This is a genomic window from Streptomyces sp. NPDC006643, assembly GCF_042870175.1.
Taxonomy (GTDB): Bacteria; Actinomycetota; Actinomycetes; order Streptomycetales; family Streptomycetaceae; genus Streptomyces.
On sequence record NZ_JBIAHA010000009.1, the window covers coordinates 1 to 111870 of the forward strand.

A 111870-nucleotide genomic window follows, 5' to 3' on the forward strand; every position below is an offset into this window, starting at 1 on the left:
CGTGATCCCACCCGGCGACATCGACGAACTGCACCGCGCGGGCGCCGCCGCCGTCTTCCCGCCCGGCACGGTCATCCCCGACGCCGCGAGCGACCTCCTCACCACACTGGCCGCCGCACTCGGCCACGAGCGGTGAGCCGGTGGCCCCTCGGAACACCCCCGACATCGACGCGTATGCCAAAGGCGTGCTCGACGGCTCCCGTTCGGCCGTCGCGCGCGCCATCACCCTCGTGGAGTCCACCCGCGCCGACCACCGGGAGCTTGCCCAGCGGCTGCTGACACAGCTGCTGCCGTACTCCGGCGCGGCGCGCAGGATCGGCATCAGCGGTGTGCCCGGCGTCGGCAAGTCGACCTTCATCGACGCACTCGGCACGATGCTCACCGGCCTCGGTCACCGGGTCGCCGTCCTCGCCGTCGACCCCTCCTCCAGCAGGACGGGCGGCTCCATCCTCGGCGACAAGACCCGTATGGAGCGCCTGTCGGTGGACCCGGCCGCGTTCGTGCGGCCGTCACCCACGGCGGGCACGCTGGGCGGTGTCGCCAAGGCGACCCGCGAGACGATCATCGTGATGGAGGCGGCGGGGTACGACGTGGTGCTCGTCGAGACCGTCGGCGTCGGCCAGTCGGAGACGGCCGTCGCCAACATGGTCGACTCCTTCCTGCTGTTGAGCCTCGCCCGCACCGGCGACCAGCTCCAGGGCATCAAGAAGGGCGTGCTGGAGCTGGCCGACCTCATCGCCGTCAACAAGGCCGACGGGCCGCACGAGCGGGACGCGAAGTCCGCCGCGCGTGAACTCGCGGGCGCGCTGCGGCTGATGCACCCCGCCGACGCCGCGTGGACACCGCCGGTGCTCAGTTGCAGCGCCCGTGAGGGGACCGGGCTCGACACGGTCTGGGAGCGGCTGGAACAGCACCGGAAGGTTCTCGACACCAGCGGGCGCCTCCGGCGCAAACGGAGCGACCAGCAGGTCGACTGGACCTGGTCGATGGTCCGTGACCATCTGCTCGACCGGCTGCGGAGCCACCCGGGCGTACGCCGTCTCGCTCCCGCGCTCGAACGGGAGGTACGGGAGGGCTCGTTGACGGCGACCCTGGCGGCCGAGCGGATCGTCGAGGCGCTGGACCTGCCGGCCGAAGAGACCGAGGACGGGGCACGATGACGCGGGACGAGACCGTACTCGTACGGCGCGAGGGACGGGACGGCCGCGTCGGACGGCTCACGCTCAACCGGCCACGCGCCCTCAACGCCCTCACCCACCCCATGGTGTCGCGCGTCGACGCCGCCCTCACCGACTGGGGGAGCGACCCCTCCGTAAGGACGGTGGTCATCGACGGCGCCGGGGAGCGCGGGCTGTGCGCGGGCGGCGACATCCGGGCCATCTACGAGGACGCGCGTACGGGCGGCGCCGCGTCACCCGCGTTCTGGCGCGACGAGTACCGGCTCAACGCCCGCGTCGCGCGGTACCCGAAGCCGTATGTCGCCCTCATGGACGGCATCGTGATGGGCGGCGGCGTGGGGATCTCGGCGCACGGCGACGTCCGGATCGTCACCGAACGCTCCCGGGTCGCCATGCCGGAGACCGGCATCGGCCTCGTACCGGACGTGGGCGGCACGTATCTGCTCGCCCGCTCGCCCGGCGAACTCGGCACACATCTCGCCCTCACCGGCGCGGCGGTGGGCGCGGCCGACGCGCTGCTCTGCGGCCTCGCCGACCACTTCGTCCCGTCCGGAGACCTGCCCGCCCTGGTGGCCGAACTCGCCTCCACGGACGCCCCGGTGGCCGTACGGCACCACGCGACGGCGCCGCCCGGGGGCGAACTCGCCGCCGACCGCGAGTGGATCGACGCGTGCTACACGGCGGACTCCGTGGAGGAGATCGTGGACCGCCTCTTCGCGAGCGGCCACCAGAAGGCGAAGCAGACGGCGGAGACGATCCTCACGAAGTCCCCCACGGCCCTGAAGGCGACGCTGGCCGCCGTACGGCTGGCGCGGCGCCCGGGGACGCTGGAGGAGGTGCTGACGGCGGAGTACCGCGCGTCCTGCGCGGCGCTGCGGACGCCGGACCTGGTGGAGGGCATCAGGGCCCAGGTGATCGACAAGGACCGCACGCCGCGATGGTCCCCGGCGGAACTGTCCGCGGTCACGGCGGCGGACGTGGCCCGCTTCTCGGCGGTGCCGGCGGGCGGGGACCTGGGGCTGGGTGCGCCGCGCAGGCCCTGAACGGTGTCCTCGCTCCCGGTCCCGGCCTACACGGCCTGAGCAGTGGTTACCTAACCCACCGGCTCCGGTATCCGGTCCTCCGCAGGACTCTCCTGCCGGGCCGGGCCCGGACGCAGCCGGTGGCGTTTGCGCCACGCCACGATCGCCGCCGCCATTCCCGTCAGCACGATGAATCCCATCGCGACCAGGAACGCCGGTGACGTCGGCGACCCCGCCTCGCTGCCCGCCACCACATACGCCGCCGTGTTGGGGATCGTGCCGAGCCCCGTCGCCAGCAGGAACGGGCCCCAGCCCATGCGCGACACCGCCGAGACATAGTTGGCCGCCTGGAACGGCACCCCGGGGAAGAGCCGGATCGCCATCATCGAGCGGAAGCCGTGGGTGCTCAACTGGTGGTCGGCCATGGTCAGCCAGCGGCCCCGCAGCAGCGGGCGCAGCGCGTCCTGGCCGAGGAAACGGCCCAGACCGAAGGCGATGCCCCCGCCCAGCACCGTGCCGGCGACCGCCGCCGGGAGGCCGAGTTGCGAGCCGAACAGCGCGCCCGCCGCGAGATTCAGCAGTGGGCGCGGCACAAAGGCCGCCGTACAGACGCCGTACGCCGCCGCGAACAGCACCAGGGCGCCGCCGCCGCTCAGTTGGGGCCAGCCCGCCGCGATGATTCTCTGCGGCTCGTAGACCAGCACCGCGGCCCCGGCGGACGCCAGGAGGACCACGAGGAGGGAGAGTCTGGACCAGGGTGAGAGCAGCACCCTCGTACAGCGGACCGTGAGGCCGGGGGACGACCTGTCGACAGGGTCGAGCATGCGGGGAGACTAACCGACGAACAGATGTGATTGTCGTCAAGAACCGGGAGACAACTGCCACTCGGCCTCCTCCCGTTCCGTCCACAGGCCGCCCCGCGTTGTCAGTGGCTGCCCCTAACCTGCACGTCATGACCCTCGCACCGCCGCCCAGCGATCTCGCCGACACCGTCCTGGCCCGGCTCACGGCCGGTTACGTCACAGCCGCCGATCCGGCACGGGCCGAGCGGTCCGCCGCGTACTTGAAGGGCGTCGCGCCCTTCCTCGGTATCCCCACCCCCGAACGCCGCGCGCTGTCACGGCGGGTGCTCGACTCCCTGCCGTGTCCCGACGAGAAGGACTGCGCGGCCATCGCGCTGCGCTGCTGGGAGCTGCCCGAGCGGGAGTACCGGTACTTCGCGATCGACTACCTCCGGCGCCATGTCGCGCGCCTGTCCTCCGGCTTCCTCCCCGTCGTACGGCAACTCGTCTCCACGGACCCCTGGTGGGACACCGTCGACCTCCTCGCCGCCCATCTCGCGGGCGGACTGGTCGCCGCCGACCGCCCACTGGCGAAGGAGATGGACGCCTGGATCGAGGACGAGAACCTCTGGATCGCCCGCACCGCGCTGCTGCACCAGCTCACCTACAAGCAGTCGACCGACACGGAACGGCTGTTCGGCTACTGCCTGAAACAGTCGGGTCACCGCGACTTCTTCATCCGCAAGGCGATCGGCTGGTGCCTGCGCGAGTACGCGAAGACGGACCCGGCGGCCGTCCAGGACTTCGTGGCGAGCGCCCGGGACCGGCTCTCCCCGCTCTCCGTGCGCGAGGCACTGAAGCACTTCTGAGCCCCGGCACCACCAGGCGGAAAACCGGTCGACGTCCCGGCGCCCGTCGGACATCATCAACGGCATGTTCCGGTACGCCTTCCACACAGCGCCGTCCGCAGTCGCGGACGCGCCGAAGGCTGCCGCATTCCTCGCAGCGCACGCCGAAGCAGCAGCGGCAGCAGCCGCGGCGGCGCCCCTCGACGGCGCCCGAAGCTGACCCTTCCCGGATCGTCCGGCGGACCCCACAGGGGGAGGGTCGGCAAGGCCCCGGGGTCCCCCTCACGCTTCGAGTTCCTGGAAGGAACACGTCAGCCATGCCCAAGACGGCATACGTGCGCACCAAGCCGCACCTCAACATCGGCACCATGGGCCATGTCGACCACGGCAAGACCACTCTGACCGCGGCCATCACCAAGGTCCTCAGCGAGCGCGGGACCGGCACGTTCGTGCCGTTCGACCGGATCGACCGGGCCCCGGAGGAGGCGGCGCGCGGCATCACCATCAACATCGCGCACGTCGAGTACGAGACGGACACCCGCCACTACGCCCACGTCGACATGCCCGGACACGCCGACTACATCAAGAACATGGTCACCGGAGCCGCCCAGCTCGACGGGGCGATCCTCGTCGTCTCCGCGCTCGACGGGATCATGCCGCAGACCGCCGAGCACGTACTGCTCGCCCGCCAGGTCGGCGTCGACCACATCGTCGTCGCCCTCAACAAGGCCGACGCGGGCGACGACGAGCTGACCGACCTGGTCGAGCTGGAGGTGCGCGAACTGCTCAGCGCGAACGGGTACGGCGGGGAGAGCGTTCCCGTCGTCCGGGTCTCCGGGCTCCGGGCGCTGGAGGGCGACCCGCGCTGGACCGAGGCCGTGGTGGCGCTGCTCGACGCGGTCGACACCTATGTGCCGATCCCCGTCAGATACACCGACGCGCCGTTTCTGCTCCCGGTGGAGAACGTGCTGACCATCACCGGGCGCGGCACGGTCGTCACCGGCGCCGTCGAGCGCGGCACGGTCCGGGTGGGCGACCGGATCGAGGTGCTCGGCGCCGACTCCGGGCCGCAGCCCAGCACGGTCACCTCGCTGGAGACCTTTGGCAAGCCGATGGAGTCCGCCGAGGCCGGTGACAACGTCGCGCTGCTGCTGCGCGGCATGCCACGCGACGCGATCCGCCGGGGCCATGTGGTGGCCGCGCCGGACAGCGTCGTACCGAGCAGGCGGTTCACCGCCCAGGTGTACGTCCTGTCGGCGAAGGAGGGCGGCCGTACGACGCCGATCACGACCGGCTACCGGCCGCAGTTCTACATCCGCACGGCGGACGTGGTCGGTGACATCGACCTCGGCGAGGCGGCCGTCGCGCGGCCCGGTGACACGGTCGGCCTGACCGTGGAGCTGGGCAGGGACGTACCGCTGGAGTCCGGGCTCGGCTTCGCGATCCGCGAGGGCGGACGCACGGTCGGCGCGGGCACGGTGACCGAGCTGATCTGACCGCCCCCGGGCGCCGCGCCCGTCTCCTCCACCCCGGAGGAGACGGGCGCGGTCGGCTCCGTACGGCGCGGCGCGCACAATGGGACGGTGAGTGAAGCCATCCCCGTCATCCGGACCGTCGACCACGGCACCGCGCGGCTGCTGCCCGACGTGGACCGCGAGCGGGCGTGGCTGCTGACCGTCGACGGCGCGCCCCAGTCGTACGTCGACCTGGACGAACCGACCCATCTCGAATTCGAGTACACCCGGCGCCTCGGGCATGTCGTCGACCGCGCCGCCGACGAGGGCGACCCGCTCACCGTGCTCCACCTCGGCGGCGGGGCCCTGACCCTGCCCCGCTATGTGAGCGCCACCCGGCCGGGCTCGGCGCAGGACGTGGTCGACGCCGACGGTGCGCTGCTCGCGCTGGTCGCCGAGGAACTGCCGCTGCCGGCCGGCACCGGGATCACCGTGCACGACGCGGACGCCCGCGCCTGGCTCGCCGCGGCGCCGGCCCGCTCGGTGGATCTGCTGATCGCCGATGTCTTCGGCGGCTCACGGGTGCCCGCCCATCTGACGTCCGTCGAGTACGCGCGCCTCGCCGAGCGGGTGCTACGGCCAGACGGCCTGTACGCGGCCAACCTCGCCGACGGCGCGCCTTTCGCCTTTCTCAAATCCCAACTGGCCACCTTCGCCTCGGTGTTCGAGGAGCTGGCGCTGATCGCCGAGCCGTCGGTGCTGCGCGGACGACGGTTCGGCAACGCCGTACTCCTCGCGTCGCACGCCCCGATCGACACGGCGGCCCTGGCGCGTCGCACCGCGTCCGACGCCTTTCCGGCGCGCGTCGAACACGGCGCGCCGCTGCGGCGGTTCACCGGCGCCGCGCCGGTCGTGCGCGACGCCGGCGCGGTGGCGTCGCCCGCGCCGCCCGAGGGGGCGTTCAGCATCGGCTGAGCCCCCCCGGTGCGTGGGACTACTCGCCGACCAGCCGGACGGTGCTCATGATCTTCATCAGCGTGGCGTCCGGGATCTCGTCGTCCACGCCCCTGGCGCCGTACACGACCCATGTCGTGAAGTCGCCCTTGGCGTTGGTGAAGGTGAACGCGATCGACTTGCCGTCGGTGTCGCACTTCTCCTTCTTCGGCAGACCCGTGCTCGCGGCCGTCGAATAGTGCCCCTTGAGCCCGGCCTTGGTCGTGTAGGGCTTGGACTTCTCCACCTTGATCGCCGCTTGTTGCTGCGCCTCGGTGGCTTCCTGCGCGTACGCGGCCCAGACCCAGCTGCCGGACTCGTTGCTGGCGGCGGTCGCCGTGTCCTTGGCTCCCTTGCCGCCCTTGGTGCCCGTGCCGCCGAGGCTGACGTCCTCCATCGTGCCGTCCTTGTCGGTGTCCTGCTCGCACCAGTTGGACTTCAGGAAGGCCGGCGCGGAGAAGGTGATGGCGGGCGAGCCGTCACCCTTCTCGGCGTCCTCGAAGCCCGAGAACGTGTCGGGCTTCTCGACCACCCAGTCGGCCGGGACGTCGAACTGCGTCCCGTGATTGGGGTTGGTCACGACCTTCCAGCCCGCGATGGTCGGCTTGGCGACGGCGGAACCGTCGCGCGGGTTGACCGACGGCGAAGGCGACTGCGTCGTCTTCGGTTTGCTCGACTCCGACGCCTTGGAGTCGTCGGCGACGCTCTCGCTCCCGCCGTCGTCCTGCATCACGAAGAAGCCCGTGGCGGCGGCTGCCACCACGACCGCCGACGCGGCGATGATCGCGACCGTCTTCGTACGCTTCTTGTCCTGCGAGGGATCGGGGCCGCCCGGCCCGCCCACGTGCCCCGGAACCGCGTACTGCGGCCTGGTCGGCTGCTGGTACGGGTTGGGCTGCTGCTGTCCCGGCTGCTGTCCCTGCTGCGGGTAGCCGGGCTGCTGCGGATAACCCGGCTGCTGCTGAGGCTGCTGCGGGTAGCCCGGCTGTTGCTGGTATCCCGGCTGTTGATAGGGATTCGGCTGCTGGTACCCCGGCTGCTGGTACGGGTTGGTATTCGGATCCTGCGGGTTCTGCTCGCCCCCGGGCGGCTGCTGTCCTGGCCACATGGCGAGTAACGATAGAGGGGTCGTCGTCGCACTGCTACGGCCGCCCTGTCGCAGGATGGCAACTGAGGCTACTCGTGGGTAATGTCGGGGCGTATGAGCTCTGATCAGATGACCGTCGGCGAGATGCTCGCCGCCACCGTTCCCATGGCCAGGACGCTCCGGATGGAGTTCCTCGAAACCACCGCCGAGCGTGCGGTCGTACGGCTCCCGGACCGGGCCGACTTCCACAACCACGTCGGGGGTCCGCACGCCGGCGCGATGTTCACCCTCGGCGACACCGTCAGCGGCGCCCTCGTGCTCGCGGCCTTCGGCGACCAGCTCACCCGCGCCGTACCGCTCGTTGTCAAGGCGGAAATCGGCTACAAGAAGCTCGCCATGGGCGTCATCACGGCGACGGCCACCCTCGGCCGCCCGGCGGCCGAGGTCGTCGCCGAATTCGACGGGGGCGGTCGCCCCGAATTCCCCGTCGCCGTCACCTTCCACCGCGAGGACGGCGCCGTCACCGGCGAGATGACCATCGTCTGGACACTGCGCCGCAACGCCTGAGGCGACCGCTGACGCGACCGGCTGCGACGGCCGGGCCCCGGTCATCGGCGGTCGTCCCGCCCAGGTAGGCTGCCCGGCGAGCGCCTGGAAGGCGCTCGCCGGGCAGCGGCACGCGACGGCACATTCCGACACAGGAGGAACGGTCTTGCACGTCCAGGAATGGCTGGAGACCGTACCGCCGATCGCCATCTATCTGCTGGTCGCCGGGGTGATCGGGCTCGAAAGCCTCGGTATCCCGCTGCCGGGCGAGATCGTTCTCGTCAGCTCGGCGCTGCTGGCCTCGCAGCACGGCGACATCAACCCGTACATCCTCGGCGCGTGCGCCACCGCCGGCGCGATCATCGGCGACTCGATCGGCTACGCCATCGGCCGCAAGGGCGGCAGACCGCTGCTCGCGTGGCTCGCGGGCAGATTCCCGAAGCACTTCGGCGAGCCGCAGATCGCCATGGCCGAGCGGTCGTTCCAGAAGTGGGGCATGTGGGCGGTCTTCTTCGGCCGTTTCGTCGCACTGCTGCGGATCTTCGCCGGGCCGCTCGCGGGTGTGCTGCGGATGCCGTACTGGAAGTTCCTCATCGCCAACGTCCTGGGCGGAATCGTCTGGGCCGGGGGCACGACCGCCGTCGTCTACTCGGTGGGTGTCGTCGCCGAGGCGTGGCTGAAGCGCTTCTCCTGGCTGGGCCTCGTCCTTGCCGTACTCATCGGAATCACCTCGATGCTCGTCATCAAGAGCCGGGCGAAGAAGGCTTCGGAGCAGGCGCGGGAGCAGGCGCACGCGGGACTGAAGGCCGCCGAGCCCGCGCCCGCCACCGACTGACCGCCCGACGGGCGCCCGGCCCGGCGGCCCGCGTCAGTCCTCGGACACGGCCCCGTGGCGCTTGGCCAGCTCCAGATAGAGCGCCGCGTTGAGCGTGATGCCCGCACGCTCCTCCTCGGTCAGCTCCCGCTTCACCTTGGCGGGCACGCCGGCCACCAGCGAACCGGGCGGTACGCGCATGCCCGCCGGTACCAGCGACTGGGCCGCGACGAGTGAACCGGTCCCGATGTGCCCCCCGTTGAGGACGGTCGCGCCCATACCGACCAGCACGTCGTCCTCGACGGTGCAGCCGTGCAGCACCGCGTTGTGACCCACCGAGACACGCTCGCCGATCGTGACGGGGGAGCCCAGGTCGACATGCACGGTGCAGTTGTCCTGGATGTTGGAGTCGGCCCCGACGACGATCGGGCCGCCGTCGGCCCGCAGCACCGTGTGGTACCAGACGCTCGCACCGGCGGCCATCGTGACCTCGCCCACCACCACGGCCGTCAGCGCCACGAACGCCGTCGGATCGATCACGGGCTCCTTGCCACCCACACCCGCGATCAGTGCCCGCTGTGTCATGCCGTTCTCCTCCGGTGCCGCCCAGTCCGCCCAGTCCGCCTCGTACCGCCCGCGCCCTCCCACGGCTCGTACCGGAACCGTAGGCGACGTGTCCGCGCGCTCCGGCAGCAGGTCGGCCAGGACGCGCCTGTCTGAACTGACGGGCAATCAATAGCCTTGTCGAAGTCGAATGTTGCCGTCGCTTCGACCGAGGGAGCACCATGGCCACCGCACAGCAGGTTCCCGACATCCTGTCGCCCGAGTTCGCGGAGAATCCGTATCCCGCCTACCGTCTGATGCGTGAGAGCGCGCCGCTCATCTGGCACGAGGCCACCAAGAGCTACATCATCTCGCGCTACGACGACGTGGAACGGGCCTTCAAGGACAGGGCGTCGGCGTTCACCACCGAGAACTACCACTGGCAGATCGAGCCCGTGCACGGGAAGACGATCCTCCAACTCAGCGGCCGTGAGCACGCCGTACGCCGTGCGCTCGTCGCCCCCGCCTTCCGGGGCAGCGACCTGGAGGAGAAGTTCCTGCCGGTCATCGAGAGCAACGCCCGACGGCTCATCGACGCCTTCCGGCTCACCGGAAGCGTCGACCTGGTGGACGCCTTCGCCACCCGCTTCCCGGTCGACGTCATCGCCGACATGCTGGGGCTCGACCAGGCCGACCACGCCCGCTTCCACGGCTGGTACACCGCCGTCATCGCCTTCCTCGGCAATCTGTCCGGCGACGCCGAGGTGACCGCCGCGGGTGAACGGACGCGGATCGAGTTCGCCGAGTACATGATCCCGATCATCCGGGCCCGCCGTGACAACCTGGGCGACGATCTGCTCTCGACGCTCTGCGCCGCCGAGGTCGACGGGGTGCGGATGAGCGACGAGGACATCAAGGCGTTCTGCAGCCTGCTGCTCGCGGCGGGCGGCGAGACCACCGACAAGGCCATCGCTTCGATCTTCGCCAATCTCCTGACGCACCCGGACCAGCTCGCCGCCGTGCGCGCGGACCGGAGCCTGATCGACCGGGCGTTCGCCGAGACCCTGCGGTTCACCCCGCCGGTGCACATGATCATGCGGCAGACCGCCGAGGAGGTCACGCTCAGCGGCGGCACCATACCCGCCGGCGCCACCGTCACCTGCCTCATAGGCGCCGCCAACCGGGACGGTGACCGCTTCGCCGACCCGGACACCTTCAACATCTTCCGGGACGACCTGACCACGACCACCGCGTTCTCCGCCGCCGCCGACCATCTGGCGTTCGCGCTCGGTCGGCACTTCTGCGTGGGCGCGCTGCTGGCCAAGGCCGAGGTACGGACCGGGGTGGGCCAACTCCTGGACGCCATGCCCGATCTGCGACTTGCGGACGGCTTCGACCCGGTCGAGCACGGGGTGTTCACGCGCGGACCACGGTCGCTGCCGGTGACCTTCACACCCGTCGCGAGCTGACAGCGGGCCGACAGGCGCGGGTCCCGATCGCCGTACGGGGTCAGGAGAGCCCGTACGGCGATCGAGGACGTCCGTCAGAGGCTCACCGCACCACCGGGGTGAACTCCACCGGCAGCGCGGTGAGCCCCCGCATCCAGATCGACGGCCGCCACGTCAACTCGCCCGGCTCCACGGCCAGTACGACATCCGGCAGCCGCTCCAGCAGCGTCTCGACCGCCGTACGGGCGACGACGTCGGCCAGTAGCGGGGCCGGATAGGGACAGCGGTGCTCGCCGTTGCTGAAGGACAGATGCGCCGAGTTCTCCGCGCCGATATGGCCCTCGGGCCAGATCTGCGGATCGGTGTTGGCCGCGGCGAGCCCCAGCACCAGACAGTCGCCCGCCCTGATGTGCCGCCCGCCCAGCTGGGTGTCACGCACCGCCCACCGGCCGATGAAATTCTGCGTCGGAGTGTCCAGCCACAGCACCTCGTTGAGGGCCTGCCCGACACTCAGCCGCCCGCCGGACACATTGAGCGCGAACCGGTCGTCGGTCAGCAGCAGCCGCAGTGTGTTGCAGATCCAGTTGGCCGTCGGCTGCTGCGCCGCCGCGATGACGGAGATCAGGTCCTGCACGATCTCCTCGTCCGCCAGACCCGCCGGATGACCGATCATCCGCGAGGTGACGTCCGAGCCTGGCCGGGCCCGCTTGTCCTTGACCAGCTGCTGGATACGCTCCTGCACCCGGAGGTACGCCGACACCGGATCGTCGCCCTCGCCCGCGTCCAGCGACACCCGCAGATCGCCCACGAGTTCCTCGGTGTCCGCGCCACCGGCCGGCATGCCGCACATCTGGACGGCGGCCCGCATCGGCAGGGCGTGGGCGTACGCGGCCATCAGCTCCGCGTGCCCCGCGCCCGCGAACGCGTCGATCAGCTGCTCGGCGATCTGCCGGCAGTCATGGGCCAGTTCGAACTGGTCGACCGCCTCCAGCGCCTGGGTGATCACTCCGGCCCGCCGCTGATGCTCGGCGCCCTCGGTGAACAGTACGGACGGCTGGTAGCCGACGTACGGCAGCAGCGGCCAGTCGGTGGGGATCGCCGCCCACTGGTTCCAGCGGCGCGAGTCCCTGGCGAACAGCTCGTCGTGGCTGGTGACATAGCCGACCTCGGAGTAGCCGAGGACCAGCCACGCGGGGATACCGCCGTCCAGCAGGACGGGGGCGACGGGGCCGTGCTCGCGGCGCAGGCTGCGGTAGAGCTGCGACGGCGTCTGCTGGAACTGGAGTCCGCTCAGCGGCACCGAGTCGGGATGCGCGGCCGGGCAGCCGGTCGGCGGCTGCGCCTCGGGGAGCGCGCCCGGCGGGTCGAGGGTGTGGCGGCGGTCGCCGGGGGCTTCGGGGTAGCGGGCGTGCGGATCGTTCATGGCGTCAACTCCCGTGCCATCGCCAGTTCGTACAGGTGGTCCACGAGGGCGATCAGGACGTTCTTGCCCGACGAACGGACCCGCGCGTCGCAGTTGATCAGCGGGACGTGCTCGGGCAGCGAGAGCGCCTGCCGGATCTCGTCGAGCGAGAACGCGGAGATGTCGTCGTCGAACCGGTTCACCGCGACCACGAACGGCGTGTTGTGATGTTCCAGCCGGTCGATGGCGTACCAGGACTCGCTCATCCGCCGGGTGTCGACCAGGACGACGGCCCCCAGCGTGCCGGAGAAGAGGCGGTCCCACAGGAACCAGAACCGCTCCTGGCCCGGCGCGCCGAACAGATAGAGCACCACCCGCTCGGTGAGGCTGATCCGGCCGAAGTCGAAGGCGACCGTCGTCGTGGTCTTCGTCGACAGCCCGGCGGTCTCGTCGACCCCGACACCGGCCTGCGTCATCACTTCCTCGGTGTTGAGCGGACGGATCTCGCTCACCGACCGGACCAGGGTCGTCTTGCCGACCCCGAAGCCGCCCACGATCACGATCTTCAGTCCGGTCTCGGCGGCGTCGGTCAGCGGGGTGCGGGCGGGCGGCCCGGCGGCCGGGGGCCGCTCAGAGGTTGCGGAGTCCATGGAGCACCTCCTTCAAGAGGGCCGAGTCGGGCAGGGCGGACACGGACCGCGCCGTGCGCGGATGGCGGGCGGTGATCCGGCCCGTCGCCTGGAGATCGCCGAGCAGGATCCGTACGACGGTCACGGGCAGTCCCAGCTCCGCCGAGATCTCCACGACCGCCGTCGGGTGGCGGCACAGTTCGAGGATCGCGTGGTGGTCCGACGGCATCCCCTGGGTCGGCGCGCACTCGCTGACGATCAGGGTGACCAGGTCGAACGTGTCGTGGTCGGCCCGGCTGCGGCCACCGGTGACCGTGTACAACCGGTCGGGGCGACCGGTGTCGACGGGGCGGCGGGTCATGACGGGGCGGCTTCGGGGGACACCGGGATCCGGGGCTCGGCGCGCAGATGCTCGCCGATCTGGTCGACCAGCTCGGTCATCTGGTGGCCCACGACACCCGGGTCGGCGCCGTCCTGGGCCACCACCGCGAGATGGGCGCCGTCACCGGCCTCCACGATGAAGAGCAGGCCGCCGTGGAACTCCGTCATGGAGTGGCGTACACCGCCCGTGCCGTTGCCGAACTCGACGGAGGCGCCCTGCGCGAGCGCCTGGATGCCCGAACAGATCGCCGCCAGCTGGTCGGCCTGGTCGAGCGTCAGATGCCGGCTCCAGCAGAGCTTGAGTCCGTCGCGGGAGAGCACCAGGGCGTGCCGGGTGCCGGGGGTGCGCTCCAGCAGACTCTCCAGGAGCCAGGTCAGGCTGTTGTCAGTCGTGGGCATGGGGTGCATGGGTTCGCGTGGGCGGGATCAGCCGGGGGAAGCCGGTCACCGGCCCGTGCCTCCAATCTCACGTGGTGCTGTTCGCGACGTCGCTGTGCTTCCGGACCGTGCGTTCGGACGGTGCGTTCGGACTGTGTGCCTCGGGGCTGTGTTTCCGCTGCCGTACGGGCAACGAGAGGCGTGTCAGGAGGTGTCGCCGGACTCCGGCCCGTCCTTCTCGGGGGCGCCGTCCACCGGAAGCCGGGCGCGGTGGAAGGCCCCGAACTGGGTTCCGGCGTCGCGTCCGGGCGGTACGGCCCGGGGCGCGCCGCCGCCGCGCGTACGGTCCTGCTCGCCCGTACCGTCGGCGGGTGGCCTGTCGCGGTCCGCCGCCGCCATGGTGCGTCCCGGCGGCCGTACGGGCAGCCCGCCCGGCGTGGCGACCCGGGGGCCGTCGGCGGGCGCGGCGGGGGGCGGCACCGGGACCAACGGCGTGGTGCGGGGCGGCGGTTCGGTGACCGTGACGGCCGGTACGGGCGCGGCGTGCCGCCCGGACAGCTGGGGAGCCTCCGTACGCCGCTGGGCGAGGAGCTGCGGCGGGAAGAGGACGACGACACCGGTGCCGCCGCGTGAGGAGGGACGGAAGTTGACGCTCAGGTGGTACTTCTCCGCGAGCCGGCCGACGACGGCCAGTCCGAGTCGGGTGCCCTGGAGCATGGCGAGGTCGTTGGCGCGCCCCGACACCGACTCCTCGGCCCGCCGCATGGCCGCGTCGGCCATCTTGAGGCCGCTGTCCTCGATGGTCACCACGATGCCGGCGGAGCGTTCCTCGACGTAGACGTGCACCTCGTCGATCGGCGGGCTGAAGTTGGCCGCGTTGTCCATGAGTTCGGCCAGCAGGTGCATCACGCCCTCGGCGGCGAAGCCGGCGACGGACGCGGTGCTCGAACAGTGCAGCCGTACGCGCTGATAGGCCGCGATCCGGCCGACGGCGCCGCGCAGGACGCTCTCCATGGGGATCGGTTTGTTCCAGGCACGGCTCGCCCGGCCACCCATCAGCAGCGCCAGCCGGTCGGTCATCAGCCCGAGTTGGGAGGTGTTGTGGTCGAGCTTCAGAAGATCGCCGAACACCTCCTCGCCGTGACGTTCCTGCATCTCGCGGAGATCGGCGAGCATGCTCACGGCCTTGGCCTGCACCCGGCTCAGGGCCTTGGCGCTGGCCGCCTGAGCGGCCGAGCCGCGCCGCTCGCTGACGGCGAAGTCCCGGACGACCGCCTCCGTCAGGACCCGTAGCCGGGGGTCGGACGGACGCTTCAGATCGGCCAGCACGGTGTCGGCGCCCCGGCCCTCGCGGAGCCCACCGAGCGCGGTGGGCAGCGTCACCGTCGACAGGAGGTCCAGATCGTCGGCGATCCGGCGGAGCCTGGTCACCGCCGTCTCGTGGTCGGCGACCGCGGCGGCGGCGCGGCGCTCACCGAGGGCCACCTCCTCGGCGAACGTCCGCAGGACGCGCTGGAGCCGGGGGTCCGACGGCGGGGGAGTGGCGGCCAGCGTCTCCTCGGCGCTCGCGCCGTCGCGCAGCCGTTTGACCACGGTGGGCAGCGTGACATTCACCAGATGGGCCGACTCCGCGCCGCTCCTGGCCAGTTGGGCGTGGAGCGACTGGATCTCGCCGCCGGCCGTCACCGAGCCGCGACGGTGCCGCCGCAGCAGCAGTCCGGCGCCGACGACGACGCAGACGAGGACCGCCCAGGCGACGGCGAGCGACGCCACCAGCCAGCCGCGCGCGGCTGCGGGGGCGGTGACGACCGTGGCGCCGGCCGCCGCTCCCGTCACGAGAAGCAGGGCGGGCGGCCCGGTGAGTGACAGGGGGCGCGTTTTGAGTACGCGGTGGGGGCTCGGTGCGACAGGCACGGACATTCCGCGGTCCCTCGGTAGTCGAGTGCGTTCGAGTGCGGGGGGAGACAGACCAGTTGAAAGGCACCGGTCACCGACGGGGGCGGTGATTCTCCGGGCCGTGTGTGGCGCTCACGCTACGCACGCGGTGCGGTTCGGCAGGGACGCCGCGTGCCAGTGCCCACCAATGAGGGAGTCGGCCGCGAACTCGCCCACGCACGGGCGGTGGCCGTGGTAGGGGAGTGTCGGTGGAGGCGGCTGATGGTGGTTCCCGTCGGTGCGTGGCGCTGTGGGGTGAACGTCACAGCACGGGTCGCCGGCCCGCCCCTGCCCCGCCGATACCGTGGGCGGGTGCCGAAGAGCAGAGACACGTTCCCCGCGCTTGCCGCCTGGCGCCGCCTTGTCACGCGTGCCGTCCACGGCGGCCGGCGGTGGGTCCAGGAGGCGGGCGCGGTCAGCGCCGAGCGCCCGGGGAGGCTGCGGTTCGGCCGGATCGGCACCGGGACCCGGCTCGCGTTCCCGCAGGGCACCGTCTTCGGCGAGCAGTGGATCGAGCTGGGCGAGCACTGCGTCATCGGCGAACACGTCACGCTGACCGCCGGGATGATGCCCGGCCTCGACCTGGGCCCGGAGCCCATCCTGCGACTCGGCGACGGAGTGGTCCTCGGCCGGGGCAGCCATGTCATCGCCGACACGGCGGTGACCATCGGCTCGAACACCTACTGCGGGCCGTACGTCTACATCACGTCGACCAACCACAGTTACGACGATCCCAAGGTCCCCGTCGGCAAGCAGTGGCCCCGCACCGACCCGGTCACGGTGGGGCCGGGCTGCTGGCTGGGCACCGGCGCGGTGATCCTTCCCGGCGCCCGGCTGGGGCGCAACGTGGTGGTCGCGGCGGGAGCCGTCGTACGCGGTGAGGTGCCCGACCACGCGGTGGTGGCGGGGGCGCCCGCGCGGGTCGTACGGAGCTGGGATCCGGAGCGGGGCTGGCAGCCGCCGTTGCGAACGCCCGCGCCCGTACCGATCCCGGAGGGCGTCACCCCCGAGCAGCTGCTGGCGCTCGCCGAACTGGATCCGGACCGCTCGTGACCGCGCAATCGGTTGTAGCCGGGCCGAGCCGTGCCGAGCCGGGGCCGGTCAGCCGGCGGCCAGCAGGACCGTGCCGATCAACGCGAGACCGGCGCCCGCCGCCTGGACGGCGCGCAGCCTCTCCTTCAGGAGGCCACGCGCGGCCAGCGCCGTGACCACCGGATACAGCGAGGCCAGGACGGCGGCGACCGTGACGGGGCCGTTCTGCGCGGCGATCGAGTACGTCCCGTTGGCGGCCACGTCCGCGAGACCGACGAACGCCAGCGCCGGGAGGGCGGCCCGGATCACCGGGAGCCCGCCCTCCTCGGGCAGCGCGGGCGCGCCGCGCCTCACCGACACGTACAGCGCGGCCCCGCCGACACCGACGTTGGTCACGCGCTGTACGAAGAGTGCGAGGAACAGGCCGGTGAGGGAGGTCGACGCCTCGGAGATCAGAGCCATGACCGCGCCGAAGCCGAACGCGGCCACCAGCGTCAGCGTGATCGCCCGGCGGCGGACGGGCGCTCCCCGCAGCTCGGGCCCGCCCGCCAGCACGATGCCCGCGACGGCCACGGCGATCCCGGCGACCTGGAGGAGTCCGGGCCGCTCACCGATGACGAGCCCCACGCCCACCGGTACGACCACACCGATCGAGCCGAGCGGCGACACGACGCCCATCGGACCGAGCGCGAGTGCCTTGTAGAAGGCGAGCATGGCGACGGGGCCGACGACTCCGGCGGCGACCGCGTACCAGAGCAGCGGCCCGGCCTCACTCCAGGCACCGGTCGCGACGACGATCGCGCCGAGGACCACGACGGCGACCGACTGCGAGACCACGACGACGGTCAGGGCGGGGATACGGCGGGTGAGCACGCCACCGCCGAAGTCGGCCAGACCCCAGAGCAGGCAGGTGGCCAGCGCGAACAGTGCGGTCATGACGCGAACCTCGCCAGTACAGTGTGGTGGACGGTTGGTACACCACACCGTAGTACAGCCTATTGAACTATGTCATTGAACATATTGGACGGTTGGACGGAACGGAATGGACGGAATGTGTCGGACCTCGATCAGCTGACCCAGTCGCTCGCCCGCAATCTCAAACGGTGGCGCGGTGAGAGAGCCTTCACTCTCGACACCCTGGCGGCCCGGTCGGGGGTGAGCCGGGGCATGATCATCCAGATCGAACAGGCCCGCACCAACCCCAGCGTGGGCACCACGGTGAAGCTCGCCGACGCGCTCGGCATCAGCATCACCACGCTGCTCGACTACGAGCAGGGTCCTCAGGTCAGGGTCGTCCCCGCCGATCAGGCCGTACGCATGTGGTCCACCGAAGCCGGCAGCAACACCGTCCTGCTGGTCGGGACCGAGGCCCGCGGACCGCTCGAACTCTGGTCCTGGCGGCTGATGCCGGGCGAGCACAGCGAATCGGACGCGCACCCGGAAGGCACGACGGAACTGCTGCACGTCACCACGGGCGAACTCACCCTCCTCGTCGACGGCGCGGCTCATCCGGTGGCCGAGGGCTCGTCGGCGGTCTTCGAGGCGAACGTGCCGCACGGCTACCGCAACGACGGTGAGGTGCCCGTCGAGATGACGATGGCGGTCTCCATCCCGCCCGCGCGCTGAGCACGGGCCGCCTGTTAGCTTGACGCGCATGCGCGCCCCCATCGGAGACTTCGACAACGCCCTGCCCGCCGCCGACTGCCTCGACCAGCTCACGGCCCCGGTCGCCGCCGCCGTACGGTCCTGGCAGGGCGAGGTGCCCGCCGACCAGTTGCTCTACGTGGACACCGACCCGGAGATCGCGGACACCGCGGCGTTCGCACAGCACCACGGCGCCGATCTGCTCGACCACTCGGCCAACTGCGTCGTGGTGGCGGGCAAGCGCGGCGGCGAGTCCACACTCGCGGCCTGCCTCGTCCTGTCCCGGACCCGCGTCGACGTCAACGGAGTCGTACGCAAGCAACTGGGCGCCCGCAAGGCGTCGTTCGCCCCGATGGACACCGCGACCGGCGAGACGGCCATGGAGTACGGCGGCATCACCCCGATCGGCCTGCCCGCCGACTGGCCCCTGCTCGTGGACGCGGCCGTGGTGGACACGGAGTGGGTCCTGCTCGGCAGCGGACGCCGCAGGGGCAAACTGATCTTGCCCGGCAAGACGCTCGCGGCCCTGCCGGGCGCCGTGGTCATCGACGGCCTTGGCGTGACCGCGGCCTGACGGTCGATCCGGGCATCGGCCGCCCGTCTTGTCCAGCGCTCCCGCGGGCGGTCGTCCCGCATGATCTTGCCGATGGGTGCGGCTGCGGCCATGGGCGCAGAGCGATATCGGATCGCGTGACGTGGTCGCGGGCTGACAAGGTGCCGTCATGGATCATGCGGAGGTTCTGCTCATCGGAGGGCGTGCCGGTGTCGGCAAGACGACCGTGGCCTGGGAGGTTTCGGCACGGCTGCGAGCCGTGGCGGTTTCTCACGCCGTCATCGACGGGGACTTCATGGGGCACGTGCATCCGGCCCCGGACGGGGATCCGCATCGCTCGCAGATCACCGAGAGCAATCTGACCGCTGTGTGGGGGAACTTCGCCCGGCGAGGTTACCGGCGCCTGATCTATACGAGCCCCCTGAGTGTGCTGCCCGGGACGACGGGCATGTTCGAGCGTGCCATGGGGGCAGACGTGCGGATCGTACGGGTTCTGCTCACCGCGTCCGACACCACAACCGGCCGGCGGTTGGCCGGCCGGGAGCTCGGCTCGGAACTCGACCGGGAACTGAAGGCGAGCGCCCGAAAGGCGCGGCTCCTGGACGAGGGGGTAGTTGCTGACACCGTGCGGGTGGTGACGGACGGGCGGCCCGTCATGGACATCGCCCATGACGTGGTCGCCGCTACCGGCTGGGGCGGTGCCTGCTCCGGACCGTAGGTGGTGGATGCGCGGTCGATTCCGGACGTCCGGTTCTCGGGTCAGGGCAGCAGGGGGATCTCGATCGCCGGGCAGCGGTCCATCACCATGTCCAGGCCCGCCGCGCGGGTGCGGGTGTAGGCCGCGGGGTCGATCACGCCGAGTTGGAACCAGACCGCCTTCGCGCCGATCGTCGTCGCCTCGTCCGCCACCTGGCCCGCCAGGGCGCTGTTCACGAACACGTCCACCACGTCGACCGGGAACGGGATCTCGGAGAGCGACGCGTAGCCCTTCTCGCCGTGGACCGTTTCCGCCTTCGGGTGGACCGGGATCACGCGCTTGCCGAAGCGCTGGAGCACCGCCGCCACCCCGTACGCCGCCCGTGACGTGTTGGCGGACAGGCCCACGACCGCCCAGGTGTCGCCCGTCGAGGTCAGGATCCTGCGGATCGTCTCGTCGTCCGCGTACGTCTCTTCTCCATACATGCTCGGACAACGGACGGTGCGGGCCGGCAATTCCCGAGGGGTCGGCATACCGGTCGGTACCCGCAGAGCCTAGGGTGGCGCGATGCATGAGCAGTACCGCACCGTCGCCCGCCGGGGCGTCCACGAGACCGAAGTCAACCGGTCGCGCTTCATCTGCGCGCTCGCGCCCGCCGCCACCGAGCAGGAGGCGCAGGACTTCGTCGCCGGGGTACGCCGCGAACACCCCACCGCCACCCACAACTGCTTCGCCTACGTGATCGGCGCCGACGCCTCCGTACAGAAGGCGAGCGACGACGGGGAGCCGGGTGGTACGGCGGGTGCGCCCATGTTGCAGATGCTGGTGCGCAGGGACGTGCGGTACGTCGTCGCCGTCGTCACGCGCTACTACGGAGGCGTCAAGCTCGGCGCCGGAGGCCTGATCCGCGCCTACGGAGGCGCCGTCGGCGAAGCCCTCGACGCGCTCGGCACCGTCACCCGGCAGCGCTACCGGCTCGCCACGATCATCGTCGACCACCACCGGGCCGGAAAGCTGGAGAACGAACTCCGGGCCACCGGCCGCGCCGTACGCGACGTGCGGTACGCGGAGATAGTGACCATCGGGATCGGACTGCCGGACTCCGACGTCGACGCCTTTCGCGCCTGGCTCGCCGACTCCACGGCCGGAACCGCCGTACTGGCACTGGGCGGTGAGGCGTACGGCGACCTGTGATGTCGGAAGCCACCCGTGATGTCCGACCCCACCGTTACCCTCAAGGATCATGAGATTCCTGCATACGTCGGACTGGCACCTGGGACGGTCGTTCCACCGGGTGAGCCTTCTCGACGCACAGGCGGCCTTTCTCGACCATCTCGTGGCGACCGCGCTGACCCACGAGGTGGACGCCGTTCTCGTGGCCGGTGACGTGTACGACCGGGCGGTGCCCCCGCTCGCCGCCGTCGAGCTGTTCGACCGCGCGCTGCACCGGCTCGCCGAGGCGCGCGTGCCGACCGTGATGATCTCCGGGAACCATGACTCGGCCCGCCGCCTCGGCGTCGGCGCCGGTCTCATCGACCACGCGGGCATCCATCTGCGTACCGACCCCGCCCGCTGCGCCACGCCCGTCGTGCTCACCGACGCCCACGGCGATGTCGCGTTCTACGGACTGCCGTATCTTGAACCGGCCCTGGTACGCGACGAGTTCAAAGCCGCCAAGGCCGGCCACGAGGCGGTGCTCGCCGCCGCGCTCGACCGCGTACGGGCCGACCTCGCGCGGCGCCCCGACGGCACCCGCTCCGTCGTCCTCGCGCACGCCTTCGTGGCAGGCGGCGCCGCCAGCGACAGCGAGCGCGACATCACCGTCGGCGGCGTCTCCGCCGTGCCCACCGGCACGTTCGACGGCGTCGACTATGTGGCCCTCGGCCATCTGCACGGCTCGCAGGCCCTCACCGAGCGCGTCCGCTACTCCGGTTCGCCCCTCGCGTACTCTTTCTCCGAGAGCGACCACCGCAAGACGATGTGGCTGGTGGACCTCGGCCCCGGCGGTGAGATCGACGCGACACGGATCGACTGCCCGGTGCCCCGCCCACTGGCGCGCGTCCGCGGCGCCCTCGCGGACCTCCTCGACGACCCGGCGCTCACCCGCCACGAACAGGCCTGGATCGAGGCGACACTCACCGACCCCGTACGCCCCGCCGACCCCATGGCACGCCTCGCCGAACGCTTCCCGCACACCCTCAGCCTCGTCTTCGACCCCGACCGGGGCGACGAGGACGTCGTCGCGTCCTACGCGCAGCGCCTCCAAGGCCGCAGCGACCAGGAGATCGCCGAGGACTTCGTGGCGCACGTGCGCGGCGGCGCCGGGCCCGACGACCGCGAACGGACCGTGCTGCGCGGCGCGTTCGACCATGTCCGGGTCGACACTGCCGTACGCGAGGTGACCGGATGAGACTCCACCGGCTGACCGTCACCGCCTTCGGCCCCTTCGCCGACACCCAGGAGGTCGACTTCGACGCCCTGAGCGCCGCCGGGATCTTCCTGCTGCACGGTGCCACCGGCGCCGGGAAGACCTCCGTGCTCGACGCCGTCTGCTACGCGCTGTACGACGCCGTGCCGGGTGCCCGCCAGCTCAAGGGCGGCGCGGGCAAGGACGCCTCCCTGCGCAGCGACCACGCCCAGGCCGGCACCCACACCGAAGTCCTGCTCGAACTGACCGTCGCGGGGCGGCGGTTGGAGATCACCCGCCGCCCCGCGCAGAATCGCCCCAAGAAGCGCGGCACCGGCGTCACCACGGAGAAGGCGCAGAGCCGGCTGCGGGAGTACGACCCCGAGAGCGCCGACTGGCGCGCGCTGAGCCGGTCCCATCAGGAGATCGGCGAGGAGGTCGGCCAGCTGCTCGGTATGAGCCGCGAGCAGTTCTGCCAGGTCGTCCTGCTGCCGCAGGGCGACTTCGCGCGCTTCCTGCGCGCCGACGCGGAGGCGCGCGGCAAGCTCCTCGGCCGGCTCTTCGACACCCGCCGGTTCGCCGCCGTCGAGGACCGCCTCGCCGAGCTGCGCCGCGCCGCCGAACAGCAGGTGCGGGCCGGGGACGAGCGGCTGCTCGGCGTCGCGCAGCGCCTCGCCCAGGCGGCGGGCGCGGGCCTCGAACAGCCGCTGCCCGCACGGCAGCCCGGCGATCCCGGCCTCGCCCCCGCTGTCCTGGAATGGGCGGCCGTCGCCCGGTCCACGGCGCGCGAACACCGGGACATCGCCGAGTCCGCCCTCGCGGGCGCCGAGAGCGGACAGGCCGCGGCGCGCCGACTGCTCGACGACGAGCGTGAACTGGCCAGGCTCCAGGAGAGATTCGCCGAAGGGCGGCGACGGGCCGAGGCGCTCGAAGACCGCCGCCCTCAGTACGAGGCGGCGCGGGCCACGCTTGAGCGCGCCCGCAAGGCCGACCGGGTCGCCCCCGCGCTTGCCCTGCGTGAGGACGCCGAGCGCGCCCATCGCACAGCCGCCGCCGACCGCGACCGGGCACGCGCCCGGCTCCCCGCCGAACTCACCGACAGCGGCGCCGACCATCTCTCCGCGCTGGAACGGAAGATGATCGAGGAGCTGGGCCGGGTCGACGCCGCCCGGGGCGCCGAGCGTCGCAGCGCGGAGATCAGCTGTGAACGGGCCGAGCTGGACCGCCAGGCGCGCGCCGACGAAGAGCTGCTCGCGGACGCCACCGGCTGGCTCGCCGGCTGGGACACCACCCGCCGACAGCACCAGGAACGCATCGAGACGGCACAGGAGGCGGCGACCCGCGCCGAACAACTCGCGGGACAGCTCGAACCGGCACGCGGCCGGCTCGACGCCGCCCGCAGGCGCGACACGCTCCACGCGCGGGCCGCCGAGTCGCAGCGCCTGTTGAACAGCGCCCGCGAGCACGCCAACGACACCAAGGAGACCTGGCTCGACCTGCGCGAGCGACGGCTGCGCGGTATCGCCGCCGAACTGGCCGCCAGGCTCGTGACGGGGGAACCGTGCGCGGTGTGCGGCTCCGCCGACCACCCCGCGCCCGCGCGCGCCGCGGCCGGCCAGGTCGACCAGGCCTCGGAGGACGCCGCGCTCGCCGCGTCCAGGACAGCCGAGGCGGCCGTGACGCGGGCCGAACGCGACCACGCCTCGGTCCGCGAGGAGTACGCGGCGGCGCGGTCGGCGGCCGGCGGTTCGACCGTCGCCGAACTGGTCACGCTCACCGAGCGCCTGGGGCGTGAACACACGGAGGCACACCGCCTCGCCGCCGGTACGCACGCGGCCCGCGAGGCGCTGGCCCGCGCCGAACGGGAGCACGAGGACCGGCTCACCGCGCGGCGCTCCGCCGAGAACCGCGTCGCGGCCCGTACCTCCCGGCGCGAAGCGCTCGACCACGAACTCAGCGGCCTCGAAGCCGAATTGGTCCGTGCCCGCGGCGACGCCGACAGTGTCGCCGCGCACGCCGAGCTGCTCGCCAACAGGGCACGGCTGCTCGCCGAAGCGGCCGACACCGTACGGGACTTCGACGCCACGGCCCTGCGGCTCAAGGAGAGCGACGACCGACTCGCGGACGCCGCGTTCCGGGCCGGGTTCGACACCCCGCGCGCGGCGGCGTCCGCGCTGCTGTCCGGCGCGGAGCAGCGCGACCTGACCCACCGGATGGACGCCTGGCAGGCCGAGGCGGCCACCGTCGCCGACCGGCTCGCCGAGTCCGACGCGCGCGACGCCGCCGAACGCCCGCCCGCCCGGCTCGACACGGCGCTGACGTCCTACGAGACGGCCGAGTCGGCCCTGCGCGCCGCGTCCGCCGCGCTCGCTGGCGCCCGGGAGCGCGGGTCGGAGCTGGCCAGACTCTCCCGGCGGGCCGAGGAGGAGGTCCGGGGCCTCGGCCCCCTCCGTACGGAGTACGAGCGGGTGGCCCGCCTCGCCGGGCTGACCGCCGGCACGTCCAACGACAACGACCGCAAGATGCGCCTTGAGTCGTACGTCCTGGCCGCCCGGCTCGAACAGGTCGCGGCGGCGGCCACCGCGCGGCTGCTGCGCATGTCCTCGGGCCGCTACACCCTCGTCCACTCCGACGCCCGCAGCGGCGGCGGGAAGCGGTCCGGACTCGGGCTGCACGTGATCGACTCCTGGACGGGCAGCGCGCGCGACACGGCGACGCTCTCCGGAGGCGAGACGTTCTTCGTCTCCCTCGCCCTGGCGCTCGGTCTCGCCGACGTCGTCACCGACGAGGCGGGCGGGGCGCGGCTGGACACCCTCTTCATCGACGAGGGCTTCGGCAGCCTGGACGACCAGACGCTGGACGAGGTCCTGGACGTGCTGGACTCGCTGCGCGAACGTGACCGCAGCGTCGGCATAGTGAGCCATGTCGCCGACCTCCGCCGTCGGATCCCGACGCAGCTGGAGGTGATGAAGTCCCGGCGGGGCTCCACGGTCAGCCTCCGTACGGGGGGTGGCGAAGACGGGTGAGCCGGCCGGGTCGGCCGTGCCGTACCCGTACCCGTACCCGTACAGCTGGCCGTGGCTGTGCCGTACCGACGCGCGCGAGAATCCGTGTGACAAGGGCCGAGCGGCCGACCATCATGGCTGCCCATGCCTCAACTGCCCCAGCCCAGCCCCGAGTCCCTCCGCCGTGAGTACATGCCCCTGCGGGGCCGCACCGCGCTCGTCACGGGTGCCAGTCGGCGCTCGGGCATCGGATACGCGGTCGCCCGGCGGCTCGCCGCGTACGGTGCCAGCGTCTATCTCCACCACCATGTGCCGCACGACCGGGCCCAGCCCTGGGGAGCCGACCCCGACGGCCCCGAAGGCGTCGCCGCCGGGGTGCGTGAAGCCCTCGGCTATCCGGGCGCCACGGTGCACCACGGGCCCGGCGACCTGTCCGACCCCGAGACTCCCGCCAAGGTCTTCCGGGCGGCCCGCGAAGCACTCGGCGGCGTGGTCGACATCCTGGTGGCCAATCACGCCCGCAGCGGCGGGGACGGCACTCTCTGGGACATCGACGCGGACATGCTCGACGCGCACTGGGCGACCGACACACGCTCCGTGATCCAGCTGATCCAGGAGTACGCCAAGGCGCGCGTCGCCCATCCCGTCCGTATCCGGCACGGCAGCCGCATCGTGATGCTGACCTCCGGCCAGAACCTCCGGGGCGGCATGCCCGAGGAGATCGCGTACAGCCTCGCCAAGGGCGCGCTCGCCTCGGCGACCCATACCCTGGCCGCCTCGCTCGGCCATGCCGGGATCACGGTCAACACCGTCAACCCCGGCCCGGTGGACACGGATTACCTCACCGGTGAGGCGTACGACAACATCGCCGGGATGTTCCCGGCCGGCCGGTGGGGCATGCCGGACGACCCGGCGCGGCTGATCGCCTGGCTCGCCACCGACGAGGCCGCGTGGATCACCGGCCAGGTCATCAACTCGGAGGGCGGCTTCCTGCTGAGCGGCGAGAACTTCACCCCGGTACCGGGCGGCCCCTGGCCCCGCGAACGCCCGGCGGACCTGCCACGACCACTCCCGACAGAACCGGACCGAGAACCGGACCGAGCATCGGAGCGAGAGCCGGGCAGAGGTCCGGAGCGGGAGTCGGACAAGCCCTAGGGCCTATCCGGAAAGTCCCGTCTGGCCCGCGACGCCCGGCACGGCACGGCACCGCACCGCACCGCACCAACAAGACATCAGCCGTGCCCCGCCCGGCGGGCGTGAGCGAGCGCGGCGAACAGTTCCGTCGCGTCCGCCCCGCTCGGCAGGCCGCTCACCTGGCCGTCACCGACCTCCACCACCCGCCACACCCCGTCGTCCCGCAGCGCCATGTCCGTGGTGACGAAGCGGCAGCCCAGCGCGCGCACCGCCGCCCGCACGGCGGCGAGTTCCGGCACCGGTGTCTTCCCAGGGGTGTCCGGGTGGGCCGTCACCAGTAGCGGTTCGCCGTCCAGCCACCACACCCGTGCCTCGCCGCCCGGCACGAAGTTCTCGTACGTACGCAGCACCACGCCGCCCGTCAGAGACTCCTCCTGCAACGCGAAGAGGCGCTCCACGGTGGCGGCGAGCGCCGCGTGGTCCGTCAGCTCCGGTACATGGCACGCCTCGTGCCACTCGTGCTTGCGTGACTTGACGTAGTCCTTCACCACCGCCGGGCCGTCGCCCAGCGGCGCGGCGAGCCCGGCCAGTTCGGCGGCCGACGGCGGCTCGCCCGGTGCGCGGGCGCACCAGACGCTCCTGGGGGTGAGGTGGGCGAACGTCTCGTACCAGCCGGGCAGTTCATGGGCCCGCCGGTACGAGGCGGCGTCCGTGAGCAAGGCGCAGCCGCGCTCGCGCAGGCCGCGCTCCAGCGCCGCGTACCGCTCGGCGGGGATCATCCAGCCCCGGTACCAGTACGCCCCCGAGTCCCGCCCGACCCGGGCAACGGCAGCGGCCGTGTCCCCGGCGAGCAGCGTGTCGTGGTCCAGCAGCGCGGTCCGCGCGCCCTCGGACCGGACGAGGGCGGCCTCCGCGGTGAACTCCGGGTCGGTCCTGGTGGCCCGCAGCGGATCGCCGCAGTGGAGAAAGCCCGCGTTCGTCTCACCCATCGCTGCCCCCGTCGTCCCCGTCGTCCCCGTCGTCCCCGTCGTGCTCGTAGTCCCCGTCGTGCTCGTCGTTCTCGTTCTGCGAAGTCCGGGCGCCCGGCGCGTCGTGCCGCCGGGCGCCCCGGGCCTCAGAGCTTGGACAGCTCGTCCACCAGAACGTCCAGCCCCAGCGAGCCCTGCGACAGCGCGGCCATGTGCCACGCCTTCGCGTCGAACGCGTCGCCGTGCCGCTCACGCGCGTTGGCACGGCCCTGGAGCCACGCACGCTCACCCAGCTTGTAGCCGATCGCCTGGCCCGGCATCGACAGATAGCGGGTCAGCTCGCTCTCCACGAAGTCGGCCGGCCTGCCGCTGTGCTTCCCGAAGAACTCCTCCGCCAGCTCCGGCGTCCAGCGCTCGCCGGGGTGGAACGACGAGTCCGCGGGGATCTCCAGCTCCAGATGCATACCGATGTCCACGATGACCCGGCACGCCCGCATCATCTGCGCGTCCAGATAGCCGAGCCGGCGCTCCGCGTCCGGCAGGAAGCCCAGCTCGTCCATCAGCCGCTCCGCGTACAGCGCCCAGCCCTCGGCGTTCGCGCTGACACCGCCCACGGACGCCTGGTAGCGGGAGAGCTGGTCGGCGACATGCGTCCACTGCGCGATCTGGAGGTGATGACCGGGGACGCCCTCGTGGTACCAGGTCGACACCAGGTCGTACACCGGGAACCGGGTCTCGCCCATCGTCGGCAGCCAGGTGGTGCCGGGCCGGGAGAAGTCCTCGGAGGGGCCGTTGTAGTAGGGCGCCGCCGCGCCGCCGGGCGGGGCGATGCGGGACTCCACCTTCCGTACCCGTTCGGCGAGTTCGAAGTGTGTGCCGTCCAGCGCGTCGATGGCCTCGTCCATCAGGGCCTGGAGCCACTTGCGTACCTCCTCCACCCCCTCGATGTGCTCGCCGTGCTTGTCGAGGTGCGCCAGCGCCTCCCAGGGCGTCGCGCCGGGCAGGATCTTCGCCGCCTCGGTGGTCATCTCGGCGTGCAGCCGGTGGTACTCGGACCAGCCGTACGCGTACGCCTCGTCGAGATCGAGGTCCGCGCCGTTGAAGTAGCGCGACCAGCGGGTGTACCGCTCGCGGCCCACGGTGTCGGGCGCGTCCGCCACGGCCGGCGCGTACACGTCGCGCATCCAGTCGCGCAGCTCGGCGACGGCGCCGGTGGCGGCACCGGCCGCCGCGGCCAGCTCCGTACGGAGGGCGTCCGGCCCGGCCGCCGCGAACTCGTCGAACCAGCCGTGCCCGTCGCCCGCCCACTCGGTGAGCTGACCGATGAACGTCGCGGTCGGCCGGGGCCCGGCCGGCAGCCGCCGCTCCAGGCCGAGGGCCAGCGACTCCCGGTACCCGGCCAGCGCGGCCGGCACGGCGCGCAGGCGCTGGGCCACAGCCGCCCAGTCCTCCTCCGTCCCGGTCGGCGTCACGGCGAAGATGTCGCGGACGTGGTGGGCGGGGGAGTGGATGTTGCTGACGGCGCGCAGATGCTCGTCGGCGTCGTGGACGGCGAGTTCGGCGGTCAGCCGCTCGTGGAGCAGCCTGGCGCAGCGCCGCTCCTGATCGGTGTCGGCCCCCGGCAGCTTTGTCGCGATGTCGAGCTTGGCGAGGGTCTCGCGGGCGAGGTCGGCGAGTGCCTTCGCTCCGGCCGGTGAGTAGTCGGGAAGGCGGCCGGAGCTGGCCGCGACGCCGAGGAACGTTCCGGTGATCGGATTGAGTTCGATGAGTGCGTCGACATAGGCGTCGGCGACCTGGCGGGGCAGCGCGCTGCTGGAAGTGTCTGGCATGGCGACATCCTCTCCGAGTGAGGACCGCGCGTCACCCCGCCTCAGGACCGCGTTGTCGGCGAATTGGCTGATGAAGGCGGCATGAGCGGGCCGCAGTCCCACTGCTGGAACACCAACCGCGTTTCCACCCGGGCCACTTCGGGCCGGGAGGTGAACTCGTCCACGACGAGTCGTTGCAGGTCCGCCGTGTCCGCCACGGCCACATGGACCAGATAGTCGTCGGGTCCGGTCAGATGGAACAGGGCGCGGGACTCGGGCAGGCCCCGGATCCGCTCCACGAACGGCTTGATCAGCTCGCGTCGGTGCGGCCGGACCTGCACGGAGAGCAACGCCTGGAGCCCGCGGCCGAGTTTGGCCGGATCGAGGCGGAGCTGCTGTCCTAGAATTACCCCGGATCGCCGCAGTCGGGACACTCGGTCCAGACAGGTCGACGCGGCCACCCCGACCTCGGCGGCGATGTCCCGGTAGGTGGTCCGTGCGTCGTTCTGAAGCAGGCGCAGTATGTGCAGATCAATCGGGTCAAGTACGACCGACTCACTCATCCGCCGAACGTAGCACGGAGTATTCCCCGTGCTTCCCGGTGGATGTTCAGAGTGCGTGCATGAACCCCATGGATGCCGACGGCATGACCGCCCCCGTGACCCTGTCCGCGCCCTTCCCCCGGGCGCTCGCGACCGAGGCCGTGCACGCGGGCCGGGACGACCTGGCGCGGCTCGGCGTGCACGCGGCGCCGATCGACCTGTCGACGACCTACCCCTCGTACGACACCCGTGAGGAGGCCGCGCGGATCGACGAGTTCGCCGCGACCGGCGCACGGCCCGAGGGGCCGCCCGTCTACGCGCGCCTCGACAATCCCACGACGGCCCGGTTCGAGACGGCGCTGGCGCGGCTGGAGGGCACCGAGAGCGCGGTGGCCTTCGCCAGCGGCATGGCGGCGCTGACGGCCGTCCTGCTCGTACGGTCGGGGCTGGGGCTGCGCCATGTCGTCGCCGTACGTCCTCTGTACGGATGCAGCGACCACCTCCTGACCGCGGGGCTCCTCGGTACGGAGGTCACCTGGACCGATCCGGCGGGCATCGCCGACGCGATCCGCCCCGACACCGGTCTGGTACTGGTCGAGACCCCCGCGAACCCGACCCTCGCGGAGGTCGACATCGCCGCCGTCGCCCACGCCTGCGGCTCGATACCCCTGCTGGTCGACAACACGTTCGCCACGCCCGTCCTGCAACGTCCCGTCGAGCACGGCGCGCGGCTCGTGCTGCACAGCGCGACGAAGTACCTCGGCGGCCACGGCGATGTCCTCGGCGGTGTGGTGGCGTGCGACGAGGAGTTCGCGCGGGGGCTGCGCCAGGTGCGGTTCGCGACCGGCGGAGTGCTGCACCCGATGGCGGGCTATCTGCTGCTGCGCGGTCTGTCCACACTGCCCGTACGGGTACGGGCGGCCTCCGCCACCGCCGCCGACCTGGCCCGCAGACTGGCCGCCGATCCGCGTATCGCCCGGGTGCACTACCCCGCCATCGGCGGGGCGATGGTCTCCTTCGAGGTGTACGGCGACCCGCACGAGGTGATCGCCGGGGTCCGGCTGATCACCCCGGCCGTGAGCCTCGGCAGTGTCGACTCGCTCATCCAGCACCCGGCCTCCATCAGCCACCGCATCGTGCCCGAGGGAGACCGGCGCTCGGCCGGGGTGAGCGACCGGCTGCTGCGGATGTCGGTCGGTCTGGAGGATGTCGAGGACCTGTGGCGGGATCTGACGGAGGCGCTCAGCGCCCGGCCTGGTCGCGCAGCGCACTCTCCTGAGCCTGGTACGGAGTCTCGTGCGCGGTCCCGTACGGCGTCGGCCGCTCGTTCTGCCGCTCCTTCTGCCGTTCGTTCTGCCGTTCGTCCGTCGCCTTCAGCCGGGCGGTGACGACCAGCGTGCCACCCTCTATCTGGTAGTCGAGCGGCAGACCGAGTCCGCGCATCGCGGCGACCATGCCGGTGTTGGACGCCTGCGTGACGGCGTACACACTCGCGGAACCGGCCTCGACGGCGAGTGCGACGAGCCGGCCGAGCAGCTCGGTGCCGATCCCGCGCCGCTGCCAGGCGTCCTCGACGATCAGCGCGACCTCGGTCTCGTCGCCGTCCCACAGAAGATGGCCGAGCGCGACGAGCCGCCCCGACGCCGTCTGGACCTTGAGCGTCCGTCCGTGGCGCGGGCTCAGCAGATGGTCTAGATAGCGGTCGGCGTCACCGACGGGGCCGTGGTAGCGCAGGCCGAGGGTGCGCTCCGAGCAGCGCTCGTGCATCTCCGACGCCGCGTCGACGTCGCTCTGGTCGGCGCGCCGCACGGTGATCTTGCCCTCGGGCAGCGTCAGGACGTCCCGGCTGCGCGGGACGCGCGGGCCGAGGCGCGCGTCGAGTTCGACCAGGGCGCGGGCCCTGGCGAACTCGGTGGGTGTGAACGGCAGGTAGTGGCGCTCGACGCTGATCACACCGCCGTTCGGGTCGCGCATACGCATCGTGGTGCCCTCCAGAATGCCCTCGACGGGGGCGGTCTCGCCGGTCGGGCCGCCGGTGGGGGAGACGGCGGGCAGTGAGTGGATCGTGCAGCGGCCGAGCAACTGGCGCAGCGCGAGGGGAAGTTCGGCGGCGTCCAGGGCGGTACGGGTGGCGAGCCCCAGGATCCGGGTCGGCGCGTCCACGAGGTCGTGGGTGTCGGCGCGCTCGATCCAGATGTCGCTGCCGCCCGCCAGGGAGATCTCGCGGCTGAGCTGTCGCGCGGCCAGCGAGACGGGCGCGCGCAGCAGGAACTCGTCGACGGTGCCGGTGGCCAGCGGGTGGGTCTGGAGGGTGAGGATGTCCACCTCGCGGCGGGCGAGGACCGTGCACAGCGCGGCCAGTGAGCCCGGGGCGTCGCGCACGGTGGCGCGCATCCGCCACAGGGCGGTGGCGCTGTCGCCGTCGAGGCCCCCGGCCGCGCCTGACGGCGTGTCCGCCGCCGTGCCGGTCGCCGGGGCCGTCGCCAGGTCCGCCGCCGTACCCGCCGGTGACGCCTGGGCCGGTGGCGCGTGGCCGTGGTGACCGTGGCGGCGTGACCACCAGAGGTGGAAGCCGGCCGTGACGATCAGGGCGACCGCGGACGTGACGAGCAGGAACGGTCCGTCGGGGCCGTGCGCGACCGTGTTCGCGACGGCGTCGGCGACCGCGACCGCGGTGAACAGGGCGGCCAGTTCGACGAGATCCCGGCGCCAGTGGTGGGGGCGGCGGGCACTCTTCGCAGAAGTCACATCGGTCATGACCTCACTGTGACTCAGCGGTGTTGCGCGGTAACGAACGTACTGTGACTGATGGGTAAAAGATGCTTCTGTTCGCCTATCAACTACTTTTGGTTGATTTATGGCATGAGTTGCCCACGCGGCCGGGCGAGAGTCGCACAGTGAGACTACCCGCCCGGCCGCCGAACCCGTACGGCCCCGCTACTGTCCGACCTTCCCCGGCTTCAGCACCTTGCTGAACAGCACCTTGTTCCCCTGGGCCCGCAGCCGGACCGTCAGTTCGCCGCTCTCGCCGTCGATGTCGACCTCGCCGAAGTACTGCGACGACTCCATCGGCGAGACATTCGCCCGGTCCGGCGCCTGCACGAAGACGCGGTTCGGCCCGAAGGTCGAGTCCAGCGCGTTCGCCTGGAAACCGCCCGCCGCCAGCGGACCCGACACGAACTCCCAGAACGGGGCGAAGTCCTTGAACGCCGCCCGCTCCGGCTCGTAGTGCTGCGCCGACGTGTAGTGCACGTCCGCCGTCAGCCACACCGTGCCGGTGATCCGGCGGTGCTTGATGTACCGCAGCAGGTCGGCGATCTGGAGTTCGCGGCCCAGCGGCGCGCCCGGGTCGCCCTGCGCGACGGCCTCGATGTTCGCCGTGCCGTCCGGTACGACCAGACCGATCGGCATGTCGGCCGCGATCACCTTCCACACCGCGCGCGAGCGTGACAACTCCCGCTTGAGCCAGTCGAGTTGTTCGGCGCCGAGGATGCCCGTCGTGTCGTCGGGCTGCCGGCCGGGGGAGTTGGCGTTCCGGAACGAGCGCATGTCCAGCACGAACACGTCGAGCAGCGGCCCGTACCGCACCACCCGGTGCACCCGCCGGTCCTCGCCGCGCGCCCGGAGCGTCTGCACCGGGAAGTACTCGCCGAACGCCTGGATCGAGCGCGCCGCCAGCACGTCGACGTTCTTCTCCTGATAGCGGACGTCGTCCAGGATCTGCCCCGGGTACCAGTTGTTGCGCACCTCGTGGTCGTCCCACTGCACGATCGTCGGGACCTGCGCGTTGAACCGGCGGACGTTGTGGTCCAGCAGGTTGTAACGGAACTGCCCCCGGTACTCGTTCAGCGTCTCCGCGACCTTCGCCTTCTCCTCCGTGACGATGTTGCGCCAGATCCGCCCGTCCGGCAGCGTCACCGACGGCTCCAGCGGCCCGTCCGCGTACACGGTGTCGCCGCTGCACAGGAAGAAGTCCGGGTCGAGCCGGCGCATGTCGTCGTACGCGCGGTAGCCGCCGATGTCCGGGTTGATGCCCCAGCCCTGGCCCGCGATGTCGCCCGACCACAGGAATCGCACGTCCTGCCGGCGCCGGTCCGGGGCCGTACGGAACGAGCCGTACACCGGCTCGCTCGTACGCCGGGGGTCGTCCGGGTCCGCCAGCGTCACCCGGTAGTGGACCTGCTCACCGGCGGGCAGCCCGCGCAGCGGCGTCGTCCCCGTGAAGTCGGAGCCGGGGCCCAGCAGCGGGCCGTGCCAGGTACGCGTACGGCGGAAGGAACTGGTCGCCGAGGTCTCCACCGTCATCCGCGCGGGCCGGTCGGAGCGGATCCACACCAGACCCGACGACGAGGTGACATCGCCCGTCTGGACACCCCAGTCGGCGCCCGGCCGGCCGGAGAGCGCCAGGGCGGGCGCGGCGCCCGCGACCGTCCCGGCGACGGCGGCGCTCACGGGCAGGGCCAGCGCGGCGGAGGCGGCGACGGAGCCGCGCAGTACGGTGCGGCGGTCCGTGGTGTTGGCGGGTTTCCCGGGGCTGTTCGTCATCGATGTGCCTCCTGCGGCGAGATCGGTGTGCCTGGTGTGCCGTGCCATACGTAGCGCCCGGCAGCGGCCGGGACACGAACCCCGGGTGAACAACCCGCCCGCCACCAGGCCCGATCAGTCCCGGTGAGTCCCGATCAGCCCCGCCCGACCGCCTCGGCCAACAGCCGCACCCCGCGCGTGATGTCGGACGGCGACTGGTGCGCGTACCCCATCACCAGCCGGACCCGGCCGTCGTCCGGCCGCGCCGTGCCGTGGTACGCAAGCGCCCGCAGCGCCACCCCGGCCGCCGCCGCCCGATCGAGGAACCGGGCCTCGGGACCGTAACGCGCCGGCAGCACCGCGATGATGTGCAGACCCGCCGCGATCCCGCTGACCTCGGTCCCGGGGAAGTGCTCGTCCAGCGCCCCGATCAGCGTGTCCCTGCGCCGCCGGTACGCCAGCCGGCAGCGGCGCAGATGGCGGTCGTAGCCGCCCTGTCCGACGAAGTCCGCGAGCAGCGCCTGTTCCAGTACGGGATTGCCGAGGTCCATGGTGCGTTTGCGCTCGACCAGTTCCTCGGTCAGCCCCGCGGGCGCCAGCAGCCAGCCGATCCGCAGACCGGGCGCCATCGACTTGCTGACCGAGCCCATGTACGCGACGCGCTCCGGGTCCAGCCCCTGCAACGCGCCCACCGGAGCCCTGTCGTAGCGGAAGTCCCCGTCGTAGTCGTCCTCCAGGACGTAGCCGTCCACCGACCGCGCCCAGTCGAGGAGTTCGGTCCGGCGCCGCGCCGAGTACGCGATACCGGACGGGAACTGATGGGCCGGGGTCGTCACCACGGCGCCCACGCCCGCCCGCGCCGCCGCGCCCGGCACCAGACCCTCGGAGTCCAGCGGCAGCGGCACCGCGCGCAGCCCGGCCGCGCCCAGCACCGCCACATTCTCCGGACTGCCGGGATCCTCCAGACCCACGGTCCGCACCCCGCGCCCGTGCAGCGCGAAACCGAGCAGCGTCATCGCCTGCGCCACCCCGGAACAGACCAGCAGCCGCTCCGGATCGGCCGCCACCCCGCGCCGCCGGGTGAGCAGCGCCGCCAGCGCCGTACGCAGCTCCGGCAGGCCGCGCGGATCGGGATAGCCGAGCGCCCGGTGCGGCAGCCGCGCCAGTACGGCCCGGTGCGTGGCACCCCACGCGGCGCGCGGGAAGAGCGAGAGGTCCGGCGTCCCGGGGACGAAGTCGGCCCGCGCGCCCGGCGGATGGGGCGCCCGGTCACGCGTCCCCCGGGCCGCCGCCCGTACCGCGTCACCCACCCATGTCCCGGAACCCTGCCCACTGCGCAGATAGCCCTCGGCCGTGAGCTGTTCGTACGCGTCCGTCACCAGACCCCGTGAGACCCCGAGATCCGCCGCGAGTTCACGGCTCGACGGCAGCCGGGTGCCCGCCGCCAGCCGCCCCGACCGCACCGACTCACGCAGGGCCGACTGGAGTTCACGCCCGCGCCGGCGGGCGGGCGCGGAGGCCAGCGTGACCTTCCACGCGTCGGTCCACGCCGTCCCCGACCCGTCGTCGGCGTCCCGGCCGGCGTCCCCGGCCGCACTCAAAGTGGTCCTCGATACCGTCATGGGAGTGGACCTTAATCCGGACCACCTCGATCCGTAGCGTCGCCGCCATGAAAGCCACTTCCCCCGCCTCGCAGCCGGCCGGGATGCTCCTCGCCGCCTTCGCCTGCACCCTCGTCGGCGCCTCCTTCACCGCCAACAGCGTCCTCGGCGACTACCCGTACGCCGGCGGCCAGGCCATCCGCTACGCCATCGCCTGTCTGCTCCTCCTCCCGCTCGTCCGGCGCGGCGCCGCCGCGCCGCTGCGCGCCCTCACCCGCCGGCAGTGGGGCAGGCTCGCCGCCGTCGCCGGCGTCGGCATGGTCGGCTTCAACCTCGCCGTCATCGCCGCCGAACGCACCGCCGAGCCCGCTGTCCCCGGTGTCTTCGTCGGCTGCGCGCCGGTCGTCGTCGCCGTCCTCTTCCCCCTGCTGAGCCGGCGCCGGCCCGCGCGCCCCGTCGTGTACGGCGCGCTGCTGGTCGCCGTCGGCGCGTTCACGGTCCAGGGCTGGGGGCGTACGGACGCCGCCGGCCTGGCCTGGTCCGTCGCCGCGCTCGTCGGCGAGGTCGGCTTCGCCGTACTGGCCGTCCCCGTGCTGCGTCCGCTCGGACCCCGGCTGCTCTCCGCGACGGTGGCCGGCGTCGCCGCGATCGAGTCCACCGTCGCCGGACTCCTCCTGGACGGGTCCCGGTTCGTTCGCGTACCCACCGGTGCGGAGGCGTTGGCGCTCGGCTGGCAGGCGGCCGTCGTGACCGTGATCGGCTTCATCTGCTGGTACATGGCCATGCAGCGGATCGGCGCCGAGCGGGCCACGCTGTTTTCCGGCCTCATCCCGGTGGCCGCGGCGCTCACCGCGCCCCTCGTCGGCACGGGGGCGTACGGCCCCGCCCAGGCCGCCGGGAGCCTGCTGGTGGGCGTCGGTGTGGCACTGGGCTCGGGGGCGTTCCGGGCGCGGGCGGCGGCCCGCCGGACGGCGGAGAGCGAGCCGGTCGGCGCCCCCTGACACCCCGGTCCGACATGCCGTTATGTGTCCGTCCCGACACGTCAGGTCCCCGCCCCCGGCGCTCCCACCTGCTGGTGCCGTCGTTTCACGCCAAACCTGCGAACTCTGCGTGAACGATCTGTGGCAGAGTGCGATTCCGTCGCTCGCTGCCCGCAGGATTGGTCTTGACCAACGCGATCGGCCGTCCTACTCTCGGAGAGTTAGTGCAGGAACCTTTAATAAACAAGTGCATGGAAAAGCCGCCGGGGACACGGCGATTGCGGAGGATCACGGTGGGGACCACGCAGCTCGAAACGGTGCCGGAGCCGAAGTACTGGCACCTCAAGACCGTGCTGGGCGAAGCACTCGACACCGATTTCGCCGTCGGGGAGGTCCTGCCCAACGAACGTGACCTCGCCGCCCGCTTCGGAGTCGCGCGCGCCACGCTCCGCCAGGCACTCGAACAGCTCGAACTCGAAGGCCGGTTGCAGCGCCGCCGCGGCGTCGGCACCACCGTCGCGCCCCCGCGGGTGGGTGTCGACGTGTCGACCACCCAGCAGGAGTGGCCGGGCGCCGACCCGGACGCGTGGCAGCCCGTCGACGCGGTGTCGGCCGTCGCGCCCGCCGCCGTCGCCAGGATGCTCGGCACGGACGCGGCCGACGAGGTCCACACGGTCCGCAGGACCCGCGTGACCCACGGTCAGACCGTTGCGGCCGAGCTGCTGTACGTGCCCTCGGCGTCCGTCCCCGAGCTGCCCGCCATAGACATCCCCTCGGGCCCCGCCCGCGCGCGCAGCGTGCTGCGTGAGCTTCAGCGGCTCGGCATGGAGGGCCAGGACCGCGCCGTCGAGCTGGGCTCGGCCCGGGTGGACGACGCCAAGGAGCTCGACCGGCTGCCCGGCGCGCCCGTCCTCGTCGTCACCACCCGCTATCTCGCCGGAGGCCGTACCGCCGCCGTCTCGGTGGCGACCTACCGGGCCGACACCTGCCGGCTCACCTTCGGGGACACCGGGGACGTACAGATAAGCCACCACACGGACGAACGCCAGGCCTCCTGACGACTTCTTCCCACCCGTACGGCCCGTCGCGCGACTCAGCGGCGGGCCGTCACCGTTCCCTCGACGGCGAACAGTTGCTCCTCGACATGGTCCAGCGCCAGCCGCAGCGCGCCCGTCGCCACCGCGGCCTCACCCAGCAGCGACAGCGTCACCCGGGGCGGGCGCAGACAGTACCGGGACAGCTCGTCACGCAGCGGGTCGAGTACGCCGTCGAGACCGGCCGCCCAGCCGCCGACGACCACCAACTCGGGGTCGAGCGCCAGGACCAGCGCGGCCACGTCGTGGACCAGCCGCTGGATGAACCGCTCCATCGCTTGCTTCGCCTCGACGTCACCCTGCTTCGCCAGCGCGAACACTCGGGCCACGGCCCGCTCGTCGAGTGGGTGCAGCGGCTCGTCGGTCGTCGACAGCAGCTTCTCGGGCGTCACCTCGCGGCCCAGCAGATGCAGCGCCCCGATCTCACCGGCCGCGCCGTGGAAACCGCGGTGCAGCCGCCCGCCGATCAGCGAGCCCGCCCCCGGGCTGAGGCCCGCCAGGACGAACACGACATTGTCCGAGTCGGTCGCCGCGCCCTTCCAGTGCTCGGCCACGGCGGCGGCGTTGGCGTCGTTCTCCACCAGCACCGGACAGCGGAACGAGCGCCGCAACCGCTCGCCGAGCGCCAGCCCCGTCCAGCCGGGCAGCGCCGTACCGAGCCGTACCGTCCCGTCGGCCTCCACGATCCCCGGGCTGCCGACCCCGACGGCCCGCAGTGAGCTGCGCGCCACCCCCGCGCGGCGCAGCACGTCGGCGACGACGGCCCGCACACGGTCCAGCCGCTCGTCGGCCGACGCGGTCTCCGTGGCGTCGCGCGAACTGGCCCCGATGATCCGGCCGTCGAGCCCCGACAGCAGCGCGGCGACCCGGTGCGGGCCGATCTCGATGCCCAGCAGATGCCCGGCCTCGGCCCGGAACCGGAACCTGCGCGCGGGGCGGCCCTGACGGCGGGCCTCACCCTCGCCCGGCGCCGACTCCACGACCAGCCCGGTCTCCATCAGCCCTTCGACGACCCCCTCGACCGTCGGCCGCGACAGACCGGTGATCCGGGTCAGATCGGTGAAGGTGGGGCAGTCGGCACCCCGCAGGGCGTGCAGCACCACGGCGGAGTTGATCCGCCGCAACAAGGATGGGTCCCCGCCGGTCAGCCGCCCCACGGTCAGTCCTCCAGCCTCGTGCGCGTGTCTGCCGGATGGTACTCGGTCGTCATCGAGGCGGCTAACGGACGACGACACGGGGATCCCGGCCCTGCCGGAAAGCTCCCTTCGACGGCCGGAAGCGACCGGTCGCGGGGGAGGCGGGACGGCGATGTCCGGGCGATGCCTGACGGCCTGCCAATTGTCAGTGCCGGGCGCTTTACTGGAGTCATGAGCACCGCACGGCACCTCGCCACCATCGATCTGCTGTGCGCCCGGCCCTTCCCGGCCGAGCGCGCCGGGTCAGAGATGGGGACGAGCGGGCCGGGGTATCACCTCGCGGAGCTGGCGAGCGGCGAGAGCTTCCGGGAGGACGACGGCGCGCGCCGCGCGGAGGAGGCCGAGCAGTACGAGGCGGAGTGCGCAGCCCTCGCGTCGGTGCTGGAGGTGCGGTGGGGCGAGCCGCACCTGGTCAGCCTCTGGAGCACCCGGGTCCGCGGCGGCGAGGGCGAGGAGATACCGGAGCCGTGGCGCGCCCTGTCCGACGGCGTCGGCCACGCGCACCTGTGGCGGACCGGGGGCCGCTGGGTCGTGATCGGTGTGTCCGTCCAGGGCGAGGAGCAGCCCTTCCAACTGCTGGCGGCGGTGACGGAGATCGACCCGCCGTAGCCGTGTCCCGCGATCGGTGCGAGCGCGCCACCGAGCCGGTACGCGGAGTCGGTGCGCCTTGTCGGTGCGCCTTGTCGGTGCGCCGATCCGGTACGCCTTGTCGGTACGCGGGACTGGCCGGGGCGGCCCGTCAGGAGCCCGTCAGGTCCGGCATCTCCGCCGCCACCCGCAGCCTGCCGAACTCCTCCGCCATCGTCTGCGCCGTCCAGTGCGCGTTGAGCCCGCTCGGGTTGGGCAGCGCCCAGATCCGGGTCTCCCCGATCGTCCGCGTCTGGGGGCCGATCGCCGCCCGCCGGTCGTCAAACGCCGTGCGGTACGCGGTGATGCCCACGACCGCCAGCCAGCGGGGCCGCAGCCGCTCCACCCGCGCCACCAGGAGCCGGCCGCCTTCACGGAACTCCTCGGCGCTCAACTCATCGGCCCGCGCCGTCGCACGCGCCACGACGTTGGTGATGCCGAGACCGTGGTCCAGCAGCTCGTCCTGCTCGGAGGGCGCCAACTGCCGCGGGGTGAAACCCGACAGCCGCAGCACCGGCCAGAAGCGGTTGCCCGGCCGGGCGAAGTGATGGCCCGTCGCCGCCGACATCAGACCGGGGTTGATACCGCAGAAGAGCACGCCCAGGCCCGCCGCGGCCACGTCGGGGATGACGCGGTCGCGCGCGGCGGCCAACTCCTCGGGCTTCACCTCGCCGGCTTCAGAGGATCGACCCGGGCGTGTATCCGGCGGCCTCCGGGTGCCGCTTCACGATCTCCTCGATCCGGGCGACGACCGCCGCGACCTGGTCACCCGCCGCACCGGTGAAGGACAGCTTGTCCGCCATCAACGCGTCCAACCGCCCCCGGTCCAGCGGCATCCGCTCGTCCGCCGCGAGCTTGTCCAGCAGTTCGTTGCGCTCCGCGCCCCGCTCACGCATCGCGAGCGCCGAGGCGACGGCGTGCTCCTTGATGACCTCGTGCGCGGCCTCCCGGCCGACTCCCGCGCGTACGGCGGCCATCAGGACCTTCGTCGTCGCCAGGAACGGCAGATAGCGGTCCAGTTCGCGCGCCACCACCGCCGGGAACGCCCCGAACTCGTCGAGCACCGTCAGGAACGTCTCCAGCAGCCCGTCGAACGCGAAGAACGCGTCCGGCAGCGCCACCCGGCGCACCACCGAGCACGACACGTCGCCCTCGTTCCACTGGTCGCCCGCCAGCTCGCCCGTCATCGACGCGTAGCCGCGCAGGATGACCATCAGCCCGTTGACGCGCTCGCAGGAGCGGGTGTTCATCTTGTGCGGCATCGCCGACGAGCCGACCTGGCCCGGCTTGAAGCCCTCGGTGACCAGTTCGTGTCCGGCCATCAGCCGGATCGTCTTCGCCACCGACGAGGGCCCGGCGGCCAGTTGGACCAGCGCGGTCACCACGTCGTAGTCCAGCGAACGCGGATACACCTGGCCGACCGAGACGAACGCGTGGCCGAAGCCCAGATGCCCCGCGATCCGGCCCTCCAGATCCGCGAGCTTCGCCGGGTCGCCGCCGAGCAGGTCGAGCATGTCCTGCGCCGTACCGACCGGACCCTTGATACCGCGCAGCGGATAGCGGGCGAGGAGGTCCTCCAGCCGGCCGTACGCGACCAGCAGCTCGTCCGCGGCCGTCGCGAAGCGCTTGCCGAGGGTGGTCGCCTGCGCGGCGACATTGTGCGAGCGGCCCGCCATGACCAGCTCCGCGTACTCTCCGGAGAGCTTCCCCAGGCGCGCGAGGACCGCCACCGTACGGTCGCGCATCAGCTCCAGCGAGAGCCGGACCTGCAACTGTTCGACGTTCTCCGTCAGATCCCGCGACGTCATGCCCTTGTGGACCTGCTCATGACCGGCGAGCGCGTTGAACTCCTCGATCCGCGCCTTCACGTCGTGCCGGGTGACCTTCTCGCGCTCGGCGATCGACGCCAGGTCGACCTGGTCGAGCACCCGCTCGTAGTCGGCGAGCGCGGACTCCGGCACCTCGATGCCGAGATCCCGCTGGGCCCGCAGCACGGCGAGCCACAGCTGCCGCTCCAGCCTCACCTTCTGCTCGGGGGACCAGAGCACGGCCAGCTCCGCCGAGGCGTAGCGGCCGGCGAGGACATTGGGGATACGGGGCTTCACAGACGCAGCAGTCACGTAGCCGGATTCTACGTGGCGCTTCCCGCAGGTCCGAGCCATGCCCGTGGCCGCCTCCCGGCGCCGGGCGTCAGGCCTGCCCGCGCCGCGCCCCCGCGTCACCCGGCAGCGGCTCCGGTACCGCCTCCGGTACCGGCTCGTACGGCAGCAGCTCCGGCCGCTTCGGCGGCCGGCCGTCCCCCGACGACCTGCCCGTCAGCCGGCGGCCGATCCACGGCCCCAGATGCTGCCGAGCGAACCGCGCGTCCCCGGTGCGCCGGGTCAGCCAGCCCACGGGCAGATCGGGCGCCAGCTCCGCGCGCCAGTCGTCCGCCGGCTCCATGCCCAGCGCCTGCCACACGGCCTCGGCGACCCTGCGGTGCCCCTCGGCGGTCAGATGCAGCCGGTCCACGTCCCACATGCGCTGCTCGCCGAGCACGGGCGCCCCGTACAGATCGACCACCACCGCGCCGTGCCGCGCGGCCAGCTCGTCGATGAACGAGAACAGCCGCTCCCAGCGGTGCCGGAACCGCTCCATCACCGGACCCCGGCGGGCGGGGCTGCGCATCAGCACCAGCTGACCGCAGGCCGGCGCGAGGCGCGCGACCGACTCCTCCAGCTGACCGAGGACCAGTCCCGCGTCGTACTTCGGCCGCAGGGTGTCGTTGAGCCCGCCGACCAGCGTCACCACGTCCGCCCGCATCGCGGCGGCGGCGTCCACCTGCTCGTCGAGGATCTGGCCGATGAGCTTGCCGCGTACGGCGAGATTCGCGTACCGGAAGCCGGGCGTACGCTCCGCGAGCCGGGCCGCGAGCTGGTCCGCCCAGCCCCGGTAGGACCCGTCCGGCAGAAGGTCGGACATGCCCTCGGTGAACGAGTCCCCGACGGCGACGAGGCTGGTGTACGTGGCGTTCTTCTCCATGGCGTCAGCGATCGTATCGCGGGCCGCCGGCCGCTCCCCGACGGGCCTCAGGACCCCTGCGTATGCCGTCCGACCAGCTCACGCAGGACGTCCTCCATCGTCACCATGCCCTCCAGCCTGCCGTCCTCGTCCAGCACGGCGGCCAGATGCGTACGGCTGCGGCGCATCGCCGTCAGGACGTCGTCCATCGGGGTCTCCGCCCGCACCTGGGCGATCGCCCGCATCCCGGAGGTCTCGAACGACTCGTCGCGCGGCACCGCGTCCAGGGCGTCCTTCACATGCAGATAGCCCAGGATCCGCCGGGATTCGTCCACCACCGGGAAACGGGAGAATCCGGTCTCCGCCGCCAGTGCCTCCAGCTCCTCCGGGGTGATCCCCACCCGCGCCGTCTCGACCCGCTCCAGGGGCATGACCACGTCCCGCACCGGCCTGCGCCCCAGCTCCAGCGCGTCGTGCAGCCGCTCGGCGGCGCGGTCGTCGAGCAGTCCCGCGTCGCCCGCGTCCGTGACCATCCGGTCCAGTTCGGCGTCGGTGAACGTCGCCGACACCTCGTCCTTGGTCTCCACCCGCAGCAGCTTCAGCAGCCCGTTGGCGAACGCGTTGACCGTGAAGATCACCGGCCGCAGCGCGCGCGAGAGCCAGACCAGTGCCGGGCCGAGGAGCAGCGCCGTGCGTACCGGTTCGGCCAGTGCGACATTCTTGGGCACCATCTCGCCGAGCAGCATGTGCAGATATGTCGCCAGGGCGAGCGCGATGACGAACGAGATGGGGTGCACCACCCCGTGCGGTACGCCCACCGCGTCGAAGACGGGCTCCAGCAGATGTGCGATGGCCGGCTCGGCGACGATGCCGAGCACCAGCGTGCACAGCGTGATGCCGAGCTGGGCCGTGGCGAGCATCGCCGACACATGGCGCAGACCCCACAGGACGCTGCGCGCGCGCCGGTCGCCCTCCTCGGCGGCCGGTTCGATCTGGCTGCGGCGCACCGAGATCAGGGCGAACTCGGCCCCGACGAAGAACGCGTTGAGGACCAGGGTCAGCAGTCCGACGAGCAGTTGGATCGCGGTCATCGCCCCGTCCTCCCGCCGTTGTCGGTCCCGCGGCCGGGCCGGCCGTCGTCCGGCCCGCCGTCGTCGTCACCGGGCGCCGGGAGCGGCGCGTGCAGCAGTACGCGGGCGGCCCGCCGCCCCGACGCGTCGACCACGTCGATACGCCAGCCGCCCAGCCCGACGCGGTCGCCCTCGACGGGAATCCGTCCGAGTTCCGTCGCGACGAGACCGGCCAGCGTCTCGTACGGCCCTTCGGGAGCCCGCAGTCCGATGTCCCACAGCTGGTCGAAGCGCGTGGCGCCGTCGGCCGACCACAGATCGCGGCCCTCGGCGTCCTCGCCCGCGCGGGCCAGGTCCGACGTCTCGTGCGGGTCGTGCTCGTCGCGTACCTGGCCGACGACCTCCTCGACGATGTCCTCCAGCGTCACCACACCGGCGGTGCCGCCGTACTCGTCGATCACGACGGCCATGGTGCGATTGCCGGAGAGCCGGTCCAGCAGCCGGTCCACGGTCAGCGACTCGGGGACGAGCAGGGGCTCACGCATCACCTCGGACACCCTCGTCCGGGCCCGGCGCGCGGCGGGGACCGTCAGCACGTCCTTGATGTGGGCGACGCCCACGACGGTGTCCAGGGTGTCCCGGTAGACAGGGAAGCGGGAGAGCCCGGTGGCCCGGGTGGCGTTGGCGACGTCCTCGGCCGTGGCCAGCACATCGAGCGCGGTCACCTGGACGCGCGGTGTCATCACGTTCTCCGTCGTCAGCTCGGCGAGATTGAGGGTGCGGACGAACAGCTCGGCGGTGTCCGGCTCCAGCGCGCCCTCCTTGGCGGAGTGCCGGGCGAGGGCGACCAGCTCCTGCGGGCTGCGGGCGGAGGCCAGCTCCTCGGCGGGCTCCAGGCCCAGACGGCGCACCAGGCGGTTGGCCGTGTTGTTGAGATGGCCGATGAACGGGCGGAAGGCCGCGGTGAAGAAACGCTGCGGCGTGGCGACCACCTTGGCGACGGTCAGCGGTGCGGAGATGGCCCAGTTCTTGGGGACGAGTTCGCCGACGACCATCAGGACGATCGTCGACAGGGCCGTACCGATGACCAGCGCCAGCGACGACGCGACGGACTCCGAGAACCCGATCGCCTCGACGGGACCGCGGATCAGTTTCGCCACGGACGGCTCGGCGAGCATGCCGACGACCAGATTGGTCACCGTGATGCCCAACTGGGCGCCGGAGAGCTGGAAGGTGAGGCTGCGTACGGCCTTCATGGCGCTCGCCGCACCACGCTCGCCGCTCTCGACGGCCCGTTCGAGGTCGCCGCGCTCGACGGTCGTCAGCGAGAATTCGGCGGCCACGAAGGCACCGCAGACCAGCGCGAGCAGGACCGCCACGAGCAGCAGGAGCACTTCGGTCATCAGGTCACCTCCCTCCCATGGTCGGTCAGTGGGCGACGGGCGGCGCGATATCCGCCGCTGTCGGTGGGGATGTCGGTGAGGATCTCGGTGGAGGCGTCGGCGGGCAGGTGGGCGGTGGGATCACGGGGGAGCGGCGGCACGGCCGGACACGTTACCCAATCCTTGCGACCTAATCCTTTTGCCCCGAAGTCGCGACGGTCACCCCGAGACCGATCATCGCGAACCCGCCGGCGCCGCCGACCATCGCCAGCCGGCGCGGGGAGCGGGCGAACCAGTCGCGGGCGGTGGCCGCGGCCAGCCCCCACGTGCTGTCGCACACCACGGCGATGACATTGAAGACCAGGCCGAGCAGCAGCATCTGAAGCGTGACGTGCCCCTTGCCGGGGTCCACGAACTGAGGGAGCACGGCCGCGAAGAACACGATGGTCTTGGGGTTGGCCACACCGACCGCGAACCCCTCCCACAGCGTGCGCAGATCGCTGTGCGCGGGGGCGTCACCGGTGAACGAGCCCTGGAGGGCGCCGCGTTGCCGTATCGCCTTGATCCCGAGGTGGACGAGATACGCGGCGCCCGCCAGCTTCAGCGTGGTGAAGACGACGACGGAGCGCTCGACGACGGCTCCGACCCCGAGAGCCACACCCACGACGAGGACGCACGCCCCGAGGGTGTTCCCCACGACCGTGGTCAGCGCGGCGCTGCGCCCCTGGGCCAGGGCCCGGCCCACCACGAACAGCACGCTCGGGCCGGGAATGACGATCAGCAGCAAGGACATGGCCGCGAAGGCCACCAGACGGTCGGTGGACACCATGGGCGGAGCTTAGGCACGGGCTCGTTGGCACTTCCACCGGTTTCGGCGCCGCGGCCGTCGGCGTCTCCCGACCGGTGGAACCGGCGGGCCGACCGCCGGTCAGGCGCCGCTCAGCTCCTCGATCACCGGGCCGAACGCCTCCATGTACGGATCGAGGACCGTCAGATACGAGAATCCGTACCGCTCGCGCTGGTCGCGCAGCTGGTCCGCGATCTGCCGCACCGTGCCGGCCGCCATCAGCGGCGCCTTGAGCAGATCGTCCTCCGACATGCCCGGCAGATACTCCAGCAGGGGCCGCACCGCCGCCGCGCGGTCCGTCGTCACGGCCACCAGCTGGAGCAGAATGTTCAGCTCGGCCGGGGTCTCGCGCCCGGCGGCGAACCCCCGGTAGGCGGCTACGCGTTCGTCCAGCTCCCCGGGCGACAGCGCGGTCATCCCGTTCGCCGTCGCCCGCGCCCCGGTGAAGGCGACGATGTCCGCGCGTTCGGCGGCCAGTCGCAGCACCCGGTCGCCGTTGCCGCCGATCAGCACGGGCGGCCGGGGCCGCTGTTCGGGCCGGGGCCGGTGGTTCTCGTCGCCCAGCAGGTCGTCCAGCGCGTCCACCGTACGGATCAGCCGGTCGACCCGCTCGCCGGGCGGCGGGAACGCGAGCCCGGCCCGGTCGTGCTCCTCCTTGACGTAACCGGCACCCAGCCCGACCTCCAGACGGCCCTCGGTGAGGGCGTCCGTCGTGGCGACCTCACGGGCGAGCAGCGCCGGATTCCAGAAGCCGCAGTTCAGTACGAACGTGCCCAGCCGGGGCCGCTCGGTGGCCTCGGCCGCCGCCACCAGGGCGGGGAAGGGGGCGACCATACCGAGATGGTCGGGCACCAGGATGACGTCGTAGCCCAGTTCCTCGGCGCGCTCGCACCGCTTGCTCCAGTCGGCGCCCGACGCGGGCGTCACCATGTTCACTCCGAAACGGAACGGTCGTGTCATGAGGTCTCCTCGTGGTGGGTGTCATCGAGGGGTGACAGGGCGTACGCGCGTGACACTAATGGCGGAATCCGCCGTTCCCCCGGGAAATCGGCACACTTGCCGACGCTAGCGTCGGCGCGCTAGCTTGTTGGGGTGGCGAAGACTCAGCTGAACGTACGCGTGGACGAGACCACCGCGGAGGCCGCCAGACGGCAGGCGGGGCGGCGTGGGATGAGCGTGAACCGCTACATCGAGGAGCTGGTCAAGCAGGACGTCGGCGAGGTCGGGAAGACCTTCGTCGAGTCGGCCGCCGACTTCATGAAGCAGTACGAGTCCGTGTTCACCGAAGAATTCGGCGCGGACACCGCCGCCACCGGGCGCGACGCCGACCACGGCCCCGGCCGCGAGGACGCGCACTGACGTCCGATCCCGCTCCGGCCGACCACCCTCGGCGCCGCGCGGCCCCGTGGGCATCAGTGCGTCGCTGACCGGGGGTGACGCGGGCCGACGCGGCGCCCTGGCCGTGTGGTTGGGCGTCGACACCGACAACTCGCCCGCAGTGAAGGGGAGTTACCGGCCGAGGGCTGCCGCCCCGCACGGACCGACGCGTCGCGCGCCGCACCCGCCACCCGCGACCGGTGCTCAACACCGCCCGGGGGCCGCCTCCTTGACGATGCGCGGGCGCTGATCGGGTACGCCGCGGGCGCGGGCGGGCAGGACAACATCACCGCACCTCTCATCCACACCGACGGGTCACGTCGGGGATACTGATCATCGGGAACTCCCCGCACCGACCCCCTACCGAGACAGCTGCCGCCATGGTCCACGCCGATTCCCCTGATCCGTCGTCCGATCCGTCGTCCGATTCGTCGTCACGCGCCGATCCGACGTTGCGGATCGATCTCTCCTGGCTGCTGATGGTCGCCGAGCACAAGATGCCCGGCGATCCCCAAGTCACCGACTGGGGCGCGCTGGTGGCCGCCGTCAGCCGGCACGAGGCGGAGATATTCGGCACCCCCGTCTACACCGACCCCCACAGCCGCGCGGCGGCCCTTCTCCAGAGCCTGCTCCATGTGCCCGCGCTGGAGCGGGCCAACGCGATGTACGCCTCGGCCGTCGCGTACGGCTATCTCGTCGCGAGCGGCCTGAAGGTCGTCACCTCGCCCGAGCAGGTCAGGGACCTGGCCAAGCTGGTCAAGGACGGCAGGGCGGACGTACGCCACATCGCCGAGGAACTGCGCGGCTGGAGCCTCTGACCCCGCCCGCCACGCGCCGCCCCCGCGTGCGCCGCGCGGCGTCGTCCCGCCCGCCGTCAGACCAGATCCGCCCTCGGCCGGTACGCCACGCCCAGCACACACGGCGACGTCGGCGTCCGCGGCCCGGACTCAGGCACCCGCAGCGCTCGGTACGCCCCGAACTCGAAGCCCGCGTCCCGGATGGCGGCCAGGGTGTCGCGCGCCGTGTGGCACCCGCCCATGAGCCTCGGCCACACCGTCCGGTCCAGGACCCGCTGAACCGTCGCCAGGCGGCGCTCCGCCGCCAGCCCGTGCTCGAAGAAGCGCAGCTCCCCGCCGGGGCGCAGGACACGGCGGATCTCGGCGAGCGCCTTCGGCACGTCGCGTACGGTGCACAGCACCAGCGACGCCACGGCCGCGTCGAAACCGGAGTCCTCGACGGGCATCGCCTCCGCCGTACCGGGCCGTACGTCCACGGAGACCTGCGCCCGCATCGCCGCGCCCACCGCCAGCTGCCGCAGGCTGCGCTCCGGCTCCAGGGCCACCACCTCGGAGACGGCCGCCGGGTAGTGCGCGAAGTTCAGCCCGTTGCCCGCGCCGATCTCCACCACCCGCCCCGACAGACCGGTCAGCAGCTCCGCGCGGTGGGCCGAGATCCCCGCCTTCGCGTCGGCGGCGACGCTCATCCGCGCGTAGAAGCGCGCGAAGACGGGATGGTGCACGGAGTCCTTGGGGACCTTGCGGTAGCGCAGATGCATTTCGCGGATCTCCTCCGGCGTACAAGGGCGACGCCCTGATTCTTCCCCGTAAGCCTCCGCTCAGCAGCTCAACCGGACGGAACGCGTCACCGACGGGGCGGCAGAGGCCAGGCACGACCGCCGTTCGCCGTGAATCGCGCCGCGTCCCAGCTCCCGCCCAGCGACGGGGCCAGCCACTCGCCCGCACGCGCACGGAACCGCGCCACGGTGAGCGCGCCCGCGCCGTCCGGTACGGCCCCGAGCAGCGGGGCGCCCGCGACCTCCGGCAGATCGGCCAGATTGCAGCGCGCCGCCAGATCCGGCACGGCGGGCCAGCTCCCGATCACCACCCCCAGCGTCGTGAGCCCGCGCGCCCGCAGCGCCTCGGCCGTCAGCGCGGTCGTGTTGAGCGTGCCGAGCCCGGCCGGAGTCACCACCAGCACCGGTGCGGCGAGCAGCCGGGCGGCGTCCGCGAGCGTCCCGCCCTCGGCGTCGAAACGCACCAGCAGTCCGCCCGCGCCCTCGATCAGCACCAGATCGTGCTCGGTCGCCAGTTTCTCGGCCGTCCCGGCGATCTCCTCGGGCCGTACGGGCCGCGCACCGGCCCGTGCGGCGGCCGTCGCGGGCGCCAACGGCTCGGGATAACGGGCCAGTTCGACCGTGGTGACGCCGCCCGCCAGCCGTATCACCTCGTCCACGTCCCCCGGCTCGTCCGGCGCGACACCGGTCTGCGCGGGCTTCAGCACCGCGACGTCGCGGCCCTCGGCCAGCGCCACCGCCGCGACGGCCGCGGTGACGACCGTCTTGCCGATCTCCGTCCCCGTCCCGGAAACGATCACTATCGCCATCTCAGGCCTCCCGCGCCGCCGCCGCCACCGCGCGGCAGATCCTGGCGATGTCGTCGTCACCCGTCACATAGGGCGGCATCGTGTACACGAGGTCGCGGAACGGCCGCAGCCACACACCCTCGCGCACCGCCGCCCGGGTCGCCGCCGCCATGTCCACCTCGCGGTCCAGCTGTACGACGCCGATCGCGCCGAGGACCCGCACATCCTTCACACCGGGCAGCGAGGCCGTGTCGGCGAGGCCGTCGCGCAGCCCCGCCTCGATCCGCCGGACCTCGCCCCGCCAGTCCTGCCCGAGCAGCAGATCGATCGAGGCGCACGCCACGGCCGAGGCCAGGGGGTTGCCCATGAAGGTGGGGCCGTGGGCGAGGACGGGTACGTCGCCGCGCGAGATGCCCGCCGCCACCTCCGAGGTGCACAGTGTCGCCGCCATCGTGAGATAGCCGCCGGTCAGCGCCTTGCCCACACACATCACATCGGGGGAGATGCCCGCGTGCTCCGCCGCGAACAGCGCGCCGGTGCGGCCGAACCCGGTCGCGATCTCGTCGAGGATCAGCAGGACGCCGTATTCGTCGCAGGCCTCGCGCAGCACCCGTACGTAGTCGGGGGAGTGGAAGCGCATACCGCCGGCGCCCTGCACCACCGGCTCCACGATCACGGCGGCCAGCTCGTCGGCGTGGCGGGCGACGAGGGCGCGCAGCCGGTCCGCGTACGTCTCGTCGTACTCCTCGAAGTCGGCCGGCGGCGCGTCCGCGAAGATCTGCCGCGGCAGCACCCCCGACCAGAGCCCGTGCATACCGCCCTCGGGGTCGCACACCGACATGGGCTGCCAGGTGTCCCCGTGGTAACCGCCGCGCCAGGTCAGCAGCCGCCGCTTGGCCGGGCGCCCCAGTGAACGCCAGTACTGGAGGCACATCTTGACGGCCACCTCCACCGACACCGAACCGGAGTCGGCGAGGAAGACATGCCGAAGAGGCTCGGGGGTGATCTCGACGAGCCGGGCGGCCAGCCGGACGGCGGGTTCATGGGTGAGCCCGCCGAACATGACATGGCTCATCCGCGCGAGCTGGCCGTGCGCCGCCTCGTTGAGCACCGGGTGGTTGTAGCCGTGGATCGCCGACCACCAGGACGACATGCCGTCGACCAACTCGCGCTGCCCGTACGCCGGTTCGGCGAGCCGGAGCCGTACGCCCGTGGCGGACTCCACGACCAGCGGGTCGGTGCGGCCGGGCATCGGGCCGTACGGGTGCCAGACATGGGCCCGGTCCAGCGCGAGCAGTTCGCCCGGACCGAGCGCGCCCGGCGCCGGGGCGACCGGCGCGGGGTCGTCAGGCATTGGGCGCGAGGTCGGTACCGGCACCGCGCCGCCGTACGGTCACCAGGTCCGTACGGGCGGACGCCGGATCCGTACGTGCCGGCGCCGTCTCCGTCCCGTCGGACGCGGCACCGTCCGACGGAGCGCACGCGGTGGCGCACCCGCCGCCGACCCGGTGTTCGGGCAGCGTCGTCGTGTCCGCGCCCTCCACCTCGAAGCCGGCGTCCGCGATCATGTCCAGGTCCGCCTTGCCCTCCTGGCCCTCGGTGGTGAGGTAGTCGCCGAGGAAGATCGAGTTGGCCAGGTGCAGCGCGAGCGGCTGGAGCGTCCGCAGATGCACCTCGCGCCCGCCCGCGAGCCTGACCTCCACGTCGGGACAGACGAAGCGCACCATCGCCAGAATGCGCAGCGCCCGCTGCGGCGTCAGATTCCACTCACCGGCCAGCGGTGTGCCCGCCACCGGGATGAGGAAGTTGACCGGCACCGAGTCCGGGTCCAGCGCGCGCAGCGAGAAGACCACGTCCACCAGGTCGGCGTCGCTCTCGCCCATGCCCGCGATCAGCCCGGAGCAGGCCGACAGTCCCGCGCCCTGCGCGTGCCGCACCGTCTCCACCCGGTCCGCGTAGGTGTGGGTGGTGGTGATGTCGCCGTACGTCGCCTCGGACGTGTTGAGGTTGTGGTTGTACGCGTCGGCGCCCGCCGCCTTCAGCCGCTCCGCCTGGCCGTCGGAGAGCAGCCCGAGGCAGGCGCAGACCTCGACGTCGGCGTGCTGTTCCTTGATCGCGCCGATGGTTCGCGACACCCGGTCGACGTCCCGGTCCGTCGGTCCCCGGCCGCTCGCGACCAGACAGACCCGCTTCGCGCCGCCGGCCACTCCCGCGGCGGCGGCCCTGGACGCCTCGTCGGGCTTCAGCCAGGTGTACTTGAGAATCCCGGCCTCCGACCCGAGCCGCTGGGAGCAGTACGAGCAGTCCTCGGGGCAGAGCCCGGACTTCAGATTGACCAGGTAGTTGAGCTTGACCCGCCGCCCGAACCACTGGCGGCGCACCTTCCCGGCCGCGGCCACCACTTCGAGCAGATCGTCGTCGGAGGTCGTCAGCACGGCGAGCGCTTCTTCGCGGGACGGCAACTCGCGCCGAAGGCCCTTCTCCACCAGTGTGTTCAGCAGGTCCATGGCGCCGATCCTGGCTTACGGCGGGCCTCCGGGCCAAGGATGAATCCCACAAGACGGGGGCATTCAGGTGTGTGTATGACCACACCTGGAGCGGGTCCACGGACGGTTAGGGTCTGTGGGCTGCCTACAAAAGGACCCGAGCCGTGCCTACCGATCCGTTTGTGCCGAGCACGCCGAGCGGGCTGTCCACACCGCCGCCGGACCCGTTCGGCTGGATCGACGAGGAGGCGCGCCGGCGTGAACGGTCCGGTCTGGTCCGTACGCTACGGCCCCGCAGCGCCGACTCCGCGCTGCTGGATCTGGCGAGCAACGACTATCTGGGCCTCACCCACCACCCGGTGACGACGGGCGCGGCGGCCGAAGCGGCGCGCCGCTGGGGCGCGGGCGCCACCGGTTCCCGGCTGGTCACCGGCACCACCGCCCTGCACGCCGAACTGGAGCGTGAGCTGGCCGACTTCTGCGGTTTCGAGGCCGCGCTCGTCCTGTCGTCCGGGTACGCCGCGAACCTCGCCGTCCTCACCGCGCTCACCGGACGCGGCTCGCTCGTCGTCTCCGACGCCGCCAACCACGCCTCGATCGTGGACGGTTGCCGGCTCTCGCGCGCCGAGACCGTGGTCGTACCGCACGCGGACCCGGCGGCCGTCGACAAGACACTCGAAGCCCACGAGGGTGTACGGGCCTTGGCCGTCAGCGACTCGGTGTTCTCGGTGGACGGTGACGCGGCGCCCCTCGCACGGCTGGCCGAGGTGTGCCGTACGCGGGGCGCCGCGCTCGTCGTCGACGACGCGCACGGGCTCGGCGTGCTCGGCGACGGCGGCCGTGGCGCCGTCCACGCGGCGGGCCTGGCGGGCGATCCGGGTACGGTCGCCACCGTCACGCTCTCCAAGTCGCTGGGCAGCCAGGGGGGCGCGGTCCTCGGCCCGGCCCGGGTCATCGACCAACTCGTCAACACGGCGCGGTCGTTCATCTTCGACACCGGTCTCGCGCCGGCCGCCGTCGGCGCCGCGCTCGCGAGTCTGCGGCTGCTGCGCGCGGACCCGTCGCTGGCGGTCCGGGCGCGCGCGGTGGCGCACGCGCTGCACCACGGGCTGACCGGGGCCGGGCTGACGGCCGCGCGCCCGGACGCGGCCGTCGTCTCGGTGCGGGCGCCGTCCCCGGCCGCGGCCGTGCGCTGGGCCGCCGACTGCCGGGCGGCGGGTCTGGTGGTGGGCTGCTTCCGGCCGCCGTCGGTGCCGGACGGGATCTCCCGGCTCAGACTCACGGCCCGCGCCGACCTGACGGACCTTCAGGTGCAGAGCGCGCTGGCGACGATCATCGCGACCGCCCCGGCCGGGTCCGCCCCGGCCGGGTCCGCCCCGGACGGGGCCGACGGGGTCTAGCCGCGTCTCGGTCGCCGGGGGCCGAAACTTGAGCCCGTTCAAATACGGTCTCGCGTAGCAGGGTTCACCGCTTAGAGCGACAGAGGGGGCCATATCCCGGCGGATCACCCATACGCCGGGCGTCGTTGGTGGCAGTGTGTCGCGAAGCGCAATCCGGGGACGTACTCGCGGGCATCAGCCATAGGTCGGTCTGCGTCCCGGCGGGAAAGGGACAGCGTCGCCATGGCAGACCATCAGGAAGCATCCGTCACCCTGCCGAGCGTTCCTGCCTCGGTGCCGGAGGCCCGCAGATACGTCGCACGTGTTCTCTCCGAATGGGGGCTGCCGGATGACGCCGACACCGCCGAAACGGTTCGCCTGATCATCTCGGAGCTGGCGACCAACGCCGTGCAGCACACCCTCGGCCGCTCGCCGACCTTCACCATCGACGTCACTCTGGAGCGCGACGAACAGCTGCGCGTCGGAGTCACCGACAGCCATCCGCGATGGCCGCAGCGGCTCCCGGCCGCCGTCCAGCAGGACAACGGCCGCGGCATGGTCATCATCCGGGCGCTGACCGCCGAGTACGGCGGCCGACTGGCCGTCACACCCACCGCGGACGGCGGCAAGACGGTCTGGATCACCCTGCCCTGGACGGCCGGGACCGAGATCGCCCGGACCCAGGAGGAGTAGATCCGGCGCGGGCCGCTCCGGGCCGACGGGGCGTCAGCCGACCCGGCCGTACCAGACGCTTCTGGACCAGATGCGCTGGAGCCGCACCACCTGACCGGACTTCGGCGAATGCCACATCTTGCCGCCGCCGGCGTAGATCCCCACGTGGTAGACGTGGTTCCCGGAGTGGAAGAACACCAGATCGCCCTGCTTGCGGCTGGAGGCCGCGATGTGGCGCGTCCGGTTGTACTGCTGCTGGGCGGTACGTGGGAGCGTCTTGCCGGCCTTCTTGTACGAGAACGCCGTGAGGCCCGAGCAGTCGAACCGGTGCGGACCTGACGCCCCGTACTTGTACGGCGCGCCCTTCTTGGAAGCGGCCACGTTCAGCGCCTTGGCGGCGGCGGGCTGGGCGTGGGCCTCCGACACGGCGCCGGGCGCCAGCATCGTGCCGCCGACGGCGGCGAGGAGGACCGATGCGGTACCGGCCCGGGAGAGCAGCGACGGGACATGCGTCTGCGCGGACATGCGCAACCCTTCGTCAGCCGCCTGTGAAGGATGACCTGTCGGGTTCGGACCGGCGAAGACGCCCGGCCGCGTCAGCGGCTTCACCCCGAGGAGCGGTCCATGGTCGGACCGCCCCGAACTGCTCGGGTCCTCCACTCCTGCCGATCCACTCGTGTCGACCAGGCATCCGGAGCGGCGGCAGGACTCGGCGTCCACCCGGACCGCCCCGCCGAGGTGGCGGGGGCTTGTCGTCCCACGGATCTTGACGCGGCCTCAGCGCGATTCCGAGTTGAAACGGGCTTATGTGACTCTCATCACTTATGGACCATTTGGGTTGGTAGGCCCGATTCGGTGAACGGCTCGCCCGGTCGCTCACGCGCTGTACCTGCGACGCTGCGATCCGTTACGGCCGGACGGCCGATCGCCGCCCGCAAGTTGCCGGCCCGGCCACGGCGGGCGGGTCGATACGCCGAACGGGCAGCCATATGAGGTACGGGCGCGTCGTCCGCCCATGTTCGGCGGCGGATCAAGTCCCGGGTCCGGGCGGCATGGTGACCCGCCCGGCCCTGCGCTCACCGTCAAGGACCCGGAGCGTACGGTCCAGGGTCGGCGTGTGCAGCTCCCGCTCGCCTCTCGCGTGCATCAGCGTCAGCGCGTCGCGCAGTTCGGCGGCGCGGGCCACCAGCGCCTGCGCGGCCCGCAGCGCGCTGTACGTGTCGTCGGCGCGCGCCGGGTTGATCCGGCCGACCAGGTCGACGACCCGGAGATAGCTGTCGACGAACTCGCCCTCGGCGCGGGTCAGTGCGGGCAGCGGCGGCAGTTCCGGCGGCAGCATCGCGGGCTCACCGGGGGGAGTTGACGCCGAGCGACGACCTGCGGTCCTGTGCGACCTGGTCCACCAGGCCGTACTCCCTCGCGCCCGTCGCGTCGAAGATCGTGTCCCGGTCGATGTCGCTGTCGATCCGCTCGGCGCTCCGGCCGGTGTGCCGTACCAGCATGTCCGCCATCAGCGCCCGCAGCCGCAGCAACTCCTCGGCGTGGATGGCGAGATCGGACGGCTGTCCGCGCAGCGGCTCCTCGATTCCCGGCTGCTGGAGGACGACGCGCGCGCCGGGCAGTGCCATCCGCTTGCCCGGCGCCCCGGCGGCGAGCAGCACGGCGGCGGTCGACACTGCCTGGCCGAGACAGGTGGTCGCCACGTCGCAGCCGACGACCTGCATCGTGTCGTAGATGGCGGACATGGCGCTCAGTGAGCCGCCGGGGGAGTTGATGTAGAGCGCGATGTCCTGGTCGGGCGCCGCGTATTCGAGATGCAGCAACTGCGCGATCACGTCGTTCGCGGCGGTCTCGTCGACGGCGGTGCCGAGGAAGACGATCCGCCCGTCGAAGAGCTTGGAGTACGGGTCGAGGGAGCGGGTCCCGCTGGAGGTGCGCTCGGTGAACTCCGGCAGGACGTAGCGGGCGGAAGGACGGTTCATGGCAGGCCTCTCCTCGCGTGCCGGACGCGGGCGGCGTCCGTCTCCGGATGTGAAAAATGTACAGGACGTACAGGTCGTAAGATGGCCACCATGGCTTACGAAATTCCGGTGACGCAAGCGCGGGCGGAACTCGCCGACCTGATCAACCGGGTCGTCTACGGCGAGGAACGTGTCGTCGTGACGCGGCACGGCAAGCCGCTCGTCGCTCTGGTGTCGGCCGCCGACCTGGCACGACTGGAGAATCTCAAGGCCGAGGAGGCCGCCGGGGCCGCCGCGGCGGAGGAGCAGCGCGTGATCGCCTCGGTGAGCGCGATCACGTCGGTGATGTCTGCTCCGGGTGAACGCGCGGACTTCGGCATCGTGGCCAAGCACGAGCCGCCCGAGCGGCGCTGAGCCCCTTCGTCCTGGGAGACACGCGGTCGGAACGTCTTCGCGCCCGGCGCCGCGCCGGCCTTCGCGGCGCCGGGGCGGTCCCCGTCGCGGAGTGGTGACCGGGGCTCACGCGGCCGGGGCCGTCTCCTTCGTGCGGGCCGGGGCGTCGGGCTCGGACGACTCCGGCGACTGGGGCGTCCCGGGTGCCGTACTCGTGCGGCGCGTTCCCGCCATTACCGCGGCCAGGCCCAGGACGGTCCAGATCGTGAGCGTCAGTACGGGCGTCGCCGCCGCGTTCCCGTCGAAGAAGGCGACCGAGCGGAGCAGTGAACCGCTCGCGCCCGGCGGCAGCAACTGGCCGAGCGCGCCGAACGGTTCCGGCAGGAACTCGGGTGCGCTCGACACGCCGGAGAAGGGGTTGCCGAGCAGCACCATCAGGAACGCGCCGAGGCCGATCCCCGCCGGGCCGATCAGTGAGGCCAGCCCCGCCACGGTCGCGCCGATGGCCAGTACGGCGAGCCCGAACGCCCCCGCCTCCGCCCACCAGTCGCCGGCGAGCACGCCCAGCCAGCCGTGGGCGAGGGCGGTGGCGGTGAGGCCCGCCAGTGCCGCCGCGCCGAACAGCGTGCCCAGTGCGCGCACCCCACGCAGCGCCAGCAGGCTCACCAGCGCCCCGGTCGCGACGCCTCCCAGGGTCAGCGGGAGCATGCTCGCGCCGAACGCGCTGCCGCGCGGGTCCCCCGAGGGTGTCGCGACCACGTCGGTCACCGGCACCTCGGTGCCGGCCGGTGCCTGCGCGGTCACGGCCTCCCTCAGCAGTTGGGCGACGATCGGACCGGCCGCCGACGCCGTCAGCAGATGCGGTCCCTCCGGGGTGGCGACGACGGCGCCGTAGACGTCCCGTTCCTCGATCGCCGCGCGGGCGGCGGCCTCGTCGTCGTACCGGTGCACCTCGAAGGCGTCCGGCTGCCGTTCGAACCCCTGCTGGAGCGGTGCGGCGGCCGAGGCGGGCCCGGCCACGCCGACCGGCAGCTCGTGCGGGGCCGAGCGGGCGGCGGGCCACGCGAAGGCCGTCAGCGCCACGGCGGCGATCAGAGGTATCAGAAGCATGACGCCGATCATGCGGCGGGTGGGAGTGGCGGACATCGGGTCCTCGTTTCGGTCCACGGTCGGTGGAAGGAGAGTCGGGGGAGGGAGAGTCAGGGGCGAACTAAAAAGAAGGATCGTTCGTTTTATGGATGCGGCCACTCTGGCCAGGCGGTCCGAAACTTGTCAAGAAGGAACGTTCGTTTTAGGTTGCGGTCATGGCCCGTGTATCGCAGCAGCACCTGGACGCCCGCAGACGGCAGATCCTCGACGGCGCCACGCGCTGTTTCGTGCGCAACGGCTTCCAGGCCACCTCGATGCACGACGTGCTGCGGGAGGTCGATCTCTCCGCCGGCGCCGTCTACCGCTACTTCAGTGGCAAGGAGGAGCTGATCGGGGCCATCGTCACCGAGGTGCTCGACGCCATCAGGGGCGCTTTCGAGGAGGCGGCGCTCCAGAGTCCTCCCGAGCCGCCCGACGTGCTGATCGGTCGGGTGATGACGCGGGTGCTGACCGGGGAGTTCGTCCCGGGCACCGCGAGTGCCGGTGAGATGACCCGGCTGCTCATCCAGGTGTGGGCGGAGACCCTGCGCAACGAATCGCTCGCGGCGGTGACGAAGGCCGGGTACGACAAGGTGCACGGTGCCTGGGTCAAGGTCGTCGAGGGGTACCAGGCGGCGGGGCTGATGCGCGCCGACATCCCGGCGGGGCATGTCGCCCGCACGATGATCGCCGTCGCCCAGGGCTTCGCCGCCCAGCAGGCGCTGTTCGGCGAGGTCCCTGTCGAGGTCGTGCAGAACGGGCTGCGCGGGTTGATGTCCATGGACGGGCAAAAGCCCGGTTAACCTGCCGGAAAAACTTCCGCCGTAACGTGCAATGCCTGGCTGTGAGCCCTCCGCCCGCGTTCAACAGAGTGTTGAATCCGATACGGGCGACGACAGGCTCCACGCCGGACCGGTGCCGTAACAGTGAGGTGGAAACGTGCAGTTGACCCCGCACGAGCAGGAACGTCTGCTCATCCATGTGGCCGCCGACGTGGCGACCCGACGCCTCGCGCGCGGGCTGCGTCTCAACCACCCCGAGGCGGTCGCCCTGATCACCTCGCACCTCCTCGAAGGCGCCAGGGACGGCCGTACCGTCGCCGAACTCATGGCGTCCGGGCGCAAGGTGCTCACCCGCGACGACGTCATGGAGGGCATCCCCGAGATGATCCACGACGTCCAGGTGGAGGCCACCTTCCCGGACGGCACCAAGCTCGTCACCGTCCACGACCCGATCGTCTGACGGGGGAGCGCGCCGATGATTCCCGGAGAGATCCTTTACGCCGACGGTGCCGTGCCGCTCAACGAGGGCCGCCCCGTCACCCGACTCACCGTGCTCAACGCCGCCGACCGGCCCGTCCAGATCGGCTCCCACTACCACTTCGCCGAGACCAACCCCGGCCTGCGGTTCGACCGTTCGGCGGCCCGGGGCCTGCGGCTGAACGTCGCGGCGGGCACCTCCGTACGGTTCGAACCCGGCGTTCCCGTCGACGTCGAACTCGTCCCGCTCGCCGGGCACCGCGTCGTACCGGGCCTGCGCGGCGAGACCGGAGGTCCTCTCGATGCCTGAGCTGAACAGAGCCGTCTACGCCGACCTCTTCGGCCCCACCACCGGCGACCGTGTCCGGCTCGCCGACACCGACCTCCTCGTCGAGATCGAGGAGGACCGCTCCGGCGGCCCCGGACTCGCCGGAGACGAGGCGGTGTTCGGCGGCGGCAAGGTGATCCGCGAGTCGATGGGCCAGTCCCGTACGACACGGGCCGAGGGCGCGCCCGACACCGTGATCACCGGCGCCCTGATCATCGACCACTGGGGCATCGTCAAGGCAGATGTCGGCATCCGCGACGGCAGGATCACCGGCATCGGCAAGGCCGGCAACCCCGACACCATGGACGGCGTCCACCCCGACCTCGTCATCGGACCCGAGACCGAGATCATCGCGGGCAACGGCAAGATCCTCACCGCCGGAGCCGTCGACGCCCACGTCCACTTCATCTCGCCGACCCTGATCGACCAGGCGCTCTCCTCCGGCATCACCACCCTCGTCGGCGGCGGCACGGGCCCCGCCGAGGGGACGAAGGCCACCACCGTCACGCCCGGCCCCTGGCATCTGGCCCGGATGTTCGCCGCGCTGGAGTCGTCCCCCGTCAACATCGGACTGCTCGGCAAGGGCAACACGATGTCCCGCGACGCGATGCACTCCCAACTGCGCGGCGGCGCACTCGGATTCAAGATCCATGAGGACTGGGGCGCGACCCCGGCCGTCATCGACGCCTGCCTCGGCGTCTGCGAGGAGACGGGCGTCCAGCTCGCCATCCACACCGACACCCTCAACGAGGCCGGCTTCGTCGCCGACACCCTCGCCGCCGTCGCCGGGCGCACCCTGCACGCGTACCACTCCGAGGGCGCGGGCGGCGGCCACGCGCCCGACATCATCACGGTGGTCTCGGAGCCGAACGTCCTGCCCAGTTCGACCAACCCGACGCGCCCGCACACCGTCAACACCATCGACGAACACCTCGACATGCTGATGGTCTGCCACCATCTCAACCCGGCCGTCCCCGAGGACCTGGCCTTCGCCGAGTCCCGGATCCGGCCGTCCACCATCGCGGCCGAGGACATCCTGCACGACCTCGGAGCCATCTCGATCATCTCCTCCGACTCACAGGCCATGGGCCGCATCGGCGAGGTGATCCTGCGGACCTGGCAGACCGCGCACGTCATGAAGAAACGCCGGGGCGCGCTCCCCGGCGACGGCAGGGCCGACAACCACCGCGTCCGCCGCTACGTCGCCAAATACACCGTCAACCCGGCCGTGGCGCAGGGACTCAGCCATGAGATCGGCTCCGTCGAGACCGGGAAGCTCGCCGATCTTGTCCTGTGGGACCCGGCGTTCTTCGGCGTGAAGCCCCAACTCGTCATCAAGGGCGGCCAGATCGCGTACGCGCAGATGGGCGACGCCAACGCGTCCATCCCCACCCCGCAACCCGTGATGCCCCGGCCCATGTTCGGCGCGACCGGCACCGCCCCGGCCGCCAACTCCGTCAACTTCGTGGCCCGGGCGGCGATCGAGGACGCGCTGCCCGAACGCCTCGGCCTGGCCAAACGGTTCGTGGCGATCGAGAACACCCGCTCCGTCGGCAAGGCCGACATGCGGCAGAACGACGCCCTGCCCCACGTCCAGGTCGACCCCGACACCTTCACGGTGACGATCGACGGCGATGTGGTCGAACCGGCGCCCGCCGCCGAACTGCCCCTGGCCCAGCGCTACTTCCTCTTCTGATGAGCCGCGCCGCGCTGCTCGTCCTCGCCGACGGACGGTTCCCGGCCGGCGGTCACGCCCACTCGGGCGGCGCCGAGGCGGCCGTCCGGGCCGGGCGGCTCACCGACGCCCACGACCTGGCGGCCTTCTGCCGGGGCCGGCTGCACACCGCCGGTCTGACCGCCGCCGCGCTCGCCTCGGCGGCCGTCCTGGGCGTCGACCCCCTCGCGCTGGACGAGGCCGCCGACGCCCGCACCCCCTCGCCCGCGCTGCGCGCCACCGCGCGCAAGCTCGGCCGGCAGATGATGCGTGCCGCGCGCGCCACCTGGCCGGGCCCGGAACTCGCCGCCCTGGCGGCGGCCCGACCGCGCGGCGCCCATCAGCCGGTCGTCCTCGGCCTCGCCGCACGGTCGGCCGGGCTCACGCCCGAGGACGCCGCGCACTGCGTCCTGTACGAGACGGTCAGCGGCCCGGCCACCGCGGCCGTACGGCTGCTGAGCCTGGACCCCTTCGACGCGACCGCCGTCCTCGCCCGGCTGGCACCGGAGATCGACGCCACCGCGCGGCACGCGGTGGCCGGCGCGCACCGCGCCGTACGGGACGGGCCAGGCGCCCTGCCCGCCGCGTCGGCGCCGCTGCTCGACATCACCGCCGAGGCGCACGCGGCCTGGGCGGTGCGCCTCTTCGCGTCGTAACACGCCACCCGCACGCACCTCGCACGATCACGAAGGAGCCCGCCGTGCACCTCGACCACGCCGACCCGTACACCGACGCCTACCGGGACCCGCACCAGCACGGCGCCGGGGCGCTGCGCCCCGACGGCTCGCGACGTGCCCTGCGCATCGGCCTCGGCGGGCCCGTCGGCTCAGGCAAGACCGCGACCGTCGCCGCCCTCTGCCGGGCGCTGCGCGACCAGTTGTCCATCGCCGTCGTCACCAACGACATCTACACGCGGGAGGACGCGGCGTTCCTGCTGCGCAACGCCGTGCTGCCGGCCGAGCGGATCCAGGCCGTCGAGACCGGCGCCTGCCCGCACACCGCGATCCGTGACGACATCTCCGCCAACCTCGAAGCCGTCGAGGACCTGGAGGACTCGGTCGGACCGCTCGATCTGATCCTGGTCGAGTCCGGCGGCGACAATCTCACCGCCACGTTCTCCAAGGGCCTCGTCGACGCGCAGATCTTCGTCATCGACGTCGCGGGCGGCGACGACATCCCCCGCAAGGGCGGGCCGGGTGTCACCACGTCGGACCTGCTGGTGATCAACAAGACCGACCTCGCGCCGTACGTCGGCTCCGACCTCGGGCGCATGGCCTCCGACGCCAAGGAGCAGCGCGGCGAACTGCCCGTCCTGTTCACCTCGCTCACCGGCCCGGACGGGGTGGGCCCGGTGGCCGACTGGGTACGCGCGCGCTTCACCGCCTGGACCGCATGAGCGTCCACGCCACCGGCCGGATCACCGCCGAGCCCGACGGGCGCGGCGGCACGGCCCTGCCGGTGCTTCAGAGCGACGGACCGCTCGCGCCGCGACGTACCCGCGCGGTCACCGGTCCGGGCGCCCGGGTCACCGTCGTCGGCGCGATGAGCGCGCCGCTCGGCGGCGACCGGCTCGCGCTGGAGGTGGTGGTACGGGACGGGGCCGCGCTCACCGTGGACGCGGCCGCGGCCATGATCGCGCTGCCCGGCCGCCGGGCCGGCGACGAACCCGGGGACCACGCGCGCTACGACCTGCGCCTGACCGTCGGCGCGGACGCCGTCCTGCGTTGGCTCCCCGAGCAGCTCATCTCCGTCACCGGCAGCGACCTGCGGGCCCACACCCGCGTCGAGCTCGCCCCCACCGCCCGGCTGGTGCTGCGCGAGGAACAGATCCTCGGCCGCCACGGCGAGGCGCCGGGGACCCTCACGACCCGCCTCACCGTGCACCGCGCGGGCCGCCCGCTGCTGGACCAGCAACTCGCCCTCGGCCCCGGCGCACCGGGCGGCTGGGACGGCGGAGCGGTCCTCGGCGGCCGGCGCGCGATCGGCCAACTCCTCGTGGTCGCACCAGAGTTCGAAGAGAAACCGGTCACCGCCCAACTGCTCGGCGAGACCGCCGTACGCACCCCGCTCGCCGGTCCCGGCGCGCTGGTGACCGCGCTCGCCCCGGACGCCCGAGCCCTGCGCCGGGTGCTGGACGACGCCCTGGCCGACCTGTACCGCTGAGCGGAACCGAACTCACCGGCTATCGGTTCGGCAAAGAATATGCGGTTTGGCCTGTTCTCAACTGGCCCACAGAGATAAGGATCCTCTCGGTAACCCTACGAACAGCGCCGCAGCGTGCGGCGCGTCAGCCAGGGGGAGGTACCACTTGAGACGCACAGCAGTGCTTGGCTCGGCCGGCACTCTGCTCGCGGGCACGCTCATAGCGACCACGCTCGCCGCCTCGTCGGCGAGCGCCGACGGCCGCGCCGACAGTGGCTCGGCCGCGTCGAGCAAGGAACAGAAGACGCTGAACGCTCAGGCGGCCGGCGCTGAGGTCGCCGCCGAGCGGGCGGCGAAGAAGGGCATCGACTGGGCGGACTGCCCGGTCGACTGGGCGCTGGAGAAGCCGATCCAGTGCGGCTACATCAGTGTCCCGCTCGACTACGCCCGTCCGAACGGCAAGCAGATCAAGATAGCCGTGGACCGGATCGGCAACACCGGAACGGCGGGTGAGCGTCAGGGCTCCCTCGTCTACAACCCCGGTGGCCCCGGCGCGTCCGGCATGGCGTTCCCGCGCCGCGTCGTGACCAAGAACGCCATCTGGGCGGACGCCGCGAAGGCGTACGATTTCGTCGGCTTCGACCCGCGCGGGGTCGGGCGCTCGACGCCCATCTCCTGCGTCGACCCGCAGGAGTTCGTCAAGGCTCCCAAGCTCGACCCCGTCCCCGACAGCGAGGCCGACAAGCGCGCCCAGCGCAAGCTCGCGGCCGAGTACGCGGACGGCTGCAAGGAGCGCAGCGGCTGGATGCTGCCGCACATGACGACGCCCAACACCGCGCGTGACCTGGATGTCCTGCGGGCCGCGCTCGGCGACAAGAAGCTCAACTACGTGGGTGTCTCCTACGGCACCTACCTGGGCGCCGTCTACGGCACGCTCTTCCCGTCCCATGTCCGGCGCATGGTGCTGGACAGCGTGGTCAACCCGTCGAGGGAGAAGATCTGGTACCAGGCCAACCTGGACCAGGACGTCGCCTTCGAGACGCGCTTCGACGACTGGAAGAAGTGGGTCGCCGAGAACGACGCGGCGTTCCACATCGGCGACACCGTCGCCAAGGTCGAGAAGCAGTGGGACAAGCTCCGCGCCACCGCCAAGAAGGATCCGATCGGCGGCGTCGTGGGACCGGCCGAACTCATCGGCCTGTTCCAGAGCGCTCCTTACTACGACACCAGCTGGGTGCCGGTCGCCGACACCTGGAGCAAGTACCTGGCCGGAGACACCCAGGCGCTCGTCGATGCCGCCGCGCCCGACCTCGCCGACACGGTGGGCAACGCGCGCGCGGAGAACAGCAACGCGGTCTACACGGCCGTGGAGTGTGCCGACGCCAAGTGGCCCACGAGCTGGCGCACCTGGGACCGGGACAACACCCGGCTCCACCGCGACCACCCGTTCCTCACCTGGGCCAACGCCTGGATGAACCTGCCCTGTTCGACCTGGGGCGTGGAACAGCGGACACCGGTCGAGGTCGGCACCGGCCGCGGCCTGCCGCCCGTACTGATCGCGCAGTCCACGCGTGACGCCGCCACCCCGTACGGGGGCGCCGTCGAGCTGCACAAGCGCTTCAAGGGCTCACGCCTGATCACCGAGCGGGACGCCGGTTCGCACGGCATCACCAATGTCGCGAACCCGTGCATCAACGACCGGGTCGAGTCGTATCTGCTCAGCGGCGAGCTGGACCGCCGCGACGTGACGTGCGCGCCGCACGCCACACCCAAGCCGTAAGGCACGGGGAGCACCGGTGAACGGGGGAGGGGCGGCGGCCGAATGCGGCAGCCGCCCCTCCTTCACCGTCCGCCGTCCTTGGCCGTCAGCCGAGCCTGTGCGTCGACCGTCAGCGTCGCAGGCGCGGGAACTTCTTCGGCGCCTGCTCCGCCTCCTCGGCCTTCACCTCGGCGGCGTACCGGTCCACGTACTCCTGCCCGGACAGCCCGAGGATCGCGTACATGATCTCGTCGGTGACCGCGCGGACCGCCGCCTTCTCGTTCTCCAGGCCCGCGTAGCGCGTGAAATCCAGCGGCTCACCGAACCGGATCGAGACACGCCTGATCTTCGGGATCTTCTGACCGGGCGGCTGGATCTCGAACGTCCCCACCATCGCGCACGGCACCACCGGGACCTGCGCCCTGATCGCCATCACCGCGACCCCGACCTTGCCCTTGTAGAGCCGCCCGTCGTGCGAGCGCGTGCCCTCCGGGTAGATCCCCAGCAACTCGCCCTTGTCGAGCACGCCGAGCCCCTCCCGGATCGCCGCCTGGCCGGCCTCCTTGCCGGACCGGTCGACGGGGATCTGACCGGCGCTGCGGAAGAACGTGGCGGTGAGGCGGCCCTTGACCCCGGGGCCGGTGAAGTACTCGGCCTTCGCGAGAAACGTGATCCGCCGCCGGATGATCGCGGGCATCAGGAAGTGGTCGGAGAACGAGAGGTGATTGCCCGCGACGATGGCGGCGCCGTCCGCCGGGATGTGTTCCAGCCCCTCGATCCGGGGCCGGAAGAGCAGTCGCAGCAGGGGCCCCAAGAGCACGTACTTCAGCACGTAGTAGAACAACGGGGCGCTCCTCACGTCGCTGGACCGGCTCCGGAGTTGCGTCGTGCCAGGTCATCAGGCTGGTCGGGGGGTTCAGTGTAGGTGCAGGGTTCCCCGCTTGTAAGCGCCCCGAACAGATAACGTCCGGACTTCCACCGGACCCGCAACTCGGCCTGTCCGCAGGCCCGTTTGCCGTAATCCGGCACTCCTGCGTGGACCGAGTGTTCCTCGCACAGGTTTATCCGCCATACTGCCAGCCGTGGAGCGCATCGATCCGATAATCCAGCCCGTACCCGCCGCTGGGACCGATCCCGGATACATCCCTGGGCTCATGGCACCCCGCCTCGAAGAGGAGGCTGACGACGCCGCCAAGGACGTTCCTCAGGAGGCCGCCGACGACGCGGTGGCCGACGCGGCGGCCGACAAGGTGAGCGAAGAGGCGGAGGCATCCGGGACACCGGCCGGCGACGACACGGACGAGCCGGCCGGGGCGGCCGGGACCGTCGCCCTCACGAAGGACGCCTCCGACACCGCCTCCGACACCGCCTCGAACGCCGACAAGGACGCAGCCAAGGACGAGAAGAAGGACGACGAGAAGGACGGTCCCGTCTTCGACATCAGCGACCGGCGCGCCTCGATGACCGCCGACCGCACCGGCGTCCGCTTCCAGCTCGACGAGACCGAGGCGGAGTTCGGCTGGGACGAGATCGGCGCCGTGGAGGTCGAGACCCCCAGATTCGGCCGCCGGTTCACCGTCACCCTGCACACGACCGGCCGCCGCCACTACCAGTCGGACGTCGACGCGCCGTCCCGGAGCAGCCTCAAGGCGTGGACGGCCGAACTCGACGCGGTGCTCGACGCCTACTTCGAGGAAACCTGACTCGACCTGACCCGACCCAATCCGACCGACTCCGTCACGCGTATTTCTCGGTCCCGTCCGGGCCGCACTCCGGACGGCCCCGCCCAGGTGGCCGGTCCGTCAGCCCTGCTGTGCACTGGGGCTGGCGGCCCCGATCGGGCGGGCCGCGTGCTGCCCGCATGGGCGGCCGACGATCGAGGAGTCCCTGATGAGACGGCACACCAGGACAGTCACCGCGCTGGCCTCCGCCCTGTTGATCGCCACCGCGGCGGCCGGGTGCTCGGACGGCGGTGGCGGCCATGGCAGCGCCAGCGGTACGGACACGGGCAGCCAGCCCAACAACCACGAGGTCGACATCGTCCCGGCGGCATCGTCATCGGCCTCCGCGTCGGCGTCTTCGTCGGCGTCGCCCACGGTCGACGTCAAGAACGGTTCCTTCGGCAAGATGCTGGTCGACAACAAGGGCCGGACGCTGTACCAGTTCGACAAGGACACCAAGAACAAGTCGATGTGCAACGGCGGCTGCGCCCAGGCCTGGCCGCCGTACACCGTCAAGTCGACCCCGGTCGCGGGCAAGGGGCTCAAGGGCAACCTCCTCAAGACGACCAAGCGTGACGACGGCTCCGAGCAGGTGACGTACAACGGGCGCCCGCTGTACCGCTTCGCCGACGACACGAAGTCCGGCGACATCAACGGGCAGGACCTCAACGCCTTCGGCGCGAAGTGGTTCATCATGAACCCCGAGGGCAAGAAGATCACCTCCAAGCCCCAGAACAACAACGGCGGCGGTTACTGATCATCGGCCGGTCCGGTCCAGGAACGCTCGGAGACGCCATGCCGTTCTCATCGGTCACCGGCCGGGCCCCCTTCGCCGTGGCCGCCGCTGCCTGCGCCCTCGCTCTGACCACCCTCGCCGGGTGTTCGGACGGCGGAGGTGGCGGCGGCAGCAGCAGTGCGACGAAGTCGGGCGCCAGCCCGTCCGCGGGCGGCGGAACGCGGGTCACCATCAGTGACTTCAAGTTCCGGCCCGCCTCCCTGACCGTCGCGCCCGGGGCGAAGATCACCGTGGTCAACAACGACTCGACCACCCACACCCTGACGGCGACCAAGGGCGCCTCCTTCGACACCGGCGACATCGCGCCGGGCAAGAGCGCCACCGTCACCGCGCCGTCCAAGGCGGGTGCCTTCCCGTACGACTGCACGATCCACCCGTTCATGAAGGGCACGCTCACCGTCAAGTGAGCCCCGGTGCGGCGGCTCCGTCCGCGGCGCGAATGGAGACCTCCATGTCATCCCAGCCCACAGCCCCGCCCACCGCGCCACCGCGCCGGGGCGGCGTCGGCCGCTATCTGCGCATCGCGGCCCGGCTGCTCGCGGCGGCCGGCCTCGCCGTCGACGCGTACATGCACGCCCATCTCGCCGACCGCTACGACGGCATCTCGGCGGACATCAGCCAGGGCGACCTCTTCCGGATCGAGGCGGGCTTCGCGGCGCTGGCCGCGCTGCTCGTGCTCGTCTGGCGCCGGGTCCCGGCCGATCTCTTCGCCTGGTCGGTGGCGACCGGCGGACTCGCGCTCCTGCTCATCTACCGCTACGCGAACATCGGCGCGTGGGGACCCTTCCCGGACATGTACGAGCCGCTCTGGTACGACGACAAGGTGATCACCGTCGTCGCCCAGGCGGTCGCCATCGTCGCCACGGTGTATCTGCTGATCTTCCGCCCCCGGCGGGCGCGCCTGCACTGACCGGTCGCGGACCCGGTCGCGCCGCGCGACCGGTCCGCGGCGATCCTTCGACCGGCCGTCGGCACGTCCCCGGAGTAGCCTGAAATGATCGGGGGCGTGCTGAGCGCTGGAGGTGAGGGCGACGATTCATGTCCGTGACAGATGACTCCGCGCAGAGCCCGGTGGGTGCGGTCGGCCGCATCACCGTCCCGATCCCGGCGAACGGTCCGGGGGAGGTACTGGTAGCCGTACGAGGCGGTTCCGAGGCGTACGCGGCCTGGTCCGACCGGCCGGTCGGCGCGAATGTCCAGGTGCTGGTCACCGACCGGGTGTCGGCCCGCTCGGTGATGGTGGAGCCTCTTCCCGACTGAAGTCGAGCAGGACAGGAGTTCCCTCATGTTGTTCTGGCGTGTTCCGGCACCGAACGAGGCGATGCTCATATCCGGTTCCAAACGGCAGGTCCAGGACACCCAGTTCCGGATAGTCACCGGTCATGGCAGTTTCGTTCTGCCCATCAAGCAGAAGGCCCGCATGCTGTCCCTGGCACTGCGGGAGGCGGAGATCGCCGAGGACTGTGTCACCCAGCAGGGCATCCGGCTGACCGTCCGCGCGGTGACCGTCTTCAAGGTCGGCGACGACGCCGTGTCGATCGCCAACGCCGCACGGCGCTTCCTGGCCGAGCAGGACCGGATGGAAGAACTGGTGGGCCGGATCTTCGCCGGTCACCTCCGCTCCATCGTCGGTGGACTGACCGTCGAGCAGATCATCCGGGAGCGTGACCGGGTCGCCCAGGAGGTCAAGGCCGCCAGCCACAGCGAGATGGAGAAGCTCGGCATCGTCGTGGACGCCCTCCAGATCCAGGAGATCGAGGACGCCACCGGCTACATCAACAACCTGGCGGCGCCGCACGCCGCGGCTGTCGCCAGCCAGGCGCGTATCGCCGCGGCCAGGGCCGACCAGGAGGCCGCCGAGCGCGAGCAGCAGGCCGAGGCGCTGAAGGCCGAGTACGAGCGGGACACCTCCATCAAGCGCGCCGGCTTCCAGGCGGAGACGGAGCAGGTACGGGCGCGCGCCTCCCAGGCGGGCCCGCTGGCCCAGGCGAAGGCGTCGCAGGATGTCATCGAGGAGCAGACGGCGCTCGCCGAGCGGCAGGCGATGCTGGCGGCCCAGCGGCTGGAGGCCGAGGTGAGGCGCCCGGCGGACGCGGAGGCGTACCGGCAGCGGACCCTCGCGCAGGCGCAGGCCGACGCGAACAGCGCGCGTGCCCTCTCCCTGCGGGACGGGAATCAGGAACTTCTCGCGGCCAACCGTGTCGTGGAGGTGCTTCCGGAGCTGGCCGACGCGGCGGCCAAGGGTCTGGCGGACTCCAACCTCACCGTCCTCAACGGCACCGACGGTGTCAACGAGATGGCGGCGGGGCTGGTCGGCCAGGGCATGACCATCCTCAACTCGCTGCAAGGGCACGGCGGTTCGACCGGGACGCCGGCCGAGGACAACCACGAACCGGCGCCGAGCTCGAACGGCAGGGCGCCGGCCCGCGTTGAGCGGAACACCTGACCCCACGCACGGCGTCAGGGGTCAGCGGTCTTCGCGGAAGTCGACGTGCCGACGGGCGACGGGGTCGTACTTGCGCAGGACCATACGGTCCGGGTCGGTGCGGCGGTTCTTGCGGGTGACATAGGTGTGGCCGGTGCCCGCCGTGGAGCGGAGCTTGATCACCGGGCGTAGTTCGTTGCGTGTCATGCCGCGAGTATATGGCAATGGTTACCATTTTCAAAACGAGCGACGACGGCTCTCCTCGGCGGGCCGGGAGATCGACCGGGACTGGACATGCTCGTAGACCGTCGTCGTCTGTACGTCCGCGACCTCACGGCGCTCGGTGAGGCGGTCGATGACGAACGCGTACAGCCCGTCGACATTCGGCACGGCCACGTGCAGCAGGAAGTCGTGCGGCCCCGACGTCACGAACAGCCCGATGACCTCCGGCAATTGGGCCGCCCACTCGCGGAACCCCTCGATGACGGGGCGGGACGGCGGTCTGATCCGGACGGAGATCAGTGCCTGTACGGGGCGGCCCACCGCCGTCAGATCCAGCGCCGCGTGGAATCCGCCGATCACGCCCCGCTCGCGCAGGATCTTGACCCGCTCCAGCGAGGTGGAGGGGGAGACGCCGGTCTTGGCCGCCAGATCGCGGTTGGTCTGCCGTGCGTCGTGTTGCAGCTCCCGCAGCAGAGCCCAGTCGAGCGCATCAAGTTCCACGAAGGTGCCCTTCGGCCGTACGAAGTTCGGGAGGGCTCTCCATCGTACGCACGACTGCGTACCGTCTCGCGACATGACCGTTCATAACGACATCCCCCGGACCGACCTCTCCACCCGCGAGGCCCCGCTCAAGTGGGTCATCGTCGTCGACGCGGACCTGCCCGCGGGGCGCGCCGTGAACGCGGCGGCCTGTATGGCCGCCGCCGTCGGCAGGGCCCTGCCGCAGCTGCTCGGCGGCGACGGCCGCGACGCCTCGGGACATACGCACCCCGGACTGCCCTGGGCGGGCTGTTCCGTGCTGGCCGCCGACACCGGCACCCTGCACGCCCTGCGGGAGAAGGCCACCGGGAAGGAGGACGTCTTCGTGGTCGACATGCCCGAGCCCGCCCAGACGTCCAGGATCTACGACGAATATCTCGGCCTGCTCGCGGGGACGAAGCACGAGGACCTGACCTACCACGCGGTCGCCCTCGTCGGCCCGCGCAACAAGGTCGGCAAGCTCGTCGGCAAACTTCCCCTGCTGCGCTGACCGCCCGACCCGCCCCGCGTGACGGGAGACCGACGTGCCGTCAGTCGGTCACGCTCAGCACGATCTTCCCGCGCGTGCGGCCCTCCTGGACCCGGCGCTGCGCCTCGGCGGCCTCCGCCAGCGGCAGGACGTCCGCGACCTCGACACGGACCACGCCCTTGTCGATCAGCCCGGCGATCCGGGCGAGGCCGGCGCCGTCCGGCTCCACCAGGAAGGCGGTCGCGTTCAGCCCCCGCGCACGGGCGCCCTCCAGCACCTCGGGCGCGACACCGGACGGGACCGCGACGATCGTGCCACCGGGCCGCAGCGTCTCCAGCGAGCGCGTCGTCGTCGCGTCGTGCCCCTCGCCCACCAGGTCGATGACGACGTCGACGTCGCTCACGGCGTCCTCGAAGCGGACCTTCGTGTAGTCCACGACCTCGTCCGCGCCCAGCTCCCGCAGCCAGTCGTGCTTCGCGGCGCTCGCGGTGCCGATGACATGCGCCCCCAGATGCTTGGCGAACTGCACCGCCAGATGCCCCACGCCGCCCGCCGCCGCGTGGATCAGCACCCGCTGTCCCGCCTCCACGTGGGCCGCGTCCACCAGCGACTGCCAGGCGGTCAGCCCGGCCAGCGGCACACCGGCCGCCGTGCGGTGGTCGATCGTGCGGGGCTTGAGCGCGAACTGCCGCGAGGGGGCGGTCACATACTCGGCGTACGCGGCGGCCGGACGCGGGAACCACGGCATCCCGTACACCTCGTCGCCCACCTTCAGCGTGTGCACACCGAAGCCGACCTCCTCCACGACACCGGACACGTCCCAGCCGAGGACGAACGGCGGCGCGCCGAGCAGACCGGCCATGCCGCCGCTCTCGCGGGACTTCCAGTCGACCGGGTTCACACCGGCCGCGTGCACCCGGACCAGCACCTCGGTCGGAACCGGGCGGGGCCGGGGGACGTCGGCGAGGCGCAGCACCTCGGGGCCGCCGAGGGAGTCCTGGATGATCGCGCGCATCGTCGGCTCACTGCTCATGTCGGTCAATTCTCCTGAATGAGTGCGGTGGATCTTCGACCCCCAGAACGTACTCCCCGGGCAGCGCCGACCCCCTGCCGGGGACGACCCCGGCCCGCCCTCTCAGTTGCCGCGTGAGGCGACCATCGCGACCGTCACCAGCCCCAGCACCACCCATCCGAACCAGAGCCAGCCGTTGCTCCCCAGCGCCGCCGTGTAGGCCGTCACGACCACCAGCGCGCCGACGGTGAGCACACCCATCGTCTTCGTGGATCCGGAACCGGACATAGGTGTCCTCCTCCTGGCCGTGGTCGTGGCCGTGAGGACCATCGTCACCCGAAAGGGGTGTTCCGCGCTACTGTCCGCGTGTCTGCAACGACGCGAGGTAGGCGTTGTACGCGGCCAGCTCCTTGTCACCGTCCCGGTCGGCGGCCCGGTCCGAGCGCTTCGCCTGGCGTTGGTCCGACCGGTACCACTGGTACACCAGCGCGACCAGGACCAGGACGGACGGGATCTCGCTGAACGCCCAGGCGATACCGCCCGCCGCGTTCTGGTCGGAGAGCGGGTCGATGCCCAGCGACGCCGGCGGATCGTCGTACGCCCGCACCATCGGCTCGCTCGCCATCATCAGCGCGATCCCGAAGAACGCGTGGAACGGCATCCCGGCGAACAGCTCCAGCATCCGCATCAGATAGCCGGGCCGGTGCGGCCCCGGGTCCACGCCGATGATCGGCCAGAAGAAGATCAGCCCGGTGGACAGGAAGTGCACCATCATCGCGATGTGCCCCGGCTTCGACTCCATCAGGAAGTCGAAGAGCGGGGTGAAGTAGAGGCCGTACAGGCTCGCGATGAACAGCGGGATCGTGAAGGCGGGATGCGTCACGAACCGCATGAACGCGCTGTGCAGCAACGCCAGCAGCACCTCGCGCGGCCCCTTGCGGCCCCGGCCCGCCACCGGCAGCGCCCGCAGCGCCAGGGTCACCGGCGCGCCCAGGAGCAGCAGGATCGGGGAGACCATGCTGATCACCATGTGCTGCACCATGTGCACGCTGAACATGACCATGCCGTAGTCGTTCAGCGAGGTGCACATCATCAGCGCGACGGTCAGCACGCCGAGCACGAAGGAGATGGTGCGGCCCGCTGACCAGCTGTCGCCCCGGCCGCGCAGCCGTACGACACCCCAGCCGTACAGGGCGAGCGCCAGCAGACAGCCGATGAGGAAGAAGGCGTCGGGCGAGAACTCCAGCGCGCGGCTCAGCGTGAACGGCGGCAGGTCCGTCATCGTGCCGTGCTCGCCGTGATCCATACGTGTTCTCCCGCTGCGCGATCCCGATTGGTGCGATGTGTCCGCACCGGGAACCAGACTAGAACCGCCCCCGGCGCCGTTCGCGGCCGGGGGCGGTTCGTCGTACCGACGTCGGTGAGGTCGGTCCGGTGTCAGCGAGCGCGGTTCAGAGCACGCACTCCGCCTCGGCGTACCGCTCCGCCGGCACCGTCTTCAGCGTCTCGACGGCCTCCGCGAGAGGCACCATCACGATGTCCGTGCCACGCAGCGCCGTCATCATGCCGAACTCGCCCCGGTGCGTGGCCTCCACCGCGTGCCAGCCGAAGCGCGTCGCCAGCACCCGGTCGTACGCGGTCGGTGTACCGCCGCGCTGGACATGGCCCAGGATCACCGGCCGCGCCTCCTTGCCCAGGCGCTCCTCCAGCTCGACGGAGAGCTGCCTGGCCACGCCCGCGAAGCGCTGGTGACCGTAGATGTCCTTGCCGCCGGCGTCGAACTCCATCGAGCCCTCACGGGGCTTGGCGCCCTCGGCGACCACCACGATCGCGAAGCGCTTGCCGGCCGAGAACCGCTTGCCGACCAGCTCGGCCAGCTCTCCTATGTCGAAGGGCCGCTCGGGGACGACGATGGCGTGCGCACCGGCGGCCATGCCCGAGTGCAGCGCGATCCAGCCCGTCTCCCGGCCCATGACCTCGACGATCAGCACCCGCTGGTGGGACTCGGCGGTGGTCTTCAGCCGGTCCAGCGCCTCCGTGGCGACACCGACGGCGGTGTCGAAGCCGAAGGTCACGTCCGTGGAGGCGATGTCGTTGTCGATGGTCTTGGGCACACCGACGATCGGCAGCCCCGCCTCGGAGAGCAGATTGGCCGCCTTGAGGGTGCCCTCGCCGCCGATCGGGATGATCGCGTCGAGACCGAGGTCGGCCACATGCCCCCTGGCCCGCTCCACACCGTCACGCAGATGCGCGGGCTGGACGCGGGAGGAACCGAGGATCGTGCCGCCACGGGCGAGGATGCCGCCGACCGCGTCGAGGTCGAGCTTGCGGTAATCGCACTCCAGAAGGCCTTTCCAGCCGTCGTGGAAGCCGATGACCTCGTCGCCGTGGTCGACGACGGCGCGGTGCACCACGGACCGGATCACCGCATTGAGACCGGGGCAGTCGCCGCCGGAGGTGAGTACACCAATTCGCATTGCCCGGAGAACCTTTGCAACGTGGGCCGACGGCCGGACCACGTCGTCCGGCTGAATCCCCGCCACCCTACCGGCGCGGGGTGGCGGGGCCGAACCAGGCGTCCGACTGCTGGACACCCTCCGGTTGAACGGCAGACGTCAGCGTGACGCCACGGGCTAGGCGGGCTGCGTCGCGGCGGCGATGCGTTCGGCGCGCAGCGCCTCGTACCAGCGGTCGTCCGCGGGCGGCAGCGCGTTCACGTCGAGCGCCAGCTTCAGCAGCAGGTCGGCGATCAGCGGATTGCGCGCCAGCACCGGGCCGTGCATGTACGTACCGAACACCGTGTCGTTGTACGCGCCCTCCGTGCCGTCGCCCGTGCCGTTGCCCCGGCCGAGCGACACCCGTGCGAACGGGCGGGCGGTCGGGCCGAGATGGGTGACGCCCTGGTGGTTCTCGAAACCGGTCAGCGGCGGCAGTCCCAGATGCGGGTCGATGTCGCCCAGTACATCTCCGACACACCGCTCGCCCTCGCCACGGGTGGAGATCACGTCGAGCAGCCCGAGGCCGCCCTCGCGCTCACCCAGGTCGTTGACGAACTCATGGCCGAGGATCTGGTAGCCGGCGCAGACCGAGAACACGATCGCGCCGTTGGACACCGCCCGGTTGAGACCGCCGTCGCGGCGCAGCCGCTCGGCGGCCAGCCGCTGCGGCCGGTCCTCGCCGCCGCCGATGAGATAGATGTCGCCCGACGTCGGCACCTGCTGGTCGCTGCGCACGTCGACACGGGTGACGTCGAGACCGCGCTGCCGGGCCCGGCGCTCCACCACCAGGGCGTTGCCCTGGTCGCCGTACGTGCTCAGCAGGTCCGGGTAGATCCACACCAGCCGCAGACTGTTGTCGCTCATCGCTCGCTCGCCCCTCTTCCGACTCCGTCTGTGTTCATGGCCGGGCTCAGTTCTTGACACGGCGGCGCAGGTCCTGGAACGACGTGTAGTTGGCGATCGCCTCGATCCGGCCGGGCGGCGCCATCTGCACGGCCTCGTCGGCGGTCGCGCACACACGGAAGTCCAGGCCCGCGACCTCCAGCCGTACGGCAAGGTCCAGCTTGCGGTCGCCGATGACGAAGATCGGGTGACCGGCCAGCCGGGTGTAGTCCACGTCCCACAGCCACGAGGTGTCCGTGCCGTCGGCGCCGCGGGCGTTGACCGCGAGGATGACGGGTGTGGGCGGCGGGTCGATGAGCGAGAACGTCTCCAGCCAGCCCGCCGGGTTCTTCGCCAGCAGCAGCCGCAGATCACGGCCGAGGAAGGACACCACGTCGTACCGGCCGGCCACCGCCTGCACCTGGTACATGCGCTCCAGCGCGACCTGCGGCGGCACCCCGAACGTGGCCGCGACGGCGGCGGAGGTGGCGGCGTTCGCGCGGTTCGCGCGGCCCGGCAGCTGGAGATGGATCGGCCAGGCGGAGCCGTGCGGGTCCAGGACATGGTCGCCGTGCAGCGCCCAACTCGGCGCGGGCCTGCGGAAACCGCACTGCCCGCAGAACCAGTCGTCGCCGGGTCGCTGCATCACACCGCCGCAGGCGGGGCAGGACCAGGCGTCGTCCTTCCACTCCTGTCCGGCGGCGACCCAGACCACGTTCGGGGACGACGAAGCGGCCCACACGATCAGCGGGTCGTCGGCGTTGGCGATGACCACGGCCTTCGTGCCGGCCAGGCCCTCGCGCCAGTGCTCGGCCAGCATGCGGGTCTCGGCGGCGCGGTCGAGCTGGTCGCGGGAGAGGTTGAGCAGGGCGATCGCCTTGGGCGTGGTGTCGCGCGCGACACCGGCGAGGTACTTCTCGTCCACCTCGATCACGCCGTACCTGGCGTCCGATCCGCCCGCGAGGGCGGAGGTGATACCGGCCGGCATGTTGGCGCCCAGCGCGTTCGACACCACGGGGCCGCTGGCCCGCAGGGCCTCGGCGATCAGCCGTGTCGTGGTCGTCTTGCCGTTCGTCGCCGACACCAGCACGACGTCCAGATGCTGCGCGAGAGCCGCCAGCAGATCCGGGTCGAGCCGCAACGCCACCTTGCCGCCGATCACCGATCCGCTGCCGCGCCCCGCAGCGCGCGACACCGCCGCTGCGGCCTTGCCTGCCGTCACGGCCAGCTTGGCCCGCGGCGACAGCGGGTCCGTGTTGCCTGCCATCGTCCTTGATCCTCCTCGCGTCGGTCCGGCCTCAGCCTATCGAGATACGTGCACGGGCCCGAACCACGGCACCGGAGAACCGGCTGATCGTTGTCACACGTACGCCTTCGACCGGCGCGGCGGGCGCGTGCGCCGGGGCGCCGGGTGGCGGTTTCCGGCGCCGGAGGTGGGGTGTTTCCCCGTCTGTGCGGCGTTCGCGCCGGTTGTACGCCCCACTCCCGCCGATCCGGCGGCCGATCGGCGCCGGTCCCGGCCCGGGGCGGCCGGCACGGACCGGCCGGCCGGTCCCAAGTGGCCCGCACACGACCACCACCCGGCCCCCGGCAGTCCTTCACATCCACGCCGGGGGCCGGGTGTTCGGCGGCGGTTCACCCCACCGTCACGCCGCCGAGCCACACCCGGGCGGGCCGAAGATCCGCGTCCAGCTCGACCAGATCGGCCCGCAGTCCGGGGCGCAGCTCGCCCCGGTCACGCAGACCGAGCAGCCGGGCGGCCGTGCCCGACGTCATCCGGACGGCGTCCGCCAGGGGAAGTCCCACCGCGCACACGGCCCTGCGGAACGCCTCGGCCACGAACAGCGTCGACCCCGCCAGCGTGTCGGTGCCGCGCAGCGTCGCCACCCCGTTCGTGACGGTCACCTCGCGGTCCGCGAACGCGTAGTCCCCGTCCGCCATGCCCGCCGCCGGCATCGCGTCACTGACCAGCACCAGCCGGTCGGGACCGGCCACCCGGTGGGCGAGGCGTACGGTGTCGTCCGCCAAGTGGTGCCCGTCCAGGACCAGTTCGCAGACCAGCCGGGGGTCGAGCAGCGCCGCCGCGACCGGACCCGGCTCGCGGTGGTGCAGCGGCGGCATCGCGTTGAACAGATGCGTCACCGCGCGGGCACCGAGATCGGCGGCCCGCGCGAACCGCTCCGCGCCCGCGTCCGTGTGGCCCAGACAGCACACCAGTTCGTCCGCGTACCGCCGGATCAGCTCCAGCGCCCCCGGCAGTTCGGGCGCCACGGTCAGCGACCTCGCGTGCCCGCCCGCCGCCGCCAGCAGACCGGCCAGCAGCTCCGGGTCCGGGGCGCGCAGCGCGGTGCGCGTCTGGGCGCCGCGCCGGGCGGGCGACAGGAACGGTCCCTCGAAGTGGACGCCCACCAGGTTGGGCGCCGACCCGTCATCGATGACCGACGCGACGGCGCGCACCGCCGCCTCCATCGCGGGCGGCTCGACCGTCGCGACGGACGCCAGCATCGTGGTCGTCCCCCGTGCGAGATGCCCCGCCGCCGCCCCCCGTACGGCGGCGGGATCTCCCGTGTAGACCGAGTGGCCGGCGCCGCCGTGACAGTGCGGATCCACGAACCCCGGCACGACGAGCCGGCCACTCAGCTCCACCACCTCGTCAGGGACGTCGGGCGCACCCGTCGTCCCCATCGAGTGGATCAGGCCGCCCCGTACGAGCAGCCACCCGGCCGTGACACCGGCGTCCGGTGTCACGAACCTGCCACCGGTGAACAGCCGCCCGCCGCCGGACGCGTCCGGCACCGGACTGCCCGCGCTCACCGCGTGCCCGGGTGGTGTCTTCAAAGTCCCGCCCGGTCCGCGCCCGGCGCCGCCTCGAAGCCACGACCCAGCAGCGCGCCCACCGCCGCCAGCGCGCACACGCGCGAGGCGCCGAACGTACGCACCCAGCCCCGGAAGCCGCCGAAGTCGTCGCCCGGCACACCCATGTCGACCACGACGCACCGGGGGAAGCGCTCCAGCAGGTCGTCCAGGACCGGCCGCTGCCAGGGGAACCGGTGCGAGCTGCGCACCAGCAGCACCACATCGGCGTCCGGCCCGAACTCGTCCAGATACAGGCCGACTTCGGCCTTGATCATGCCCTCGGCGTTGTACGTGTCGCCCGCCACCGCGAGCGCCTCGACCTCGATGCCCGCCGCGCGCAGCGGCGCCTCCACGCCCCAGGAGGCGCCGCCCTGCGCGGGCGAGTGCGTCGGGTCGAGCCGTACGACCAGCGCGCGGCTCCCCTTGAGGGTCACGTCGCCGCTCACCTCCAGGACGTCGCGGGCCTGCCGCTCGCCGACGGTGTCGTCGTGCCGGACACCGGTGGCGCGAGGCCGGGTGCCGAGCTTCGCGAGACGCGCGTTCGCCTGCCGCAGCCGCTCCAGCGGCAGGGTGCCGTTCTCCACGGCGGCCACCAGTGCGGCAGCCGCCGCGTCCACGTCGTCGCCGAACGCCCAGGCGCCCAGGCACAGCGCGTCCGCGCCGGCCGCGACGGCCCGTACCGCCGCGTCGGGCAGGCTCGCCACGTCGGCGATGCCGCGCATCTCCAGCGCGTCGGTGATCACCACACCGTCGAAGCCCAGCTCGTCGCGGAGCAGCCCGGTGAGCACGGCGGGGCTGATGGTCGCGGGGACGTCGTCCAACTGGCTCAGATGGACGTGCGACACCATGATGCTGTCGACCCCGGCGGCGATGGCCGCGCGGAACGGGTCCAGATAGTGCTCCACCAGCTCCTGCCGGGACAGGTCCACGGTGGGCGTGCCCAGGTGTGCGTCGGTGGAGCTGAGGCCGTGGCCGGGGAAGTGCTTGGCGCAGGCGCTCACCCCGGCGGACTGAAGTCCCTCCACCCAGGCCGCCGCGTGCTTGGCGACCAGCGCGCGGTCGGCGCCGAAGGTGCGGATGCCGTTGGGGGACAGCGGGTTGACGGCCGCGTCGACGGCGGGCGCCAGGTCCCAGTCGATGCCGGCCTCCACCAGCGAGAGGCCGATCTGGTAGGCGGCCTCACGGGTCCGCGCGGGATCGTCGAGCCGGCCCAGGGCGTGGTTGCCCGGTACGGACGTACCCCCGTGGTTCTCCAGCCGGTTGACGTCACCGCCCTCCTCGTCGATGGAGAGCAGCACATGGTCGCGCAGGCCGTGCAGAGCCGTGGTCAGCTCCCGTACCTGTTCGGCCTCGGCGATGTCCTTGCCGAACAGGACGAAGCCGCCGAGTCCTTCCTCGACCCGGGCGCGCGCCCACCTGGGGACGGTCCTGCGTCCGAGCGCGGGGAACAGCACGCCGTGGGCGAGCCGGGACAGCTCGGTCATGATTCGATTCCTCACCTTGCGTTTGGGTCGTCGTGCGGTGGTCGTCCGGCGCTGCCGGACGCCGGGGTCTCAGCCCTTGACCGCGCCGCTGGTCATGCCGCCCACGAGGCGGCGCTGCACCAGCAGGAAGAAGACGAGTACGGGGATGGAGAAGATGGTGGAGGCCGCGATCATCGCGCCGTAGTCCACGCTCTCCGAGGTCTTGAACGACACGAGCCAGACCGGCAGCGTGTAGTTGTCCTGCGATTTCATGATCACGTAGGCGAAGATGTAGTCGTCCCACGCGTTGACGAAGGCGAAGATCGAGGTCGCCACGATCCCCGGCATCAGCAGGGGCAGCAGCACCCGTACGTACATCTGGAACCGCCCGCACCCGTCCACGAGCGCGGCCTCCTCCAGCTCGACGGGCACCCCGTCCACGAATCCGCGCAGCGTCCAGATCGTGAACGGCAGCACGAAGGTCATGTACGTGAAGACCAGGCCCGGCAGGAAGTCCAGTCCGCCGACGGACCGGAGCATCAGATACACCGGGATGACCATCGCCGCCGCCGGGACCATCTGCACCAGCACCAGGACGGTCAGCACCGCCTTGCGGCCGGCGAACCGGAACCGCGCGATCGCGATCGCCGCGAACAGCGAGATGACCAGCGACAGGACGACCGAGGAGACCGTCACCGTCAGGGAGTTGCGGACGAACGTCCAGAAGCCCGGCTTGTCCAGCGCCCGGGTGAAGTTCTCCAGGCTCAGCGGCCAGGGGATGAACTTCGGTACGGCGCTGAGGATGTCCGACCGCTCCTTGAGCGCGGTGGCCACCATCCAGTAGACGGGGAACACCATCACGGCGGAGACCGCCATCGCGATCGCGTTGTTGACGGAGCGCCGTTTGCGCGCGGTCGTGCGTGGTGACGTCTTGAAGGCGCTCATACGACATCTCCCTGCCGGGACAGCCTGCGTACGTAGGCGACGGAGAACAGGGCGAGGATCACCACGGTCACCACCGCGACCGACGCGCCGCTGCCGTACTCGTTGCGGCTGAACGCGGTGATGTACGCGTACACGCCGAGCGTGGTGGTCGCCCCGTCGGGGCCGCCCTGCGTCAGCACCCAGATCGGGGTGAACGAGTTCACCGACCAGATCACTTCGAGAATGGTGAGGATCGCGAGGACGGGCCGCATGATCGGAATGGTGATGTGGCGGAACATCTGGAGCGTCCCCGCGCCGTCGAGGCGGGCCGCCTCGTACAGGGACTCGGATATCTGGCCGCGTGCGGCGAACAGGGTCAGCGCCACGAACGGCAGACCCTTCCAGACCGTCAGCAGGATGATCAGGCCCAGCGCCTGGGTGGGATGGGAGAACCAGTCGTAGACCGACATGTCCCCGAAGACCTTGAGCTGGGTGAGCAGCCAGTTGGCGACGCCGTACTGCGGCTGGAACATCCACTGCCAGACCAGGGTCGCCGCCACCATGGGCATCGCCCACACCAGCACCAGACACACGGTGGTGACGACACGGGCCCACGGCGAGATCGTCATCAGCAGATGCGAGATCAGGAATCCCAACACCATCAGCAGTGTCACGCACACCAGCGTGAACACCACGGTCCGCAGCAGGACCGCCAGGAAGTCGGAGTCCGTGAAGATCCGGGTGAAGTTGTCCAGGCCGATGAAGTCCGACTGCCCGGTGAACAGCGACCGGGGGCCGAACTCCTGCGTCGACAGGGTCAGCAGCCGAAGCAGGGGATAGCCCTGGATCAGCAGGAGCGCGGCGAGCGCCGGGGCGAGCATCGCCCAGGGGAGCATCCGGGACCGCCGCGCCTTGCGGCGCGGGCCGGGTGGTCCGGTGCGGCGGCCCCGGTCCGGCGCGCGCACCGGACGGTGCTTCTCAGTGAGTGCCATCAGGCGTCCAGGGGTGTCAGTCGCTCAGCGAGTTGAAGGCGTCCGTCGCGTGCTTGTCGTACGCGGCCGACGACGAGGCGATGTCCGCACCGCTCGCGATCTTCGAGAAGAACTGTTCGTTGTAGCGCTCGGTCTCCAGCGTCGCCTCACCCGGACTGTTGGGCAGCGGCTGGCTCACCTTGCTGGCCTGCGAGGCGACGGTCAGCTGCTCCGGCACACCGGCCGGGGTGAACGACGGCGAGATCGGCAGCAGGTTGAGCTTCAGCGCCATCTTCTGCTGGAACTTCTTTCCGGTGACGATCCGCAGCCAGTCCTCCGCGGCGTCCCGGTCGGGGCTGCCCGCGGCGATACCGATGGTCGACCCGGAGACGATCACGGGCATCGCGCTCTCCGCGGTGTAGCCCGGCATGGCGAAGAAGCCGATGTTGTCCTTCATCTTCGGGTTCTTCTCGATGACGGCGGCCGGCTCCCACGCCTTGACGTACGCCATGGCGGCCTTGCCGTCGGCGAACAGCTGGTCCTGGTCGGGGCTGTCGGTGTTGACGCCGACCGACGAGGGGGTGGAGCAGGTGTTCTGGAAGGACTTCCACGCCTTCAGGCCGGCCTGGTTCTCCGGCGACGACATCTCCGCCTGCCACTTGCCGTCCTTCTGGGAGGCGATCTTGCCGCCCTTGGCGAAGAGGAAGGGCATGCCGTTGAACCAGTACTGGCCGGGCAGGTAGAAGCCGGAGAAGTTGGCCGTGTCCTTGTTCGCGTCGGCGAGCGTGCCGCACTGCTTCTGGAGTTCGGCGAGGGTCTTCGGCGGAGAGGTGATGCCCGCGTCCGCGAACATCTTCTTGTTGTACATGACCACTTTGGTGCCGCCGTAGAGCGGAGTGGCGTACAGCTTGCCGTCGAACTCGGAGGGGCCGGAGAGACCGGTGAGCCAGTCGGCGGAGCCTTCGAAGGACTTCTTGCTGTCCGTGAGGTCGGCCAGACCGCCGGAGTAGGTCTGGAGCGGTGTCTGGGTGTTGCCCATCTCCACGATGTCCGGCGGGTTGCCGCTGGCCAGCGCCGTGGTGATCTTGGTGGCCACGCCGTCCCACTGCTGTATCTCGATGTCCACCGCGATGTCCGGGTGGTCCTTCTTGAACTCGGCGGTCGCCTCCTTGATCAAGGGGTTGTCGCCGGGACCGCCGGTCATCATCCAGATCGTCAGCTTGTTGTCGGAGTCGGACTTCGCCACCCCGCCACCGCCGCACGCGGTCAGTGTGAGCGCGAGGACCGGAATCGCCGCGAGTGCGCACCGGGTCCGTGATCGGTTCATCGTTGTCACCCTTCTGCCATCTGCTCGTCGTGCCTGGTGCGGGGGGTCGGGTCGGCCGTGGGGGCCGGGATGGTGATGCCGGGGGCGGTGGGGCAGTCCGCGAGACGCCGGATCACCAGATCGCGGTCGACGGCCACCGACGCCGCGTCGTCCGCGCTCACGCCCAGCGAGTCGTAGAGCCGGCCGAGCGAGGACGCCATCGAGCCGAGCAGGCCCGCCGAGTCCCCGAGGTCGGAGCGGCGCACCACACTGCGGACCCCGACCGTGTCGGCGACCTGGTCGCTGATCGCGGTCAGCCGCGCGGTGTCGAACGACTCCGAGAAGCCGCCGGTGAGGACCACGGTGCCGGGCTCGTACGCCAGCGCGACGACGGTGACCAGATGGGCCAGCGCGCCGTGCACCTCGGCCAGCAGCGGCGCGTACGCCTCCGGGTCCTCGAACAGCGCGCGCGCCGTCGGCACCCGCACGCCCCGGCCGCGTGCGTACGCCACCAGGTCGGCTCCGGAGAGCAGATCGCGCAGACGCTCGTCGCGGCCGGGCAGCGGAAGCCGGCCGAACTCGCCGAGCAGGCCCGTCCTGCCGAGCAGCACCTGTCCGTCTATGGAGACGGCGGAGCCGAGGCCGGTGCCCATGGCGAGCAGCACGGCGGTCTCCCGGTCCGGCAGCGCGCCGTACTGGAGTTCGCCCAGCAGGGCGAGGTTGGAGTCGTTGCCGACGGCGGTCTCGACGTCGAGCAGCGCGGAGACCTTCTCGATGAAACCGGTGCCCTTGATCTGGCCGAGATTGTGCGATGCCACGACGGACCGTCCGTCGCCGGTGACGACACCCGGCAGGCCGATCGTGACGGTGCGGAGCGGGACTCCGTCGCCGTGCCGGGCGACCAGATCGGTGATCCGGTCGGCCACCCAGGCGGCGAGTTCGTCCGCCGTCGCGTCGCGCGGTGTGGTGTCCCGGCTTCGGATGAGGGCGCGGCCGAGCGCGTCCGCCACCACGATCCGGCAGTTGGTGCCGCCGAGGTCGACTCCGCAGACCAGAGCGGAACGGTGGTTGAAACTCACGGATGTCGACTGTCGGCCGGGGCCTTCGCGGAGCACCCGGACACCCTCCAGCGCGAGGGACTCGGCCATCAGGTCGTCCACGATGCGGAACACCGTGGCCCGGCTCAGGCCGGTGTCCGCGATGAGCCTCTGACGGTCCATGTCCGCGCCGGAGAGCAGGGCCGCGATCACGGCGCTGCGGTTGGAGGTGCGGGGGAGCGAGGTAGTTGCCACAATTCCTCTCACTCTGAGATTAATTCGGTGGCGCAACTCTAAGCACAGGTGACCGATGAAAACCAGACATGCGGCGCATCACGTTCCGGTAAACCCGGTGCGGGCGGACGCCGTTGCCGGGCCGACGTACGCTGGCGCGATGGCGGCGATCGAACGCGCTGAGCGCGCGGCGGACTTCACGGCGGACCCATGCGAAACCGGCTGATTCCGGGCAGTACTGGACGGGTGCATCCCCTGCGGCTGCTCGGTGACCCCACCCTGCACAGCCCCTGCGGACCCGTCACCGACTTCGGGCCCGGGCTCGCCCGGCTGGTGGAGGACCTGTTCGCCACGATGTACCGCGCGCGCGGCGTCGGTCTCGCGGCGAACCAGATCGGCGTGCCGCTACGGGTGTTCGTGTACGACTGCCCCGACGACGAGGACGTCCGGCACCTCGGGCACGTCGTCAATCCCCGGCTGGTCACGATGGACGGCGTCACCGTACGGGGCGCCGAGGGATGCCTCTCGCTGCCCGGCCTCGAAGCGGGCACGGAGCGCGCAGACCACGCGGTGGTGGAGGGCGTGACGGCGGACGGCGCGCCGGTACGGATCGACGGCACCGGATTCTTCGCGCGCTGTCTCCAGCACGAGTGCGACCACCTGGAGGGGCTGGTCTATCCGGACCGGCTGACGGGCCTGCGCCGGGCCAAGGTCCTGCGGGCGGCGCGTCGCGCGTCCTGGAGCTAGGGCGGGTCCGGGCGGCCCGGCCCGCGGGCGGACGACGCTACTTTCCGAAGGGGCGGTGCGGCCCGGTGTCAGAGACCCGGGCTGCCGTCCCGGTCGTCCACCAGTGCCAGCCTGCCCCACAGCAGATCGGCCAGGCTGCTCACCAACTGCGCGCGTGAGCAAGGGCGTTCGCCGAGCCACCAGTCGCCGGCCGCGTGCATCATGCCGACGATCCCGTGGCCCCAGACGCGGGCCAACTGCGCGCTGTCGGGCCCGAGATCGACCCGCTCCTCGATGACCACGGCCAACTCCTCGCCGAGACGGCGCAGCAGTGGGGCCGAGTGGCGGCCCACGTCGAAGCCCTGCTCGGGGAGTTGGGCGTCGGCGGTGTCACCGGCCCCGGCCGCGCCGGCACCGCCGACAGTGCCGTCCGCGGGGTGCATCAGGAAGCGGTACACCTGCGGGCGCGCCTCGATCGCCGCGAGATAGGTGTCGAGCGTGGCCTCCACCCGTGCGCGGCGGTCGGCGGGCGCGTCGAGCGCCGCCTTCAACGCGCCCAGCAGCGCGTCCGTATGACGCTTCGCCAGGGCCCGGTAGAGCCCGCCCTTGTCGCCGAAGTGGCGGTAGAGAATCGGTTTGGTGATACCGGCCTCGGCCGCGATGGCGTTCATCGAGGCTTTCGGCCCGTCACGCAGCACGACCCGGTCGGCGGCCTCCAGGAGTTGACGGCGCCGCTGATGAGCTGAGCGGTGCTGGTCGGCCTGCTGTGTGGTCCCCATGGGTGTCTCCCCGCCCGAGCGATTCCGTGACGCCCCGGCAACGTAACACCAAGCCCGGCGTCCTCGCAGATCAGCCCGCCGCGGGTTGACATCCTCTACTTGCCGGTAACAGACTGTTGTTACCGTAAGTAACAGCAGTGCTGGAGGAAGACGATGGCCGAGTTCAGCTTCGAACTCAACGACGACCAGAAGCAGGTACGCGACTGGCTGCACGGGTTCGCCGCCGACGTCATCCGCCCGGCGGCAGCCGAGTGGGACGAGCGGGAGGAGACTCCCTGGCCCGTGATCCAGGAAGCCGCCAAGGTCGGTGTCTACTCCCTCGACTTCTACGCACAGCAGTACTTCGACCCCACGGGCCTCTCCATCCCCATGGTGATGGAGGAACTGTTCTGGGGCGACGCCGGCATCGCCCTGTCCATCGTCGGCACCGGACTCGCCGCCGTCGGCGTCCTCGCCAACGGCACCGACGAGCAGATCGGCACCTGGATCCCGCAGATGTACGGCGACGTGGACGACGTGAAGGTCGCCGCGTTCTGCTCCTCCGAGCCCGACGCCGGATCGGACGTCGCGGCGATGCGCACCCGCGCGGTGTACGACGGGGCGACGGACGAGTGGGTGCTGAACGGCACCAAGACCTGGGCCACCAACGGCGGTATCGCCAACGTGCACGTCGTCGTCGCCGTCGTGGACCCCGACGCCGGCTCCAAGGGCCACGCCTCCTTCATCGTCCCGCCGGCCACGCCCGGACTCTCCCAGGGCCAGAAGTTCAAGAAGCACGGCATCCGCGCCTCGCACACGGCCGAGGTGGTCCTCGAAGACGTACGCGTTCCCGGACACTGCCTGCTCGGCGGCAAGGAGAAGCTGGACGAACGGCTGGCACGCGCCCGCGAGGCCCGGACGGGCGGCGGCGGTGAGCGCGTGAAGAACGCGGCCATGGCGACCTTCGAGGCGTCACGCCCCGCGGTCGGCGCGATGGCGGTGGGCACGGCGCGCGCCGCGTACGAGGTGGCACTCGACTACGCGAGGACCCGCACCCAGTTCGGCCGCCCCATCATCGACAACCAGGGCGTCGCCTTCCCGCTCGCCGACATGCGCACCCGCATCGACGCCGCCCGGCTGCTGGTGTGGCGCGCCTCCTGGATGGCGGCCACGGGCAAGCCCTTCACCGCGGCGGAGGGCTCGATGTCGAAGCTGTACGCGAGCGAGACGGCCAAGCAGGTCACCGCCCAGGCGCTCCAGATCCTCGGCGGCAACGGCTTCACCAGGGAGTACCCGGTGGAGCGGATGCACCGCGACAGCGCGATCTACACGATCTTCGAGGGCACGAGCGAGATCCAGCGGCTGGTCATCGCCCGGACGTTGTCGGGGATGCCGATCCGTTAGCGCGTGGGCGGGTGCCGGACGGCCGGTGGAACGGGGGGACTGGCTCCCCGCTCCACCGGCCGCGTTCATCGGGTCCGTGACCGGCCGTCTACAACTGTCTGTCCCCTCGCCAGGTGACCGACGTCAGCGCGTCCAGACCTCCGTTCGCCACTCCCTTGTAGGTCACCGTCCGGGCGGGGCCGAGCTCGTGCGCGAGCTGTTTCGCCATGTCCTGCCCCTCGCGGAACAACCGCTGCCACTCGCCGTCGTACTTGCCGTCCTCCCGGTCCCGTACATACAGGTTCAGGGTGGTCTCGATACTCCGCGCCCAGGTGTGGAGAGCGGTGACGAGGCCGTCGGACAGATTCATGGCGGCGGCGGGATCATCCGGGAAGAAGTCCCCGAATCCCTCCGAGCGCAGCGGGGCGAACCCGAACTCCCCCTCCAGCGTGATGTCGAGCGGGTGCGGGGGAGTGCCATGAGGGTCCCGCTCCCAGTGGAGACGGTCGCAGCCCCAGCACACCCACTTCGCCGTTCCGAGACCCTCGTCCCAGTAACGCACCGTCCACGACGGTCCGAGGTGTCCGGCGAGCCGCTGGGCGGCCGTCAGACCCCGCTTGACGTACTTGCGCAGGGCGGGGCGGGCGGTGAAGCCCCCGGCCGGACGGGTCAGTGACCAGGACCGCAACTCGTCCGCCAGCTCGGCGGGGAGGCCCAGCCGGGAATCGTCCAGCGGCACGTTACGCGTGAAGGCGCCGAGGTCGTCCCAGGCACCGACGGGATCCGCCGGCTCGTACAGTGGCGACGGCTCGTCAACGGTCCGCAGGAACAGATGCCGCGGTTCGTCGAAGGTCATACGGGATTTGCTCCGATCACGAATCCGTTGTCGCCCACGCTGATGGCGACCTGCTGGACCTTGCCGTTGAAGGTGACCTCGAAGATCGGCCTTCCTGTTCCCTGGGTGCCGACCCTCTTGCCCTGGTTCAGAGCGGTCTTGACGAGGGCCGGGATGTCCTCCACCCGGACGCCGGCGGTCGCGAACTCTCCCGCGTGCCGGAAGATGATGTGGACCAGGCCCGCGTGGACGTTACCTTTCTCGAGCCAGGCGAGGGCCAGACCGGGCTTCGCGTACTCGGCTATCCAGATCGTGTCCGCCTTGTTGAACTTCACGCCGGCGGCGGTGAGCTTGTCCAGCAGCTTGGCGTCGAGGGTGCCACGGGCGATCTTGGCCCGTTCCGCCGCGCCGGCCGCGATACGGAAGCCCATGCCCGCCGCGGAGGCGGCGTCGCCGATCTGGAGGGCGCCCTTCTCCCCGTAGATCTTCTTCAGATCGGCCAGTACCTGTGCGGCGTCCTCACCGGTCTTCGCCGCGTGTTCGGCCCGCGCGGCGAGCTTGACCGCCGCGGCGAGTTTCGTGGCGACCGAGGTCGGTACGAACGCCGCCGCGGCCCAGGCGCAACCGCTGGCACTGCCGTGCCAGCAGTCCAGGAAGTCCTGGACCAGGATCGCCTTGCCGAGTTCGAGGTACTTCTGGAGAAGCCCCTTGAGGATGTCTCCCTGGGTGAAGGTCTGGGTGACCTTCTTGGTCATGCCCTTGAAGGGCTCGGACCCGAGGTGCACCGTGTCCACCGCGGCGCACCCGGCTTCGGTCGCGGGGACGTCCGGGTTGACGCACAGGTAGTAGTCGACCGTCAGGTCGAACGTGTAGGTGAAGGAGACGGTGCAGCTCGTGCCGAAGCCGGGCGGAAGTTCGCAGGGCTTGTCCTGCTTGGTGTCCGTGACCTTGACGCTGTCCTCGTCAACGACGTAGAACGTGCCGCCGACACCGGTGCCCGCGCCGGTACTGACCTGTTCGTTGGCGGATTCGCGTTCGGCCTCGTCCGCCGCCTTCTGCGCCGACTCGGCATACTTCTGCGCGTCCTTCGCGGCTTCCTCGGCCGCCGTGGCCGCCTCGTCCGCGCGGTTCGCCGCCGAGCGGGCGTCCTCCGCGGCCTGTTCGGCCTGCGCCGCCGCCGAGCGGGCCGCGTCGGCGTCGAGGGCTGCCTGGTCCGCGGAGTCGCGGGCCTCCTCGGCGTAACCCTCCGCGCGGCCCGCCGCCTTGTCGGCCGCCGCCGCGTCGGCCGTGGCCTGGCGGTCGTACTCGATGGTGCGGGCCAGTGACGACTGCGCCTTCGCGGCGGCCGTCGCGGCGTCGGCCGCGTAGCCAAGAGCCTCCTTGGCATAGCCGCGCGCGCTCGCCGCGTACCCGGCGGCGTTCGCCGCGTGCTGGTAGGCGGCCTTGGCGTCGCCCTGTGCCGTGTCGGCGATGACCTTGGCCGCAGCCGCCTCCTCCACGGCGTTCTTGGCGTGCGCGTCCGCGACGGACTTCTGCTGCTCGGCGATCGTCTTCGTCGCCTGCCCCGTCAGCACCACGAGCCCGGCGGCCGAGTCCTTGGTGACATACGGCGAGCCGAGCTGGATCGCGTCGTTCGCGGGCGCGGCGACCTGGGCGGCGGCCTTGCCGGCGTCCACGGCGGCCTGGGCGGTGACATAGGCGAAGCCCGCCGCCTTCACCGAGGCGACCACGGCCTTGTCGGCCTCCGCCTGTGCCGCGTCGGCGTGTGTCTTGGCCGTCTTGGCCTGTGCCTCCGCCTCGTCGGCCAACTCGACCGACAGCTTCGCCTCCGCGGCGGCGTGCTCCGACGCGTCGATGGCGTCGGCCGCCGCGCTCGTCGCGGTCCGTACCGCCGCGTCGGCCTTCAGCTTGGCCGCCTTGGCACCGTCCGCCGCCGCGCGCGACCGCTTGGCGGCGGCCTCCGCACGGGTGGCGGCGGCGTCCGCGTCGGCCGCCGACTGGGTCGCGGCGTCGGCCGCGGTGCGCGCCCGGCCCGCTGCCGCCTCGGCGTCATCGGCGTGCGCGGCGGCGGCGTCCGCCGCCGCCCGGGACTCCTCCGCGTCGCTGTCGGACTCGTGCGCCGCCGCGTACGCCTGCTTGGCGTCCGCCTTGGCACGGGCCGCGTCGGCCTTCTGCTCCGCGTCCCAGGCGTCGTCGCGCAGATCCCGCGCTCGGTCCCGGGCCGCTTCCGCGTCCTCCTTGCGGGCCACCGCCGTGGCCTCGGCGGTCTCGGCCTTGCCCTTGGCCTCGTCGGCCTTCGCCGCTTCCGCCTCGGCGGTCTGCCGGTGCCGGGCCGTGTCCGCCTGCTTGGACTCGGCGGTCTCCTTCTCCTTCTTCGCCGTCGCCTCCTCCGACTCGGCCAGGAGCCGCTTGGCGTGCGCGTCGGCGGCGGCGGCCTTGCCGTCGGCCTCGGCCGCCAGGGCCTCGGCGAGCTTGGCCTCGGCCGTCTCCTTGTCCTTCTTGGCGTTGTCGCGGTGCAGCTTGGCCGCGTCCGCCGCGGCCTTCGCCTGGAGTTCGGCGGTGTACGCCGCCTCCTTGCGGAACTCCGCCTTCGACTGCGCGGCCTGGGTCAGCGCCCGCTGCGCGATCGTCGCGCTGTCGCCGGCCGCCGCCCGGGTGGCCGCCTCCGCGGTCTCACCGGCCTTCACCAGCGCGGCGAGCGCCGCCGCCGCGCCCTGCGTGACCTGCGCCTTCTGCTGGCCGACCAGCAGTCCACGGCCGCGCGGCGCGCCGGCCGCGTCCGCCACCGCGTACGCGGCCTTCTCCGCGGTCTCGGTGGCGGTCGCGGCGTTCGCCGCGAGTGTCGCCTGCGCCTTGATGACGGCGAGCTGGGTCTTCGCGGACGACTGGGCCGCCGCGACGGACGCCTTGACGCGGTTGAAATCCGCCGCCGGGGTGACGGGGCCGTTGTGCGCGGAGACCTTGACCGTGACCTTCTGCGCGCTGGTGGTGTTGCACGTGGCCGCCAGCGCGTCCTGGCCGTTGGTGAACGCGGGGAAGTTCAGGCACTTGCCCGTGCTCGCGCTCTTGAAGGTCGTGGCGGCCCGGATGCCGTACTCCCACGTCTGCGCCGGGGTGCTGTTGCACGTCCAGAGCTGGATCTTCGTGCCGTTCGTCGCGAGGTCCAGGCACTTGAAGGAGTTCTTGTTACGCAGGTGCAGTCCCGCGTCGTCGCCGCCGACCTCCCACTGCTGGGCCGTCGAGGTGTTGCACGTGATCAGCTCGACCGGCGTGCCGTTGGCCGTGGCGGCGCCCTGGGCGCCCAGGCACTTGCCCGCCGCGCCCGGTATCTGGATCACGGTCGGCGAGTCGCCGACCCAGCCGATGCCGCCGGCGGACCAGTAGTCCTGCCAGCGGGTCAGATGGTCGGCGACCCAGGAGTGGCCCAGCATCTGGCCCAGCGCCTTGGAGCCGGTGGCGAGCGCCTTGGTGGCGGTCTTGTTCGAGTTGAGGATCTGGTCGCGCTGGGTGGCCTGGGACGAGATCTCGCGCTGCCACTCCGCGGCGGCCGTGGCGGAGACGTCGCCCAGCACCTTGCTCGGGTCCATCGGGTCACGCCACGCGCACGCGGCGAACCGGGACTTGAGGTCCTCGACGGCGATGCGGTGTTCCGGCGTGCCGGGCAGGGGCGCGGTGCGGGCGAATCCGCCCGAGGCGAGGAAGAGCCGGGCGTTGTCCGCGCCGGGGTGCTCCAGCGGCCAGTCCGTCAGATGCTCGTAGGCGTCCTTCTCGGAGAGCGCCCGGTTCCACTCCTCGTAGGGGAGCGCCGGATCGGGATCGGCCCCGTACAGCGGCGCGCCCAGGGTCTTGACGGCGGCCAGTGTCTTCGCGTCGGCCGCGGGGGTCGGGTCCTCGTAGAAGTCCCCCTCGTCCTGCCAGAACCGGTCGGCGACCCACTTGCTCAGACCGGTCTGGGCGTGGAAGGTCTTCCGGCCGTCGTTGCTGGTGCCGGGCGGCCAGGCGAAGGACGTCACGGTGAATCCGGGCGGGTTGTCGAGCCCGGCGAGCGGGGCCTTCCAACTGTCGTGCAGGGAGTTGATGGCGTCGAGTTCCGCGCCGGCGGCGTCCCGGTCCTTGTCGTAGGCGACCGCGAGAGGCGTGTCCTCCCAGTGGTCACGGTCGGCCAGCACACGGAGCTGTTCGGGTGTCTGGCCGAGTCCGGTCTGCGCCGTGGTGGCCATGGCCGGCCCGCCGAGCCGCAGCACGTCGCTCATCAGGCACTGGTCCTGGCGCAGTTGCTCGGCGGGGGTGTCCTCGTACCAGTCGTGGTCGGCGACCGGCTCGACCGACGGTGAGGCGTACCGGTCGATCAGCTCCGGCTGGACGGTCAGACCGGCCAGGACGGAGAGGGCGGCGACGGAGGTGATGAGCGGAGTGAGGAGCGCGAAGCTACGTGATCTTCGTCTGAACAACTCTGATCTGGGGCGCAAGAGAGCATCCTTCGTGGAGAGCGGATGGTGGATCGGTGAAGATCCATCACGAGCGAGCCGGTCACCCTAGTCACAGGCCAACGTGCCTGGGCAAGGGGGTTGTTCGGCCTCCGGTGCCCTCTGGAATGGGCGAACTCCGTGTGCATGCCAAGGATCAACTGTGTGTTCGCTGTGAACAAGGCGCGGACAGGGTGTGGATGCGACGGCACTTCTCGGCCGTAACTTGACTCAATCGCGCCCATGCCGCGACACGGGTGCGGACACGGCGATGCCCGGCCCCCCTGTCGCGGGGCCGGGCATCGCCGTGAAGAGTGCGCGTTACGCGGGGAGTTGTGCCTCGATCGCCGTAATGACCTCCGGGGCCTCCGGCTCCGTACGGGGACGGATACGGCCCACGACCTCGCCGTCCGGGGAGATCAGGAACTTCTCGAAGTTCCACTGCACGTCGCCCGCCTCGCCCTCGGCGTCCGCCCGCTCGGTCAGCGCCCGGTACAGCGGATGCCGGTTCTCGCCGTTCACCTCGGACTTCTCCAGCAGCGGGAAACTCACGCCGTACGTCGTCGAGCAGAACGTCTCGATGTCCTCGGCGCTGCCCGGCTCCTGGCCCCCGAACTGGTTGCAGGGCACCCCGAGGACGGTCAGGCCCCGGTCGCCGTACGTCTGCTGAAGCCGCTCCAGACCCTCGTACTGCGGGGTGAGGCCGCACTTCGACGCGACGTTCACCACCAGCACCGCCCGGCCCTTGTACGCGGCCAGGGACGTGGGCTCACCGGTCAGGGTGCGCAGCGGGATGTCGTACAGAGTCATCAAGATCTCCTCGGAGAACGGTTGGTCCCGTGATCGTGTCCATTGTCGCGCTTCAGCCGCCGAGCTTGCGGAACAGCCCCTCCTGGACGACCGAGACCAGCAGCCGGCCCGACCGGTCGTAGATACGGCCCCGGGCCAGCCCGCGCCCGCCGGTCGCGATCGGCGACTCCTGGTCGTACAGGAACCACTCGTCCGCGCGGAACGGCCGGTGAAACCACATGGCGTGATCCAGCGACGCCATGTCATATCCGCGCGGCCCCCACAGCGGCTCCACCGGGATACGGACCGCGTCCAGCAGCGTCATGTCGCTCGCGTACGTCAGCGCGCAGGTGTGCACCAGCGGATCGTCGCCCAGCGGGCCCACCGCCCGCATCCACACCGCGCTGCGCGGATCGGCGTCCCTGACCTCGTCCGGCGTCCAGCGCAGCCGGTCCGCGTAGCGGATGTCGAACGGCTGGCGGCGCGCCATTCGCTGATACGCCTCCGGCAGCTCGCCCAGATGCTCCCGCACCTCGTCCACCACCGTCGGCAGCGACTCCGGGTCCGGGAAGTCCAGACGCGGCGGCAGCTGGTGCTCGAAACCGCCCTCCTCCGCCCGGTGGAAGGACGCCGTCAGATTGAAGATCGTCCGGCCCTCCTGCACCGCCGTGACCCGGCGTGTCGTGAACGACCGGCCGTCCCGCACCCGTTCGACCTGGTAGACGATCGGCACACCGGGCCGCCCCGGCCGCAGGAAGTACGCGTGCAGCGAGTTGACCGGGCGGTCGCCGTCCGTGGTGCGCCCCGCCGCCACCAGGGCCTGGCCGGCCACCTGGCCGCCGAAGACCCGTTGCAGCGATTCGTCGGGGCTGCGCCCGCGGAAGATGTTGACCTCGATCCGTTCCAGATCGAGCAGATCGACCAGCCGCTCGGCGGGATTCGTCATCGTGCCGGTGTCCGTTCTCCAGAGTCGTGAGATGCCTTGGAACTCAGCGCGCGGACAGCTGGCCCACGGAGGTCACCCGGACCACGGCCCGGCCCTCCTCGTCCGACGCGGCGAGATCGACCTCCGCGCTGATGCCCCAGTCATGGTCGCCGTTCGGATCGGCGAACGACTGCCGGACCCGCCACAGACCGTGCTCCGGGTCCTCCTCGATGCCGAGCAGCTTCGGGCCGCGCGCGTCGGGACCGGTGCCCAGCTCCTCGTACTCGTCCCAGTACCCGTCCATCGCCTCGCCCCAGGCGTCCGCGTCCCAGCCCGACTCGGCGTCCAGCTCGCCCAGTTCGTACATGTTGTCCAGCGCCGCCAGCTCGACCCGGCGGAACATGGCGTTGCGCACCAGCACCCGGAAGGCACGCCCGTTGGCGGTGACCGGCTTGACCTGGTCGGCCTTCTCCTGGGCCTGCTCGGCGGTCTCGATCTCCGGGTTGGCCAGCTGCTCCCACTCGTCCAGCAGGCTGGAGTCGACCTGCCGCACCATCTCGCCGAGCCAGGCGATCAGGTCCTCCAGGTCCTCCGACTTCAGATCGTCGGGGATGGTGTGCTCGAACGCCTTGTACGCGCCCGCGAGATAGCGCAGCACGATGCCCTCGGTGCGCGCCAGCTCGTAGTGGGAGGTGAACTCCGTGAAGGTCATGGCCCGTTCGTACATGTCACGGATGACGGACTTCGGCGACACCGGATGGTCGCCGACCCACGGATGGCTGGTGCGGTAGACCTCGTACGCGTGCCACAGCAGTTCCTCCAGCGGCTTCGGGTACGTGAACTCCTGGAGCCGCTCCATCCGTTCCTCGTACTCCACCCCGTCGGCCTTCATCTGTCCGATCGCCTCACCGCGCGCCTTGTTCTGCTGCGCGGCGAGGATCTGCCGGGGATCGTCCAGCGTCGACTCCACGACGGAGACCATGTCCAGCGCGTACGAGGGCGAGCCGGGCTCCAGCAGTTCGAACGCGGCCAGCGCGAACGTCGACAGCGGCTGGTTGAGCGCGAAGTTCTGCTGGAGGTCGACCGTGAGCCGTACGATCCGGCCCTCGTCGTCCGGGGTCTCGAGCCGCTCCACCACACCTCCGTCCAGCAGCGAACGGTAGATCGCGATGGCGCGCCTGATGTGCCGCAGCTGCTGCTTGCGCGGCTCGTGGTTGTCCTCCAGGAGATGGCGCATCGCCTCGAAGGCGTTGCCGGGCCGCGCGATGACCGACAGCAGCATGGTGTGGGTGACCCGGAAGCGGGAGGTCAGCGGCTCGGGATCGGAGCCGATCAGCTTGTCGAACGTCGTCTCCGACCAGGCGACGAAGCCCTCGGGAGCCTTCTTGCGGACCACCTTGCGGCGCTTCTTCGGATCGTCGCCCGCCTTGGCGAGCGCCTTCTCGTTCTCCACGACATGCTCCGGCGCCTGCGCGACGACGAAGCCCGCCGTGTCGAAACCGGCCCGCCCGGCCCGGCCCGCGATCTGGTGGAACTCACGGGCCCGCAGCGTGCGTACACGCGTCCCGTCGTACTTGGTCAGGGCCGTGAACAGCACCGTGCGAATAGGCACGTTGACGCCGACGCCGAGCGTGTCCGTACCGCAGATCACCTTCAACAGACCGGCCTGCGCGAGCTTTTCGACCAGCCGCCGGTACTTCGGCAGCATCCCCGCGTGGTGCACCCCGATCCCGTGACGCACATAACGGGAGAGATTGCGGCCGAACTTGGTGGTGAAGCGGAAGTTGCCGATCAGATCGGCGATCCGGTCCTTCTCCTCACGCGTACACATGTTGATGCTCATCAGCGACTGCGCGCGCTCGACGGCAGCCGCCTGCGTGAAGTGCACGATGTAGACCGGCGCCTGACGGGTCTCCAGCAGTTCGGTCAGCGTCTCGGTGATCGGCGTGAGGCGGTACTCGTAACTCAGCGGCACCGGGCGCGTCGCCGACCGTACGACAGAGGTCGGCCGGCCCGTACGGCGGGTCAGGTCCTCCTCGAACCGCGACATGTCACCGAGCGTCGCCGACATCAGGACGAACTGCGCCTGCGGCAGCTCCAGCAGGGGGATCTGCCAGGCCCAGCCGCGGTCCGGCTCCGCGTAGAAGTGGAATTCGTCCATCACGACCTGGCCGATGTCGGCGTGCTTGCCGTCGCGCAGCGCGATGGACGCCAGCACCTCGGCCGTGCAGCAGATCACCGGCGCGTCCGCGTTCACGGACGCGTCGCCGGTCAGCATGCCGACGTTCTCCGTACCGAAGAGCTTGCACAGGTCGAAGAACTTCTCCGACACCAGCGCCTTGATCGGGGCGGTGTAGAAGGTGACCTTGTCCTGGGCCAGTGCCGTGAAGTGCGCACCCGCCGCGATCAGGCTCTTCCCGGAGCCGGTGGGGGTCGAGACGATCACGTTGGCCCCGGAGACCACCTCGATCAGTGCCTCCTCCTGAGCCGGATAGAGCGTGATGCCCGCTCCCTCGGCCCATGACGAGAAGGCCTCAAAGAGGGCATCGGGGTCGGCGTCCTTCGGCAGCTGATCAATGAGGGTCACGCCCCCCATCTTGCCTGTCTTCACCCCCGATGAGGGAACCGGACGACCGGCTGAAGATCACGAGCGATACGCTGCCCTGTCAACTGGGCCTCGCCGCAATGGCGGTGGGCCCTTCAGTACGTATCACCACGGCGACGACGGGGCGGGATCGACCATGCGGGGACGACGATGATGGGACCGGCGCACTCGCTGTCGGGCGCGGCGGCCTGGCTGGGGGTGGGAGCCGCGGCGGCGGCGGCGGATCGCGCCATGCCCTGGCCGGTGCTGGTCGTCGGCGCGCTGATCTGCGCGGGAGCGGCGCTCGCCCCCGACCTGGACCACAAGTCGGCGACCATCTCGCGAGCGTTCGGACCGATATCCAAGGCGCTGTGCGGCATCGTCGACAAGCTGTCGTACTCCGTCTACAAAGCGACGAAGAAGCCGGGCGACCCCCGCAGGACCGGCGGCCACCGCACCCTCACCCACACCTGGCTCTGGGCCGTCATGATCGGCGGCGGCGCCTCGGCGCTCGCGGTGCTCGGCGGCCGGTGGGCGGTGCTCGCGCTGCTCTTCGTCCATATGGTGCTCGCCGTCGAAGGGCTGCTCTGGCGCGCGGCGCGGGTGTCGAGCGACGTCCTCGTCTGGCTGCTCGGCGCGACCAGCGCGTGGATCCTTGCGGGCGTGCTCGACAAGCCGGGCAACGGCTCGGACTGGCTCTTCACGGCGCCCGGCCAGGAGTACCTCTGGCTGGGGCTGCCGATCCTCCTGGGCGCGCTGGTGCACGACATCGGCGACGCGCTCACGGTGTCGGGGTGCCCGATCCTGTGGCCCATCCCGGTGGGGCGCAAGCGCTGGTACCCGATCGGGCCGCCGAAGGCGATCCGGTTCAGGGCCGGGAGCTGGGTGGAGCTGAAGGTGCTGATGCCGGTGTTCATGCTGCTCGGCGGGGTGGGCGGCGCGGCGGCGCTGAACGTGATCTGACCGGGCGGGGCGCCCGGGGCGGCCGGTCGCCCCGCCGTACGAGCTGACGGCCGACGCGTCCGGGCGGGCCCCCCGCGCCCGCCCGGACGCCGTTCACCGGGATGGTCGTCCCGGCCGGTCAGCCGTGCCAGGACCGCCACAGCGCCGCGTACGCGCCGTCCGCCGCCACCAGCTCGTCATGACTGCCCAGCTCGCTGATCCGGCCCTGCTCCACCACGGCGATGACATCCGCGTCATGCGCCGTGTGCAGCCGGTGCGCGATGGCCACGACCGTACGGCCGTCCAGCACCTTCGCCAGCGACCGCTCCAGATGCCGGGCGGCGCGCGGGTCGAGCAGCGACGTCGCCTCGTCCAGGACCAGCGTGTGCGGATCGGCCAGGACCAGCCGTGCCAGCGCGATCTGCTGCGCCTGCGCCGGCGTGAGCGCCGTACCGCCCGAGCCGACCTCGGTGTCGAGCCCGTCGTCGAGCGCGCGGGCCCAGCCGTCCGCGTCGACCGCGCCGAGCGCCGCCCACAGCTCGGCGTCCACCGCGTCCGCGCGGGCGAGCCGCAGATTGTCGCGCATCGACCCCACGAAGACGTGGTGCTCCTGGTTGACCAGGGCGACATGGCCGCGCACCCGCTCCGCGGGCATCCGCGACAGCTCGGCCTCGCCCAGCGTGATCCGGCCCGTGCGCGGGGCGTAGATCCCGGCGAGCAGCCGTCCCAGCGTGGACTTGCCCGCGCCGGACGGTCCGACCAGCGCGACGCGGGTGCCCGGGGCGACGTTCAGCGTCACCTCGTGGAGGACGTCGACACCCTCGCGGTAACCGAAGTTGACCTGGTCGGCGTGGACGTCACGGCCGTCCGGCACGACCTTCTCGTCACCGTCGTCCGGCTCGATCTCGCGTACGCCGACCAGCCGGGCGAGGGACACCTGCGCCACCTGCAGCTCGTCGTACCAGCGCAGGATCAGACCCACCGGGTCGACCAGCATCTGCGCGAACAGCGCCCCGGTCGTCAGCTGACCGACGGTGATCCAGCCCTGGAGGACGAAGACACCGCCGCCCACCAGCGTCGCCAGGAAGATCGTGACATGGGTGAGGTTGATGACCGGGAAGAGCACCGACCGCAGCCAGAGGTTGTACCGCTCCCACGCCGTCCACTCCTTGATGCGCCGGTCGGACAGCGCCACCCGGCGGCGGCCGAGGCGGTGCGCCTCGACCGTCCGGCCCGCGTCGATCGTCTCCGCGAGTACGGCGGCGACCGCCGCGTACCCGGCCGCCTCCGAGCGGTACGCCGTCGGCGCCCGCCGGAAGTACCAGCGGCAGCCCACGATCAGCAGCGGCAGCGCCACCACCACCGCGAGTGCCAGCGGCGGCGCGGTCACCGCCAGCGCGCCGATCAGCAGCCCCGCCCACACCACACCGATCGCCAACTGGGGCACGGCCTCCCGCATCGCGTTGGCCAGCCGGTCGATGTCGGTGGTGATCCGGGACAGCAGATCACCGGTCCCGGCCCGCTCCAGGACACCGGGCGGCAGCCGTACCGACCGTACGAGGAAGTCCTCGCGCAGGTCGGCCAGCATCTCCTCGCCGAGCATCGCTGCGCGCAGCCGCATCATCCGGGTGAAGACGGTCTGGATGACCAGCGCGACCGCGAAGACGATCGCGATGCGCTCCAGATGAAGTTCCTCGACCCCCTTCGCGCCCTCGGACAGGCTCTCGACGACGCCGCCGAGCAGATACGGCCCCGCCATGGAGGCGATCACCGCGACCGCGTTGACCGCGACGAGCAGGGCGAACGCCTTACGGTGCCGTCGCAGCAGCTCCACGACATGGGTCCGTACGGTCGCCGGGCGGCCGACGGGCAGTGTCGTGGCCGACTCCGGCGCCGCCGGGTCGTACTCCGGTCGTGCCACGCCGATCATGCGGTTTCCTCGATCTCTTCCAGCTGTTCCCGTGGAGCGAGCGGGGCGGACACCAGCGCGCCGCCGTCGCTCGTGATCCCGATCTCCGCGCCGCTCCCGGACTCGGTCCCGGTCCCGCTCTCGGTCTCGTCGTCCGTCCGGCGCGTGACGACGGCCAGATAGCTCGGGTCGTCCCGCAGCAGCTCCCTGTGCGACCCGGTGGCCGCGACCTTCCCGTCGTGCACGAACACCACGGTGTCCGCCCGGTCGAGCAGCAGCGGCGACGAGGCGAAGATGACCGTCGTACGGCCGCCGCGCAGACGCCGTACGCCTTCCGCGATCCGTGCCTCCGTGTGCGAGTCCACGGCCGACGTGGGCTCGTCCAGGACCAGCACCTCGGGGTCGGCGACGAGCGAGCGGGCCAGCGCGAGACGCTGGCGCTGCCCGCCGGAGAGCGACCGGCCGCGCTCGGTGATGCGCGAGCGCAGCGGGTCGCCGCTGCCGTCCACCGACGCCTGGACGAGCGCGGCGAGCACGTCGTCGCACTGCGCGGCCTCCAGCGCGTCCTTCGGCTCCACGGCGCCGGACGCGGGCACGTCCAGCAGCTCGGTGAGGGTGCCGGACAGCAGCACCGGATCCTTGTCCTGTACGAGTACGGAGGCGCGCGCCGCGGTCAGCGGAAGGTCGTCCAGCGCCACCGAACCGAGCAGCACGGACGGGCTCTTCTCATCGTCGGCCGCGTGTCCGCCGAGCCGTTCGGCCAGTCGCCCGGCCGCGTCGGGGTCGCCGCACACGACGGCGGTCAGCTGCCCGGCCGGTGCGAGCAGGCCGGTCGCCGGGTCGTAGAGGTCACCGGTGGGCCGGGTGTCGTCGAGTCCGCCGCGCTCGTCCTCGTAAGAGGTCCGCTCCAGCCGCAGCACACGGGCCGCGCGCGTCGCCGAGGGCCGCGAGAAGGAGTAGGCCATCGCGATCTCCTCGAAGTGACGGAGCGGGAAGAGCAGCAGCGTGACCGCGCTGTACACGGTGACCAGTTCGCCGACGGCGATCCGGCCGTCGCCCGCGAGGAGCGCGCCGTACCAGACCACCGTGATCAGCAGGACGCCCGGCAGGAAGACCTGGATGGCCGAGATCAGCGCCCACATACGGGCGCTGCGGACGGCCGCCGCACGGACCTCCTGCGACGCCTCCCGGTACCGCGTGAGGAACAGCTCCTCGCCGCCGATCCCGCGCAGCACCCGCAGTCCGGCCACCGTGTCGGCGGCCAGCTCGGTGGCCCGGCCCGCCTTGTCGCGCTGGACGTCGGCGCGTCGGGTGGCACGGGGGAGCAGCGGCAGGACGGCCAGGGCGAGCACCGGTACGCCGATGGCCACGACCGCGCCGATCGACGGCAGATACAGCACGAGGCCGACGCACACCACGACGACGGCGATGGCGGCTGCCAGGAAGCGCGACAGCGCCTCGACGAACCAGCCGATCTTCTCGACGTCGCCCGTCGACACGGCGACCACCTCACCGGCCGCGACCCGGCGGGTCAGCGCCGACCCCAGCTCGGCGGTCTTGCGGGACAGCAACTGCTGGACGCGGGAGGCGGCCGTGATCCAGTTGGTGACCGCCGCACGGTGCAGCATCGTGTCGCCGACGGTGATCGCGGCGCCGAACAGGGCGATGACGGCACCGGCCAGCGCCAGACGCCCGCCCGAACGGTCGACCACGGCCTGCACGGCGAGCCCGGCCCCGAGCGGCAGCCCGGCGACGCCCAGTTGGTGCAGCAGCCCCCAGGAGAGCGATTTGAGCTGGCCACGCAGCTGATTGCGCCCGAGCCAGTAAAGGAAACGCGGTCCTGACCGGGCGTCGGGTGTCCCGGGATCGGGATACGGAAGATCGCGAATCTGCATGACGTCCCAGTGAGTCGTGGATGGCCCCAAACCGTGCAAGGTTGTCCTTCGGGGACGGTCCGGGGCAATCGATTATTCGCTTCTCGGCCACACCGGGAGGGACCGGGGGAGCGGAGCCGAGGCGCTGGGGAATCGTGCCGGACCGGACGGCGTCGCGTACGGCGTCGCGAAGGGCTTCGGCGGACCCTCGCACCGGCCGTCCGGTCGGCCACGGGCCCGGTACGCGGCGGGCGGGGCGGGCCGTGCGGACGGCGGTGTGCCGCGGTACCCGTAGGGTGATGCCCGTGTCTGTCATGTTGAGTTCAACAAAGACTCGCGCCGCGCTCCGTACCTCGGCCCGAGCCTCCGTCGAATTGCTGGTCGTCCTCGTCATGGCGGGGGTCGCGCTGTGGCTTCTCGGGCGGATGTGGTCCATCGTGTGGCCGCTGATCGTCGGCCTGCTGCTGACCACGCTGACCTGGCCGTTCGCGCGTTTCCTGCGCCGGCACGGATGGCATCCGGCCCTGGCCGCCTCCGTGGTGACGGTGCTGTTCCTGGCCGCCGCCGCGGGTGTGGTGGCGCTCATCGCGGTGCCGGTGGCGTCGCAGTCGGGTGAGCTGGCGACGGGGGTGACCGACGGGATCGACAAGGTCCGGGAGTGGGCGTCGGGGCCCCCGCTGAACATCGACGACGACGAGATCACCGGTGCGCTGGACTCGGGCATGGCCCGTCTCCAGGACAGCGTCGGCAGCATGGTCACCACCGTCGTCACCGGCGTGAGCACCGTGGTCAACGGCGTCGTGACCGCGGTCCTGGCGCTCTTCCTGATGTTCTTCTTCCTCAAGGACGGGCCGAAGTTCCTGCCGTGGCTGGCCCGTCAGCTGCCCGGCCGGCTCGCCACCGACATCCCGGTGGTGGCCGCCCGCAGTTGGGACACGCTGGGCGCGTTCGTACGGTCCCAGGCGTTCGTCGGTCTGCTCGACGCGGTGTTCATCGGTCTGGGTCTGTGGATCGTGGACGTACCGCTCGTACTCCCGCTGGCGGTGCTGACGTTCGTCTCCGCGTTCGTCCCCGTCGTCGGTGCCTTGTTCGCCGGTCTGGTCGCGGTGCTCATCGCGCTGGTGTCGAACGGCCTGACGGACGCGCTGATCGTGCTGGCGATCATCATCGTGGTGCAGCAGCTGGAGGGCAATGTGTTCCAGCCCATGATCCAGAGCCGGGGGCTGGGTCTGCACGCGGCGGTGGTCCTGCTGGCGGTGACGCTGGGGGCGAGCCTGGCGGGGATCGTGGGCAGTCTGCTCGCGGTACCGGTCGCCGCGCTGATCGCGGTGGTCTGGAACTACGTACGCGAACAGCTCACCGAGCCGGAAACAGACCCGGAGCCGCTACCCGACCCTGACCCGGATCCGGCGCCCGAGCCGGACGCCGACCGCTCGCCCGACGGCGCCACCGCCCCGTCCCCGTCCCCGTCCTCCTAGAACGGTCCACGCCCACCCGCCCGTTCGGCGGCCCCGCCGGTCACAGCCAGCCGCGCCGGGCCGCCTGCCAGGCGAGCTGCATCCGGGTGGTCGCTCCGGCGAGATCCATCATGTGCTGGATATGGCGCTGCACGGTGCGCCGGCTCAGCCCCATCTGGGTGGCTATCGCCTTGTCGGCGACCCCCGCCACGAGCAGCGACAGCAGCCTTCTGTCGATGGACGAGAGCGGTTCGGGCGCCCCGGCGCCGTCGGTCCCGACGACCGCGCCCGAGCCGTCGACCTCCAGCGGGACGGCGTCCTCCCAGTAGCGTTCGAACAGGGCGATGAGAGCTGCCAGGAGACTGCTGTCCCTGACCAGCGCGGTGGTCGGCTCGTCCGGACTGCCGTGCGGACCTCCGGGAACCAGCGGGCAGATGGCGATGGCGCGGTCGGCCACGGCGAGGCGCAACGGCAGATGCGGCACGGATCTGGCCAACTCCCCGGCGCGCACGCCCTCCACGACGTTGTCCACCGCGCCCTCGTCGTCGAAGAAGGCCTTCTCGTACAGCACCCGGTAGGTCACGCCACGGCCCAGCGCGTCGAACTCCGCGTTGTTGCTGCCCGAGGGCATCGCCACGTACTGCGCCTTGCAGAACCAGAGCATCTCGTCGCGCGCGCTCGCCTGGATCTGCCGCAGATGCTGGCGCAAGGCCTCGCCGCCCGTGATGACTTCGATCAGCCCGCCCGGATCATGCCGGCGCGCGGCGTCCCGGTAGGTCTCCAGGAGACTGGTGACCTCGATCCGGGCCAGGTCCAACGCGTCGGCGTTGCGCTTGAGATGGGGGGTGAGCGCCACGTCCGGGGGAGTGGGCCGGTAGCGGCGCGGCAGGCCGTCGGTGTGGCTGGCCATGCCCTTGGCGGTGAGACCGGTCAGCACGTCACGGGCCTGCGCGACGTCGAGCCCGAGCCGGTCCGCGACGTCGACGGCGGTCAGCGGGCCCGTCGTTATCAGCAGCCGGTACACGGCTTCCTCGACTGCGGTTACCCCGGCGGCCTCCAGCGCCACGGCGCCCTCCTGAGACCTTGGCCCCCATGCGCTCACATTCACGCACCTTCTGATGGTTCATACCGTACTTCATCCGTGTACAGCACACCGGTGGGCGGGCGCTGCCGCCGCCCGCCCACCAGTGCCCGGAACAGAGCCTCTCGCTCGCTATCCGCGGTGCAGATAGGCGCGTTCGACCGTCTGCCGGACACGGTTGCCCGAGGAGTCCTCGGCCGTGACCCGCAGCGTCACGTACGCGTCGCCGCGCTGCCGGTCCGGTCTGGCGATCTTCGCCGAGAAGTCGCCGGCGCCACGGCTCTTGACCGTGGCCCGCTGCCAGCTCTTCCCGTCGTCGTAACTGGCCTCGACCTCGACGTCCGCACCGCGTGGCTTGGGCAGGCCGTCCTGCGCGCGGACGGTGAGCCCGACCGTGTGCGACCGGCCGCGGCCGACCGCGTTGTACGCGTCGACCGGTACGTCGTAGTCGAGTTGGAGCAGCGGCAGCGTCGCCGTCTTCGCGGCGGCGCCGGAGCGGAACCACCACGAGGTGTCGGTGGCCGTCCCGTACGCCCACTCCGGCGAGGTCCGGGACGTCGTCAGGTCCAGCCGGTAGTCGGCCGCGCCGGACGGCACGGTGAAGTCCGTCCAGGCGCCGTCGGCCTCGGCGGTCTTCCTGCCGTCGCGGTACAGCACGGCCGCGGCCGTGTCGCCCTGGTCACCGGCATCCGCCGTACCGGATGTGCCGATCCCGCCGCCGCCCAGCAGCAGCCGCGACCGGTGCCCGGCCGTCGAGTCGGTGAACTCCGGGATCCGCAAGGACAGTACGTTCCCCGCGCGGACCGACGGGGTCGCGGTGCCGCGCGGAATGGACGGCCGGGCTACGGCCCCCTGCCAGGTCTCGGCCACGCGCTCGCCCGGCCGGTAGGTGCGCGGTGTGTCGCCCAGGCCCACCTTCAGCGGCGTATCGATGTCGAAGACGGTCTCGTAGTGCACCAGACGCTGCCAACTGGTGTCTCCCGCGCTGACGTACTCGGTGCGTTCGGTGCCGGTCGGCACGTGGCGGGTGTACTGATTCCAGGCGGCGTCCTGGTACGGCCGCCGGGCGAAGCGCTGTTCCGCCGCCCACGGTGAGCCGCCGTTGTCGGCGTATGTGCTCCGTACGATCGCGCTGTTGCGCTCGGACACCGTGTGCACCACCCGCTGCGGGATCCGCTGCGAGGACACCTGCATGACGTCGTAGAGGTACGGGCTGCGCGCGGTGCCGCTGAACCGCACCGTCGTGGAGCGCTTGTTGATCCGCTTCAGCAGCTCGGCGCCCGTGCTCGCGCCGATCCGTACGGTGGGCAGGGCCAGCCGTTCCCCGTCGGGCCGCCAGCGGGTCCAGGCGATGTCGGAGAAGTGGACGAACATCACCCCGCGGGCACCGGCGGCTGCCGCCTTCTTGACGAGGTCGCGTTCGTTCGCGCCGTCCTCGTTGGTCATGACGGCGAGTCTGCCGCGCACCCTGCCGAACTCGGGGGCCGTCGAGTCGCCCGCGTCGACCGCCGTCAGACGCTCTCCTCGCTCGTCGAACAGTGCCGAGGAGGGCATGTAGTAGGCGCCGAGGTCGAGATCGGTGCCCGGCACGGCCGTTTCGAGGAGAGGCGCGGTGAGCTGCCAGCGGGAGGCGAACTCGAACGTGCCGTCCGTCACCGTCGAAGTGGGGCTGACATACAGGCGTTTGGCGAGGTCGAAGTACATCGTGCCCTGGATCAGGCCCTGTCCGTCGATCTTCCGGTACGTCTGGTAGCTGACGATCCCGCGCTGTTCGGCGGGGCGGGGCGTGCGGATGTCGACCAGGGTGGTGCGGCGCGCGTCGAGCGTGACCGTCATGTCCTTGGTGACCTTCACGTCGGGCAGGACGACATGGCGCAGCTCCTCCCCGTCCGACGCCTTGTCCAGGGAGGAGTGGTTGACCTGGTACGTGCCCTCCTCGACCTCGGCGACGGCCGGGTCCGTGCCCGTGTATCCGACGAATCCCTTGGCGCCCCAGATCGTCGGCAGTTCCTGGACCCGGTTGCCTTCGTGGTCGACGGTGTTGACGGTCAGCTTGTGGGTGGGGCCCTGGACGATCAGGCTCAGCGTGGTGTGGACGGCGGCCGAACCGTCCGACGGGGTCGCGGTCACATGACCGTAGTAGTCGCCCTGCGCCGCGCGCGCGGGGTCCACGGTGAGGGGCACCTCGGCCGTCGAGCCGGCCGGGACGCGTACGGAGTCCGAGCCGGGCCGCACCGCGCCGTCGGCCGGTTCACGGCCGCCGCCGGTCGCCAGCTTCACGGCGAGTGCCAGCGTCACCTCCTTCGCCGAGGTGTTGGTGTAGCGCAGCGTCGTGGTGCGGGTCCGGCCGTCGCCCGCCTCGAAGGGGCCGAGGGCGACGGTCCCGGTGGCGGTCAGCGGGCCGAGCGCCGCGGCGGCCAGATCGATACGCCCGCCGCCCTGTTCGGTGACCCGCTGGCCGGCGATGGTACGGGCGGTGCTGATCAGCGCGTCCTTGATCCGCGCCGCCGACCAGTCGGGATGCCGCTGGGCGAGCAGCGCCGCCGCTCCCGCGACATGGGGAGTGGCCATCGACGTACCCGAAGCGGCCGTGTAACCCTCGTCCACCGGGTCGCCCATGGCGGTGCCCGCCGCGCGGGCCGCCACGATCCCGACGCCGGGGGCCGTCACATCGGGCTTGACGCCCTCGTTGCCGGGCCGGGGGCCACGACCGGAGAAATCGGCCAGCGAGTCGTCCCGGTCCACCGCTCCGACCGTCAGCGCGGCGTCGGCGGCGCCGGGGGAGCCGATGGTCCCCGTCGCCGGGCCGCTGTTGCCCGCCGCCACGACGAACAGCGCGCCGCTGCTCTCGCTCAGCTCGTTGAGCGCGAGGCTCATGGGATCGGTGCCGTCACTCGGCGCGTCCGAGCCCAGGCTCATGTTGACGACCTCGGCTCCTTCCGCCGCGGCCCACTCCATCCCGGCGATCACCTGCGACTCGGAGCCGAAGCCGTCGTCGCCGAGGACCTTCCCGATCATCAACTCGGCGGCGGGCGCGACTCCTTGACGGGTGCCGCCCGACGCCTTCCCGCTCCCGCCGACGATGGAGGCCACATGGGTGCCGTGGCCGAATCCGTCCCCCGTTCCGGAGCTGCCGGAGAAGTCCTCGGCGGCGGCGATCCGGCCCGCGAGGTCGGGATGGGTCCGGTCGGCGCCGGTGTCGAGCACGGCGACCTTGACGCGCTCACCGCGCAGACCGGTCTTCCACACGTCGGGGGCGCCTATCTGGGCGGTGCTGCGGTCCAGTGACGCGCTGACGCGCCCGTCGAGCCACACCCGGGGGACCGCGTCGAGGGCGGCGCGGTTCATGGCCGCCCCGGTGGGCGCCAACTGCTTCCAGAACGCGCCGAGATCGCCCCGGGGGACCCGTACCGCGCGGGCGTCGATGCTCGCCAGGCGCCGGACGGCCGAACCGTCGTCGGCGAAGGCCGTGAGGCGCCCCGCCGTGGCGTCGGCCTTCGGGCCTTCGCCGCTCACGATCAGCGGGAGCGTGGAGGTGTGCGCCTCGTCGTACCGCTGGGCGACGAGCGAGGTCACGTCGAACAGCTTGCGGTCCAGACGGCCCGCCGCGACCAACTGCCCGGCGTCCGAGGGCAGAACGCTGAGCCGGCCGTCCTGTTCGAGAGTCTGGAAGATGATGTGACGGCGCCCCGGACCCGGCTCGACCGAGACGACCCGGCCACCGCCGTCATCCTTGCCGAGAGTGACCCGGTCACCGGTGATCAGGCGTACGGAGGCACCGCCCGAAGCGGGTGTGCCGGTCGCCGCGGGCCTGTCCGGTACGCCGCCGGTAGAGGCCGACACGGGCGCCACGGCGCCGGCGGCCAGGGTCAGTCCCACCGATACCGCCGCCACGAGGGGGATCCGTCTCATCTGGTCCCATGCCTTCCGTTGTGCGAAGCGAGAAATTCACGTGATCCACAGAATCCGTTGGCGGCGGACGGGTGTCACTGAATTCCGGTGGCGCGGGTGGGACATGTCGCAACGACGACAGGCGCGGAACCAGCAGGTGTTCCCCGTCGCGTCCGGGCCCGGCGCGTCAGGAACGCACCGGGCCCGGACACGACTCGTTTCAGGCTTCCGACGGTTTCTCGGAGTCCGTACCGGGGCGGGACTTCTTCCACTCACCGCGGGTGAAGTCCGGGATCTGCTGCGGTTTGCCGTTCGCCTTGATGGAGGCGTGGCTCAGCGGTACGGGCGCGGTCCAGGTCGCCGCGTCGTACACGTCGAAGTCCGGGACGAGGCCCAGGCGGACGCACTGCATCAGCCGGAAGACCATGATGTAGTCCATCCCGCCGTGCCCGCCCGGCGGGTTCGCGTGCTCCTTCCACAGCCAGTGGTCCCAGTCGGCGTACGCGGCGAAGTCGCCCCACTCGTCGTTCGCGTGGTCCGGCTCGATGTAGATGCGCTCCGGATAGTCCTCGAAGACACCCCTGGTACCGCCGAGACTGTTGATACGGCTGTACGGGTGGGGCGTCGAGACGTCGTGCTCCAGCCGGACGACCCGGCCCTTGGCCGTCTGGACCAGACTGATCGTCCGGTCGCTGTTGATGTACGTCTCCTTCCAACTGGCGTCGCCCGGCGGCATGTTCTCCTCGCGGTACTGGGCGAGGCCGAGCGCGGGCGTGCCCACGCTGGTGATGCTGACGGCACGGTCACCGCGGTTGATGTCCAGATAGTTGGCGACGGGGCCGAAGCCGTGGTTCGGGTAGAGGTCGCCGCGCAGCCGGGTGTGCCACAGCCGGCGCCAGGGGCCTTCGTAGTAGTCCGGGTCGAACATCAGGCCGCGCAGATCGTGGTTGTACGCGCCGGCGCCGTGCAGCAGATCGCCGAACAGGCCCGCGTGCGCCATCCGCAGGACACGCATCTCGTTCTTGCCGTACGCGCAGTTCTCCAGCTGCATGCAGTGGCGCCGGGTGCGCTCGGAGAGGTCGACCAGCTTCCACAGCTCGTCGAGCCGCATCGCGATCGGACACTCCACACCGACGTGCTTTCCGTTCAGCATCGCCGTCTTGGCCATCTCGAAGTGGAAGTCCCACGGAGTGGCCACATAGACGAAGTCGACGTCGCCGCGCGCGCAGAGCTGTTCGTAGTCGTGCTCGTCCTTCGTGTAGACGGCGGGCGCCGGCTGTCCCGCCTTGACGACCTTGGCGGCGGCGCTCGCGGCCTTGTCCCGCACCGTGTCGCACACGGCGACGACCTGGACGCCCGGCACCGCGAGGAACAGGTCGATCATGCTGCCGCCGCGGTTGCCGAGGCCGATGATGCCGACGCGGACCGTGGAGCGTCTTTCGAAGGGCACGCCGGCCATGGTGCGGCCCTGGCGCTCGGGGACGGCGGATGCGGCGGACTCGGCGGCGGGGGACGCGGTCGCGGCGGTCTCGGTGACGGAGGCGGCGGCGGTGCCGGTCCCGAGGGCGGAGAGTCCGAGCCCGGCACCGGCGACGCCCGCCGTCGTCCGGAGAGCGGAACGGCGGCTCATCGAGCCGCCGTTGTCCTGTTCGTCCTTGCCGGGGTTCTGCGGTGCTGCGTCGTTCATGAAGCCTCCACAGGAGCTGACGTGCGCGGCGGAATTGAACCTCGGGAAGGACCTTGGTAGTTGGGACCGGTGATGCGCAAGGGGCCCGGTTGGACTCTTGGATCGGACCCTTGGACTCTTCGCGGCGCCGTTTCACGCGATGGCCGGAACCCGCTCAGCAGCGCCGCTCCGGCACACCGTCGACCGGCCCGCCCACGAGCGCCGACAACAGTCCGCCGAGGACGTCGCGCTGGTCCGCCGTCAGCGGGGCCAGGATGTCCTCGGCGGCCGACCTGCGCGCGTCGCGCAGCGCCCGCAGCACACCCCGCCCCGTCTCCGTCAGCTCGATCCGGATCACCCGGCGGTTGGTCGGGTCGGGGGCGCGGCGGACGCAGCCGCTCGACTCCAGGCCGTCGACCAGGCTCGTCACCGCGCGGGGCACCACTTCGAGGCGCTCCGCGAGATCCGCCATCCGCGGCGGACTGTCGTAGAAGGCGACCGTGCGCAGCAGGCGCGACTGCGCGGGGGTGATCCCGATCGGCTCCAGATAGCGCTTCTGGACGCGGTGGAGTCGGCGGGTCAGCCTCAGGAGCTGTTCGGCCAGCAGGCCGTCGGTGTCGGACGGGCCGGCGTCGGGGGTGGTCATGGCGGAATAATAACAGGACTACGTACATTGTGAGGGTAGGTAACAGTGAGCTATGCTCCTCCAAGTGTTTTCCTTACCCCTGAGTCCCCTCGAAGGAGCCCATGAAGTCCGCACTCTCGACCTGGAAGCCCTCGGACCGGTCCCCGGACCCGTCGCTGCCGTCGCTGCCCGATCCACCGGCGCAGCTGCGCCGTATCTTCCGGCTCTTCCGTCCCTACCGGGGCAGGCTCGCCGTCGTCGGCCTGCTCGTCGGTGCCTCGTCGCTGGTGGCCGTCGCCTCGCCCTTCATGCTGCGCGAGATCCTCGACACCGCGATCCCCCAGGGCCGCACCGGGCTGCTCAGCCTGCTCGCCCTCGGCATGATCCTCACCGCCGTCCTCAGCGGTGTCTTCGGCGTCGTCCAGACGCTGATCTCCACGACGGTCGGTCAGCGCGTCATGCACGACCTGCGCACCGCCGTCTACGCGCAGCTCCAGCGCATGCCGCTCGCCTTCTTCACCCGCACCCGCACCGGTGAGGTCCAGTCCCGGATCGCCAACGACATCGGCGGCATGCAGGCGACCGTCACCTCCACCGCCACGTCGCTGGTCTCCAACCTCACCGCCGTCATCGCCACCGTCGTCGCGATGCTCGCGCTGGACTGGCGGCTGACCGTCGTCTCGCTGCTCCTGCTGCCGGTGTTCGTCTGGATCAGCCGCCTCGTCGGCCGTGAGCGCAAACGGATCACCCTCCAGCGGCAGAAGCAGATGGCCACGATGGCCGCCACGGTCACCGAGTCGCTGTCGGTCAGCGGCATCCTCCTCGGCCGCACGATGGGGCGCGCCGACTCGCTCACCAAGTCCTTCGCCGAGGAGTCCGAGCGACTCGTCGACCTGGAGGTCCGCTCCAACATGGCCGGGCGGTGGCGGATGTCCGTCATCGGCATCGTCATGGCCGCCATGCCCGCCGTCATCTACTGGGCGGCCGGCTTCGTCCTCCAGTCCGGCGGCACCGTCGTCTCCATCGGCACACTCGTCGCCTTCGTCTCCCTCCAGCAGGGCCTCTTCCGCCCGGCCGTGAGCCTGCTCGCCACCGGCGTGCAGATGCAGACGTCCCTCGCGCTCTTCCAGCGCATCTTCGAATATCTCGACCTGCCCGTCGACATCACCGAACCCGAGCGCCCGGTCGCACTCGACCGGATCCGGGGCGAAGTGCGCTTCGACGGCGTCGACTTCAGTTACGACGAGAAGGACGGCAAGACCCTCCACGATGTGGATCTGACCGTCCCGGCGGGCGGCAGCCTCGCCGTCGTCGGTCCCACCGGATCGGGCAAGTCGACCCTCAGCTATCTCGTGCCCCGGCTGTACGACGTGACGGGCGGCCGGGTCCTGCTCGACGGCGTCGACGTACGCGACCTGGCCTTCGACACCCTCGCCCGCGCGGTGGGCGTCGTGTCGCAGGAGACGTATCTCTTCCACGCCTCCGTCGCCGACAACCTCCGCTTCGCCAAGCCGGACGCGACGGACGAGGAGATCGAGACGGCGGCCAGGGCGGCGCAGATCCACGACCACATCGCCGGCCTGCCCGACGGGTACGACACGCTGGTCGGTGAGCGCGGATACCGGTTCTCCGGCGGCGAGAAGCAGCGCCTCGCCATCGCGCGGACCATCCTGCGCGACCCGCCCGTCCTTGTGCTGGACGAGGCGACGAGCGCGCTCGACACCCGTACCGAACACGCGGTCCAGCAGGCCATCGACTCCCTCTCCGAGGGCCGTACGACCATCACCATCGCGCACCGGCTCTCCACGGTGCGCGACGCCGACCAGATCGTGGTCCTCGACGCCGGGCGGATAGCCGAGCGCGGCACGCACCAGGAGCTGATCGACCGGGACGGCAGATACGCGGCACTCGTCCGCCGCGACGGCGCACCGGCGCCCGTGCCCGCGCGGGACGGGACGGACGCGCAGGACACGCGGGACGCGACAGATACGCAGGACGCGACGGATGCTCAGGACGCGCGCGTGAGTGCCGTCTGACGCGCCGCACGGCCAGGCACACGGCAGCGCCGCCGCTCCCTGGGACGGGAAGCGACG

102 protein-coding genes, 3 pseudogenes and 1 riboswitch are annotated in these 111870 nt (G+C 71.6%); of the genes and pseudogenes, 45 read left to right on the forward strand and 60 right to left on the reverse strand.

The genetic code is table 11. The features are described 5' to 3' along the window. Positions 1 to 140 precede the first annotated feature (140 nt). Both meaB and ACFYNU_RS13950 read left to right on the forward strand, forming a co-directional pair. Positions 141 to 1160 (forward strand): methylmalonyl Co-A mutase-associated GTPase MeaB, encoded by a 1020-nt coding sequence (gene meaB, locus ACFYNU_RS13945; RefSeq protein WP_356585422.1) that lies wholly within the window; start codon positions 141 to 143, stop codon positions 1158 to 1160. Beyond that, a complete protein-coding gene (locus ACFYNU_RS13950; protein WP_356585423.1) occupies positions 1157 to 2221 on the forward strand; it encodes an enoyl-CoA hydratase/isomerase family protein in 1065 nt (354 codons plus the stop codon). Before meaB ends, ACFYNU_RS13950 begins: the two co-directional genes overlap by 4 nt. A 50-nt stretch (positions 2222 to 2271) precedes the next feature. Here ACFYNU_RS13950 and ACFYNU_RS13955 read toward each other — a convergent pair whose 3' ends face one another. Continuing rightward, positions 2272 to 3024 carry a TVP38/TMEM64 family protein gene (locus tag ACFYNU_RS13955; protein ID WP_356585424.1) on the reverse strand — a complete coding sequence of 251 codons (753 nt, stop codon included), beginning with the start codon at positions 3022 to 3024 and terminating at the stop codon, positions 2272 to 2274. A 128-nt stretch (positions 3025 to 3152) separates the two neighbouring features. Between ACFYNU_RS13955 and ACFYNU_RS13960 the strand changes: the two genes are divergently transcribed. The 3 genes from ACFYNU_RS13960 to ACFYNU_RS13970 all read left to right on the forward strand — a co-directional run bounded on the left by ACFYNU_RS13960 (position 3153) and on the right by ACFYNU_RS13970 (position 6259). Beyond that, the gene (locus tag ACFYNU_RS13960; protein WP_356585425.1) at positions 3153 to 3851 is read left to right on the forward strand and encodes a DNA alkylation repair protein; all 699 of its coding nucleotides are present in this window, start codon (positions 3153 to 3155) and stop codon (positions 3849 to 3851) included. A 296-nt stretch (positions 3852 to 4147) separates the two neighbouring features. Then, entirely contained in the window at positions 4148 to 5326 is a 1179-nt protein-coding gene (gene tuf, locus ACFYNU_RS13965; protein WP_356585426.1) for an elongation factor Tu, read from the forward strand. Positions 5327 to 5413: 87 nt separating this feature from the next. Continuing rightward, entirely contained in the window at positions 5414 to 6259 is an 846-nt protein-coding gene (locus tag ACFYNU_RS13970; protein ID WP_356585427.1) for a fused MFS/spermidine synthase, read from the forward strand. Between the two features lie 19 nt (positions 6260 to 6278). On the opposite strand, the gene ACFYNU_RS13975 is transcribed toward ACFYNU_RS13970, so the two are convergent. Continuing rightward, positions 6279 to 7385 (reverse strand): hypothetical protein, encoded by a 1107-nt coding sequence (locus ACFYNU_RS13975; protein ID WP_356585428.1) that lies wholly within the window; start codon positions 7383 to 7385, stop codon positions 6279 to 6281. Positions 7386 to 7493: 108 nt separating this feature from the next. Between ACFYNU_RS13975 and ACFYNU_RS13980 the strand changes: the two genes are divergently transcribed. Beyond that, complete coding sequence (locus ACFYNU_RS13980; RefSeq protein ID WP_356585720.1) at positions 7494 to 7931, forward strand: DUF4442 domain-containing protein; 438 nt, start codon at positions 7494 to 7496, stop codon at positions 7929 to 7931. 145 nt (positions 7932 to 8076) lie between these two features. Beyond that, entirely contained in the window at positions 8077 to 8745 is a 669-nt protein-coding gene (locus ACFYNU_RS13985) for a DedA family protein (protein ID WP_356585429.1), read from the forward strand. Between the two features lie 33 nt (positions 8746 to 8778). On the opposite strand, the gene ACFYNU_RS13990 is transcribed toward ACFYNU_RS13985, so the two are convergent. Continuing rightward, entirely contained in the window at positions 8779 to 9309 is a 531-nt protein-coding gene (locus tag ACFYNU_RS13990; protein WP_356585430.1) for a gamma carbonic anhydrase family protein, read from the reverse strand. A gap of 200 nt (positions 9310 to 9509) precedes the next feature. On the opposite strand from ACFYNU_RS13990, the gene ACFYNU_RS13995 reads away from it, so the two are divergent. Further along, positions 9510 to 10736 (forward strand): cytochrome P450, encoded by a 1227-nt coding sequence (locus tag ACFYNU_RS13995; protein WP_356585431.1) that lies wholly within the window; start codon positions 9510 to 9512, stop codon positions 10734 to 10736. A gap of 82 nt (positions 10737 to 10818) precedes the next feature. On the opposite strand, the gene ACFYNU_RS14000 is transcribed toward ACFYNU_RS13995, so the two are convergent. The 5 genes from ACFYNU_RS14000 to ACFYNU_RS14020 form a co-directional block, all read right to left on the reverse strand. Then, the gene (locus tag ACFYNU_RS14000) at positions 10819 to 12138 is read right to left on the reverse strand and encodes a cytochrome P450 (RefSeq protein ID WP_356585432.1); all 1320 of its coding nucleotides are present in this window, start codon (positions 12136 to 12138) and stop codon (positions 10819 to 10821) included. Then, positions 12135 to 12767 (reverse strand): ATP/GTP-binding protein, encoded by a 633-nt coding sequence (locus tag ACFYNU_RS14005; RefSeq protein WP_356585433.1) that lies wholly within the window; start codon positions 12765 to 12767, stop codon positions 12135 to 12137. Before ACFYNU_RS14005 ends, ACFYNU_RS14000 begins: the two co-directional genes overlap by 4 nt. Then, the gene (locus tag ACFYNU_RS14010; protein ID WP_356585434.1) at positions 12748 to 13107 is read right to left on the reverse strand and encodes a DUF742 domain-containing protein; all 360 of its coding nucleotides are present in this window, start codon (positions 13105 to 13107) and stop codon (positions 12748 to 12750) included. The genes ACFYNU_RS14005 and ACFYNU_RS14010 overlap by 20 nt, the downstream gene beginning before the upstream one ends. After that, complete coding sequence (locus ACFYNU_RS14015) at positions 13104 to 13526, reverse strand: roadblock/LC7 domain-containing protein (protein ID WP_356585435.1); 423 nt, start codon at positions 13524 to 13526, stop codon at positions 13104 to 13106. Before ACFYNU_RS14015 ends, ACFYNU_RS14010 begins: the two co-directional genes overlap by 4 nt. 183 nt (positions 13527 to 13709) lie before the next feature. Further along, a complete protein-coding gene (locus tag ACFYNU_RS14020) occupies positions 13710 to 15425 on the reverse strand; it encodes an ATP-binding protein (protein ID WP_356585436.1) in 1716 nt (571 codons plus the stop codon). Between the two features lie 327 nt (positions 15426 to 15752). Between ACFYNU_RS14020 and ACFYNU_RS14025 the strand changes: the two genes are divergently transcribed. Continuing rightward, positions 15753 to 16493: an acyltransferase gene (locus ACFYNU_RS14025; protein WP_356585437.1), complete on the forward strand. Its 741-nt coding sequence runs from the start codon at positions 15753 to 15755 to the stop codon at positions 16491 to 16493. Between the two features lie 48 nt (positions 16494 to 16541). On the opposite strand, the gene ACFYNU_RS14030 is transcribed toward ACFYNU_RS14025, so the two are convergent. Then, entirely contained in the window at positions 16542 to 17408 is an 867-nt protein-coding gene (locus ACFYNU_RS14030) for a DMT family transporter (protein ID WP_356585438.1), read from the reverse strand. Between the two features lie 117 nt (positions 17409 to 17525). Here ACFYNU_RS14030 and ACFYNU_RS14035 point away from each other — a divergent pair, with 117 nt between their 5' ends. The 3 genes from ACFYNU_RS14035 to ACFYNU_RS14045 all read left to right on the forward strand — a co-directional run bounded on the left by ACFYNU_RS14035 (position 17526) and on the right by ACFYNU_RS14045 (position 19387). Then, positions 17526 to 18098, forward strand: coding sequence for an XRE family transcriptional regulator (locus ACFYNU_RS14035; protein WP_356585439.1), 573 nt, complete (start codon positions 17526 to 17528; stop codon positions 18096 to 18098). 28 nt (positions 18099 to 18126) lie between these two features. Beyond that, entirely contained in the window at positions 18127 to 18690 is a 564-nt protein-coding gene (locus ACFYNU_RS14040) for a YbaK/EbsC family protein (protein WP_356585440.1), read from the forward strand. Positions 18691 to 18838: 148 nt separating this feature from the next. Further along, positions 18839 to 19387 (forward strand): AAA family ATPase, encoded by a 549-nt coding sequence (locus ACFYNU_RS14045; RefSeq protein WP_356585441.1) that lies wholly within the window; start codon positions 18839 to 18841, stop codon positions 19385 to 19387. 41 nt (positions 19388 to 19428) lie between these two features. Here ACFYNU_RS14045 and ACFYNU_RS14050 read toward each other — a convergent pair whose 3' ends face one another. After that, positions 19429 to 19851: a CoA-binding protein gene (locus ACFYNU_RS14050; protein ID WP_356585442.1), complete on the reverse strand. Its 423-nt coding sequence runs from the start codon at positions 19849 to 19851 to the stop codon at positions 19429 to 19431. Between the two features lie 82 nt (positions 19852 to 19933). Between ACFYNU_RS14050 and ACFYNU_RS14055 the strand changes: the two genes are divergently transcribed. The 4 genes and pseudogenes from ACFYNU_RS14055 to ACFYNU_RS14070 all read left to right on the forward strand — a co-directional run. Next, entirely contained in the window at positions 19934 to 20560 is a 627-nt protein-coding gene (locus ACFYNU_RS14055) for a YigZ family protein (RefSeq protein ID WP_356585443.1), read from the forward strand. A 49-nt stretch (positions 20561 to 20609) separates the two neighbouring features. Further along, positions 20610 to 21776 carry an exonuclease SbcCD subunit D gene (locus ACFYNU_RS14060; RefSeq protein WP_356585444.1) on the forward strand — a complete coding sequence of 389 codons (1167 nt, stop codon included), beginning with the start codon at positions 20610 to 20612 and terminating at the stop codon, positions 21774 to 21776. Beyond that, positions 21773 to 24799, forward strand: a complete 3027-nt coding sequence (locus tag ACFYNU_RS14065; protein ID WP_356585445.1) for an SMC family ATPase — start codon at positions 21773 to 21775, stop codon at positions 24797 to 24799. The genes ACFYNU_RS14060 and ACFYNU_RS14065 overlap by 4 nt, the downstream gene beginning before the upstream one ends. Before the next feature lie 123 nt (positions 24800 to 24922). Then, positions 24923 to 25768, forward strand: a pseudogene (locus ACFYNU_RS14070) (SDR family oxidoreductase); the annotation flags it as partial. A 242-nt stretch (positions 25769 to 26010) separates the two neighbouring features. On the opposite strand, the gene ACFYNU_RS14075 reads toward ACFYNU_RS14070, so the two are convergent. The 3 genes from ACFYNU_RS14075 to ACFYNU_RS14085 all read right to left on the reverse strand — a co-directional run bounded on the left by ACFYNU_RS14075 (position 26011) and on the right by ACFYNU_RS14085 (position 29251). Further along, positions 26011 to 26901, reverse strand: a complete 891-nt coding sequence (locus ACFYNU_RS14075) for an ATP-grasp domain-containing protein (protein WP_356585446.1) — start codon at positions 26899 to 26901, stop codon at positions 26011 to 26013. A 125-nt stretch (positions 26902 to 27026) separates the two neighbouring features. Then, positions 27027 to 28709 carry a DUF885 domain-containing protein gene (locus ACFYNU_RS14080; protein WP_356585447.1) on the reverse strand — a complete coding sequence of 561 codons (1683 nt, stop codon included), beginning with the start codon at positions 28707 to 28709 and terminating at the stop codon, positions 27027 to 27029. Positions 28710 to 28750: 41 nt separating this feature from the next. Further along, a complete protein-coding gene (locus ACFYNU_RS14085) occupies positions 28751 to 29251 on the reverse strand; it encodes an Lrp/AsnC family transcriptional regulator (protein ID WP_356585448.1) in 501 nt (166 codons plus the stop codon). A gap of 59 nt (positions 29252 to 29310) precedes the next feature. Here ACFYNU_RS14085 and ACFYNU_RS14090 point away from each other — a divergent pair, with 59 nt between their 5' ends. Next, positions 29311 to 30618, forward strand: a complete 1308-nt coding sequence (locus ACFYNU_RS14090) for a trans-sulfuration enzyme family protein (protein ID WP_388766206.1) — start codon at positions 29311 to 29313, stop codon at positions 30616 to 30618. On the opposite strand, the pseudogene ACFYNU_RS14095 reads toward ACFYNU_RS14090, so the two are convergent. The 3 genes and pseudogenes from ACFYNU_RS14095 to ACFYNU_RS14105 all read right to left on the reverse strand — a co-directional run. Further along, positions 30595 to 31987, reverse strand: a pseudogene (locus ACFYNU_RS14095) (GNAT family N-acetyltransferase); the annotation flags it as partial. The gene ACFYNU_RS14090 and the pseudogene ACFYNU_RS14095 overlap by 24 nt on opposite strands. 180 nt (positions 31988 to 32167) lie before the next feature. Next, the gene (locus ACFYNU_RS14100) at positions 32168 to 33775 is read right to left on the reverse strand and encodes an alkaline phosphatase D family protein (RefSeq protein ID WP_356585449.1); all 1608 of its coding nucleotides are present in this window, start codon (positions 33773 to 33775) and stop codon (positions 32168 to 32170) included. A 134-nt stretch (positions 33776 to 33909) separates the two neighbouring features. Continuing rightward, complete coding sequence (locus ACFYNU_RS14105) at positions 33910 to 35376, reverse strand: PLP-dependent aminotransferase family protein (protein ID WP_356585450.1); 1467 nt, start codon at positions 35374 to 35376, stop codon at positions 33910 to 33912. 47 nt (positions 35377 to 35423) lie between these two features. On the opposite strand from ACFYNU_RS14105, the gene ACFYNU_RS14110 reads away from it, so the two are divergent. Next, on the forward strand, positions 35424 to 36356 hold the full coding sequence (locus ACFYNU_RS14110) for a DMT family transporter (RefSeq protein ID WP_356585451.1): 933 nt from the start codon (positions 35424 to 35426) through the stop codon (positions 36354 to 36356). Between the two features lie 272 nt (positions 36357 to 36628). Continuing rightward, the gene (locus tag ACFYNU_RS14115) at positions 36629 to 37393 is read left to right on the forward strand and encodes a GntR family transcriptional regulator (protein WP_356585452.1); all 765 of its coding nucleotides are present in this window, start codon (positions 36629 to 36631) and stop codon (positions 37391 to 37393) included. A 35-nt stretch (positions 37394 to 37428) separates the two neighbouring features. On the opposite strand, the gene ACFYNU_RS14120 is transcribed toward ACFYNU_RS14115, so the two are convergent. After that, entirely contained in the window at positions 37429 to 38586 is a 1158-nt protein-coding gene (locus tag ACFYNU_RS14120; RefSeq protein WP_356585453.1) for an ROK family transcriptional regulator, read from the reverse strand. A 210-nt stretch (positions 38587 to 38796) separates the two neighbouring features. On the opposite strand from ACFYNU_RS14120, the gene ACFYNU_RS14125 reads away from it, so the two are divergent. Next, entirely contained in the window at positions 38797 to 39234 is a 438-nt protein-coding gene (locus tag ACFYNU_RS14125; RefSeq protein ID WP_356585454.1) for a hypothetical protein, read from the forward strand. A 130-nt stretch (positions 39235 to 39364) separates the two neighbouring features. Here ACFYNU_RS14125 and mug read toward each other — a convergent pair whose 3' ends face one another. The 8 genes from mug to ACFYNU_RS14165 form a co-directional block, all read right to left on the reverse strand. Beyond that, on the reverse strand, positions 39365 to 39919 hold the full coding sequence (gene mug, locus ACFYNU_RS14130) for a G/U mismatch-specific DNA glycosylase (protein ID WP_356585455.1): 555 nt from the start codon (positions 39917 to 39919) through the stop codon (positions 39365 to 39367). A gap of 10 nt (positions 39920 to 39929) precedes the next feature. Further along, on the reverse strand, positions 39930 to 41372 hold the full coding sequence (gene purB, locus ACFYNU_RS14135) for an adenylosuccinate lyase (RefSeq protein WP_388766213.1): 1443 nt from the start codon (positions 41370 to 41372) through the stop codon (positions 39930 to 39932). Between the two features lie 70 nt (positions 41373 to 41442). Next, positions 41443 to 42273, reverse strand: coding sequence for an SGNH/GDSL hydrolase family protein (locus tag ACFYNU_RS14140; protein WP_356585457.1), 831 nt, complete (start codon positions 42271 to 42273; stop codon positions 41443 to 41445). 47 nt (positions 42274 to 42320) lie between these two features. Then, positions 42321 to 43343 carry a hemolysin family protein gene (locus tag ACFYNU_RS14145; RefSeq protein ID WP_356585458.1) on the reverse strand — a complete coding sequence of 341 codons (1023 nt, stop codon included), beginning with the start codon at positions 43341 to 43343 and terminating at the stop codon, positions 42321 to 42323. Then, a complete protein-coding gene (locus ACFYNU_RS14150; protein WP_356585459.1) occupies positions 43340 to 44725 on the reverse strand; it encodes a hemolysin family protein in 1386 nt (461 codons plus the stop codon). The genes ACFYNU_RS14145 and ACFYNU_RS14150 overlap by 4 nt, the downstream gene beginning before the upstream one ends. Then, positions 44725 to 44865 (reverse strand): hypothetical protein, encoded by a 141-nt coding sequence (locus tag ACFYNU_RS14155; protein WP_356585460.1) that lies wholly within the window; start codon positions 44863 to 44865, stop codon positions 44725 to 44727. Before ACFYNU_RS14155 ends, ACFYNU_RS14150 begins: the two co-directional genes overlap by 1 nt. 29 nt (positions 44866 to 44894) lie before the next feature. Beyond that, complete coding sequence (locus ACFYNU_RS14160; protein ID WP_356585461.1) at positions 44895 to 45533, reverse strand: LysE family translocator; 639 nt, start codon at positions 45531 to 45533, stop codon at positions 44895 to 44897. Between the two features lie 99 nt (positions 45534 to 45632). Continuing rightward, positions 45633 to 46511 carry a TIGR03621 family F420-dependent LLM class oxidoreductase gene (locus tag ACFYNU_RS14165; RefSeq protein WP_356585462.1) on the reverse strand — a complete coding sequence of 293 codons (879 nt, stop codon included), beginning with the start codon at positions 46509 to 46511 and terminating at the stop codon, positions 45633 to 45635. A 132-nt stretch (positions 46512 to 46643) separates the two neighbouring features. Between ACFYNU_RS14165 and ACFYNU_RS14170 the strand changes: the two genes are divergently transcribed. Together ACFYNU_RS14170 and ACFYNU_RS14175 are read left to right on the forward strand one after the other, a co-directional pair. After that, positions 46644 to 46910: an antitoxin gene (locus tag ACFYNU_RS14170; protein ID WP_356585463.1), complete on the forward strand. Its 267-nt coding sequence runs from the start codon at positions 46644 to 46646 to the stop codon at positions 46908 to 46910. Between the two features lie 497 nt (positions 46911 to 47407). Next, positions 47408 to 47746 (forward strand): fic family toxin-antitoxin system, toxin component, encoded by a 339-nt coding sequence (locus ACFYNU_RS14175; RefSeq protein WP_356585725.1) that lies wholly within the window; start codon positions 47408 to 47410, stop codon positions 47744 to 47746. 56 nt (positions 47747 to 47802) lie between these two features. On the opposite strand, the gene ACFYNU_RS14180 is transcribed toward ACFYNU_RS14175, so the two are convergent. The 4 genes from ACFYNU_RS14180 to bioB form a co-directional block, all read right to left on the reverse strand. Then, complete coding sequence (locus ACFYNU_RS14180) at positions 47803 to 48483, reverse strand: class I SAM-dependent methyltransferase (RefSeq protein WP_356585464.1); 681 nt, start codon at positions 48481 to 48483, stop codon at positions 47803 to 47805. Positions 48484 to 48569: 86 nt separating this feature from the next. Further along, entirely contained in the window at positions 48570 to 49310 is a 741-nt protein-coding gene (gene bioD, locus ACFYNU_RS14185; protein WP_356585465.1) for a dethiobiotin synthase, read from the reverse strand. Between the two features lies 1 nt (position 49311). After that, complete coding sequence (locus tag ACFYNU_RS14190; protein ID WP_356585466.1) at positions 49312 to 50643, reverse strand: adenosylmethionine--8-amino-7-oxononanoate transaminase; 1332 nt, start codon at positions 50641 to 50643, stop codon at positions 49312 to 49314. Next, complete coding sequence (gene bioB, locus ACFYNU_RS14195; protein ID WP_356585467.1) at positions 50636 to 51796, reverse strand: biotin synthase BioB; 1161 nt, start codon at positions 51794 to 51796, stop codon at positions 50636 to 50638. Before bioB ends, ACFYNU_RS14190 begins: the two co-directional genes overlap by 8 nt. A 143-nt stretch (positions 51797 to 51939) precedes the next feature. On the opposite strand from bioB, the gene ACFYNU_RS14200 reads away from it, so the two are divergent. Continuing rightward, on the forward strand, positions 51940 to 53175 hold the full coding sequence (locus ACFYNU_RS14200; RefSeq protein ID WP_388766221.1) for an 8-amino-7-oxononanoate synthase: 1236 nt from the start codon (positions 51940 to 51942) through the stop codon (positions 53173 to 53175). 222 nt (positions 53176 to 53397) lie between these two features. Further along, complete coding sequence (locus ACFYNU_RS14205) at positions 53398 to 53847, forward strand: ATP-binding protein (protein ID WP_356585468.1); 450 nt, start codon at positions 53398 to 53400, stop codon at positions 53845 to 53847. A 33-nt stretch (positions 53848 to 53880) separates the two neighbouring features. Here the strand turns inward: ACFYNU_RS14205 and ACFYNU_RS14210 are convergent, their stop codons facing one another. From ACFYNU_RS14210 to ACFYNU_RS14220, 3 genes are all read right to left on the reverse strand, one after another. Beyond that, complete coding sequence (locus ACFYNU_RS14210) at positions 53881 to 54351, reverse strand: C40 family peptidase (protein ID WP_356585469.1); 471 nt, start codon at positions 54349 to 54351, stop codon at positions 53881 to 53883. A 3-nt stretch (positions 54352 to 54354) separates the two neighbouring features. Then, positions 54355 to 54526, reverse strand: a riboswitch (cyclic di-AMP (ydaO/yuaA leader). A gap of 330 nt (positions 54527 to 54856) precedes the next feature. Further along, a complete protein-coding gene (locus tag ACFYNU_RS14215; RefSeq protein WP_356585470.1) occupies positions 54857 to 55165 on the reverse strand; it encodes a hypothetical protein in 309 nt (102 codons plus the stop codon). A gap of 7 nt (positions 55166 to 55172) precedes the next feature. Next, positions 55173 to 55808, reverse strand: a complete 636-nt coding sequence (locus ACFYNU_RS14220) for an ATP-dependent Clp protease proteolytic subunit (RefSeq protein WP_356585471.1) — start codon at positions 55806 to 55808, stop codon at positions 55173 to 55175. Between the two features lie 90 nt (positions 55809 to 55898). Here ACFYNU_RS14220 and ACFYNU_RS14225 point away from each other — a divergent pair, with 90 nt between their 5' ends. Next, complete coding sequence (locus ACFYNU_RS14225; RefSeq protein WP_356585472.1) at positions 55899 to 56201, forward strand: type II toxin-antitoxin system Phd/YefM family antitoxin; 303 nt, start codon at positions 55899 to 55901, stop codon at positions 56199 to 56201. Between the two features lie 105 nt (positions 56202 to 56306). Here the strand turns inward: ACFYNU_RS14225 and ACFYNU_RS14230 are convergent, their stop codons facing one another. Continuing rightward, complete coding sequence (locus ACFYNU_RS14230) at positions 56307 to 57326, reverse strand: ABC transporter permease (RefSeq protein WP_356585473.1); 1020 nt, start codon at positions 57324 to 57326, stop codon at positions 56307 to 56309. A 158-nt stretch (positions 57327 to 57484) separates the two neighbouring features. Between ACFYNU_RS14230 and ACFYNU_RS14235 the strand changes: the two genes are divergently transcribed. The 8 genes from ACFYNU_RS14235 (at position 57485) to ACFYNU_RS14270 (ending at position 64531) form a co-directional block, all read left to right on the forward strand. Continuing rightward, a complete protein-coding gene (locus ACFYNU_RS14235; protein WP_356585474.1) occupies positions 57485 to 58111 on the forward strand; it encodes a TetR/AcrR family transcriptional regulator in 627 nt (208 codons plus the stop codon). 136 nt (positions 58112 to 58247) lie between these two features. After that, positions 58248 to 58550 (forward strand): urease subunit gamma, encoded by a 303-nt coding sequence (locus ACFYNU_RS14240; protein WP_069626722.1) that lies wholly within the window; start codon positions 58248 to 58250, stop codon positions 58548 to 58550. Positions 58551 to 58565: 15 nt separating this feature from the next. Further along, a complete protein-coding gene (locus tag ACFYNU_RS14245) occupies positions 58566 to 58877 on the forward strand; it encodes an urease subunit beta (RefSeq protein ID WP_329081266.1) in 312 nt (103 codons plus the stop codon). After that, positions 58870 to 60591: an urease subunit alpha gene (locus tag ACFYNU_RS14250; protein ID WP_356585475.1), complete on the forward strand. Its 1722-nt coding sequence runs from the start codon at positions 58870 to 58872 to the stop codon at positions 60589 to 60591. The genes ACFYNU_RS14245 and ACFYNU_RS14250 overlap by 8 nt, the downstream gene beginning before the upstream one ends. Beyond that, positions 60591 to 61265, forward strand: coding sequence for an urease accessory UreF family protein (locus ACFYNU_RS14255; protein WP_356585476.1), 675 nt, complete (start codon positions 60591 to 60593; stop codon positions 61263 to 61265). The genes ACFYNU_RS14250 and ACFYNU_RS14255 overlap by 1 nt, the downstream gene beginning before the upstream one ends. Before the next feature lie 44 nt (positions 61266 to 61309). Continuing rightward, on the forward strand, positions 61310 to 62005 hold the full coding sequence (gene ureG / locus ACFYNU_RS14260) for an urease accessory protein UreG (protein ID WP_388766230.1): 696 nt from the start codon (positions 61310 to 61312) through the stop codon (positions 62003 to 62005). Continuing rightward, complete coding sequence (locus tag ACFYNU_RS14265) at positions 62002 to 62772, forward strand: urease accessory protein UreD (RefSeq protein WP_356585477.1); 771 nt, start codon at positions 62002 to 62004, stop codon at positions 62770 to 62772. Before ureG ends, ACFYNU_RS14265 begins: the two co-directional genes overlap by 4 nt. Before the next feature lie 145 nt (positions 62773 to 62917). Further along, positions 62918 to 64531, forward strand: coding sequence for an alpha/beta hydrolase (locus ACFYNU_RS14270; RefSeq protein WP_356585478.1), 1614 nt, complete (start codon positions 62918 to 62920; stop codon positions 64529 to 64531). Positions 64532 to 64640: 109 nt separating this feature from the next. Here the strand turns inward: ACFYNU_RS14270 and ACFYNU_RS14275 are convergent, their stop codons facing one another. Next, positions 64641 to 65354, reverse strand: coding sequence for a lysophospholipid acyltransferase family protein (locus ACFYNU_RS14275; RefSeq protein ID WP_356585479.1), 714 nt, complete (start codon positions 65352 to 65354; stop codon positions 64641 to 64643). A 310-nt stretch (positions 65355 to 65664) separates the two neighbouring features. Between ACFYNU_RS14275 and ACFYNU_RS14280 the strand changes: the two genes are divergently transcribed. From ACFYNU_RS14280 to ACFYNU_RS14305, 6 genes are all read left to right on the forward strand, one after another. After that, positions 65665 to 66213 carry a hypothetical protein gene (locus tag ACFYNU_RS14280; protein WP_356585480.1) on the forward strand — a complete coding sequence of 183 codons (549 nt, stop codon included), beginning with the start codon at positions 65665 to 65667 and terminating at the stop codon, positions 66211 to 66213. A 187-nt stretch (positions 66214 to 66400) separates the two neighbouring features. After that, a complete protein-coding gene (locus ACFYNU_RS14285; RefSeq protein ID WP_356585481.1) occupies positions 66401 to 66988 on the forward strand; it encodes a hypothetical protein in 588 nt (195 codons plus the stop codon). 38 nt (positions 66989 to 67026) lie between these two features. After that, positions 67027 to 67434: a cupredoxin domain-containing protein gene (locus tag ACFYNU_RS14290; RefSeq protein WP_356585482.1), complete on the forward strand. Its 408-nt coding sequence runs from the start codon at positions 67027 to 67029 to the stop codon at positions 67432 to 67434. A 44-nt stretch (positions 67435 to 67478) separates the two neighbouring features. Next, positions 67479 to 67937, forward strand: coding sequence for a hypothetical protein (locus ACFYNU_RS14295; RefSeq protein WP_356585483.1), 459 nt, complete (start codon positions 67479 to 67481; stop codon positions 67935 to 67937). A 128-nt stretch (positions 67938 to 68065) separates the two neighbouring features. Further along, positions 68066 to 68287 (forward strand): hypothetical protein, encoded by a 222-nt coding sequence (locus tag ACFYNU_RS14300; RefSeq protein WP_356585484.1) that lies wholly within the window; start codon positions 68066 to 68068, stop codon positions 68285 to 68287. Between the two features lie 25 nt (positions 68288 to 68312). Then, on the forward strand, positions 68313 to 69473 hold the full coding sequence (locus tag ACFYNU_RS14305; RefSeq protein ID WP_356585485.1) for an SPFH domain-containing protein: 1161 nt from the start codon (positions 68313 to 68315) through the stop codon (positions 69471 to 69473). Between the two features lie 21 nt (positions 69474 to 69494). Here ACFYNU_RS14305 and rpmG read toward each other — a convergent pair whose 3' ends face one another. Both rpmG and ACFYNU_RS14315 read right to left on the reverse strand, forming a co-directional pair. Further along, positions 69495 to 69659 carry a 50S ribosomal protein L33 gene (gene rpmG / locus ACFYNU_RS14310; RefSeq protein ID WP_356585486.1) on the reverse strand — a complete coding sequence of 55 codons (165 nt, stop codon included), beginning with the start codon at positions 69657 to 69659 and terminating at the stop codon, positions 69495 to 69497. A 30-nt stretch (positions 69660 to 69689) separates the two neighbouring features. Further along, positions 69690 to 70175 (reverse strand): Lrp/AsnC family transcriptional regulator, encoded by a 486-nt coding sequence (locus tag ACFYNU_RS14315; RefSeq protein WP_356585487.1) that lies wholly within the window; start codon positions 70173 to 70175, stop codon positions 69690 to 69692. Positions 70176 to 70248: 73 nt separating this feature from the next. Here ACFYNU_RS14315 and ACFYNU_RS14320 point away from each other — a divergent pair, with 73 nt between their 5' ends. Further along, a complete protein-coding gene (locus ACFYNU_RS14320) occupies positions 70249 to 70704 on the forward strand; it encodes a DUF2000 domain-containing protein (protein WP_356585488.1) in 456 nt (151 codons plus the stop codon). Between the two features lie 40 nt (positions 70705 to 70744). On the opposite strand, the gene ACFYNU_RS14325 is transcribed toward ACFYNU_RS14320, so the two are convergent. The 12 genes from ACFYNU_RS14325 to ACFYNU_RS14380 form a co-directional block, all read right to left on the reverse strand. Continuing rightward, positions 70745 to 71716, reverse strand: coding sequence for an NADP-dependent oxidoreductase (locus ACFYNU_RS14325; protein WP_356585489.1), 972 nt, complete (start codon positions 71714 to 71716; stop codon positions 70745 to 70747). A gap of 102 nt (positions 71717 to 71818) precedes the next feature. Then, complete coding sequence (locus tag ACFYNU_RS14330) at positions 71819 to 71983, reverse strand: hypothetical protein (RefSeq protein WP_023543256.1); 165 nt, start codon at positions 71981 to 71983, stop codon at positions 71819 to 71821. Positions 71984 to 72050: 67 nt separating this feature from the next. After that, complete coding sequence (locus tag ACFYNU_RS14335) at positions 72051 to 73001, reverse strand: cytochrome c oxidase assembly protein (protein WP_356585490.1); 951 nt, start codon at positions 72999 to 73001, stop codon at positions 72051 to 72053. 145 nt (positions 73002 to 73146) lie between these two features. Next, positions 73147 to 74172: a 6-phosphofructokinase gene (locus tag ACFYNU_RS14340; protein WP_356585491.1), complete on the reverse strand. Its 1026-nt coding sequence runs from the start codon at positions 74170 to 74172 to the stop codon at positions 73147 to 73149. A 156-nt stretch (positions 74173 to 74328) separates the two neighbouring features. Next, the gene (locus tag ACFYNU_RS14345; protein WP_023543259.1) at positions 74329 to 75057 is read right to left on the reverse strand and encodes a type 1 glutamine amidotransferase; all 729 of its coding nucleotides are present in this window, start codon (positions 75055 to 75057) and stop codon (positions 74329 to 74331) included. Positions 75058 to 75103: 46 nt separating this feature from the next. Then, on the reverse strand, positions 75104 to 76342 hold the full coding sequence (locus ACFYNU_RS14350; RefSeq protein ID WP_356585492.1) for a MurT ligase domain-containing protein: 1239 nt from the start codon (positions 76340 to 76342) through the stop codon (positions 75104 to 75106). A gap of 368 nt (positions 76343 to 76710) precedes the next feature. After that, complete coding sequence (gene nagA / locus ACFYNU_RS14355) at positions 76711 to 77913, reverse strand: N-acetylglucosamine-6-phosphate deacetylase (RefSeq protein ID WP_356585493.1); 1203 nt, start codon at positions 77911 to 77913, stop codon at positions 76711 to 76713. Then, a complete protein-coding gene (locus ACFYNU_RS14360; protein ID WP_356585494.1) occupies positions 77910 to 79415 on the reverse strand; it encodes a glycoside hydrolase family 3 N-terminal domain-containing protein in 1506 nt (501 codons plus the stop codon). The genes nagA and ACFYNU_RS14360 overlap by 4 nt, the downstream gene beginning before the upstream one ends. 69 nt (positions 79416 to 79484) lie before the next feature. Next, a complete protein-coding gene (locus ACFYNU_RS14365) occupies positions 79485 to 80339 on the reverse strand; it encodes a carbohydrate ABC transporter permease (RefSeq protein ID WP_356585495.1) in 855 nt (284 codons plus the stop codon). Beyond that, entirely contained in the window at positions 80336 to 81310 is a 975-nt protein-coding gene (locus ACFYNU_RS14370; protein WP_356585496.1) for a sugar ABC transporter permease, read from the reverse strand. The genes ACFYNU_RS14365 and ACFYNU_RS14370 overlap by 4 nt, the downstream gene beginning before the upstream one ends. 16 nt (positions 81311 to 81326) lie before the next feature. Next, positions 81327 to 82616, reverse strand: coding sequence for an extracellular solute-binding protein (locus ACFYNU_RS14375; protein WP_356585497.1), 1290 nt, complete (start codon positions 82614 to 82616; stop codon positions 81327 to 81329). Between the two features lie 5 nt (positions 82617 to 82621). Beyond that, a complete protein-coding gene (locus ACFYNU_RS14380; protein WP_356585498.1) occupies positions 82622 to 83887 on the reverse strand; it encodes an ROK family protein in 1266 nt (421 codons plus the stop codon). Between the two features lie 189 nt (positions 83888 to 84076). Here ACFYNU_RS14380 and def point away from each other — a divergent pair, with 189 nt between their 5' ends. Continuing rightward, on the forward strand, positions 84077 to 84613 hold the full coding sequence (gene def, locus ACFYNU_RS14385; RefSeq protein WP_356585499.1) for a peptide deformylase: 537 nt from the start codon (positions 84077 to 84079) through the stop codon (positions 84611 to 84613). A gap of 68 nt (positions 84614 to 84681) precedes the next feature. Here def and ACFYNU_RS14390 read toward each other — a convergent pair whose 3' ends face one another. After that, positions 84682 to 85371 (reverse strand): TetR family transcriptional regulator, encoded by a 690-nt coding sequence (locus ACFYNU_RS14390; RefSeq protein ID WP_356585500.1) that lies wholly within the window; start codon positions 85369 to 85371, stop codon positions 84682 to 84684. 153 nt (positions 85372 to 85524) lie between these two features. Here ACFYNU_RS14390 and ACFYNU_RS14395 point away from each other — a divergent pair, with 153 nt between their 5' ends. Continuing rightward, a complete protein-coding gene (locus ACFYNU_RS14395) occupies positions 85525 to 86754 on the forward strand; it encodes an acyl-CoA dehydrogenase family protein (RefSeq protein ID WP_356585501.1) in 1230 nt (409 codons plus the stop codon). A gap of 88 nt (positions 86755 to 86842) precedes the next feature. Here the strand turns inward: ACFYNU_RS14395 and ACFYNU_RS14400 are convergent, their stop codons facing one another. The 5 genes from ACFYNU_RS14400 to ACFYNU_RS14420 form a co-directional block, all read right to left on the reverse strand. After that, positions 86843 to 87589: a hypothetical protein gene (locus tag ACFYNU_RS14400; protein ID WP_356585502.1), complete on the reverse strand. Its 747-nt coding sequence runs from the start codon at positions 87587 to 87589 to the stop codon at positions 86843 to 86845. Continuing rightward, positions 87586 to 91821: an RICIN domain-containing protein gene (locus ACFYNU_RS14405; RefSeq protein WP_356585732.1), complete on the reverse strand. Its 4236-nt coding sequence runs from the start codon at positions 91819 to 91821 to the stop codon at positions 87586 to 87588. Before ACFYNU_RS14405 ends, ACFYNU_RS14400 begins: the two co-directional genes overlap by 4 nt. Positions 91822 to 92355: 534 nt before the next feature. Further along, positions 92356 to 92844: a glutathione peroxidase gene (locus ACFYNU_RS14410; protein WP_356585503.1), complete on the reverse strand. Its 489-nt coding sequence runs from the start codon at positions 92842 to 92844 to the stop codon at positions 92356 to 92358. 52 nt (positions 92845 to 92896) lie between these two features. Beyond that, complete coding sequence (locus ACFYNU_RS14415; RefSeq protein ID WP_356585504.1) at positions 92897 to 93769, reverse strand: acyl-CoA thioesterase II; 873 nt, start codon at positions 93767 to 93769, stop codon at positions 92897 to 92899. 43 nt (positions 93770 to 93812) lie between these two features. Then, positions 93813 to 96335, reverse strand: a complete 2523-nt coding sequence (locus tag ACFYNU_RS14420) for a DUF3516 domain-containing protein (protein ID WP_356585505.1) — start codon at positions 96333 to 96335, stop codon at positions 93813 to 93815. 168 nt (positions 96336 to 96503) lie between these two features. On the opposite strand from ACFYNU_RS14420, the gene ACFYNU_RS14425 reads away from it, so the two are divergent. Next, the gene (locus ACFYNU_RS14425; protein WP_356585506.1) at positions 96504 to 97295 is read left to right on the forward strand and encodes a metal-dependent hydrolase; all 792 of its coding nucleotides are present in this window, start codon (positions 96504 to 96506) and stop codon (positions 97293 to 97295) included. A gap of 118 nt (positions 97296 to 97413) precedes the next feature. Here ACFYNU_RS14425 and ACFYNU_RS14430 read toward each other — a convergent pair whose 3' ends face one another. Further along, positions 97414 to 99204, reverse strand: a complete 1791-nt coding sequence (locus ACFYNU_RS14430; protein ID WP_356585507.1) for an ABC transporter ATP-binding protein — start codon at positions 99202 to 99204, stop codon at positions 97414 to 97416. Then, positions 99201 to 101078, reverse strand: a complete 1878-nt coding sequence (locus ACFYNU_RS14435; RefSeq protein ID WP_356585508.1) for an ABC transporter ATP-binding protein — start codon at positions 101076 to 101078, stop codon at positions 99201 to 99203. The genes ACFYNU_RS14430 and ACFYNU_RS14435 overlap by 4 nt, the downstream gene beginning before the upstream one ends. Positions 101079 to 101371: 293 nt before the next feature. Here ACFYNU_RS14435 and ACFYNU_RS14440 point away from each other — a divergent pair, with 293 nt between their 5' ends. After that, entirely contained in the window at positions 101372 to 102535 is a 1164-nt protein-coding gene (locus ACFYNU_RS14440) for an AI-2E family transporter (protein ID WP_356585734.1), read from the forward strand. Between the two features lie 40 nt (positions 102536 to 102575). On the opposite strand, the gene ACFYNU_RS14445 is transcribed toward ACFYNU_RS14440, so the two are convergent. The 4 genes from ACFYNU_RS14445 to ACFYNU_RS14460 form a co-directional block, all read right to left on the reverse strand. Then, complete coding sequence (locus ACFYNU_RS14445; RefSeq protein WP_356585509.1) at positions 102576 to 103580, reverse strand: helix-turn-helix domain-containing protein; 1005 nt, start codon at positions 103578 to 103580, stop codon at positions 102576 to 102578. A gap of 147 nt (positions 103581 to 103727) precedes the next feature. Next, the gene (locus ACFYNU_RS14450; protein ID WP_356585510.1) at positions 103728 to 107507 is read right to left on the reverse strand and encodes a S8 family peptidase; all 3780 of its coding nucleotides are present in this window, start codon (positions 107505 to 107507) and stop codon (positions 103728 to 103730) included. Between the two features lie 199 nt (positions 107508 to 107706). Continuing rightward, complete coding sequence (locus tag ACFYNU_RS14455; RefSeq protein WP_356585511.1) at positions 107707 to 109173, reverse strand: Gfo/Idh/MocA family oxidoreductase; 1467 nt, start codon at positions 109171 to 109173, stop codon at positions 107707 to 107709. A 154-nt stretch (positions 109174 to 109327) separates the two neighbouring features. Then, a complete protein-coding gene (locus ACFYNU_RS14460; RefSeq protein ID WP_356585512.1) occupies positions 109328 to 109798 on the reverse strand; it encodes a MarR family transcriptional regulator in 471 nt (156 codons plus the stop codon). 101 nt (positions 109799 to 109899) lie between these two features. Between ACFYNU_RS14460 and ACFYNU_RS14465 the strand changes: the two are divergent. Then, a pseudogene (locus tag ACFYNU_RS14465) lies at positions 109900 to 111729 on the forward strand (NovA family novobiocin export ABC transporter); the annotation flags it as partial. Between the last annotated feature and the right edge of the window lie 141 nt (positions 111730 to 111870).

What these genes read in the sequence shown, in the direction of transcription:
- ACFYNU_RS14215 (WP_356585470.1), bottom strand. Translation starts at nt 55,165, where the DNA reads ATGCTGCCGCCGGAACTGCCGCCGCTGCCCGCACTGACCCGCGCCGAG.
- ACFYNU_RS14390 (WP_356585500.1), bottom strand. Translation starts at nt 85,371, where the DNA reads ATGGGGACCACACAGCAGGCCGACCAGCACCGCTCAGCTCATCAGCGG.
- ACFYNU_RS14290 (WP_356585482.1), top strand. Translation starts at nt 67,027, where the DNA reads ATGCCGTTCTCATCGGTCACCGGCCGGGCCCCCTTCGCCGTGGCCGCC.
- ACFYNU_RS14325 (WP_356585489.1), bottom strand. Translation starts at nt 71,716, where the DNA reads ATGAGCAGTGAGCCGACGATGCGCGCGATCATCCAGGACTCCCTCGGC.
- ACFYNU_RS14400 (WP_356585502.1), bottom strand. Translation starts at nt 87,589, where the DNA reads ATGACCTTCGACGAACCGCGGCATCTGTTCCTGCGGACCGTTGACGAG.
- ACFYNU_RS14460 (WP_356585512.1), bottom strand. Translation starts at nt 109,798, where the DNA reads ATGACCACCCCCGACGCCGGCCCGTCCGACACCGACGGCCTGCTGGCC.
- ACFYNU_RS14145 (WP_356585458.1), bottom strand. Translation starts at nt 43,343, where the DNA reads ATGACCGCGATCCAACTGCTCGTCGGACTGCTGACCCTGGTCCTCAAC.
- ACFYNU_RS14190 (WP_356585466.1), bottom strand. Translation starts at nt 50,643, where the DNA reads ATGCCTGACGACCCCGCGCCGGTCGCCCCGGCGCCGGGCGCGCTCGGT.
- ACFYNU_RS14150 (WP_356585459.1), bottom strand. Translation starts at nt 44,725, where the DNA reads ATGACCGAAGTGCTCCTGCTGCTCGTGGCGGTCCTGCTCGCGCTGGTC.
- tuf (WP_356585426.1), top strand. Translation starts at nt 4,148, where the DNA reads ATGCCCAAGACGGCATACGTGCGCACCAAGCCGCACCTCAACATCGGC.
- ACFYNU_RS14165 (WP_356585462.1), bottom strand. Translation starts at nt 46,511, where the DNA reads ATGACACGACCGTTCCGTTTCGGAGTGAACATGGTGACGCCCGCGTCG.
- bioB (WP_356585467.1), bottom strand. Translation starts at nt 51,796, where the DNA reads ATGGACCTGCTGAACACACTGGTGGAGAAGGGCCTTCGGCGCGAGTTG.
- rpmG (WP_356585486.1), bottom strand. Translation starts at nt 69,659, where the DNA reads ATGACACGCAACGAACTACGCCCGGTGATCAAGCTCCGCTCCACGGCG.
- ACFYNU_RS14180 (WP_356585464.1), bottom strand. Translation starts at nt 48,483, where the DNA reads ATGCATCTGCGCTACCGCAAGGTCCCCAAGGACTCCGTGCACCATCCC.
- ACFYNU_RS14415 (WP_356585504.1), bottom strand. Translation starts at nt 93,769, where the DNA reads ATGACGAATCCCGCCGAGCGGCTGGTCGATCTGCTCGATCTGGAACGG.
- ACFYNU_RS14050 (WP_356585442.1), bottom strand. Translation starts at nt 19,851, where the DNA reads ATGTATGGAGAAGAGACGTACGCGGACGACGAGACGATCCGCAGGATC.
- ACFYNU_RS14065 (WP_356585445.1), top strand. Translation starts at nt 21,773, where the DNA reads ATGAGACTCCACCGGCTGACCGTCACCGCCTTCGGCCCCTTCGCCGAC.
- ACFYNU_RS14405 (WP_356585732.1), bottom strand. Translation starts at nt 91,821, where the DNA reads ATGAGCGACGTGCTGCGGCTCGGCGGGCCGGCCATGGCCACCACGGCG.
- ACFYNU_RS14440 (WP_356585734.1), top strand. Translation starts at nt 101,372, where the DNA reads ATGTTGAGTTCAACAAAGACTCGCGCCGCGCTCCGTACCTCGGCCCGA.
- ACFYNU_RS14345 (WP_023543259.1), bottom strand. Translation starts at nt 75,057, where the DNA reads ATGAGCGACAACAGTCTGCGGCTGGTGTGGATCTACCCGGACCTGCTG.
- ACFYNU_RS13990 (WP_356585430.1), bottom strand. Translation starts at nt 9,309, where the DNA reads ATGACACAGCGGGCACTGATCGCGGGTGTGGGTGGCAAGGAGCCCGTG.
- ACFYNU_RS14300 (WP_356585484.1), top strand. Translation starts at nt 68,066, where the DNA reads ATGTCCGTGACAGATGACTCCGCGCAGAGCCCGGTGGGTGCGGTCGGC.
- ACFYNU_RS14335 (WP_356585490.1), bottom strand. Translation starts at nt 73,001, where the DNA reads ATGGATCACGGCGAGCACGGCACGATGACGGACCTGCCGCCGTTCACG.
- ACFYNU_RS14040 (WP_356585440.1), top strand. Translation starts at nt 18,127, where the DNA reads ATGCGCGCCCCCATCGGAGACTTCGACAACGCCCTGCCCGCCGCCGAC.
- ACFYNU_RS14225 (WP_356585472.1), top strand. Translation starts at nt 55,899, where the DNA reads ATGGCTTACGAAATTCCGGTGACGCAAGCGCGGGCGGAACTCGCCGAC.
- ACFYNU_RS13960 (WP_356585425.1), top strand. Translation starts at nt 3,153, where the DNA reads ATGACCCTCGCACCGCCGCCCAGCGATCTCGCCGACACCGTCCTGGCC.
- ACFYNU_RS14250 (WP_356585475.1), top strand. Translation starts at nt 58,870, where the DNA reads ATGCCTGAGCTGAACAGAGCCGTCTACGCCGACCTCTTCGGCCCCACC.
- ACFYNU_RS14110 (WP_356585451.1), top strand. Translation starts at nt 35,424, where the DNA reads ATGAAAGCCACTTCCCCCGCCTCGCAGCCGGCCGGGATGCTCCTCGCC.
- ACFYNU_RS13975 (WP_356585428.1), bottom strand. Translation starts at nt 7,385, where the DNA reads ATGTGGCCAGGACAGCAGCCGCCCGGGGGCGAGCAGAACCCGCAGGAT.
- ACFYNU_RS14245 (WP_329081266.1), top strand. Translation starts at nt 58,566, where the DNA reads ATGATTCCCGGAGAGATCCTTTACGCCGACGGTGCCGTGCCGCTCAAC.
- ACFYNU_RS14265 (WP_356585477.1), top strand. Translation starts at nt 62,002, where the DNA reads ATGAGCGTCCACGCCACCGGCCGGATCACCGCCGAGCCCGACGGGCGC.
- ACFYNU_RS14395 (WP_356585501.1), top strand. Translation starts at nt 85,525, where the DNA reads ATGGCCGAGTTCAGCTTCGAACTCAACGACGACCAGAAGCAGGTACGC.
- ACFYNU_RS14450 (WP_356585510.1), bottom strand. Translation starts at nt 107,507, where the DNA reads ATGAGACGGATCCCCCTCGTGGCGGCGGTATCGGTGGGACTGACCCTG.
- ACFYNU_RS14175 (WP_356585725.1), top strand. Translation starts at nt 47,408, where the DNA reads ATGGTCGCCGAGCACAAGATGCCCGGCGATCCCCAAGTCACCGACTGG.
- ACFYNU_RS14005 (WP_356585433.1), bottom strand. Translation starts at nt 12,767, where the DNA reads ATGGACTCCGCAACCTCTGAGCGGCCCCCGGCCGCCGGGCCGCCCGCC.
- bioD (WP_356585465.1), bottom strand. Translation starts at nt 49,310, where the DNA reads ATGGCGATAGTGATCGTTTCCGGGACGGGGACGGAGATCGGCAAGACG.
- ACFYNU_RS14090 (WP_388766206.1), top strand. Translation starts at nt 29,311, where the DNA reads ATGAACCCCATGGATGCCGACGGCATGACCGCCCCCGTGACCCTGTCC.
- ACFYNU_RS13955 (WP_356585424.1), bottom strand. Translation starts at nt 3,024, where the DNA reads ATGCTCGACCCTGTCGACAGGTCGTCCCCCGGCCTCACGGTCCGCTGT.
- ACFYNU_RS14030 (WP_356585438.1), bottom strand. Translation starts at nt 17,408, where the DNA reads ATGACCGCACTGTTCGCGCTGGCCACCTGCCTGCTCTGGGGTCTGGCC.
- ACFYNU_RS14410 (WP_356585503.1), bottom strand. Translation starts at nt 92,844, where the DNA reads ATGACTCTGTACGACATCCCGCTGCGCACCCTGACCGGTGAGCCCACG.
- ACFYNU_RS14375 (WP_356585497.1), bottom strand. Translation starts at nt 82,616, where the DNA reads ATGAACCGATCACGGACCCGGTGCGCACTCGCGGCGATTCCGGTCCTC.
- ACFYNU_RS14010 (WP_356585434.1), bottom strand. Translation starts at nt 13,107, where the DNA reads ATGACCCGCCGCCCCGTCGACACCGGTCGCCCCGACCGGTTGTACACG.
- ACFYNU_RS14430 (WP_356585507.1), bottom strand. Translation starts at nt 99,204, where the DNA reads ATGATCGGCGTGGCACGACCGGAGTACGACCCGGCGGCGCCGGAGTCG.
- ACFYNU_RS14045 (WP_356585441.1), top strand. Translation starts at nt 18,839, where the DNA reads ATGGATCATGCGGAGGTTCTGCTCATCGGAGGGCGTGCCGGTGTCGGC.
- def (WP_356585499.1), top strand. Translation starts at nt 84,077, where the DNA reads ATGCGAAACCGGCTGATTCCGGGCAGTACTGGACGGGTGCATCCCCTG.
- ACFYNU_RS14455 (WP_356585511.1), bottom strand. Translation starts at nt 109,173, where the DNA reads ATGAACGACGCAGCACCGCAGAACCCCGGCAAGGACGAACAGGACAAC.
- ACFYNU_RS14370 (WP_356585496.1), bottom strand. Translation starts at nt 81,310, where the DNA reads ATGGCACTCACTGAGAAGCACCGTCCGGTGCGCGCGCCGGACCGGGGC.
- ACFYNU_RS14340 (WP_356585491.1), bottom strand. Translation starts at nt 74,172, where the DNA reads ATGCGAATTGGTGTACTCACCTCCGGCGGCGACTGCCCCGGTCTCAAT.
- ACFYNU_RS14080 (WP_356585447.1), bottom strand. Translation starts at nt 28,709, where the DNA reads ATGCCAGACACTTCCAGCAGCGCGCTGCCCCGCCAGGTCGCCGACGCC.
- ACFYNU_RS14305 (WP_356585485.1), top strand. Translation starts at nt 68,313, where the DNA reads ATGTTGTTCTGGCGTGTTCCGGCACCGAACGAGGCGATGCTCATATCC.
- ACFYNU_RS14365 (WP_356585495.1), bottom strand. Translation starts at nt 80,339, where the DNA reads ATGAGCGCCTTCAAGACGTCACCACGCACGACCGCGCGCAAACGGCGC.
- ACFYNU_RS14330 (WP_023543256.1), bottom strand. Translation starts at nt 71,983, where the DNA reads ATGTCCGGTTCCGGATCCACGAAGACGATGGGTGTGCTCACCGTCGGC.
- ACFYNU_RS14125 (WP_356585454.1), top strand. Translation starts at nt 38,797, where the DNA reads ATGAGCACCGCACGGCACCTCGCCACCATCGATCTGCTGTGCGCCCGG.
- ACFYNU_RS14435 (WP_356585508.1), bottom strand. Translation starts at nt 101,078, where the DNA reads ATGCAGATTCGCGATCTTCCGTATCCCGATCCCGGGACACCCGACGCC.
- ACFYNU_RS14020 (WP_356585436.1), bottom strand. Translation starts at nt 15,425, where the DNA reads ATGTCCGTGCCTGTCGCACCGAGCCCCCACCGCGTACTCAAAACGCGC.
- ACFYNU_RS14060 (WP_356585444.1), top strand. Translation starts at nt 20,610, where the DNA reads ATGAGATTCCTGCATACGTCGGACTGGCACCTGGGACGGTCGTTCCAC.
- ACFYNU_RS14230 (WP_356585473.1), bottom strand. Translation starts at nt 57,326, where the DNA reads ATGTCCGCCACTCCCACCCGCCGCATGATCGGCGTCATGCTTCTGATA.
- ACFYNU_RS14220 (WP_356585471.1), bottom strand. Translation starts at nt 55,808, where the DNA reads ATGAACCGTCCTTCCGCCCGCTACGTCCTGCCGGAGTTCACCGAGCGC.
- ACFYNU_RS14295 (WP_356585483.1), top strand. Translation starts at nt 67,479, where the DNA reads ATGTCATCCCAGCCCACAGCCCCGCCCACCGCGCCACCGCGCCGGGGC.
- ACFYNU_RS14210 (WP_356585469.1), bottom strand. Translation starts at nt 54,351, where the DNA reads ATGTCCGCGCAGACGCATGTCCCGTCGCTGCTCTCCCGGGCCGGTACC.
- ACFYNU_RS14100 (WP_356585449.1), bottom strand. Translation starts at nt 33,775, where the DNA reads ATGACGAACAGCCCCGGGAAACCCGCCAACACCACGGACCGCCGCACC.
- ACFYNU_RS14425 (WP_356585506.1), top strand. Translation starts at nt 96,504, where the DNA reads ATGATGGGACCGGCGCACTCGCTGTCGGGCGCGGCGGCCTGGCTGGGG.
- ACFYNU_RS14055 (WP_356585443.1), top strand. Translation starts at nt 19,934, where the DNA reads ATGCATGAGCAGTACCGCACCGTCGCCCGCCGGGGCGTCCACGAGACC.
- ACFYNU_RS14015 (WP_356585435.1), bottom strand. Translation starts at nt 13,526, where the DNA reads ATGCCCACGACTGACAACAGCCTGACCTGGCTCCTGGAGAGTCTGCTG.
- ACFYNU_RS14140 (WP_356585457.1), bottom strand. Translation starts at nt 42,273, where the DNA reads ATGGAGAAGAACGCCACGTACACCAGCCTCGTCGCCGTCGGGGACTCG.
- ACFYNU_RS14285 (WP_356585481.1), top strand. Translation starts at nt 66,401, where the DNA reads ATGAGACGGCACACCAGGACAGTCACCGCGCTGGCCTCCGCCCTGTTG.
- ACFYNU_RS14255 (WP_356585476.1), top strand. Translation starts at nt 60,591, where the DNA reads ATGAGCCGCGCCGCGCTGCTCGTCCTCGCCGACGGACGGTTCCCGGCC.
- ACFYNU_RS14105 (WP_356585450.1), bottom strand. Translation starts at nt 35,376, where the DNA reads ATGACGGTATCGAGGACCACTTTGAGTGCGGCCGGGGACGCCGGCCGG.
- ACFYNU_RS13980 (WP_356585720.1), top strand. Translation starts at nt 7,494, where the DNA reads ATGACCGTCGGCGAGATGCTCGCCGCCACCGTTCCCATGGCCAGGACG.
- ACFYNU_RS14235 (WP_356585474.1), top strand. Translation starts at nt 57,485, where the DNA reads ATGGCCCGTGTATCGCAGCAGCACCTGGACGCCCGCAGACGGCAGATC.
- ACFYNU_RS14350 (WP_356585492.1), bottom strand. Translation starts at nt 76,342, where the DNA reads ATGGCAGGCAACACGGACCCGCTGTCGCCGCGGGCCAAGCTGGCCGTG.
- ACFYNU_RS14075 (WP_356585446.1), bottom strand. Translation starts at nt 26,901, where the DNA reads ATGGGTGAGACGAACGCGGGCTTTCTCCACTGCGGCGATCCGCTGCGG.
- ACFYNU_RS14280 (WP_356585480.1), top strand. Translation starts at nt 65,665, where the DNA reads ATGGCACCCCGCCTCGAAGAGGAGGCTGACGACGCCGCCAAGGACGTT.
- ACFYNU_RS14085 (WP_356585448.1), bottom strand. Translation starts at nt 29,251, where the DNA reads ATGAGTGAGTCGGTCGTACTTGACCCGATTGATCTGCACATACTGCGC.
- ACFYNU_RS13950 (WP_356585423.1), top strand. Translation starts at nt 1,157, where the DNA reads ATGACGCGGGACGAGACCGTACTCGTACGGCGCGAGGGACGGGACGGC.
- ACFYNU_RS14205 (WP_356585468.1), top strand. Translation starts at nt 53,398, where the DNA reads ATGGCAGACCATCAGGAAGCATCCGTCACCCTGCCGAGCGTTCCTGCC.
- ACFYNU_RS14160 (WP_356585461.1), bottom strand. Translation starts at nt 45,533, where the DNA reads ATGGTGTCCACCGACCGTCTGGTGGCCTTCGCGGCCATGTCCTTGCTG.
- ACFYNU_RS13995 (WP_356585431.1), top strand. Translation starts at nt 9,510, where the DNA reads ATGGCCACCGCACAGCAGGTTCCCGACATCCTGTCGCCCGAGTTCGCG.
- ACFYNU_RS14000 (WP_356585432.1), bottom strand. Translation starts at nt 12,138, where the DNA reads ATGAACGATCCGCACGCCCGCTACCCCGAAGCCCCCGGCGACCGCCGC.
- ACFYNU_RS14360 (WP_356585494.1), bottom strand. Translation starts at nt 79,415, where the DNA reads ATGACCGAGCTGTCCCGGCTCGCCCACGGCGTGCTGTTCCCCGCGCTC.
- ACFYNU_RS14320 (WP_356585488.1), top strand. Translation starts at nt 70,249, where the DNA reads ATGACCGTTCATAACGACATCCCCCGGACCGACCTCTCCACCCGCGAG.